The organism is Pseudomonas fragi (assembly GCF_002269505.1).
Lineage (GTDB): Bacteria > Pseudomonadota > Gammaproteobacteria > Pseudomonadales > Pseudomonadaceae > Aquipseudomonas > Aquipseudomonas fragi_D.
In genome coordinates this window covers 1-113,413 of sequence record NZ_NQKQ01000016.1, presented here as the reverse complement: position 1 = coordinate 113,413, position 113,413 = coordinate 1, and the positions used below count along the sequence as shown (strand labels likewise).

The window sequence follows — 113,413 nt, the reverse complement described above, 5'->3', positions numbered from 1 at the left end:
CTCCTGACCATGATTAATACCTGTAAACGATGTACCCGGTCTTAAACGTAAACGATGTACCCGGTTTCTACCCACCCCAACCCTCTCCCGGAGGGAGAGGGGGCTTGATTGGGGGGTATTTCAGAATCTCAGCAGTCTGATGGTCCCGAGCTGAATCGCGCATCAACTCGGTCAGTCCCCTCTCCCTTTGGGAGAGGGCCAGGGTGAGGGGGCTTTGTAGGCAGCCCTACATCTCGACCTGCGTCCCCAGCTCAATCACCCGGTTAACCGGCAGCTTGAAGAAGCGCAAGTTACTGTTGGCGTTCTTGAGCATGAAGGCGAACAAACCTTCGCGCCAGCGCGCCATACCCACAAGCTTGGAAGCAATGACCGTCTCCCGGCTAAGGAAGTAAGTGGTGCGCATCGGGCTGAAATCCAGCTCATCGAGATGGCACAACTTCAACGCCTCAGGCACATCCGGCTCATCCATAAAACCGAAGTGCAGGATCACCCGGAAGAACCCGTCACCATAGGCGTCCACCTCGAACCGTCGCGATGCGGGCACTCGGGGCGAGTCTTCGTTGACCACCGTCAGCAATACCACCTGCTCGTGCAGTACCTGGTTGTGCAACAGGTTGTGCAGCAGCGCATGGGGCACGGCATCCGGGCGCGCGGTCAGAAACACCGCCGTCCCCTTCACCCGATGCGGCGGCTGAACCCGGATGCTGCTGATAAACAGCGGCAGCGGCAGCGCATTTTCGTCAAGGCGATCCACCAGCAACTGCTTGCCGCGCCGCCAGGTGGTCATCAGGACAAACAGCACTATCCCCGCCAGCACCGGAAATGCCCCGCCCTGGAAGATTTTCGGCACGTTGGCAATAAAGAACAGCCCATCCACCAACAAAAAGCCGATCAAGACAGGCACGGCCAGAACCGGCGGCCATTTCCACAGCAGCAACATCACTGCCGACACCAGAATACTGGTAATCAGCATGGTCCCGGTCACCGCCACCCCATAGGCCGAAGCCAGGGCACCCGAGGACTCAAAGCCCAGCACCAGCAAAATGACCCCGACCATCAGCGACCAGTTCACCGCACCGATATAGATTTGCCCCTGCTCGGCGCTGGACGTGTGCTGGATATGCATGCGCGGGATATAACCCAGCTGAATTGCCTGATGGGTCAGGGAGAAGGCCCCGGAAATCACCGCCTGGGAGGCAATCACCGTCGCCAGCGTAGCCAGTCCGACCAAAGGAATCAGCGCCCAGGCCGGTGCCAGCAGGTAGAACGGGTTGCGCGCCGCCTCCGGGTTTTCCAGCAACAAGGCGCCCTGGCCGAAGTAGTTGAGCACCAGCGCCGGCAACACCAGAATGAACCAGGCCCTGGCAATCGGCTTGCGGCCAAAGTGGCCCATGTCGGCATACAGCGCCTCGGCACCGGTCAGCGCCAGCACCACGGCACCCAAAATGGCCACGCCCATGCCCGGGTGAGAAACAAAGAAACGCACGCCCCATAGCGGGTTCAGCGCATTAAGCACTTCAGGGTGCTGCACGATGCCGTGGATCCCCAGCCCGCCCAACACCACAAACCACACCACCATCACCGGCCCGAACAGCTTGCCGATACTCGCCGTGCCATGGCGCTGAATCAGAAACAGCAGCACCAACACAATCAAGGCCAGCGGCACAACCCAGTGCTCCAGGCCGTCGAATGCCAGCTCAAGCCCTTCTACGGCCGAAAGCACCGAGATCGCCGGGGTAATCATGCTGTCGCCGTAAAACAGCGCAGCACCGATCAACCCCAGGATCACCAGCACCGAACGTAATCTCGGATAAGGCGACGCCGCCCGCCTGGCCAGTGCGGTCAGGGCCATGATGCCGCCCTCGCCTTCGTTATCGGCGCGCAGGATGAACAACACGTATTTGATCGAGACCACCCAGATCAGCGACCACAGGATCAGCGCCAAAATACCGAAGACACCGTCATGGTTGACCTGCACGCCATACCCGCCGGAAAACACCTCTTTAAGGGTGTACAGCGGGCTGGTACCGATATCGCCATACACCACACCGACCGCTGCAACCAGCATCCCGATAGGCTTGACCTTCGAGTGACCGTCTTCTGCCGCCTGACTACTTGCCTGCCCCATCAACCACTCCTACGACCCTCGGCCGCGATTCTTAATGGCTTGCACTACGTTTGATCAGCAGCATGCGCTGATTTTCCGAATCAGATCCACGAAATTCGGGTGATTAAAAACCCTGTTTTCGCGACGGCGCGCAGCATAGCGCAGCACTCGTCGCAAATCCCCGTATAACGCTGGTCAAGTGCGTTGACCATAGCTAAAATTGCGCACTTTTTTTGATCAGAGGCGCAATAAGCGCCCGTTCGTCGTGCAGCCTTTACGGGCATGTAACGTCACTACATACCGAGGTTCGCCATGTCCACCATTACCCCCAAGTCAGCCAACCCAAAGGTTGGCTTTGTTTCCCTGGGTTGTCCAAAAGCGCTGGTTGACTCCGAGCGCATCCTTACGCAACTGCGTATGGAAGGCTATGACGTCGTCTCTACCTATCAGGACGCCGACGTCGTGGTGGTCAACACCTGCGGCTTTATCGACAGCGCCAAGGCTGAATCCCTGGAAGTGATCGGCGAAGCCATCAAGGAAAACGGCAAGGTCATCGTGACCGGCTGCATGGGCGTCGAAGAAGGCAATATCCGCAACGTACACCCGAGCGTACTGGCCGTGACCGGCCCGCAGCAGTACGAGCAGGTCGTCAACGCCGTGCACCAGGTGGTGCCGCCGCGTCAGGATCACAACCCGCTGATCGACCTGGTGCCGCCACAGGGCATCAAGCTGACACCACGTCACTACGCCTACCTGAAGATTTCCGAAGGCTGCAACCACAGCTGCAGCTTCTGCATCATCCCGTCGATGCGCGGCAAGCTGGTCAGCCGCCCGGTGGGTGACGTGCTCGACGAAGCCCAGCGACTGGTCAAGGCCGGCGTGAAAGAGCTGCTGGTTATTTCCCAGGACACCAGCGCCTACGGCGTTGACGTCAAATACCGCACCGGCTTCTGGAACGGCGCGCCGGTCAAGACGCGCATGACCGAGCTGTGTGAAGCCTTGAGCTCGCTGGGCGTTTGGGTGCGCCTGCACTACGTTTACCCGTACCCGCACGTTGACGAGCTGATCCCGTTGATGGCCGCCGGCAAAATTCTGCCGTACCTGGACATCCCGTTCCAGCACGCCAGCCCGAAAGTGCTCAAGGCCATGAAACGCCCTGCGTTTGAAGACAAGACCCTGGCCCGGATCAAGAACTGGCGTGAAATCTGTCCGGAACTGATCATCCGTTCGACCTTTATCGTCGGCTTCCCGGGTGAAACCGAAGAAGACTTCCAGTACCTGCTCGACTGGCTGACCGAAGCCCAGCTGGATCGTGTTGGCTGCTTCCAGTACTCGCCCGTAGAAGGCGCACCGGCCAACCTGCTGGACGCGGCCATCGTGCCGGACGACGTCAAGCAGGATCGCTGGGACCGCTTCATGGCCCACCAGCAGGCCATCAGCGCTGCCCGCCTGCAGATGAAAATCGGCAAGGAAATCGAAGTTCTGATCGACGAAGTCGACGAGCAAGGCGCAGTTGGCCGTTGCTTCTTCGACGCCCCGGAAATCGACGGTAACGTATTTATCGCTACCGAAAAAGATATCAAGCCGGGTGACAAGATCATGTGCCGCGTCACCGACGCCGACGAGTATGACCTGTGGGCTGAAGTGATCTAAATCGCTCCCCCCCTCAAAAAGCCCTGTCGCTCTGGCGCCAGGGCTTTTTTTACGGCTATCGTTAACCCATTGCCCTCCACACCGGTGTCAGGAGACACGCTCGATGCAACAGCAATGGGTCGTTCATACGCCACGCCTTACGGACTTCACCGAACTAACCGACGTATGGGAAGCATCTGTTCGCGCCACCCATGACTTTTTACCTGACAGCTATATTCAACTGCTACGCGGCCTGGTTAAAGACCAGTATCTGGACGCCGTAATGCTGATCTGCTGCAAGGACCCGGTCAGCAAACGCATTACCGGCTTTGCCGGGGTCGCCGCCGGCAAAGTTGAGATGCTGTTTGTTCACCCGGATTACCGGGGGCAAGGCATCGGCAAGTGTCTGTTGATGTTCGCCATCAATGAACTGAATGCCGAACGCCTCGACGTCAATGAACAAAACCCGCAAGCCATCGGCTTTTACCTCAAACAGCACTTTGAGGTGGTCGGGCGCTGCGAAAAAGACGGCATGGGCCAGCCCTATCCCCTTCTGCACCTGCGGTATAAACGCCCAGCACGTGCATAAGGCAAATGTTGCCGGGCTTAACCGGCGCCAGGCGGGTACAATAGCCGCCCAATTCCTTTACGGCCCCTGTCATGTCTGAACCGATACGTCTCTCCAAACGCCTCATCGAACTCGTCGGCTGCTCCCGCCGTGAGGCCGAACTGTTCATTGAAGGTGGCTGGGTCACGGTAGATGGCGAAGTCATCGACGAGCCACAGTTCAAGGTCGACAACCAGAAAGTCGAGCTGGACCCTGAAGCCAAGGCCACCGCGCCCGAGCCCGTGACCATTTTGCTCAACGCCCCGGCGGGCCTGGATACCGACAGCGCCATGGCGTTGATCGGCCCGGACACCCTGAGCGAAGAGCACCGCTTCGGCAAACGCCCGCTCAAGGGCCATTTCCTGCGCCTGAGCGTAGGCAACGAGCTGCAAGCCAACGCCAGCGGCCTGCTGGTGTTTACCCAGGACTGGAAGATCGTGCGCAAGCTGACTGCCGATGCCAGCAAGATCGAGCAGGAATACGTGGTCGAGGTCTCTGGCGAAATGGCCCCCCACGGTCTGAACCGCCTCAACCACGGCATGACCTACAAGGGTCGCGAGCTGCCTGCGGTCAAGGCCAGCTGGCAGAGTGAAAACCGACTGCGCTTTGCGATGAAAAATCCGCAACCAGGGGTGATAGCCCTGTTCTGCCAGGCGGTAGGCCTGACCGTTATTTCCATGCGCCGGATTCGCATCGGCGGCGTGTCGATGGGCAAGTTGCCTGTTGGCCAGTGGCGCTACATGAGCGCCAAAGAAAAGTTCTAACTACAGCCCCACCCGAACATTTCGACACCGCAGCAATGCCTGCGGTGCTCACTGCTGAATATCAGGATTACCCATATGATTCATAACGACGTACTGCGCAGCGTGCGCTACATGCTCGACATCAGCGACAACAAGGTTGTCGAAATCATCAAGCTTGGTGGCCTGGAAGTTTCCAAGGAAGACGTACTGACCTACCTGAAGAAAGACGAGGAAGAAGGTTTTGTACGTTGCCCGGACGAGGTGATGGCGCATTTTCTCGATGGCCTGGTGATCTTCAAGCGCGGCAAGGACGAAAGCCGTGCACCGATGCCTGTCGAGCTGCCGGTGACCAACAACATCATCCTGAAAAAACTGCGTGTGGCCTTCGAACTGAAAGAAGACGACATGCATGCCATTCTCAAGGCTGCAGGCTTCCCGGTGTCCAAACCCGAGTTGAGCGCCCTGTTCCGCAAATTCGGCCACACCAACTACCGCACCTGTGGCGACCAGTTGCTGCGCAATTTCCTCAAAGGCCTGACCCTGCGCGTTCGCGACTGATCACACAAGCGCTGTTGTAGTCGCTGCCGCAGGCTGCGATAAGATCTGAAGATCTTCAAGTCCTTAACTATCAAGGGCCGCTGTCGCAGCCCATCGCAGCCTGCGGCAGCGACTACAAGGTTTGCAAGCCATGACCTACACAGTCTCCCCTATCGGTTTTGTGCGCTCCTGCTTCAAGGAGAAATTCGCCATCCCCCGTCAGCCGCAACTGGCTCCGGCCGCCCGTGGCGTGCTGGAGCTGGTCGCGCCGTTCGATCAGGGCGATGCGGTGCAAGGCCTGGAGCAGGTCAGCCATGTCTGGCTGCTGTTTGTGTTCCATCAGGCACTGGAAGACAAGCCCCGCCTCAAGGTGCGCCCGCCGCGCCTGGGCGGCAACAAGTCGATGGGCGTGTTTGCCACCCGCGCCACCCATCGCCCGAACGGTATCGGCCAGTCAGTAGTCAAGCTGGACAAGGTAGAGGCCGATCGCCTGTGGATTTCCGGTATCGACCTGCTCGATGGCACGCCGATTCTCGATATCAAGCCCTATGTGCCCTACGCCGATATCATCAGTGATGCCAGCAATGGCATGGCCAGCGCCGCACCGGTATTGATCCCCGTGCAATGGGCCGACAGCGCCCTGCAACAGGCGCACAGGGAAGCCCTGCGCCTTCAGGAGCCGCTGGTGGAGCTGATCGAGCAATGCCTGGCGCAAGATCCACGCCCTGCTTACCAGACGCCCACAGCCGAACGGGAATACGGCGCGCAGTTCTGGGATCTGGACGTACGCTGGCATTACCCTGAGCCTGGTTTGATCCGTGTGCTTGAGGTGATTACCGCCGCCTGAGCAGCAATCGCCAGACAGCAAAAAGCCCACAGTGCCTCAGGCAATGTGGGCTTTTTTGCGCTTCGCTTACTTCTCGACGAAAGCACGCTCGATCAGGTAATCACCCGGCTCACGCATGCGTGGCGAAACTTTCAGGCCGAAGCTGTTAAGCACTTCGCTGGTCTCGTCGAGCATGCTCGGGCTGCCGCACAACATGGCACGGTCGTCCTGCGGGTTGATCGGTGGCAGACCGATGTCGCTGAACAGCTTGCCGCTGCGCATCAGATCGGTCAGGCGGCCTTCGTTCTCGAATGGCTCGCGGGTAACGGTCGGGTAGTAAATCAGCTTTTCACGTAGCGCTTCGCCAAAGAACTCGTTCTGTGGCAGGTGCTCGGTGATGAATTCGCGGTAGGCGACTTCATTGACGTAACGCACGCCGTGGCACAGGATCACTTTTTCGAAGCGCTCGTAGGTTTCCGGATCCTGGATGATGCTCATAAATGGCGCCAAACCGGTACCGGTGCTGAGCAGGTACAGATGCTTGCCCGGCTTCAAGTCGTCCAGCACCAGCGTACCCGTAGGTTTTTTGCTGATGATGATCTCGTCGCCTTCCTTCAGGTGCTGCAACTGGGAGGTCAGCGGGCCGTCTGGCACCTTGATGCTGAAGAACTCCAGATGCTCTTCCCAGTTCGGGCTGGCAATCGAGTAGGCACGCATAAGCGGACGGCCGTTGGGTTGTTGCAGGCCGATCATCACGAACTGACCGTTCTCGAAGCGCAGGCCCGGATCACGGGTGCACTTGAAGCTGAACAGGGTGTCGTTCCAGTGATGAACACTGAGGACACGTTCGTGGTTCATGTTGCTCATGTACGGGGCTCCTAAATTCGCCTGCGCTGACTATGGGCGCGATTGCACAGCATTCTAATGGCGGCGACAATATCTGTTAACTGAATTATCAAGATAAGGGTTATCGGTTATATCGATATGCGATTTACTCTCAGACAACTCCAGGTTTTCGTCGCCGTCGCCCAACAAGAAAGCGTGTCTCGCGCTGCCGGCTTGTTGGCCCTTTCACAATCTGCTGCCAGTACCTCGATCACCGAACTGGAGCGCCAAACCAGCTGCCAACTGTTCGATCGTGCCGGCAAGCGCCTGAGCCTCAATGCACTGGGCAGGCAACTGTTGCCCCAGGCCGTCGCGCTGCTGGATCAAGCCAAGGAAATCGAAGACCTGCTCAACGGCAAGTCCGGCTTTGGCTCATTGACCGTAGGCGCGACGCTGACCATCGGTAACTATCTGGCGACCCTGCTGATCGGCAGTTTTATGCAGGCGCACCCGGAAAGTCAGGTCAAGCTGGTGGTTCAGAACACGGCTCATATCGTGCAACAAGTCGCCCACTACGAAATTGATCTGGGTCTGATCGAAGGCGATTGCGCTCACCCCGATATCGAGGTGCAGAGCTGGGTCGAAGATGAACTGGTGGTGTTCTGCGCCCCTCAGCATCCGCTGGCGGCGCGTGGCCATGCCACGCTGGAAGAGCTGACCCGTGAAGCCTGGATCCTGCGTGAACAGGGCTCCGGCACTCGCCTGACTTTCGATCAGGCTATGCGCCATCACCAGACCGCACTGAATATTCGTCTGGAACTGGAACACACCGAAGCGATCAAGCGCGCGGTTGAATCAGGTCTGGGGATTGGCTGCATCTCACGTCTGGCATTACGCGACGCTTTCAGGCGCGGTAGCCTGGTGGCCGTGGAAACCCCAGAGCTGGATCTGGCCCGGCAGTTTTACTTTATCTGGCACAAAAAGAAGTACCAGACCTCCGCCATGCGCGAGTTTCTGGAAATGTGCCGCGCGTTCACCGCAGGGGTTCAGCGCAGCGACGAGATCGTCTTGCCCACTATCGCTTAAAGCAGGATTACAGCCCACACCACGGCAATCATGGTCAGCACCACAAACTGGGCGGCGCTGCCCATGTCCTTGGCGTTTTTCGACAATGGGTGCAGATCCAGGGAGATGCGGTCAACGACCGCTTCAATGGCCGAGTTCAACAACTCGACAATCAGGGCCAGCAGGCACACCGCGATCAGTAGCGCGCGCTCTACGCGGGTGACATTGAGGAAGAAACTCAGCGGGATAAGGATCACGTTGAGCAGCACCAACTGCCGAAAAGCCGCCTCGCCCGTAAAGGCTGCGCGCAAACCGTCCAGCGAGTAACCGCCAGCATTCAAAATCCGTTTAAAACCGGTTTTACCCTTGAAAGGCGACATAGATAGGCAACTGCGCAAAAAATGAGAGGGGAACGCTAGTTCACGCTTCGTCAAAAAAGCGTGAAGATTCGCAGGTTAATGACTCGAAATTGATTCAAGTTGCTGCAAGAGTAGCGCGGCCTGGGTGCGCGTGCGAACCCCTAACTTGCGGAAAATTGCCGTAACGTGAGCCTTGATCGTTGCTTCGGAAACGCTCAGCTCATAGGCAATCTGTTTATTCAGCAGGCCTTCACAGACCATGGTCAGCACCCGGAACTGCTGGGGCGTCAGGCTGGCCAGGCCTTCGCTGGCCGCTTTGGCCTCAGCCGAGACCTGAACATCCTCAAACGCCTGGGGCGGCCATGACACATCCCCATCCAGTACGGCACGCACGGCCTTCTGAATCTCTTCCAGCGAACTGGATTTGGGGATAAAGCCGCTGGCGCCAAACTCGCGGGAGCGCACCATGATTGAGGCTTCTTCCTGGGCTGAGACCATCACTACCGGAATCTGCGGGTATTGACCACGCAGCAACACCAGTCCGGAGAAACCGTAAGCACCAGGCATGTTCAAATCGAGCAGTACCAGATCCCAATCAGCCTTTACTGCCAGCTGTGCTTCAAGCTCGGCAATACTGGCGACCTCTACCAGGCGAACATCAGAGCCCAGACCCAGGCTCACGGCCTGGTGCAGGGCACTGCGAAACAGTGGATGGTCGTCGGCAATCAGGATTTCGTATGTGGCCATTGTTTAAATGATCCCGTTTTTCAGGCAAGCACTGATCAATTCCAGCACTCGCTAAGGCAACTCGAGCAAAAGCTCAAAGACTGTGCGTCAAAGGGCGCGATTTACGCGAAACGTCGGCAAATATAGGTGTTTTAGCAGCAGCTGTAGCCGAATCGGCGCCAAGCATGCCCAGCGAAGCAAGGGTGGTCAAGTTGAAAACCTGACGCCTGGGTCCACCTGCCAGCTATCACAGCGCCATCATGCAGAAAACAGCAACGCAGCTCGCTTACATCTGTCCGAAAATTGTAGCGCTACTTCTTTAGTCTATTGAGCCCGATTCTGGGGAAGGTCTTTTACAAAAACGCCCAGTTCCTGGTGCGCCACGCTGGCTTCATTCATGGGCAACTGATTTTTAGCGTCCAGATAATGCTGGCTGAACACGTCGAAATAAGCATCCAGCGCCGTTGAAGCCTCGGTATCACCGGCCAGCTCAAGACACAGGCTGGCCACTTCCGCAGTGCACAGATGCTCACTGCGGGTGGAGCGACGCAAGCGGTAGCGAGAGAGTCGCTCAGGCAGCAGGCTTAAAATAGGCAAGGCATCGAAGTATGGGCTTTTGCGAAAGATCTTGCGGGCCTCGGTCCAGGTTGCATCCAGCAGGATAAACAACGGGCGCTTGCTGCTGTCCAGGTCCACCGTGTGCGTTACCCGCTCAGGGGCAACGTACTCGCCGGGAAACACCAGATAAGGCTGCCATTGCGGGTCGGCAAGCAGGGCCAACAAGGCTTCGTCGGTTTCGGTGCGTGACCAGATAAAGGCAAAGTTGTCGCTCACCACATCAGCAATCAGCCATCCGGTGTTGCTGGGCTTGAATACTTCCTTTTTCGTCATGACCAGGCACACGCCCGAACGCGCATCGACCCGGGGCCGCCAGTTGCACAGGCAGTGGCTTTCGATCACACGGCAGGTATGGCAACGCGGAGCTCGTGAGCCACGGGCCAGGTAGGGCTTGGTGCTCTCCTCTTCACGCTCGTCTCGTAAACGGGCTACAGCATTAGGGGAAAAGGTCGTCAAGGTCATGGGTTTTTACTTAAAGGCGCCAAGCGTCCATTCGCCAGAATTGGCGCAGGAACGGATTCACAATGGGTAGGCAACCAGTTTACCAGAGGCGAGAATCCATGACCTTTGGCATTTCCTGTGTGGCTATGCTGACCTATACTCCCGCGCCACTGAACGCACTCATAGCCAGCTTGTCCAAGCCTGCGTCACTGAAATCAGGAGAGATTCATGCTGCGCCATATCATTCCGACCGTTGCCCTGCTGCTTGCATTGCCTCTGGCAGCACAAGCCGCCTCTCTCAAGGATTTTGAGCTGAACAAAACCCTGCTCAAGGTTGCTGAAAAAAGCAATGAAGGCAAACCGCGAGCAATCAATGCGGACCTTCTGGATAAAGGTTTCACGGTAGACGGCACTGTTCTGATCAACAACCTGGAAGCCAGCCCCACACTGGCAGCCCAGATGCGCTCCAACCCTGAAGAAACCGTGCCGCAACTGGGGCGTAGCGTGTGCAGTAACGCTGGTTTCCGTACCCTGATGGCTCAAGGTGCAACGTTGCGCTACAGCTTTCGCGAGTACAAGACCAACAGCCCGGTCCTGATCCAGGATTTCCGCGCTGAAAACTGCCAGCGCAAAAAGTAACTCCCTCTATCACGCCGTACCCGGTACGGCGCATGGGCCTGCCAGCAGGCTCGCCCCGCCTGCGCAGGTCAAACATCATGTACATCAGGCAATTAGCTATTGCCAGTCCGGACATCCCGGGACCATCATCCAAGCATCATGACTGACACTCAGTGTCTCGGCGCCCGCCCAGGCTGCGGCGCCTTCAAGGATGTTGTTTAGAAGGAGAAGTACATGCCAGACCAATCCAATGACACCCTGACGCTGCATTTCCAGGAGCAGGGTCTGGATCTTGCTCATGAAGTTGATGAGCAACTGCAACGGGTAGCCCCCGACAGCCCGAACCGCGCACTCTATCGCGAGATGCTGCTGACCGTACTGCGCATGGCCCATGACGACCTTGATCGCTGGAACGCCAAGATCACCCTGCAAGCCATTCGCGAACTGGAAAAAACCTTTCGTACCCTGGAGCAGTTCAAGGGCCGACGCAAAGTCACGGTCTTCGGCTCGGCCAGAACCCCGGTAGAACACCCCCTGTATGCACTGGCCCGGGAAATGGGCAGCGTACTGGCCAAGTCCGACATGATGGTCATTACCGGCGGCGGCGCAGGCATTATGGCCGCGGCCCATGAAGGCGCAGGCCTGGCCCACAGTTTGGGTTTCAATATCACCCTGCCGTTCGAACAACGGGCCAACCCCACCATCAATGGCACGCCCAATGTTCTGGCGTTTCACTTTTTCTTTACCCGCAAACTGTTTTTCACCAAGGAAGCAGATGCTCTGGTGATGTGCCCGGGCGGTTTTGGCACGCTGGATGAAGTGCTGGAAGTACTGACCTTGATGCAGACCGGCAAAACTCCACTGGTGCCGGTGGTTTTGCTGGATGTGCCAGGCGGTTCGTTCTGGCAGGGAGCGCTGGACTTCATTCACAACCAGCTGGAGGCCCATCAGTACATTCTGCCCAACGACTTGAAGTTGATGCGCCTGGTTCACAGTGCCGAAGAGGCGCTGACTGAAATCAACCAGTTCTACAGCAACTTCCATTCAAGCCGCTGGCTGAACAAGACCTTTGTGATCCGTATGAAGCGGCCGGTCAGTGCGCAGGCTCTCGAGCAGATACAGCAGGTGTTTGCCGATATTTGCCTGAGTGACGGTTTCCATCAACAGCAATACTGCCACTTCGAGCATGACGACCCAAAACTCAACCACCTGACCTGCCTGGGCTTTGCGTTTAGCGGGCGTAATCAGGGACGGCTGCGCGAACTGGTCGACTTTATCAACCTGCCGCAAAACTGGGCTGCAACCAGCAATACGTCTGCGCCACAGGTGCATGAGTCGTAAATCTGCTGAGAGGAAGTTCTGCGCTTTTTAAAACCTGTGGGAGCGAGCCTGCTCGCGAAGGCCTGAAGCAGTTGTTACTGTGGTCAGAGTCCCTCGCGAGCAGGCTCGCTCCCACAGCAGTTGTCAGTCGTCAAACTCTCGCCCACTAAGCAAGCGGCCGATCATTTCAAGCGGGTAACCGCGGTAACTCAAAAAGCGCCCCTGACGGGCACGCTCTTTTGCATCTGCAGGCAACTGACCGGAAAACTTGCGACGCCAGGTCTCTTCCAGCCGCTCTTGCCAGTCGAAACCGCACTCTCGTAATGCCTCCTCGATCTCCCCACGCACCAGCCCACGCTGGCCAAGCTCTTCACGAATACGCAAAGGGCCATAACCGGAACCGGCACGGTAGTTGATATAGCTTTCGAGGTAACGAGACTCGGACAACAGCCCCTCTTCCGTCAAACGGTCAAGGGCCGCATCGATCATGTCGGGGCAAGCCCCGCGCTGACGCAACTTGCGCGTCAGCTCGACTCGACCGTGCTCGCGTCGCGCGAGCAAGTCCATTGCAGTCCGTCGCACCGCGACGGGGGTATCCAGGACGGCAATCATGGCAGTTATCAGTTATCAGTTATCAGTTATCGCCGTCGGTAGCGTTTTCCATTTCTTCAGCTTCAGCCAGTGCTGCAGCTTCTTTGGCAGCCTTGCTCAGTTTTGGCATGACTTTAATTTCTGCCAGCTCAGCGTCAGTTTTTGGCCCGAGCAACTTCTCACGCAGTTGTTTCTCCAGCGCATCCTTGATATCAGGATTGTCGTCCAGGAACTTGGCGGAGTTAGCCTTGCCCTGACCGATTTTGCTGCCGTTGTAGCTGTACCAGGCGCCGGCTTTTTCAACGAAGCCATGCAACACACCCAGGTCAATCATCTCACCGTTCAGGTAGATGCCCTTGCCGTACAGTATCTGGAATTCAGCCTGACGGAACGGCGGTGCCACCTTGTTCTTGACCACTTTGACGCGGGTTTCGCTACCTACTACCACATCGCCTTCTTTCACGGCGCCAGTGCGGCGGATATCCAGACGTACCGAAGCGTAGAACTTCAGTGCGTTACCACCAGTGGTGGTTTCCGGGCTGCCGAACATCACACCGATCTTCATGCGGATCTGGTTGATGAAGATAACCAGGCAGTTGGCGTTCTTGATGTTGCCGGTGATTTTACGCAGCGCTTGCGACATCAGGCGCGCTTGCAGGCCAACGTGGGTATCACCCATGTCACCTTCGATTTCAGCCTTTGGCGTCAGTGCAGCCACGGAGTCGATGATGATTACGTCAACCGCGTTGGAACGCACCAGCATGTCGGTGATTTCCAGCGCCTGCTCGCCGGTGTCCGGCTGGGAAACCAGCAGGTCATCAACGTTTACGCCCAGCTTGGCGGCGTATTCAGGGTCAAGGGCGTGTTCGGCATCGACGAAGGCGCAGGTAGCACCGGCTTTTTGTGCCTGGGCAATCACGGACAGGGTCAGTGTGGTTTTACCCGACGACTCAGGGCCGTAGATTTCAACAATACGGCCTTTTGGCAGACCGCCAATGCCCAGAGCGATGTCCAGGCCCAGGGAACCTGTGGAGATCGCCGGTACTGCCTGACGCTCCTGGTCGCCCATCAGCATCACGGCACCCTTGCCGAATTGACGTTCGATCTGACCCAGGGCCGCAGCCAAGGCTTTCTTCTTGTTGTCGTCCATTAAAGTCCTCTCGTAATCAATAAGGCCCGACGGCCGATAACTGTATAAGTAGCCAGTATTATTCCACAGGGTTAGAAGATCGCCTACCCCTGTTTTTTTATTTCTCGTACCGTTCGGCGTATTAAGCCTTCAAGAGCGGCAATCACCGTTTGCTGACGCACCTCATCACGGTTGCCGGGAAAGTGCCTGCGCTCGCTCGACACCTCGTCACCGGCGCCCCAGGCCAGCCACACCGTACCGACCGGCTTCTCGGGCGAACCGCCACCGGGGCCGGCAACGCCGCTCACCGCCACGGCAAAGCGCGCCCCGCTTTGTCTTTGCGCACCTCGTACCATCGCCTCGACCACCTCGCGGCTGACGGCCCCCACCCGGGCGAATAAAGGCTCGGGTACCTCCAGTTGCCTGGTTTTTTGCTGATTGGAGTAGGTCACAAACCCCGCCTCAAACCAGGCGGAGCTGCCGGCAATACGGGTAATGGCTTCAGCAATGCCACCACCGGTGCAGGACTCGGCGGTCGTCACCTGGGCATTGAGAGCCTTTAACAGCAGCCCGAGTTCAGCCGCATGTTGAGATATTTGATCCACTGTCCTCTCCTGATGGCGGGTCTGCGCCATAACCTACACCAAAAAAGTCCTGGCTACGGCTCGATCCGCGAATCGCCGGACGCCCCGTCGACCCCGAGCCGCTTAGCGGCCCAGCGCTGGTACAGGCTGATTGCCGCATCGGCCCCGGCAAGGGCGGTCAGGCAACCCAGTGCACCGGCCGCCAAAATCGACATCCCGGCCGAGTACAACAGCATAAAGGTCGACACACCGCACACCATGCAAGCTCCCGAACGCAACGCCAGGCGCCGCATCAACGGCCAACCGCTGGCGCCATCCTTATCGGCCCGCCACATCTCGCCAAAAACGCCGCCTACCAAGGCAAGGAGGACGACCAGTAAAACCGGCATTTCCAGCAAAACTTGCGGCTCATTCATCATGTGATCACTCCTGTGTCCTTATTGATAAGCGCCAATTTCCGGTCTGACTGAAACGTCATACCCCCGCCTGAGATCCATCGTTGGCTGCCATTCAACAAAGACTATGCCTGTATGTATATACAGTCAATGCACCAGTGCATATATTTATTCCGGCAATTTCAACAAGTCGGCCAAGGCCCGCAAATACGGTAAGAATTGTCTTCTTGATGGCGTAACAATGACTACTGTGGGAGCGAGCCTGCTCGCGAAGGCTTATTGGCGAGCAGGCTCGTTCTCAAGGATTTTCTGAAACTTGTGGCTAGCGGGCGTACATGCCCCACCAGAACACATGACCGAGAATGACCAGTTGTTCATCCTCCAGATCGTTGTAGGCGTAGTCCTCATCCGGGAATTCGTCGCGATTGAAGCTGCGCAAACGAATGCCGCCCGCCAGGCGATACAACTGCTTCACCCGCAACTGGCCGTTGTGATTGACCGCATACAGGTCGCCATCAATCACCTCTTCAAGAGTGCGCTTGCCGGCATTGACCCCCACCGTTGCGCCATCGCGCAGGACTGGCAGCATGCTGTCGCCGCGTACGGTCACGCACTTGGCCTGATCGAACTCCACGCCGTTGTGGCGCAGGCTGCGTTTGCCGAAACGCAACCTCGCGCGTTCGCTCTCTTCAATGGCAAAGCGCCCTGAGCCAGCGGCCAGTTCAACCTGACGCAGAAACGCAATGGACACTTCATCGTCCGCCACCGGGGTGTCGTCATCCCACAGGCAAATATCATGCAACTCTGGGTGGCGCAGCTCGATTTCAGGCACACGCACATCGTCCCGTCCGCGTAGACGATCGGTGCTGATGTGGAAATATTCGGCGATTTTGGAGATATGCCTGTCGGATGGATCGGCAATTTTGCCGCTCAAAATTCGCGACAGCGTAGGCTGTGGTACCCCGGTGCTGCGGTGCAGCGCCATCGCGCTGATGCCGTGCCGGGCCAGCAGCTCCTTGAGGACGGTTGAAACAGTTCGTTTGGACATGGCGGCAATAGTGCTGGCCGTGTTTATTGAAGGCAAATGCTATTTCTTCTATTTATAGCAAGCTGTCAGCACGCCCGGTGCGCACCTGTAGATGCAGGGGGCTGGCATGTTAACCTTGCGCCCATTGCGAAAACCTCAGGCCACGGCCTGCCTTTCCCCACTTTTGAACGAATCCGCCTAAGTCCTGATGAGTAAAAATACTTCCGACCTGTCCAGCCATACGCCGATGATGCAGCAGTACTGGCGCCTGAAGAACCAGCACCCTGACCAGCTGATGTTCTATCGCATGGGCGACTTTTACGAGATCTTCTACGAAGATGCGAAAAAAGCCGCCAAGTTGCTCGACATTACCCTCACGGCGCGTGGCCAGTCAGCTGGCCAGGCAATCCCGATGTGCGGGATTCCCTACCATGCCGCTGAAGGTTATCTGGCCAAGCTGGTCAAGCTGGGCGAGTCGGTGGTGATCTGCGAGCAGGTTGGCGACCCGGCTACCAGCAAAGGCCCGGTTGAACGTCAGGTAGTTCGTATTATCACGCCAGGCACAGTCAGTGACGAAGCGCTGATGGATGAGCGCCGCGACAACCTGATTGCGGCCGTGCTGGGCGATGAACGCCTGTTTGGCCTCGCGGTGCTGGATATCACCAGCGGCAACTTCTCGGTGGTGGAGATCAAGGGCTGGGAAAACCTGCTGGCCGAGCTTGAGCGCATCAACCCGGTCGAGCTGATGATCCCGGATGACTGGCCACAAGGTTTGCCTGCGGAAAAACGTCGTGGCGTTCGTCGCCGTGCGCCGTGGGACTTTGAGCGCGACTCGGCCCTGAAAAGCCTGTGCCAGCAGTTCTCGACCCAGGATCTCAAGGGCTTTGGCTGCGAAAACCTGACCCTGGCCATCGGCGCTGCCGGTTGCCTGCTCAGCTATGCCAAGGAAACCCAGCGCACCGCCCTGCCCCACTTGCGCAGCCTGCGCCATGAGCGCCTGGATGACACCGTGGTGCTCGACGGTGCCAGCCGCCGTAACCTGGAACTGGACACCAACCTGGCCGGTGGCCGCGACAACACCCTGCAATCAGTGGTCGACCGTTGCCAGACCTCGATGGGCAGCCGTTTGCTGACCCGCTGGTTGAACCGCCCGCTGCGCGACTTGAGTGTATTGCTGGCGCGCCAGTCGTCGATCACCTGCCTGCTGGACAGCTACCGCTTCGAAAAGCTGCAACCACAGCTCAAGGAGATCGGCGATCTGGAGCGGATTCTCGCGCGTATCGGCCTGCGCAATGCCCGCCCCCGCGACTTGGCACGCCTGCGTGATGCCTTGAACGCGCTGCCAGAACTGCAAGACGCCATGCTTGGCCTCGAAGCACCGCACTTACAGCAACTGGCCATGATCACCAGCACTTACCCCGAGCTGGGCGCCCTGCTGGAAAAGGCTATCAATGACAACCCGCCAGCGGTGATCCGTGATGGCGGTGTATTGAAAACCGGCTATGACGCCGAGCTGGACGAGTTGCAGGCACTGAGCGAAAACGCCGGTCAGTTCCTGATTGACCTGGAAGCCCGCGAAAAGGCCCGCACCGGCCTGGCCAACCTCAAGGTCGGCTACAACCGGGTCCACGGCTACTTTATCGAGCTGCCAAGCAAACAGGCCGAACAGGCACCGGCCGATTACATCCGCCGCCAGACGCTCAAAGGCGCCGAGCGCTTTATCACCCCCGAGCTCAAGGCCTTCGAAGACAAGGCCCTGTCAGCGAAAAGCCGCGCGCTGGCCCGCGAGAAGATGCTTTATGAGGCCCTGCTCGAAGAAATGATCGGCCACCTTGCCCCGCTGCAAGACACCGCGGCCGCCCTGGCCGAGCTGGATGTGCTGAGCAACCTGGCCGAGCGTGCGCTGAACCTGGACCTGAACTGCCCGCGCTTTGTTGAAGAGCCGTGCATGCGCATCAGCCAGGGTCGCCACCCGGTGGTCGAGCAGGTATTGACCACGCCGTTTGTGGCCAACGACCTGGGGCTGGATGACAACACCCGCATGCTGGTGATCACCGGTCCTAACATGGGCGGTAAATCGACTTACATGCGCCAAACCGCATTGATCGTGTTGCTGGCTCATATCGGCAGCTTTGTACCGGCGGCCAGCTGTGAGCTGTCGCTGGTTGACCGCATCTTTACCCGTATCGGCTCCAGCGATGACCTGGCAGGTGGCCGCTCGACCTTTATGGTCGAGATGAGCGAAACCGCCAACATCTTGCACAATGCCACCGAACGCAGCCTGGTGCTGATGGACGAAGTGGGCCGCGGCACCAGCACTTTCGACGGTTTGTCGCTAGCCTGGGCTGCGGCAGAACGTCTCGCCCAGTTGCGCGCCTACACCCTGTTTGCCACGCACTACTTCGAGCTGACGGTACTGCCCGAGAACGAGCCGCTGGTCGCCAACGTGCACTTGAGCGCGACCGAACACAACGAGCGCATCGTGTTCTTGCACCATGTTCTGCCGGGCCCGGCCAGCCAGAGTTATGGCCTGGCCGTGGCGCAGCTGGCGGGGGTACCGAGTGAAGTCATCATCCGCGCCCGCGAGCATTTGAGCCGCCTGGAGACCACCAGCCTGCCCCATGAAGTGCCACTTGCCAAGCCCGGCAAAAAGCCTGCGCCGCAGCAAAGCGACCTGTTTGCCAGCCTGCCGCACCCGGTGCTGGATGACCTTTCCAGGCTGGATCTGGACAACATGACGCCACGTAAAGCGCTTGATTTGCTCTACACATTAAAGACACGCCTTTAAAAGCTGCTAGAATCGCGCGCGGTTCGGGATGCTACTGACCTTTTAGCCTGGTCTTTAGATATCACTCCCGAACCCGGCGAACCCGTTCTGGAAGGGCTTCGCTGCCGCCGCCTGAGGAGAGAATTAGAAATGACCTTCGTCGTCACCGACAACTGCATCAAGTGCAAGTACACCGACTGCGTAGAAGTCTGTCCGGTGGACTGCTTTTACGAAGGCCCGAACTTCCTGGTGATTCACCCGGATGAGTGCATTGACTGCGCGCTTTGTGAGCCTGAATGCCCTGCACAGGCAATCTTCTCTGAAGATGAAGTACCTGCCGGCATGGAGAATTTCATTCAGTTGAACGTCGAGCTGGCTGAAATCTGGCCAAACATCACTGAACGCAAAGACCCTCTGCCGGACGCGGCCGAGTGGGATGGCAAACCAGGCAAGATCGTCGACCTGGAACGCTGATTCACGTTTAAGCAAAAAGCCCCGCGAGGGGCTTTTTGCGTTTTAGAGGTAAACAAAAACCTGTAGTCGCTGTCGAGCTGCGCGAGGCTGCGACTACAGAAGCTGCGTTCAACCGTTGATTGCGCAGCCCGTGGCCTCTTGAAGCTGCTCGCGGGTCACGCCCGCCGCCAGTTCAACCAGCTTGAGCCCCTGCCCGGTGACATCCAGCACCGCCAGGTCGGTAATGATGCGGTCAACCACGCCCACGCCGGTCAGCGGCAAGTCGCACTGTTTGAGCAGTTTATGGATGCCGCCCTTGGCCGTGTGCTCCATCAACACCACCACACGCTTGACCCCGGCCACCAGGTCCATCGCCCCGCCCATGCCTTTGACCATCTTGCCGGGGATCATCCAGTTGGCCAGGTCGCCCTTTTCGGACACCTGCATCGCCCCAAGAATCGACAAGTTGATATGACCACCGCGAATCATCGCGAACGAGTCGGCACTATTGAAAAAGCTGCTGCCCGGCAAGGTGGTGATGGTTTGCTTACCGGCGTTGATCAGGTCAGCATCAACTTCGTCTTCTGTGGGAAACGGACCAATACCCAGCAGGCCATTTTCACTTTGCAGCCACACATCCATACCCTCAGGAATGTAGTTGGCCACCAGGGTAGGCAAACCGATACCGAGGTTGACGTAGAAACCGTCCTGCAGTTCTTGAGCGGCGCGCTGCGCCATTTCTTCACGAGTCCAGGCCATGGTCAGGCGCTCCGCACAGTGCAATGTTCGATACGTTTTTCCGGGTTGGCGTTAAGCACCAGCCGTTGTACGTAAATCCCGGGCAAATGCACCTGATCAGGGTCGATCTCGCCAATTTCGACAATCTCTTCCACTTCCACCACACAGACCTTGGCCGCCATGGCCGCCAACGGGTTGAAGTTGCGTGCAGTCTTGCTGAACAGCAAGTTGCCTGACTTGTCGGCTTTCCAGGCCTTGACCAGGGCCACGTCGGCGCGCAGCGAGCGCTCCATGACATACCACTCGCCATCGAACTCACGGGTTTCCTTGCCTTCGGCCACCAGCGTGCCGTAGCCGGTTTTGGTGAAGAATGCCGGGATCCCCGCTCCGCCCGCCCGCAGTTTTTCCGCGAGAGTACCTTGCGGGGTGAACTCCAGCTCCAGCTCGCCCGCCAGATACTGGCGCTCAAACTCTTTGTTCTCGCCTACGTAGGAAGAAATCATTTTGCGGATCTGGCGCGTTTCAAGCAGTTGCCCCAGACCAAAACCGTCCACCCCGGCGTTGTTGCTGATCACCGTCAGCTCGCGCTTGGCGCTATCGCGCAAGGCTGCGATCAGCGCTTCGGGAATCCCGCACAAGCCAAAACCGCCCACAGCCAGGGTCATGCCGTCTTCGACCAGGCCCTGCAAAGCGGATTCAGCACTCGAGTAAATCTTGTTCACTTGTTATTCCTCGAATTGTCCACGACACACCACACCATCGCGGTCTGTTTGCTTGAGTCGGGAGAGGAAAAACAGCTTGGCAGTTACCCGCCCCCCGATTCTGGCCGCTCTGGCCTGAGGCCAAAGCGTTGCTCAAGTGTAGGGGAAGCGAACGCAGGAAGGGTCGATTGAAATAAATAAGCGAGAAAGATGCCGCTGCTCAGTAATCCCTGAACCACTCTGGCATAGGATTAATTACATTGGGCTATGGGACGTTTAACTAAACGATAACAATTTAGCTACAAAATACTTAGCTCGCTAACTTTAAACCCGCGAGCCAGACGTATATAAGTGCTATCTGCCATCAAATGGCCCAAGGAGCTAAATCTTCACTCGCCTTATTGCTTGAGCCTACTAGACTCCCTCTCGGATATTGCCGGGGTTTCTTAGCGTGGGGCTTGTGCGCAGCATGTCCAGCCCCGTATCAACCCAGGATTGCGCGTGCTTGTACAGATCGAAGCTGTTGGGAACCAGCAGCCATTGCCCGAGTATTCCGTCGATATAGGCATGCAGGCAGATGGCAGCACGGCGAACATCCAGAGTTTCAGGGAGCTGTTGACGATGAATGGCATTGCTCAGGGCCAGCTCGATCCTGCTGTTGCAATCGAGCATCGCAACCTGGCGCTGAGCCCGTAAATCACACATTTCGTCAGTGAATTCGCACTTATGAAACAAAATTTCATTGATACGCCGGGTTTTGGGATCAATAGCAACCTGGCGAAACAAATGAATCAGCAATTGGCGCATGCAGCCGAGCGGGTCAACTTCGTTCTCGCTTTCGCTGGCCCTGGCCAATTCATCCAGAGGCTCATGCAGGCTGTCGAGCATGGCTTGCACCAGTTCGGCCTTATTGCTGAAGTGCCAGTAAATGGCACCACGGGTGACACCCGCCAGCGTGGCAATGTCAGCCAGCGTCGTGCGGGCAACACCGCGCTCGTAGAAGGCCTGCTCGGCCGCTTCGAGGATTTTGCTCCGGGTTTCAAGAGCTTCTTCTTTGGTACGACGCACCATGGCAATAAAAACCTCAATCAGAAGGATCCGGAGCTCTACGGTCACTTGCCCGGACCAACATCGGGTGGCGCTTGTTATGCCTTATCCCGGTCTACTACACGCATGAAAAATGGCCCTGTAAGGCTTGGCGAGACAGCGTCCCGCTATTTACAAACAGACATGAATGTAAGTATATTCCTTAGCAAGCTATTTATCCACCCGGAACAGCTTTCTATACCTTTCCACTATTCTTGTGCGCTTTCGCGTGCCTGACCCGAGGATCTTCATGCAATTCAAGCCAGCTGTTACCGCTCTGGTTGCTGCCATCGCCCTTGCTTCGCTGCTCAGCGGATGCAAAAAGGAAGAGGCAGCACCTGCCCCGCAAATCCCTCAGGTCGGCGTTGTCACGCTGAAAACCCAGCCTTTTACCTTGACCACTGATCTACCAGGCCGCACTGCGTCCTATCGTTCTGCAGAAGTGCGCCCGCAGGTAAACGGCATCATCCTCAAGCGCTTCTTTAAAGAAGGCAGTGACGTCAAGATCGGCCAGCAGCTGTATCAAATCGATCCAGCTATCTATGAAAGCTCCGTACTCAGTGCCCGCGCCACCCTGCAATCGGCAAAATCACTGGCTGAGCGCTACAAGCAACTGGTCGCCGAGCAAGCCGTAAGCCGTCAGGAATACGACAACGCCGAAGCCGCCCGCCTGGAAGCAGAAGCCGCGCTGAACACCGCCCAGGTCAACCTGCGCTACACCAAGGTGCTGGCACCGCTGACCGGCCGTATCGGTCGCTCGCTGTACACCGAAGGGGCACTGGTCACCAGTGGCCAAGCCAACGCATTGGCCGTGATCACCCAGCTGGACCCGATCTACGTTGACGTGACCCAGTCTTCGGTGGAAATGCTCGAACTGCGCCGCGACCTGGCCAGTGGCCGTTTGAAGAAGGCCGGTGAAAACGCCGCCAAGGTCAAGCTGACCCTGCCAGACGGCAGCGAATATGCCCAGGAAGGTCGCCTTGAGTTCGCCGAAGTATCGGTTGACGAAACCACCGGTTCCGTCACCCTGCGCGCAGTGTTCCCGAACCCGGATGAAACCCTGTTGCCGGGCATGTTTGTCCACGCACAGCTGGAAGCGGGCATCGACAGCAATGCGATCCTGGCACCGCAAATCGGCGTGACCCACAACCTCAAAGGCCAACCGACCGCGATGATCGTCGGGCCGGACAACAAGGTTGAGCTGCGTGTGCTCCAAGCTTCGCGCACCGTTGGCAGCAACTGGCTGGTTGAGAAAGGCCTGAACCCTGGCGACCGCCTGATTACTGATGGCCTGCAATTCATCAAGCCTGGCATTGAAGTCAAGATCATGGACAAGCCACAAGGCGAAACCCCGGCATCTGCCCCGGCAACAGAAAAAGCTGCAGGCAGTAAAGGGGAGTAAACCATGTCGAAATTTTTTATCGACCGTCCGATTTTCGCCTGGGTTATAGCCCTGGTGATCATGCTGGTCGGGGCTCTATCGATCCTCAAGTTGCCGATCAACCAGTACCCGAGCATTGCACCACCGGCCATCTCGATCTCCGTGACCTACCCGGGCGCTTCGGCGCAAACCGTGCAGGACACCGTGGTTCAGGTGATTGAGCAGCAGCTCAACGGTATCGACCACCTGCGTTATGTGTCGTCGGAAAGTAACTCCGACGGCAGCATGAGCATCACCGCCACGTTCGAGCAAGGCACCGACCCTGACACCGCGCAGGTCCAGGTGCAGAACAAGCTCAACCTGGCTACCCCCCTGCTACCGCAAGAGGTACAGCAGCAAGGTATCCGTGTAACCAAGGCAGTGAAAAACTTCCTGATGGTTATTGGCGTGGTGTCTGAAAACGGCAGCATGAACAAGGACGACCTGTCCAACTACATCGTTTCCAACATGCAGGACCCGATCTCCCGTACCGAAGGTGTGGGCGACTTCCAGGTGTTCGGCGCCCAGTACGCCATGCGTATCTGGCTCGACCCGGTCAAGCTGAACAAATACAACCTGACTCCGGTGGACGTTAAATCGGCCATCAGCGCACAGAACGTGCAGGTGTCCTCCGGGCAACTGGGCGGCCTGCCTGCCGTCAAGGGTCAGGAGCTGAACGCGACCATCATCGGCAAAACCCGTCTGCAAACGGCTGAAGAGTTCAAAAAGATCCTGCTCAAGGTCAACACCGACGGCTCCCAGGTACGCCTGAGCGATGTCGCAGATGTTGCCCTGGGTGGTGAAAACTACAGCGTCAGCGCGCAATTCAACGGTAAACCGGCATCGGGTATCGCGATCAAGCTGGCCCCGGGCTCCAACGCTCTGGACACGGCAAAGGCATTGCGTGAAACCATCAACGGCCTGGAACCCTTCTTCCCGGAAGGCATGAAAGTCGTTTACCCGTACGACACCACGCCAGTGGTTTCGGCCTCGATCGAAGGGGTTGTACACACCCTGGTCGAAGCTGTTGTACTGGTGTTCCTGGTAATGTTCCTGTTCCTGCAAAACTTCCGCGCCACCATCATCACCACGATGACAGTACCGGTTGTACTGCTGGGTACCTTCGGGATCCTGGCCGCTGCAGGCTTCAGCATCAACACCCTGACCATGTTCGGTATGGTACTGGCCATCGGCTTGCTGGTGGACGATGCGATCGTGGTGGTTGAAAACGTTGAGCGGGTCATGTCCGAAGAGGGACTACCGCCCAAGGAAGCCACCAAGAAATCCATGGAGCAGATCCAGGGCGCCCTGGTGGGTATTGCGCTGGTACTGTCGGCGGTATTGCTGCCGATGGCCTTCTTCAGCGGCTCCACGGGTGTGATCTATCGCCAGTTCTCGATCACTATCGTTTCGGCGATGGGCCTGTCGGTACTGGTTGCCCTGATCTTCACCCCGGCCCTGTGCGCCACCATGCTCAAGCCAATCCAGAAGGGTGATCACGGCGAGAACAAGCGCGGCTTCTTCGGCTGGTTCAACCGCACCTTTGACAATGGCGTGAAACGCTATGAAAAAGGTGTTGGCAGCATTCTGCGCCACAAGGCTCCGTACCTGCTGGCTTATGTGCTGATTGTGGTTGGCATGGTGTTCCTGTTCACCCGTATCCCTACCTCCTTCCTCCCGGAAGAAGACCAGGGCGTACTGTTTGCACAGGTTCAAACACCGGCGGGCACCACTGCAGAGCGCACACAGCAAGTGATCGACCGGATGCGCGAATACTTGCTGGCCGATGAGTCGGGCGCAGTGTCTTCGGTGTTCACCGTAAACGGCTTCAACTTCGCCGGCCGTGGCCAGAGCTCCGGCCTGGCGTTCATCATGCTCAAGCCGTGGGGCGAGCGCGATGCGGACAACAGTGTATTTGCACTGGCTGCACGGGCGCAGAAGGTGTTCTCCAGCTACCGCGATGCAATGGTGTTCGCCTTTGCCCCGCCTGCTGTAATGGAACTGGGTAACGCCACCGGTTTCGACGTGTACCTGCAAGACCGCTCCGGCATTGGCCATGAGAAACTGATGGCTGCGCGCAATCAGTTCCTGGGGATGGCGGCTCAGAGCAAGATCCTGGCGGGCGTACGTCCGAACGGTCTGAACGATGAACCGCAATACAAGCTGCTGATCGACGATGAGGCTGCTCGTGCCCTGGGCCTGAGCATTTCGGACATCAACAACACCCTGTCGATTGGTCTGGGTGCCAGTTATGTCAACGACTTCATCGACCACGGTCGAGTCAAAAAGGTTTTCCTGCAAGGCGAAGCTGACTCGCGGATGAACCCCGAAGACCTGAAGAAGTGGTACGTACGCAACGATCAGGGAACCATGGTGCCGTTCTCGGCCTTTGCCAAAGGCGAGTGGATCTACGGGCCACCCAAGCTGTCGCGTTACAACGGCGTAGAAGCGATGGAAATTCTCGGCGCTCCGGCACCGGGCTATACCAGCGGTCAAGCCATGGCTGAAGTTGAAGCCCTGGCCAAGAAGCTGCCAGCAGGTGTAGGCATTTCCTGGACGGGGTTGTCTTACGAGGAACGTCTGTCAGGTTCGCAAGCGCCTGCCCTGTACGCTATTTCCTTGCTGATGGTATTCCTGTGCCTTGCAGCACTGTACGAAAGCTGGTCGATCCCGATTGCGGTGATGCTGGTCGTTCCGCTGGGGATCATTGGTGCGCTTATGGCCACCAGCCTGCGCGGGTTGTCCAACGACGTGTACTTCCAGGTGGGCTTGCTTACGACCATCGGTCTGGCGTCGAAAAACGCCATTCTGATCGTCGAATTTGCCAAGGAGCTGCATGAACAGGGACGAAGCCTGGTGGATGCCGCGATCGAGGCGTGCCGCATGCGTCTGCGTCCGATCATCATGACTTCCCTGGCCTTCGTACTGGGTGTGGTTCCACTGGCCATCTCCACGGGCGCAGGTTCGGGCAGCCAGCACGCTATTGGTACCGGTGTTATCGGTGGCATGATCACCGCCACCGTACTGGCCGTGTTCTGGGTACCGCTGTTCTTTGTAGCCGTATCGTCCATTGGCGGCGGCAAGAATAAAGACACGGAAAAGAAAGTGGATCTGACTAAAACTCCAAACCAAGAGGCTGGCCAATGAGCAAGTCGCTTCTCGCAGTAGCTGTTGCGGCGTTTACGCTCGGCGGCTGCTCGCTGATCCCCGACTACCAGCGCCCTGAAGCGCCGGTAGCGGCGCAATACCCGCAAGGCCCGGCCTACTCGCCAACCGAGGCGGCCAGCAAGGCCGCTGCGGAACAGGGCTGGCGTCAGTTTTTCCATGACCCGGCGCTGCAGCAGCTGATCCAGACGGCTCTGGTCAATAACCGTGACCTGCGGGTCGCGGCGTTGAACATCGACGCCTATGCCGCGCAGTACCGCATCCAGCGTGCTGATCTGTTCCCGGCGGTTTCGGCCTCTGGCAGTGGCAGCCGTCAACGCACTCCGGCGCGCATGTCGCAAACCGGTGAGTCGAGCATCAGCAGTTCCTACTCGGCGACCCTCGGGGTCAGCGCGTACGAGCTGGACCTGTTCGGCCGGGTTCGCAGCCTGAGCGATCAGGCGTTGCAGAACTACTTTGCAACCGAAGAAGCCCGACGCAGCACCCAGATCAGTCTGGTGGCCAGTGTCGCTAATGCCTACCTGACCTGGCAGGCTGATAAAGAGCTGCTCAAGCTCACCGAAGACACTCTCAAGGCGTTCGATGAGAGCTACAAGCTCACCTTGCGCAGCAATGAAGTGGGTGTGGCCTCGGCCCTGGAAGTCAGCCAGTCGCGTACCTCGGTAGAAAACGCCAAGGTCCAGCTGGCCCGCTACACCCGTCAGGTGGCGCAAGACCAGAACAGCCTCGCGCTGTTGCTGGGCAGCACCATCCCGGACAACCTGCCGGCGGCCCAACCGCTGGCAGCCGACCTGTTGAGTGAAGTACCGGCTGGCTTGCCATCGGACTTGCTGCAACGTCGCCCGGACATCCTGGAAGCCGAACACAAGTTGCTGGCCGCCAACGCCAACATCGGTGCCGCGCGGGCAGCCTTCTTCCCGAGCATCAGCCTCACGGCCAATGCCGGGACCTTGAGCCCGGACCTGTCAGGTCTGTTCAAGGGCGGTTCGGGTACCTGGCTGTTCTCGCCGCAAATCAACCTGCCGATTTTCAACGCAGGGGCTTTGCGCGCCAGCCTGGACTACGCGAAGATCCAGAAAGAGATCACCGTTTCTCAGTATGAGAAAACGATCCAGACCGCCTTCCAGGAAGTTTCTGACGGCCTGGCAGCACGTCAAACCTACAACCAACAGTTGCAGGCCCAGACCGACTTCGTCAACGCCAACCAGGATTACTACCGTTTGGCCGAGCGTCGCTATCGGATTGGTATCGACAGCAACCTGACCTTCCTCGATGCACAGCGCTCGTTGTTCAGCGCGCAGCAATCGTTGATCACCGACCGTCTTTCGCAGCTGACCAGTGAAGTCACGCTGTACAAGGCGCTGGGTGGTGGCTGGTACGAGCAGACCGGGCAAAACCGCCCTGTTTCGGATCAGCCACCCAAGGCTTGATGCGTACCCGTTAAACAACAAACCCGCCTTTTGGCGGGTTTGTTGTTTATGAGGGGGCAATCATCGGGTCAGTTGGACTGCAACGGTGCAAACCAATCGACAGGCACAGCCCCCAAAGGCGTCCATAGCCCCGGAAAGTGGCTGGTTTGCAGCACGATTAAATCACCGGCCCGCGCGACTTGGCGAATATAGGAGCGCATGGACCTTGTTTGCGCGATCAGGCCGCTCAGGATTACCGGAGCCTGGGCTATCAAGTTACCTGCGGTGGCAGCACCGAATGAGCGAAACTTGAGTACGGCATTGTCTGGCGCCAACCAATAACCGGCGCATGCCCTGAGCTTGAGGTCCTGCTGAATCATTCGGGCCAGGAACACAGGTGAAAAGAAATTACGGAACACCGCCCGTTCACCGTGGGCATCGGCAATTTCACGGGCACCCGCAGTGTCAGTGGTGCAGTAAGTGCCACAGAAATCGAGATCCGGGTCCAGGGCCAGGACACCCTGCTCATTGAATTCAACCCAGGGGTACCCCTCAATACTTGCCGGACGCGAAATACGGTAATGCTCGAACCCACGGCTGAACACAATGAAACCGCCGAGCATGCTGCCCGGGTTCGTATCAACCGAGGCAGCCAGCGCCAGAACAGCCTGGTCCGCACTCCCGAAGTAGTCAGGTAGCAAATTTAAATTTTCAGTATTCGGCATCGCAACTCATCCTTGAATTAGACATGGCCTGATCAACATCCACGATGTGGCGCTCAGGTTGCGGTCAAGTATTCCGGGATAAAACGGATGAGGTGCACTACATATATCGGACCTGTACAAGACAAAAATGTGGAAGCGAGCTTGCTCGCGATGGCGTCACCTCAGCTTGCCTGACAGACCGTGTCGCCTGCATCGCGAGCAAGCCCGCTCCCACATTTGTCGATTACTTGCGCGACTCAACCCCCAACTCATCCCACACCGATTCAGCCAGGTGAAAAGTCGCGTTGGCCGCCGGAATCCCGCAATAGATAGCACTCTGCATGATCACTTCCTTGATCTCGGCCCGGCTCACGCCATTGTTGGCCGCAGCACGCAGGTGCAGTTTGAGTTCTTCATTGCGGTTCATGCCGATCAGCATCGCGATGGTAATCAGGCTGCGGGTATGGCGCTCCAAACCCGGGCGGGTCCAGATATCACCCCAGGCATGGCGGGTGATCATTTCCTGAAACTCGCTGTTGAACTCGGTCAGGGCATTGAGGCTACGATCCACATGGGCATCACCCAGCACTGCGCGGCGTACTTGCATGCCTTCGTCGTAACGTTGCTTCTCGTCCACAAAAAACTCCTCAGGCCGCTAACAAAAATTGCACTACGCGCTGGCTGAAGGCATCGCCCGCCTGCACGTTGGACAGGTGTGCAGCGTAAAACTCGGCGTACTGCGCGCCACGCACATGTTCCTGAATAAAGTGGCTGCCCGCAGGCGGCGTGACGGCATCTTCAGTACCCGCAATCACCAGCGTAGGTACCTCTATGGAGCCCAATTGTTCACGAAAATCCGCATCACGCACCGCAGCACAGTTGGCGGCGTATCCTTGCGGCGAGGTCGCGGCCAGCATGTCGGTAATCCGCTTGGCCTGAGCGGGATTGGCCTGGGCAAAATCAGGGGTAAACCAGCGGGCAATGGAGGCATCGCGCAATCCGGCCATCGCCTGCGCACCGTCACGCAGGACCATGTCGATGCGCGGGTTCCATATCGCAGGCTCGCCAATTTTCGCCGCAGTGTTGCACACCACCAGCTTGTGCAAGCGAGAGCCGGCATTGATGCCCAGCCACTGGCCAATCAGGCCGCCCATCGACAGCCCGCAAAAATGCGCCCGCTCGATATGCAGCGCATCGAGCAGCGCCAGCACGTCGCCACCCAGTTGTTCAATGCTGTACGGCCCCCCGGTGACCAGAGACTGACCATGCCCGCGGGTGTCATAACGCAACACCTGGAAATGCTCGGCGAACGCCGCCACCTGGGTGTCCCACATCCCCAGATCAGTGCCCAGCGAGTTGGACAGCACCAGTACCGGCGCGCCTTGCGGGCCGTCCAGGCGGTAGTTGAGTTCACCTTCAGCGAGTTGTACACGTCCCACGAGCTTCTCCTTTAGAGGACCAACGCAAAATGTTCAGCCCGCGCACGCTCGACCCACGTCGTCGCCTGGCCAAGGTAATGGGCCGGATCGAGCAGACGATCCAGTTCCAGCGCACTGAGGTGCGCGGTGATTTGCGGCTCATCGCCCAGTACTGCACGCAAATGGAGCTGTTCGGCCACCGCCCGCTTGCAGCACTGCTCCACCAGATGGTGCGCGGTTTCACGCCCTACCCGCTGCGCCAGCACAATGCTCACCGCTTCAGCCAGCACCAGACCGTGGGTCAGATCGAGGTTTCGCGCCATGCGTGCGGCGTCCACTTCCAGGCCGCGGGCGATGTTCAATGCTTGAACCAGCGCACCGGACACCACACAGCAAATCTCGGGCAGGGTTTCCCATTCGGCATGCCACAAACCCAGGCTGCGTTCGTGTTCTTGAGGCATGGCACTGAACAGAATGCTCAGCAACCCCGGTACCCGCGTCGCGGCGCTGATCAATACCGCCGAACCCACCGGGTTGCGCTTGTGCGGCATGGTCGAAGAGCCGCCCTTGCCCGGCGCCGATGGCTCGAACACTTCAGCCGCCTCGGTCTGCATCAGCAGGCTGATATCCCGGCCAATTTTGCCCAACCCACCGGCGATCAAGCCCAGAACTGCAGCAAATTCCACCAGACGATCACGCTGGGTATGCCAGGGCTGCTCAGGCAGGCCCAGGCCCAGTTCATCAGCCAGGGCCTGTGACACCGGCATGGCCTGATCGCCAAGGGCGGCCAGGGTGCCGGAAGCTCCGCCAAACTGCAGGCACAGTAAACGCGGTTTCAACTCGTGCAGACGCTGGCGACTGCGGGTCACGGCCCCCAACCAACTGGCGATTTTCATCCCCAATGTCACCGGAGTGGCCTGCTGCAGCCAGGTGCGTCCGGCCAAAGGCGTCGTGGCATAGCGCTGGGCCTGTGCGGCGAGAACATCCGCCAGCTGCGCCATGTCACGCTCGATCAAATCCAGAGCGGCGCGCAATTGCAGGACCAGACCGCTGTCCATCACGTCCTGGCTGGTGGCGCCCAAATGCACATAACGCTCGGCTTCAGGTGCGCTGCTGGCAATCTGTTTGCCCAGCGCCTTGACCAGCGGGATCGCGGAGTTGCCGGCACTGGCGATCGCCAGGCCCAGCGCTTCGAAATCGTAGAGTTCTGCGCGACACGCGGTTGTAATCGGGGCAACCGCAGAGTGAGGTATCACTCCGACCCGGGCTTGCGCCCGGGCCAGCGCCGCTTCAACGTCGAGCATGGCCTGTACCCGGCCATGATCGCAAAACACTTGCCCCATGGCCTCTGCCGTAAAGTACGCAGCGAACAGCTGATCACTCATAAACCTTCCTTAGAAAGCGCGCGCCACAGCCGGGCGCGCGCGGGCACATCACAAATCGTGGTGCAGGTACTTGGGCTGCTTGGGCAAACGGAAGCTGAACAGGAACGCGATGGCCATCATCACCGTCACATACCAGTAGAAGCTGTTTTCCATGCCCATGGACTTGAGGCCCAGTGCAACATATTCCGCAGAACCACCAAAGATTGCGTTAGCCACGGCATAGGCCAGGCCAACACCCAGCGCCCGAACCTGGGGCGGGAACATCTCGGCTTTGACCAGGCCGCTGATCGAGGTGTAGAAGCTGACAATCGCCAGCGCCAGGGTAATCAGTACAAAGGCCAGAAACGGACTGCTGATGGTTTTCAGGGTCAACAGGATCGGCACCGTACACAGCGTACCCAGCGCGCCGAACCAGAGCATGTTGTTGCGCCGGCCGATCTTGTCCGCCAGCATGCCGAACAGCGGCTGCATGCACATATAAAGGAACAGCGCGCCGGTCATGATGTAACTGGCCGTCTTGGCGTGCATACCGGCGGTGTTCACCAGGTACTTCTGCATGTAGGTGGTAAAGGTGTAGAAAATCAGCGAGCCGCCTGCGGTGTAACCCAGTACGGTAATAAACGCCGCTTTGTGGTCGCGGAACAACGCCCTTACGCTACCTGCATCCTTGTCCTGGCGGGTTTCGGCGCTGGTGGTTTCTTTCAGCGTGCGACGCAGCAACAACGAAATCAGCGCCGCAATGGCACCGATCACAAAGGGGATGCGCCAGCCCCAGGCTCGCAGTTCATCTTCTGACAGGAACTGCTGAAGGATCACCACCACCAGCACCGCCAGCAGTTGCCCGCCGATCAGCGTCACATACTGGAAGGAGGCAAAGAAGCCGCGCTGGCCCTTGAGTGCCACTTCACTCATATAGGTTGCGGTAGTGCCGTACTCGCCACCCACCGACAAGCCTTGAAACAACCGCGCCATCAACAGCAAGGCCGGCGCCCAGGCGCCGATCGAGGCATAGGTCGGCAAAAAGGCAATGACCAGTGAGCCGGCGCACATCATCAGCACCGAGATCATCATTGAGTTCTTTCGCCCGTGCTTGTCGGCCACCCGGCCAAACAGCCAGCCACCGATGGGGCGCATCAAAAAGCCGGCAGCGAATACCCCGGCAGTGTTCAGCAACTGCACGGTAGGGTCATCGGAAGGGAAAAAAGCCGGTGCAAAGTAGATTGCACAGAAGGCGTAAACATAAAAGTCGAACCATTCGACCAGGTTGCCGGAGGACGCACCGACAATCGCAAAAATCCTTTTTTTGCGTTCCTCTCCCGTGTAGTGAGTTTCTGTTGTCATGTTTGTTTACTCATCAGGTTTTAGTTGCAATCAGACACACCTTGCAACATCTAGCGCCATCATCGCAATAAGCCGAACGACTGAGGCAGCAGTCGTCCTGCTTTAACTGTAGCTCTATCAGACCCGTTCGATAGCCAATGCCAGACCTTGCCCAACGCCCACGCACATGGTTGCCAGACCTTTCTTGCCGCCGGTTTTTTCCAGCTGATGCAAAGCCGTCATGACAATACGTGCGCCGCTCATGCCCAGTGGATGGCCCAAGGCTATAGCGCCGCCATTGGGGTTCACCTGCGGCGCGTCATCTGCCAGCCCCAGCTCGCGCAAAACCGCCAGGCCCTGGCTGGCGAAGGCTTCGTTGAGTTCGATCACGTCAAAATCGCTCACGGCCAAACCCAGGCGTTCCACCAGTTTGCGCACTGCCGGAACCGGGCCGATGCCCATCACTCGCGGTGCTACACCGGCGCTGGCCATGCCTAGTACACGGCCGCGGGCAGTCAGGCCATGACGTTTGACCGCCTCGGCCGATGCCAGGATCATCGCCGCGGCGCCGTCGTTGACCCCCGAGGCATTGCCCGCAGTGACGGTTTTGTCCGAGCCGTTGACCGGCTTGAGTTTGCCCAGGGTTTCCAGGCTGGTATCGGCACGCGGATGCTCGTCGTGCTCAACCACGGTCTCGCCTTTTTTGTGAGCAATACGCACCGGCACGATTTCTTCGGCAAAGTAGCCTGCGGCCTGGGCAGCAGCAGTCCGTTGCTGGCTGCGCAAGGCGAAAGCGTCCTGATCGGCGCGGGAAATTTTGTAATCGTCGGCCACGTTGTCGGCGGTCTGCGGCATCGGGTCGACACCGTATTGGGCTTTCATCAGCGGGTTGATAAAGCGCCAGCCGATGGTGGTGTCTTCCAGCTTCATATTGCGCGAGAACGCCGCATCAGCCTTGCCCATCACAAAGGGCGCACGGGACATCGACTCGACGCCACCGGCAATCGCCAGCTCCATCTCGCCGCTGGCTATGGCACGAAACGCCGTACCGATGGCGTCCATGCCCGAGGCACACAGGCGGTTGAGGGTCACGCCGGGAATGCTGTCCGGCAGCCCCGCCAGCAGCGCGGCCATGCGCGCCACGTTGCGGTTATCTTCACCGGCCTGGTTGGCGCAACCGAAGAACACTTCGTCGACTTCGTTCCAGTTCACCCCGGGGTTGCGCTCGATCAACGCCTTGATCGGCGCGGCGGCCAGATCATCAGCACGTACGGCGGCCAAGCCACCGCCAAAACGGCCGATGGGGGTACGAATCGCGTCGCAGATATAGACTTCACGCATCACGCTTCTCCCGGTGCCTGGCCGTGGGCAAGCGCAGTGCGCGCTTCCAGATCACGCAGGGCACCGAGTTCGACGGCACTCGGGGCTGCGGTTTCTTGCACATTATCGGCGAAGCGAATGGCCCAGCCGGTGGCAGCAATGACCTGCTCACGGGTCACGCCCGGGTGCAGTGCGGTGACTACAAATTCGTTGGTCTGTTCTTCAGGTTCCATCGTGCACAGGTCGGTAATGATTCCCACCGGCCCGGCCCCCGGCAGCCCCAGACGTTTGCGCGAGTCGCCGCCCTCGCCGTGGCCCACAGAGGTAATGAAGTCCAGCTTGTCGACAAATGAACGGGCCGACTGTTTGAGGATGATCAGCACGCTTTTTGCGGAACCGGCGATCTCCGGTGCCCCACCCGCCCCCGGCAGGCGCACTTTAGGCTGGTGATAATCACCCACCACTGTGGTGTTGATATTGCCGAAACGGTCGACCTGGGCGGCGCCCAGAAAGCCCACATCCACCCGGCCGCCCTGCAGCCAGTAACGGAAGATTTCACTGGTGGAGACCACGGTGTCAGCCGTTTCCGCCAGTTCACCGTCGCCAATCGACAGCGGCAACACATCAGGCTTGGCCCCAATCGGGCCGGATTCGTAGATCAGCACCACATCCGGAGATGAGGTCAGACGCGCCAGGTTGGCCGCCTTGGAAGGCAAGCCAATGCCGACAAAACACACCGAACCGTTTTTCAAACGGCGGGCCGCCGCTACGGTCATCATTTCATTGGTGGTGTAAGTCATTATTTAGCCTCCGAAGCGCGGGCCAGCTTGGCCTGGAACTCACTGAAATTCGCTGTGCCGTGGATGTATTCATTGATCCAGGCAGTAAAGGTCTCACGGTCGCGGGCAATCGGGTCCCACGCCTGATAGAAGCGGTTATCACGCTCGGTGTAACCATGAGCATAGGAAGGATGCGCCCCACCCGGCACATGGCACACTGCGCTCAAGGCCCAGGTCGGCAGTACACAGGCATTCATGGGCGCTTGCAGGTCATCGACGATTTCTTCAACGGTGACGATGCAGCGCTTGGCTGCCAGTGCTGCTTCTTTTTGGACCCCCAGGATGCCCCACAGCAGCACGTTGCCCTTGCGGTCAGCCTTTTGCGCATGGATCACCGTGACATCAGGGCGTACCGACGGCACTGCGGCCAAAACTTCACCAGTGAACGGGCAGGTCACGGTCTTGATCAGCGGGTTGACCTTGGGCAGATCAGAACCGGCGTAGGCACGCAGCACCGCAAATGGTAGGCCCGAGGCACCCGCAACGTAGGCATTGGCCAGATCGGCGTGGCTGTGTTCTTCAATTTCCAGTGCTTGCGGCCACTGTTTTTCAACGGCGTCGCGCAGACGGTGCAGCGAGCCCACGCCCGGATTGCCGCCCCAGGAGAAAATCAATTTGCGCGCACAACCGGCACCGATCAACTGGTCATAAACCAGGTCAGGCGTCATCCGCACCAGGGTCAGATCTTTCTTGCCCTGACGGATGATTTCATGACCCGCTGCAGTCGGGATCAAGTGGGTGAAACCTTCGAGGGCAACGGTGTCACCATCACTCACAAATTGTTTCACCGCGTCGTGTAACGAAATGATGTCTGCCATCTGGGGTAGCTCCCGTTTCTTGTAGGCCACTGCGGTTGAAGAAGGTGCGCCAGAGCGGCACCGGATGTTCAGCAGATTAAGCCGCAGCTTTGGCCCAAACAATCCGATAATCGACTATGTGTTCGTTAATCGAACACATAGTTAGCATGCTGCCTATCAGGTTGCATCGGCATGGCTGACCATGCCTTTGATCAGTACTGCCGCCGTTGCCAGAGCGGCCGGAATCACCAGCGCGGTCAGCACTTGCTCGAAGTTCCAGCCCAGTCCCAGCAGGGTTGCACCCATCCAGGCCCCCAGAATGGCGCCGAAGCGACCGATGCCTAGCATCCACGACACACCGGTGGCACGACCCTGAGTCGGGTAGAAGCGTGCCGCCAAAGATGGCATCGCCGATTGCGCACCGTTCACACACATACCCGCCACCAGCACCAAGGTGGCAAGCACGGTGATATTGCCCAGGCTCTGGCCTACTGCGTAGGCAAACACCCCGGCCAGCAGGTAGAAAATACCGATCACTTTGTGCGGATTGAACCGGTCCATTGCCCAGCCCACCCCTACCGCACTCAGCACACCGCCAAACTGGAACAATGCACCGATAAACGCCGCCTGCTCCATGCTCGCGCCACTGTCACGCATCAGCGTCGGCAGCCAACTGGTCAGCAGGTAAACAATCACCAGCCCCATAAAGTAGGTGAGCCAGAGCAACAGGGTGCCGGTGCTGTAGGTGCCGGAAAAGATCACGGCAAACACGTTGCGTGCCTTCACGGTTTTCTGCTCCGGCACGCTGAAGCTCGACGCCCGGGCCACCTGCGCAGGGTCGATCGGGGCCAGGGTCTTGCGGATGCGTTCGACACTGCGGTTGCGCACCACCAGGTAGCGCGCCGATTCCGGCAACCAGAACAGCAACACCACGGCAAGAATCAGCGGCAGTACACCGCCGATCAGCAACAGGCTGTGCCAGCCGAACATCGGAATCAGCTTGGCCGAGACAAACCCGCCGCCTGCCATGCCGAGGTTGAAGCCGCAAAACATGCTGGTCACCAGCAACGACTTGTGACGCTCGGGGGTGTACTCCGAGAGCAAGGTGGTGGCGTTGGGCATCCCGGCCCCCAACCCCAACCCGGTCAAAAAGCGCAGTACCAACAGTTGATCGACGTTGCTGGCGTAGGCCGAAGCCAGGCTGAAGCCGCCAAACACCAACACAGCCGAGACCAGTACCACTTTGCGACCAAAACGATCCGCCAATGGCCCGGAGCCCAGGGCGCCAAACACCATGCCTATCAGCGCAGCGCTCATTACCGGGCCCAGGCTGGCGCGATCAATTCCCCAGTCCTGGGACAGGGCAGGCGCAATAAAGCCCATGGCCGCCGTGTCCAGGCCATCGAGGAAGACAATCAGAAAACACAGGATCACCACCCGCCATTGATAACGCGACAGGGGTTGGGCGTTGATAAAGGACTGCACATCGAGGCAGTTGCCGACAGAAGACTGGGGTGAATTCATTATTTTTATACCAGGTAAACATCAGGGCGAACGAAAACCGGCCAAGGGCCAGCGGCTCACACTAAAAGCTATCGGGGAATCAGAAGGTCGGCGGGCGATTGCGCTGTGGCAGCGTCAGGGAGACAGTCATGGCTTGCGGCCTCTTTTCATTATTATTGGGCCTGCCCGTCAAGGACGCTTGAGCGGATTTGCGAGGCAGTGCTAAGGCGACATTAATCAGCCTGCTGCTGCCACGCAATTCGATAAACGCTTAACTGTGCGTTTATCGAACACTTAGTGGCTGCGTATCAGCTGAATAGCTGGGTGCTCAGCTCGCGACTGGCATTGAGCATGATCGGCAAAAAGCGCTGCTCCAGCTCCGTACGCGTGACCCGCCCGGCGTGAGTGCTGACGTTAAGGGCTGCCAGCACTTGCCCCGAAGCGTCGTACACCGGCACGGCAATCGAACGCAGACCTTGCTCCAGCTCCTGATCGACTACACACCAGCCTTGCTCGCGGACCTGCTGCAAGCATTCAAGCAACGCCTCGGGAGTGTGCAGGGTGCGACTGGTCTTGGCCTGAAACTCACCGTGGGCCAGGTATTCGTGCAGGGTCACGTCGTCCAGCGCCGCCAGCAGGATGCGGCCCATTGAGGTGCAATAAGCGGGCAAGCGGCCGCCGACCGACAGATCAACCGAAATCAAGCGCTGGGTGGTGGCCGACCGGGCGATATATAGAATGTCATCGCCTTCGAGGGTGGCCATGTTGCACGCCTCGTGCAATTGCTCGCTCATGCGATCCAGATAGGGCTGGGCCGTTACTGCCAGCGGCGTCGATGAAAGGTAGGCATGGCCCAGGGTCAGGACTTTGGGCAGCAGCGAATAAGTGCGCCCGTCCGTGGTCGCATAGCCGAGCTTGATCAGGGTATAGAGGCAGCGACGAACCGCCGCCCGAGGAATTTCCGTGCGATGGCTGATCTGTGCGATGGTCAGATGCCGTTTGCGCTCCTGAAACGCCTGCACCACCGCCAGGCCACGGGCCAGCGAGGACATAAAGTCAGGATCACCGGTAAACGCCTGAATGCGCTTGGCCGGCGACGCCACAATCGGTGGCGCGATACTGGCAACGGCATTGTGCAGTCGATCATTCATTCCCAACCCCCAGCTTCAGCTATTTATAGTTATGCTTTGTCGGCCGATTATCGAACCACTGGCCGATAATCGCAATCCGTCGTATGCCGGGGCGCTGCAAACATGATTTTGTACGATCTTGAATCATTCTAGTTGAGTGACAATTCTTTCACTTGGGGTTTATTACAATCAGACGCATCCGCTAAATGATAGAAAACGTCTGTCTTATATGTATTCAGGTCAAGTTCAGCTCAGGCCTTAAATAACTTGATGGCCAATTACCCGGGTGCGGTACTAATAGAGGCCTGCATGCTCAGCTCAGGCTAATTCACAAATATTCATAACACATCACACTCCAGCAAGTTGACGCATACGAAGTTATTCGGCGATAGTAGTAGCACTTCTCGGCCATTGAGAAAGGGCAAGTTATCCAGAGCACAAGATCAAGCCTGTGCGGCATATTGGATCCAACCAAGGGGTTGCGTTCGCTGGCGGCTCGCAGCTTGCCCGGCACGTGCATCGCGTGTTGTTCCCTACGGAGTGAACATTTGAAACGGCGACGTTCATGTTCCTGTTAATGACGTGGCCGAGTGCATTATGTGGTGTATGTAAGCGTGACGTTATTTATAGGCCTTTGTCTTATTGCCTGACATTCGTCAAATGAATCAACCTCCACGCAAGGTGATTCACCCGGTTCAAACTCAACTCAATTAGGTAAGACAGTGACAAAAGACGAACTGCGCGCAGAACTTGAGCGACAGGAACAACGATTCAAGGATGTTTACGGTGGTGAAGTGACCACCTACGCTGCCAAACCCGAGCCCGGACGCAAACCCTGGCGCAAACGGGCCAGCCTGCTCGACCAGGCATTCACTGAAGAAATCCAGAAGATCGAAAAAGAGCTCAAGACCGAAGAGCCCTGACCTGTACCTGAAAACCTGCCAGACAGCCCCTGCTGCCCCTTGCGTGCTCACCATTTGCATGAGTGGGTATGGCTGTTTGCTATGCCAGAAGCTGAACCAGCACCGTCGCACCCTCTGATTTAAGAAATTTCATCTATCCAAATCAGACCTGCGCCACGGCGTACGTACGCCCCTGGAAAAGCCCTATAGCCTTTGCTATCAGTGGCTTGAAGGGAATTCCCTACGCTAGCTCTCAGCGGATTCTTACAGGTTTTTTCATTTATAGATGTTACCAACGGGCAGCTAGTGCATTGATTAGCGGGGTTTTCTGGCATAATCCGCCCCCCTTTATGACCGTGTCAGAAAACCTTCATGATCGATCTATTAAGCGGATTGGACGCCTGGGTTCTTATCAGCCTCTTCTTCGCCCTAGCCTTTGTTCTCGCGTTTGAGTTCATCAACGGCTTTCATGACACCGCAAACGCGGTAGCGACTGTCATCTACACCAAAGCAATGCCGCCTCACCTGGCGGTGTTCTTTTCCGGTGTATTCAACTTCCTCGGCGTTCTGTTGGGCGGGGTCGGCGTGGCTTATGCCATCGTTCACCTGCTGCCGGTAGAGCTGCTGGTCAATGTAAACACCGGACATGGCCTGGCCATGGTGTTCTCGTTGCTTGCAGCCGCCATCACCTGGAACCTCGGTACCTGGTACTTCGGCATCCCTGCTTCAAGCTCGCACACCCTGATCGGCTCGATCCTTGGCGTGGGCCTGGCCAATGCCCTGATCAGCGGCATTCCGGTCAGTGACGGGGTTAACTGGCAGAAGGCTATCGATATTGGTGCCTCGCTGGTGTTCTCGCCAATCGCCGGTTTCGTGGTTGCGGGCCTGGTGCTGGTCGGCCTGAAGTGGTGGCGTCCGGGGTCCAAGATGCACAAGACCCCCGAGCAGCGCCGCAAGCTGGATGACAAGAAGCACCCGCCGTTCTGGAACCGACTGGTTCTGGTGATCTCGGCCATGGCGGTAAGCTTTGTGCACGGTTCCAACGATGGCCAGAAAGGCATCGGCCTGATCATGCTGGTCCTGATCGGCATCGTGCCAAGCGCTTTCGTTCTGGATCTGAACAGCACCACTTATCAGATCGAACGCACCCGCGACGCCACCCTGCACCTGAGCCAGTTCTACGAGCGCAACAACGCTTCGCTGAGCGAGTTCCTGGCTCTGGGCAAAAGTGTCAAAGGCGACCTGCCGGATCAGTTCAGCTGCAACCCGCAGCAGACCGAACCGACCATCGCAGCCCTGTTGACCTCGCTCAAAGGCGTGGCGGACTACCACTCGATCCCGGCTGAAAAGCGTATCGAAATCCGTCGCTACCTGCTGTGCCTGGATGACACCGCGAAGAAGGTCAGTAAATTGCCAATTCTTGAATCCCGCGAAAAAGCGGACCTCGAGAAACTGCGCAAAGACCTGACCGCCACCACCGAATACGCTCCGTTCTGGGTGATCCTGGCTGTTGCACTGGCCCTGGGCCTGGGCACCATGGTTGGCTGGAAGCGCGTGGTCAAAACCATCGGCGAGAAGATCGGCAAGCAGGGCATGACCTATGCCCAGGGCATGGCCGCGCAAATCACCACGGCTTTTGCCATCGGCATGGCCAACATCTTCTCCCTGCCGGTATCGACGACTCATATCCTGTCGTCGGGCGTAGCGGGCACCATGGTCGCCAATAAAAGCGGCCTGCAAGGTGGCACCATCAAGACCATCCTGATGGCGTGGGTGCTGACCCTGCCTGCCACCATCGCACTGTCTGCGACGCTGTTCTGGCTGGCTTCCAAAGTTCTCGCCTGATAGCTGCGCTGCACAAAAAAGGTACGACCCTCACGGGTCGTACCTTTTTTTATGCCCAGCCATTATGCAGACCTTGTGGGAGTGGGCTTGCCCGCGATGCCATCGGCTCAGTGTTCCTGACAGATCGTGTTGCCTGCATCGCGAGCAGGCTCGCTCCCACACAAGACAAAACACACAGGCAAAAAAATAGGCGACCGAAGTCGCCCAAAATGCCTTGCGTGCTCATGCCATGAAAAGACTCGGCGCTATTTGCGCTTCTGGGAGTCTTTCCAGATAAAAATGCCCAGGCCAGCGAAGAACAACACCATGAGGCCGACGGTAAGTACTCCGGCGATAACCACATTATCGAGAAACATGACGGCCTCCTGTGCGCTGATTGTCTGTCTGTGAAGCTAGATTAACCAGACACGCAGGCGCACAACTTGACCGGGATCAATAGTGATCCACGGCCAGCCGGCAGTTGAGGGAGTTAGTTGACGCAGATCATCGAAAACGCGGCGGTTCAGCGCTTTTTCGGTTTTTTCTTCGGCTTTTTCGCCGCTTTTACCAACGGCATTGCCTGTTCGAACGCCTTGCGCACTTCGTTCAGGCGTTTTTCGTTGAGGTCGTGCACCCGTTTTGCGCGCTCGGCGCCCAGGTCAACCAGCTTGGTGTCTTGGCTCATAAGCAAATCAGACCACTGTCAGTATGTTTCAGTACGCCAATAATGCGACGCACATCCGGCCCTGACCAGAAAAAACCACCTAGACCTTGATATCGACCCACACACCCTGGCGCTGCATGCCATCAACCTGGGGCTTGTCTGGCGCAATGTCATCACTGCCCGACGCTGTCTCATCGCCCTGTTCCAGAGCCTCACGACGGCGCTTGTCGTGCTGGCGCTGCTGTTCTTCGCGCAATAACAACGTGGCCTGATCGGCATCGCTGTGTTTGAGGTCAATCGCACTCTCGCTGGAAGTGGCCTGCGCAGATGCAACAGGAGGGATGTCCGGTCGCGGACGAACCGGGTCCTGCCCCGAGGTCACAGGGACAACGCCAAGCGGCAAAATGGACGGCAGCATCGTTATTGTTCTCCTGTCGGCAGACTGTCGGTGCCAGCCAGTGGTCACTGGCCACTGGTCGATAACTGCGTTGGGATCCTGGCAAACCGCACAGCTTTTTGTGAGAGTCCTTTGGACTGAGGCCCTTGATCCGTTAATATACTCGGCTTTTTCAAAGCGGGAGTCAGGCAGCATGGCGCAGCAGTATCAACCGGGGCAACGCTGGATTAGTGACAGCGAAGCAGAGCTAGGTTTGGGCACCGTTCTGGCACAGGACGGTCGCTTGTTGACCGTGCTCTATCCGGCCACTGGCGAAACCCGCCAATATTCGCTGCGCAACGCACCGCTCACGCGTGTACGGTTTTCGCCGGGTGACACCATCATCCACTTCGAAGGCTGGAAGATGACCGTGCGCGAAGTCGAGGACGTTGACGGCCTGATGGTCTACCACGGCCTCAACGAGCGAAACGAAGCCGTTACCCTGCCAGAAACCCAACTGTCGAACTTTATCCAGTTCCGTCTGGCCAGTGACCGCCTGTTTGCCGGGCAAATCGACCCGCTGTCCTGGTTCTCGCTGCGCTACCACACTCTCGAACACACCAGCCGCCAGTTGCAATCGCCGCTGTGGGGCCTAGGTGGCGTTCGTGCGCAGCCTATCGCGCACCAATTGCACATTGCCCGTGAAGTTGCTGACCGCATCGCGCCCCGGGTTTTGCTGGCCGACGAAGTGGGCCTGGGCAAAACCATCGAAGCCGGTCTGGTGATTCACCGCCAACTACTCAGTGGCCGTGCCAACCGTGTATTGATCGTAGTTCCGGAAAACCTGCAGCACCAATGGCTGGTCGAGATGCGTCGACGCTTCAACCTTGAAGTGGCGCTGTTCGATGAAGAACGCTTTATCGAAAGCGACGCCAGCAACCCCTTCGAAGACTGCCAACTGGCCCTGGTTGCACTGGAATGGCTGGTGGACGATCCCAAGGCCCAGGCAGCGCTGTTTGATGCCGACTGGGACCTGCTGGTGGTCGACGAAGCGCACCACCTGGTGTGGCACGAAGACAACGTCAGCCCGGAGTACGGCCTGGTCGAACAGCTCGCCGGTGTAATCCCCGGCGTGTTGCTGCTCACTGCCACCCCGGAACAACTGGGCCAGGACAGTCACTTTGCACGCCTGCGCCTGCTGGACCCGAACCGTTTCCACGACCTGGCCGCCTTCCGCGCCGAAAGCGAAAACTATCGCCCGGTAGCTCAGGCCGTGCAGGAACTGCTGGATAAAGGCAGCCTGTCCCCTGAAGCCCACCAAACCATCCACGGCTTCCTCGGTGCCGAAGGCGATGCCTTGCTGGCTGCCGTCAATGATGGCGATGCCGAAGCCAGCGCCCGCCTGGTTCGTGAGCTGCTTGACCGCCACGGCACCGGCCGCGTTTTGTTCCGTAACACCCGCGCCGCAATCCAGGGCTTCCCGGAACGCAAGCTGCACGCCTACCCGCTACCGTGCCCGGCTGAATACCTTGAGCTGCCGCTGGGTGAACACGCCGAGCTGTACCCTGAAGTCAGCTTCCAGGCCCAGCCGGACGCCAGCGATGAAGAACGCTGGTGGAACTTCGACCCGCGCGTCGAATGGCTGATCGACACCCTTAAAATGCTCAAGCGCACCAAGGTTCTGGTGATTTGCGCCCACGCAGAAACCGCGATGGACCTGGAAGACGCCCTGCGCGTGCGTTCCGGTATTCCTGCGACGGTCTTCCACGAAGGCATGAACATTCTGGAGCGCGACCGTGCTGCGGCTTACTTCGCAGACGAAGAATTCGGCGCCCAGGTACTGATCTGTTCCGAAATCGGCAGTGAAGGTCGTAACTTCCAGTTTGCCCATCACCTGGTGCTGTTCGACCTGCCGGCCCACCCGGACTTGCTGGAGCAGCGGATCGGCCGTCTGGACCGGATCGGCCAGAAGCACGTGATCGAACTGCATGTGCCGTACCTTGAGACCAGTCCGCAACAGCGCCTGTTCCAGTGGTACCACGAAGCCCTGAACGCGTTCCTCAATACCTGCCCGACCGGTAACGCCCTGCAACACCAGTTCGGCCCGCGCCTGCTGCCGTTGCTTGAAGCGGCGGACGATCAAGAGTGGCAAGCACTGATCGACGAAGCCCGGGTTGAACGCGAGCGTCTGGAGCAAGAGCTGCACACGGGCCGCGACCGTCTGCTGGAGCTCAACTCCGGTGGTTCGGGTGAAGGGGAAGCGCTGGTTGAGGCGATTCTTGAGCAGGACGATCAGTTCACCCTGCCGATCTACATGGAAACCCTGTTCAACGCCTTTGGCATCGACAGCGAAGACCATTCGGAGAACGCACTGATCCTCAAACCGAGCGAAAAAATGCTCGACGCCAGCTTCCCCCTGGGCGACGACGAAGGTGTGACCATCACCTACGATCGCGACCAGGCGCTGTCGCGCGAAGACATGCAGTTCATCACCTGGGAACACCCGATGGTGCAAGGCGGCATGGACCTGGTGCTGTCGGGTTCGATGGGCAACACCGCCGTCGCCCTGATCAAGAACAAGGCCCTCAAGCCGGGTACCGTCCTGCTTGAGCTGATTTACGTCAGTGAAGTGGTTGCCCCGCGCTCCCTGCAACTGGGCCGCTACCTGCCGCCTGCCGCCCTGCGCTGCCTGCTCGATGCCAATGGCAACGACTTGTCGTCGCGCGTGGCCTTCGACACCTTGAACGAACAGCTGGAAAGCGTACCCCGCGCCAGCGCCAACAAATTCGTTCAGGCCCAGCGTGACCAGCTGACGCCGAAGATCAACGCCGGTGAAGCCAAGATTGCGCCACGTCACGCCGAGCGTGTGGCCGAAGCCCAGCGCCGTCTGGCAGCCGACACCGAAGAAGAACTGGCACGTCTGACCGCCCTGCAGGCAGTCAACCCAAGCGTGCGCGACAGCGAACTGATTGCCTTGCGCAAGCAGCGCGAACAGAGCCTGGCCATGCTTGAGAAAGCGGCCCTGCGCCTCGAAGCCATCCGGGTGCTGGTAGCGGGTTAAAATCCGCAAACATGTAGTCGCTGCCGCAGGCTGCGAAGGGGGGCGTAGCCCCCCGTTTTCTTCAAGCTCGCGCAATTGCCTCGCAGCCTGCGGCAGCGACTACAATCGCGCATCAACACTTACAACTATAAACCCACGCCTTAATAACAAAATGATAACCATCATTTTGCCATCACCCCTGCCTTCCTCAATCCAGCTTCTATACTCGACCCCAAGCTAGCACCTTACGACTAGCGCATCTGGATCGCCGAGGCATGCAATGGAAAGTCCGGGGTTGCAACTTTTGGCCGAATCCGCAGAAAGCGGGCAACTGCTGTTGATCGGCGGCTATAACCCCTATCTGGTTTTTCTCGCTTGGCTGGTTGCCTGCACGGCCTGCGTAGCCACGCTGAATTTGCTCGACCGGGCTGCCAACGCAGAAAAAACTGCAGCAAAGACCGTTTGGCGATGGATAGGTGTCAGTTGCCTGACCATCGGTATCTGGGCCATGCACTGCATCTGTATGCTGGCTTTTTACTCCCCACTCAAAGCTGGCTACAACGCTGCCATCGCGCTCGGCTCATTGCTGATAGCTCTGGTCATTGTGCAAACGCTCAATAGCACAACCGCCTGGCGCTCAACCGGCGGCCTGCTCCATCAGTTTTTCAAATATGCCCTGTGCATGCTTGCGGCTGGCGGCCTGCTCGGCACTCACTTCATCATTGGCGACACACTGGCGGTCAGTCCGGATGCAGGCAGCAATAACTGGCAACTGGCCCTTGTAGTCGGCGTCATCGCCCTGTTGCTGACTGGCAGTTGCATCAGCGCCACGATTGTCGACAAGAAGCTGCAACTCAAGGAGCACGACCTGAGGCGCGTCAACGCCTTGCTCAGCCAGCTCGACCAGGCACGCGCGTCCTTGCAGCAAGTGGCGCATTTCGACCCGCTGACCAATCTGATCAACCGCCGCGGCTTCAATCAGCTGTTTGCTGAAAAACTCATCGACTGCGCCGCCAGGAACACCAGGCTTGCCGTGATGTTCCTCGACATAGACCACTTCAAACGCATCAATGACAGCCTGGGGCACGACGCCGGGGATGAGTTGCTCAAAACCATCGCCACGCGCATCAAGCACGCTATCCGCAGTCACGATGACGTGGTTGCACGTTTTGGCGGTGACGAGTTCTGCATTCTGATCAACATCAGCCAGCGCGATGAAGCGCGAAGCATGGCCCAGCGCATCATGCTCAAGCTCAAAGAGCCCATCGAGCTGTCAGGTCGCCAGATGGTGATGACCACCAGCATTGGCATCAGTGTGTTCCCCGAAGACGGCACAACCAGTGCCGAACTGCTCAAGCATGCCGACCTGGCGTTGTATCAGTCCAAGGGCAGCGGGCGTAACACCCTGAATTTTTTCAGCAGCAACCTCAAGACCCGGGCCTCGCTGGAGCTGCAAATTGAAGAGCAACTGCGTCATGCGCTGGATGAAGACCAAGGGCTGCTCCTGCATTACCAACCCATCTTCGACCTCAAGAGCGGCCGCGTTGCCAAGCTGGAGGCCCTGATTCGCTGGCAACACCCTGAACACGGCTTGCTGGGCCCGGAGCGTTTTATCAGCATCGCCGAAGCCAACGGGCTGATCGCACGGCTCGACCACTGGGTATTGCGCAAGGCCTGCCATGATCTCGCCGCCCTCTCTCGCCAGGGCTGGCAGCATCTGGGCATTGCCGTAAATTGCTCGGCGCTGAGCCTGGTGCGCATTGAATTGGCCGACGAAATCGAAAACGCCCTGCGCACATCCGGTATTACAGCCCAACGACTGGAGCTGGAAGTCACGGAAAATGCCCTGATGTGCAATTTGAACAGCACTTCGCAGCTGCTGCGCCAGATCCGTGCGCTGGGCGTATCACTGTCCATCGACGATTTCGGCACCGGCTATTCATCCCTGGCCTACCTCAAGCGTCTGCCGCTCAACACCCTTAAAATTGATCGTTCCTTTATTCAGGACATCCCGGCATCCAGCCAGGATATGGAAATCGTCCAGGCCATTATCCTCATGGCCCATACCCTGCACCTGCAAGTAGTCACCGAAGGTGTCGAAACCACTCGCCAGTTCGAGTTCCTCAACCAGTTGGGGTGCGACTTCATCCAGGGCTATCTGCTCAGCCGCCCCGTAGCTTTCGAGGCGCTGCCAGAGATTCTTCAACAACTCGACAAACGCCCGATACCCGCTCCCGATCACGCCACCTTTGTACTGACCAGCCAGTAGCGGTACAGCCGGATCGCAGGTACAAAAAAACGCCACAGTTGTAACTGTGGCGTTTCTCTACGGCATATTGCCACTATGCGAAGACGGGTTACTGAGCTACACACTCCGGGCTCTTCACAGCAGTGCAAACAAATGCGCCGGTTTGGTGCGCTGGGTTATTTTTGCGCCCTTTCCTGGACCATCACCCAAGGTGAAACCACCACTGCCCATAGCTGCGGGTCGCGTTCAAGAACGTCTAGCGCCTGCGCCTCAGTCATCTTGCCAAGCAGCCCGGATGCCATCCAGGCCGAGACTTTCTCTGCATCATCCTGAGTCACGGCCTGCGCCGCTTCGATCAAGTCCAGAGCTGGCTCGACCCACAGCAAATCCCCTTTGGCGAAGAAGGGCTGCAGGGCTTTCCATTCAATAGTTGAGGTCTCGCCAAGCAGCTTGGCATAGAGGGTGCTAGGTTCTTGATTCATGGGTTTCACCGGGGAAAAAAATCGGCGTCATGATAACGCTGCACACCCGGTAGAAAAACCCGGTTTTTCAGGTAAAGGAGCGTGGAAAGAGTAGAGCGCCAAGGACAGCAGCGTTGATGTGGCAACATTCTGATAACTATCATCAGCCTAATCCGCCGCCATTCTGTCTCTTTCTTGCGTTTAAGCGACATTTCTTGTTCTTTCCCTCGCCAGTACGCTATTCAAGCGCTGAACCGGCGCTCTACACTGTACCGGTACAGTTGCAGGGGGGATTGACCGGGAATTTCGCTACACGAAGACCCGGTCCGGCTGCCTTGGCTTCCAGGACTATAAAAATTACAACAGAAGAGTGGAGCACCAATAAAGATGGCTACGAAACAGATTACTAAACTGTTTGCCGCTATGGTTTTGGCCGGGTTCGCCAGCCATTCATTTGCCGCAGACACCATCAAGATCGGTATTGCCGGTCCTAAAACCGGGCCTCTGACTCAGTACGGTGACATGCAGTTTGCTGGCGCAAAAATGGCCATCGAACAAATCAACGCCAAGGGCGGCGTTGATGGCAAAAAACTTGAAGCCGTTGACTACGATGACGCCTGCGACCCGAAACAAGCGGTTGCGGTTGCCAACAAAGTGGTCAACGACGGTATCAAATTTGTAGTCGGCCACCTGTGCTCCAGCTCCACTCAGCCTGCTTCGGACATTTACGAAGACGAAGGCATCATCATGATTACCCCGGCCGCCACCGGCCCGGAAATCACCGCTCGTGGCTACAAGATGATCTTCCGCACCATCGGTCTGGACAGCGCCCAGGGCCCTGCCGCCGGTAATTACATCGCGGATCACGTCAAGCCTAAAGTCGTTGCGGTATTGCACGACAAACAGCAATACGGTGAAGGCATCGCCAGCGCCGTTAAAAAGACCCTCGAAGACAAAGGCATCAAAGTTGCCGTCTTTGAAGGCGTCAACGCGGGTGAAAAAGACTATTCCTCAGTCATCGCCAAGCTCAAGCAAGCCAACGTCGACTTCGTCTACTACGGCGGCTACCACCCTGAGCTGGGTCTGATACTGCGTCAGGCCAAAGAGAAAGGCCTGAACGCCAAGTTCATGGGCCCTGAAGGTGTGGGCAACGAGTCCATCTCGCAAATCGCCCAGGGCGCTTCCGAAGGCCTGCTGGTCACCCTGCCAAAAGCATTCGACGCTGATCCTGAAAACAAGGCACTGGTTGACGCATTTGCCGCTAAAAAGCAGGACCCTACCGGCCCATTCGTATTCCCGGCCTACGCCGCAGTTGAAGTGATTGCCGGCGGTATCGAGCAGGCGAAAAGCGAAGACCCGGCCAAAGTCGCTGAAGCCATCCACAAAGGTACGTTCAAAACGCCTACCGGTAACCTGAAGTTTGACGCCAAAGGTGACGTGGAAGATTTCAAATTCGTAGTTTACGAATGGCACTTCGGTAAGCCTAAAACTGAAGTAAGCCCTCAGTAAGGGTCGGTTCCTGACCTGAAAACCAAGCCCACTGCTCAAGCGGTGGGTTTTGTTTTACAGGCCTGCGTCTTATGGAAATGGGGCCGCGCTTTCGTGATCCGGATGCCCGCCCACCTGAAAATCTTTAAAACCGTCACCAGCGGTTCGCTGGCAGAAGACCTGTGCTCCAAGTGGGTGAAAACCCATACGGCCCGGGCCGGAAAATGACTCCACCAGTGAAATGCGTCTCAGGTTTTTAGGAGCTTTGTAATGCCTGACATCTATCACTTCTTCCAAATGCTGGTTAACGGCCTCAACGTTGGCAGCACGTATGCCCTGATCGCCATCGGCTATACGATGGTTTACGGCATTATTGGAATGATCAACTTCGCCCACGGCGAGGTGTACATGATTGGTTCCTATATTGCGTTTATCGCCATCGCCGGCCTGACCATGATGGGTCTGGACAGCGTGCCGCTACTGCTGACTGCCGCGTTTATCGCCAGCATTGTGGTCACCAGCGCCTACGGCTACAGCATCGAACGGGTTGCCTACCGTCCATTGCGTGGCAGTAACCGCCTGATCCCGCTGATTTCCGCTATCGGCATGTCGATCTTCCTGCAAAACACCGTGCTTCTGGCACAAGACTCAAAAGACAAATCGATTCCCAATCTGATCCCCGGCGGCTTCACCTTTGGCCCTGGAGGCGCCAGCGAAGTTATCGTCTCCTACATGCAAATCGTGGTTTTCGTCGTCACCTTCCTCGCAATGCTTGGCCTCACCCTGTTCATCTCCCGCTCCCGCATGGGCCGCGCCTGCCGCGCCTGCGCCGAAGACATGAAAATGGCCAACCTGTTGGGTATCAACACCAACAACGTGATTGCGCTGACCTTCGTGATCGGTGCAGCCCTGGCCGCTGTCGCTGCGGTGCTGATCAGCGTTCAATACGGCGTGATCAACCCCAACGCAGGGTTCCTGGTAGGCCTTAAAGCCTTTACCGCTGCGGTACTGGGTGGCATTGGCAGCATTCCTGGCGCGATGCTCGGTGGCCTGGTACTGGGTGTGGCTGAAGCCTTTGGGGCCGATATTTTCGGCGACCAATACAAAGACGTAGTGGCTTTTGGCTTGCTGGTGCTGGTGTTGCTGTTCCGTCCGACCGGCATTCTGGGGCGTCCGGAGATTGAAAAAGTATGACTAGGAATCTTAAGTCGGCGCTCTTCAGCGCCCTGTTGGTCTGGGCCGTCGCCTACCCGGTACTCGGTCTGAAACTGACTATCGTCGGGATCAACATCGAAGTTCACAACACCAGCCCCATGATCCTGAGCGTGATTGCGATCTGCTCGTTGCTGATGTTTGTGCGCGTGCTTTTCAACCAGCAACTGAGCACAGCCTGGAAAAACTCGCCAAGCCTGCCCAAGGTACCGGCCAAGGCCACCAACTTCCTGACCCTGCCCAGCACCCAGCGCTGGATCATTCTCGGCCTGGTCGTCGTGGCACTGGTCTGGCCGTTCTATGGCTCACGCGGCGCGGTGGACATCGCTACGCTGATCCTGATCTATGTGATGCTCGGCCTGGGCCTGAACATCGTGGTGGGCCTGGCGGGCCTGCTCGACCTGGGTTATGTGGGCTTCTATGCCGTGGGTGCCTACACCTACGCGCTGCTCTCGCATTACTTCGGCTGGAGCTTCTGGGTCTGCCTGCCGCTGGCCGGGATGATGACCGCCACCTTCGGCCTGCTGCTGGGCTTTCCGGTGCTGCGTCTGCGCGGTGACTATCTGGCCATCGTGACCCTGGGCTTCGGTGAAATCATCCGCCTGTTCCTGCGTAACCTGACCGATATCACCGGCGGGCCAAACGGCATCAGCAACATTCCAAAACCCACCCTGTTCGGCCTGAGCTTCGACAGAACAGCCGCCGAGGGCATGCAAACGTTCCACGAATACTTCGGCATCGCCTACAACTCGATCAACAAGGTCATCTTCCTGTACCTGATCGCGCTGGTATTGGTGTTGCTGGTGCTGTTCGTGATCAATCGCCTGCTGCGCATGCCGATTGGCCGTGCGTGGGAAGCGCTGCGCGAAGACGAAATCGCCTGCCGTGCCCTGGGCCTGAACCCGACCGTGATCAAACTCTCGGCCTTCACCCTGGGCGCTACCTTCGCAGGTTTCGCCGGTAGCTTCTTTGCCGCGCGCCAAGGCTTGGTGACCCCTGAATCGTTCACCTTCCTTGAGTCGGCGATCATTCTGGCCATCGTGGTACTGGGTGGCATGGGCTCGCAACTGGGGGTTATCCTGGCCGCCGTGGTGATGATCCTGCTGCCGGAAATGATGCGTGAATTCAGCGAATACCGGATGTTGCTGTTCGGAGCCCTGATGGTGCTGATGATGATCTGGCGTCCACAAGGTCTGCTGCCTATGCAACGTCCTCACCTGGAGCTGCGAAAATGAGCCGCGAGTTATTGAAAGTCAGCGGCCTGAGCATGCGCTTTGGCGGCTTGTTGGCGGTGAATGGCGTGGCCCTGACCGTCAAGGAAAAACAGGTGGTGTCGATGATCGGCCCTAACGGTGCCGGCAAGACCACCGTGTTCAACTGCCTGACCGGCTTCTACAAGCCGTCTGCGGGCAGCATCGTGCTCGATGGCGAGTCGATAGAAGGCTTGCCGGGCCATGAAATTGCGCGCAAGGGCGTGGTGCGTACCTTCCAGAACGTGCGCCTGTTCAAGGACATGACCGCCGTTGAAAACCTGCTGATTGCCCAGCATCGCCACCTCAACACCAACTTCCTGTCGGGCCTGTTCAAGACCCCGTCATTTCGCAAAAGCGAACGTGACGCCCTGGACTACGCCGCGTACTGGCTGGACAAGGTCAACCTGACCGAATTCGCCAACCGCCCGGCGGGCACCCTGGCCTACGGGCAACAGCGCCGTCTGGAGATCGCCCGCTGCATGATGACGCGCCCGCGCATCCTCATGCTCGACGAGCCGGCGGCAGGTCTGAACCCCAAGGAAACCGAAGACCTGAAGGCGTTGATCAGCATTTTGCGCAATGAGCACAACGCCACCGTGCTGCTGATTGAGCACGACATGAAACTGGTCATGAGCATTTCCGACCATATCGTGGTGATCAACCAGGGCACGCCTTTGGCTGACGGGACGCCGGAACAGATCCGCGACAACCCTGAAGTGATCAAAGCCTATTTGGGGGAAGCGTAAAATGCTGCAATTCGAAAACGTTTCGACCTTTTACGGCAAGATCCAGGCCCTGCACAGCGTCAATGTCGAAGTACGCCAGGGTGAAATCGTCACCCTGATCGGAGCCAACGGTGCGGGCAAGTCGACTTTGATGATGACCCTGTGCGGCTCGCCACAAGCCCACAGCGGCAGCATCCGCTACATGGGCGAAGAGTTGGTGGGGTTGACCTCTGCGCAGATCATGCGCAAGAGCATCGCCGTTGTTCCTGAGGGCCGTAGGGTGTTTGCCCGTTTGACGGTAGAAGAGAACCTCGCCATGGGTGGGTTCTTTACCGAGAAGCAGGAGTATCAGGAGCAAATGGACAAGGTTCTGCACCTGTTCCCGCGCCTGAAAGAACGCTTCACTCAGCGTGGCGGCACCATGTCCGGTGGCGAGCAACAAATGCTCGCCATTGGCCGGGCCTTGATGAGCAAACCCAAGCTGTTGCTGCTCGATGAGCCGTCGCTGGGCCTGGCACCAATCATCATCCAGCAGATTTTCGACATCATCGAACAACTGCGTGATGAAGGCGTGACGGTGTTCCTGGTGGAGCAAAACGCCAACCAGGCGCTGAAAATCGCTGACCGTGCCTACGTGCTGGAAAACGGCCGGGTGGTGATGCAAGGCACCGGCGAGCAACTGCTCAACGACCCGAAAGTGCGAGACGCGTACCTGGGCGGCTAAAACCGCCTGTGACACAAAACGGCCCTTCGGGGCCGTTTTTTATAGTCCCAAACTGAGTTTTCTGTAGCCGCTGGCGAAGGGGAAGTGGCAGTTAAAATCAAAAAATAATTCAGATGCTTTGTAACAACTCACGCCCTCGCCTCTCTAGTGGGGTAAGCCGGCAGCAATCGCTACCGGGGTCTTTGGAGAGTCACCATGAACAGCAAAACCACTCGCACCTTGTCCGCTGCTGCCCTGGCACTTGCCCTCGGGTCGGCTCTGAGCATTGCCGCCCTGCCCGCACAGGCAGCTGGCGACATGGAAAAATGCTTCGGGGTGGCCATGAAAGGTCACAACGATTGCGCTGCCGGCGCGGGCACCACCTGCGCCGGCACCGCCAAAACCGATAATCAGGCCAATGCCTGGAAACTCGTTCCAAAGGGCACCTGCGAGAAAACCGCCAGCTCTACCTCGCCAACCGGCTTTGGCCAAATGGCTGCCTTCAAGGCCAAATCCTGATTCGCGCCACCGAGTGTTGATGATGCATAGCCCGCTTGCTTCGCTCATCGCGCCTCCTGCGCCCCAGCTCCCGCCACGTGCGGGGCTAGGGCTCAAGGCCGAGCACTTTGTGGATGTACTTGAGACCCGCCCTGACGTCGGGTTCTTTGAAGTACATGCCGAGAACTATATGGTCGCCGGTGGCCCTTTCCACCACTACCTGGGCTTGATCAGCGACCTTTATCCGCTGTCGATACATGGCGTCGGCCTGTCGATTGGCGGCGAAAGCCCGCTCAATGGCGAACACTTGCAACGCTTGCGCACATTGCTCAACCGCTACCAGCCGCAGATGTTTTCCGAACATCTGGCGTGGTCTTCCCACGGTGGGGTTTTCCTCAATGACTTACTGCCGTTGCGTTATGACACGGCTACGCTGCAGCGGGTTTGTGCGCATATGGATCAAGCTCAGGATGTGTTGCAGCGCCAGATATTGCTGGAAAACCCCGCTACCTATATCGAGTTCGACGCAGCAGATTTCGACGAGGCTGAATTTATTCGCGAGGTCATAAGCCGCAGCGGCTGTGGCCTTTTACTGGATGTGAACAACGTCTACGTGTCCTGTATCAACCACGGCCGCGAGCCTCTGGCCTACATCGATGCTTTGCCACTGCGGGCGGTTGCCGAAATTCATCTGGCAGGCTTTGCCGAAGAGGCTGATAGCTTTGGAGAACGCTTGCTGATCGACAACCACGGAGCGCCGATTGATCAGGCTGTCTGGGCGCTATACCGGCAAGTGCTGAAACGAACAGGCCCGATGGCCACCCTGATCGAGCGCGACAATCATCTGCCCCCTCTCACCGAACTGGTTCAGGAAGCCCGGCTCGCCGACCGCTGCCTGCTCAACGCACAGGTGCAGCCATGAAACTGCAAGAATCATTCAGTGCAGCTTTGCTCAATCCGCGCACGCCACCCCCAACAGGTATTGTCGGCTATAACGACGACATTGACCGTCGTTTCGCGGTCTATAGCAACAATGTACAAAGCGGCCTGATCAACGCGCTGGCCACCAGCTATCCCGTTGTTGCGCAATTGGTCGGTGAAGCCTTTTTTCAGGCCATGGCGCAGATGTTTATTCAGAAATACCCGCCCGACAGCCCCGTCATGAGCACCTATGGCAGCCAGTTCGCGGGGTTTATCAATAGCTTCGCACCGGCCAGAAGCGTGCCTTACCTGGCGGACGTCGCTCGCCTTGAGCGTTTGTGCGTGCAGGCCTTTCACGCCGCAGACATCTGCGCTGTAAACCCCGGGCTGCTGACTCAGGCGCTCGACAATCCCGAGGGGCTGGCCCAACTGCACCTGCAACTGCACCCCGGCGTCGCATCACTGCAGTCACCCTACGCCATAGCCGCCTTATGGGCGGCTCATCAAAGCCTGGGGCAGATACAGGGCCTGAACCCGCGTCAGCCACAAAGCGTTTTGGTACTGCGCAATGAATTGCGCGTGGAAGTATTCACGGTCAGCTCAGGGTGCGCAGTGTTTGTGCACTTGCTCAAGGGTGGAAATACCCTGGGGTTGGCGGCGGGCCATGCCCTGGAAGCCGACCCTGATTTCGACCTGGGCCAGGCCCTGGCGCTGTTGATTAGTCACAACACCATCACTGGTTTACAGCCCACCCACGAGGCTTTGCCATGAATACTCAAACAACAATCCCCCGCGTGTTACACCGCTGGATCGAAGGTGCGATCGGGCTGATGCAGCGCATCCCCCACACGCTGATTGCCTTTGTCGCACGTTTCTCCATCGCGGCGGTGTTTTGGAAATCTGGCCAGACCAAGGTTGAAGGTTTGGCAATCGATCTGGTGGACGGTACTTTTCAACTCGGCATGCCGCACCTGTCTGACTCTGCGCTGTACTTGTTCAGTACGGAATACAAGGTTCCGCTACTTTCCCCCGAGGTGGCCGCCCACGCTGCGGCCTTCAGCGAGCACTTTTTCCCGGTGCTGATCCTGCTGGGGCTTGCGACACGTTTCTCGGCGTTGGCGCTGCTGGGCATGACCCTGACCATCCAACTGTTCGTGTACCCAGATGCCTACCCGACTCACGGCACCTGGATCGCGATCTTGCTGTATTTGATGGCTAGAGGCCCGGGGGCGCTGTCGATTGATCATCTGATTGCACGGCGGTTTCGTTAAAGCTGGTTGATTGCCTCGCCACTGCGCTGGAACCAGCCCACAAGGTAATCGGCCAACACCTGCGTGCGCTTGGGCAAACCGCCCTGATACGGATGAACCAGATACATGGGGTTGCTGCGCGTTTGATAGTCGCGCAGCAGTGCGCGCAAACGCCCGTCTGCTAATTCGGCACTGAGCATGTACGACGGCAAGCGGGCAATACCGGCACCGATTACAGCAGCTTTTTTCAGCAGGCTGTAATGGTTGCTGGCAAAGGGCCCCGAGACCCGCACCCGGTGCAATTCATGTTGCAGGTGGTACTGCCATTCTTCGCGACCACTGTAGTGGCTGTTAAGCAGGCAGCGGTGCTCGGCCAGTTGTTGCGGCGCCGTTGGCTCACCGAACTGCTCGAGATAGCGAGGGCTGGCACAGGTTATCTCGTGCCAGTTGAGTACAAGCCGGGCCACCAGGCGCTCGTGGCTGGCGACCTGCGAGCGGATCGCCAGATCGAAGCCCTCCCGCGCCATGTCGCGATAGCTGTTATTGAGCTCCAGCTCGATCTGCACCTGCGGGTATTGGCTGGAAAACTCCATCAGCAACGAATCAAAGAACGTTTCGCCCAACGATACAGGCACCGTCATACGCACCGGGCCTGCCATATCGTCTTTTAGTCGGGCCAATGCCTGACGCGCCCGCTCAACTTGCACCACCAGTGCCTGGGCCTGAGGCAGCAAAGCCGCGCCAGCAGCGGTAAGGCTTAAGCGTCTGGTGGTGCGATGCAACAACACCACAGAGAACTGCGCCTCCAGCTGGCTGATGCGCTTGGACAACTGCCCCTTGCTGCAGCCCAATTGCTGGGCGGCAAGGGTGAAGCTACCGGCATCGATCAATACCGCGAACGCCGCGAGGTCATCCATTTCACTCATGGATTGTTTCCATATGAAAACCAAAGGTTGCCTATTAGTGCGCTTATCGCGCCAAAAAACCACTACTAGACTGAGCACTCACCTCACCCACAAAGGCTTGCACCATGAAAATTCTGTTGATCGGCGCTAACGGCACCATTGGTTCAGCGATTGACCGTGAACTGTCAGCACGCCACGAGATCGTGCGAATTGGCCGCAAAAGCGGCGATTTTCAAGTCGATATCAGCGACAGCGCATCGATCCGCAACCTGTTCAAGCAGACCGGCCGTTTCGACGCATTGATCTGCGCGGCCGGTAACGTCAAGTTCGCCGCACTGGGCGAGATGAGCGAAAGCGACTTCGCTCTGGGCTTGCAGGACAAGTTGATGGGTCAGGTCAACCTGCTGTTGATCGGCCGTGAGTTTGCCAACGATGGCGCGTCGTTCACTTTCACCAGTGGTGTGATCAACCGCGAACCGATTCGCACCGGCAGCTCGGCGGCACTGGTCAACGCAGCACTCGACGGTTTCGTCAAAGCGGCGGCCATCGAGTTGCCGCGCGGGCTGCGGGTCAATTCGGTAAGCCCTACGGTGCTGGAAGAAGCAATGGGTAAGTACGCGCCCTACTTCCGTGGTTTCAAGCCGGTGGCCGGTGCTGATGTAGCCCTGGCCTACGCCAAAAGCGTCGAAGGCCTGCAAACCGGGCAAACCTACATCGTGGGGTGAGCCCACCTGGCGCCTTACTTCAGCGAAAAACCTGTGGGAGCGGGCTTGCTCGCGATGGCAACACTGCGGTTTAACTGACAGACCGCGCCGTGTGTATCGCGAACAAGCCCGCTCCCACATCAATCGGGCCAGCCCCCTTGTGATGCACCGCGAGGCTAAGTAACGTGGCGACATCCTTCAGGAGTCCCCATGATGCGTGTTGCCCGTACCTTAGTTTTGTTCGCCCTGCTGCCCGTGTTTGCCGGCTGCCAGATGTTCAGCAGCAAACCTGCCGACACCACCGCAGGCCAGACGCGCCTGCAAGGCGAGCTGATTAGTGCCAATGACCAACTGATTTTCCAGCCGTGTGTCGGCCAACAGCGCTATGTGGTGCGTGACAGCGCCAACACCTCCCTGGTGCAGGACGCTTCATATATGCCCAATAAACCGGGCAAGTTGTTCGCCGATATCCGCGGCAATTTTAGCGCCAGCAAAACCCCTGGAACTGACGGTGAAGTACAGGTGCAACAGCTCTACCGCCTGGAGCGCAACAGCAGCGCCTGCCAGGACCCGAATTTCAAGCAACTGACCGTACACGCCAACGGCAATGGCCCGGCCTGGGAAGTGCAAGCCGGCAGCAAGGGCATGGTGCTCAAGCGCGAAGGCCAGCCGGACCTGGCTCTGCCTTTTGTTGAAGAACAGGTCGGCGATGGCCGTTTCTCCCTGTCCACCGAAGCCAACAATCAGCACATCGAGCTGTGGGTTGCCCCGCAACGCTGCACCGACAGCGCCAATGGCAGCGTGCAACACCTGGGCGCCGAGCTGCGTATCAACGGTCAAGTGCAGCGCGGTTGCGGCTATTTTGGTGGCGCGCGTAACGACTAACCGATAACTGTTGCCGCAAATTGCCTCGAAGCAGCTTACAATTGCCGGTTCTGCCAGGGTTTACCTGGCCCCCCGATACTGGACACTGTCATGTTACGAATCACCGAACTCAAGCTGCCAATCGATCATCCCGATGAAGACCTGCGCCCTGCCATCCTGCAGCGCCTGGGCATCGAAAGTGATGAACTGGTCGATTTCACCTTGTTCAAGCGCAGCTACGATGCGCGTAAAAAATCGTCCGAACTGTGCTTTATCTACACCATTGACCTGAGTGTGCGCGATGAAGCGCCATTGCTGATCAAGTTCGCCGACGACCGTAACGTCAATCCAGCACCGGACGTCAGCTATAAGGTGGTCGGTGAGGCTCCGCAGGATTTGAGCGAACGTCCGATTGTGGTCGGTTTTGGCCCTTGCGGTATCTTTGCCGGGCTGCTGCTGGCGCAAATGGGCTTCAAGCCGATCATTCTTGAGCGCGGTACCGAAGTGCGCCAGCGCACCAAGGACACCTGGGGCCTGTGGCGTAAAAACGTGCTCAACCCCGAGTCCAATGTGCAGTTTGGCGAAGGCGGCGCGGGCACGTTCTCCGACGGCAAGCTCTACAGCCAGATCAAGGACCCCAAACACCACGGCCGCAAGGTGCTGCACGAGTTCGTCAAGGCCGGTGCGCCGGACGAGATCCTCTATGTCAGCAAGCCGCATATCGGCACCTTCCGTCTGACCGGTGTCGTGGAAAACATGCGCCAGCAGATCATCGCTCTGGGCGGCGAAGTGCGCTTCCAGCAACGCGTCACCGATGTGCTGATCGATAACGGTCAACTGACCGGCGTGGTACTGGCCGACGGCGAGCAACTGAACTCCCGCCACGTCATCATGGCGCTAGGCCATAGCGCTCGCGACACCTTCCGCATGCTCCACGATCGTGGCGTGTATATGGAAGCCAAGCCGTTCTCGGTAGGTTTCCGTATCGAACACCCGCAGTCGCTGATCGACAGTGCGCGTCTGGGCAAGTATGCCGGCCACCCGAAACTGGGCGCTGCCGATTACAAACTGGTGCACCACGCCAAAAACGGTCGTTCGGTCTACAGCTTCTGCATGTGCCCGGGTGGTACCGTGGTTGCGGCCACCAGCGAACCCGGCCGCGTTGTGACCAACGGTATGAGCCAGTACTCGCGTAACGAGCGCAATGCCAACTCGGGGATCGTTGTCGGCATTACGCCGGAAGACTACCCGGGCGGGCCATTGGCCGGCATCGAGCTGCAAGAGCGCCTCGAATCCCACGCCTATGTACTGGGTGGCAGCAACTACGAAGCACCGGCGCAGCTGGTGGGGGACTTTATTGCGGGCAAGCCGTCCACGGCCCTGGGCAGCGTCGAGCCGTCCTACAAGCCGGGCGTGTCCTTGGGTGATTTGGCCCTGGCTTTGCCGGACTTCGCCATTGAAGCCATCCGTGAAGCCTTGCCGGCGTTCGAGAAACAGATCAAGGGCTTCTCGATGCACGATGCCATTCTCACCGGCATCGAAACCCGTACTTCGTCGCCGCTGCGCATGACCCGTGATGCGTCGATGCAGAGCCTCAACGTCAAGGGCTTGTTCCCGGCGGGCGAAGGCGCTGGCTACGCTGGCGGGATTCTGTCGGCAGGTGTCGACGGTATCCGTATTGCCGAAGCGGTAGCGCGCGACATTCTGGGTATCGAAGCCTAGCCCCTGACTGTGGGAGCGGGCTTGCTCGCGATGCATTCACCTCGGTCTGCCAGACAGACCGCAGCGCCTGTATCGCGAGCAAGCCCGCTCCCACACAGTCACCGACTTATCCTTCTTCAGACTGGATCCTTGCTGAAAAACCGGCAAAAACCAGCCTATTCCCGATAGCCTTCTCAGGCACAAAACAGACTCAATTTGACACACAACTGCTAGGCTTTTGAGCGGTGTGAGAGTACGTCCGTGCTTATAACAAAAAAGAATATAGTTTTTGTTTTAACCACTAACCCCACGGGTTAGGGTGTCGCACCTTTTACCTAATTGATGGAGAGCGACCTTGCCTCTGCGTAGCACTTTCACTCGTTTCTTTCAGTTGGAAGCTGCCAGCGGTCTGCTGTTGATTGCCGCGGCCGCTCTGGCTCTGATCGTCAATAACTCACCGCTTTCCCATTACTACACGGCCTTTCTGGACGTGCCGGTAGCGGTGCAAATCGGCGCCCTGCAAATTGCCAAGCCTTCGCTGCTGTGGATCAACGATGGCCTGATGGCCTTGTTCTTTCTGCTGATCGGCCTTGAGGTCAAACGCGAATTGCTCGAAGGCCAGCTGTCCAAGCCCTCGCAGGTGGTGCTGCCCGGCGCGGCGGCAATCGGCGGCATGGTGGTACCGGCGCTGATCTACTGGTTCATCAACAAGGATTACCCGGACGCACTCGGCGGCTGGGCCATCCCCATGGCCACCGACATCGCCTTCGCCCTCGGCGTACTGGCCCTGCTCGGCAAACGTGTACCGGTGTCCCTCAAGCTATTTCTGATGACCCTGGCGATCATCGACGACCTGGGGGCGATCATCGTGATTGCGGTGTTCTACTCCAGCGAACTGTCAGGCGTATCCCTGCTGCTGGCTGCGACGTGCCTGATCGTGCTGATTGCCATGAACCGCATGGGGGTGATCAAGGTCGCGCCTTATATGATCGTGGGCCTGATCCTCTGGGTGTGTGTGCTCAAAAGTGGTGTGCATGCCACGCTGGCAGGTGTAACGCTGGCGTTCTGCATCCCGCTGCGCACCAAAAACTCCGAAACTTCACCGCTGATGAGCATCGAGCATGCCCTGCATCCCTGGGTGGCTTACGCGATCCTGCCGTTGTTTGCCTTCGCCAATGCCGGCGTATCACTGGCAGGGGTCAGCATGCACAGTTTTGTCAGCCACGTGCCCATGGGCATTGCCGCAGGCTTGCTGATCGGCAAAACCCTGGGCGTGTTCGGCCTGACCTGGATCGCCATCAAGACCGGCATGGCCGCCTTGCCCGCAGGCGCCAATTGGGGCCAGGTGTTTGGCGTCGCCATCTTGTGCGGTATCGGCTTCACCATGAGCCTGTTTGTCGGCTCACTGGCGTTCGTCGCAGGTAGCGATTATGTCGGCATGGACCGCATGGGCATCCTCACCGGCTCGATCCTCGCAGCCCTGATCGGCTATGGCGTTACGCTGTTCTTTAGCCGTAAACAAGCGGTGGCGTAACCCCACCCTACTGTGGGAGCTAGCCTGCTCGCGAAGGTCTCAGAGCATCGCGAGCAGGCTCGCTCACACAGAGGCACAGCTCGCTTGAGTGAATCGCCAAAAGAGAAAAACGTGGTCGATAAAATGCAGATTGTGCAATACGCCGGCATCACGGTGATGTTCCCGGCAGCACTGGTGATTGCGGTATGGCTGTGGCTGAGTGCCTCCAGAAAAATCGCCTTGCTGTGGATGGGCGTGCTGGTGACGGCCTATCTGGTGGTGGGCGTCAGCAAGATCCTGTTCAAGGGCTGGGGCATTGGTCTGCATGACCTGGGTATTGCCGTGTTCAGCGGTCACGCCATGAACGCTTGTCTGGTGTTCACCGTAATGCTCAACCTGCTGTGCCAACAGCTCGACCAGCGCTTGCGCTGGCCTGCGCTCGTGGCCGGCCTGTTGGCGACCTGGTGGTTCGCCATCAATTACGTCGCCCACACCATCCACCCCTTGCCGGAAGCCATCGCCGGAGCCCTGATAGGTTCCGTCGCTGCCTGTGTAATGGTGTTCAGCCTCAGACATTACAATGTCAGTCATGTCCCGCGGCCCGCTCTGGCACTGGGGTTGGCAGTGGTGATGGCGTTCAGTTGCATGCCCAAGTACACGGCAGAGCGCTTGTTGGACCATATTGCCATAACCTTGTCGGGGGCCGACCAAGCGTTCAGGCACTCTTCCTGAACGCAACTTGCAGGCATAAAAAACCCCGGCCAGTTCACACTGGCCGGGGTTTTGTTTTAGCGCTTTAGCCAGGTTTACTGGGTAACGCGGCTGGTGCCATCAACGGTCATGATGCGCACGCGCTCACCGGTACGGAACACCTGGTTAGGCTCAACCTGCTGAACGTAGGCGCGGGTGCTGCCGTCGTCTTCACGCACGGTGATTTCTACACCCTGGGTCTTGGTCAGGCCCGACTCGGCTGCCGAACCCAGCAGGCCACCGGCTACTGCGCCGATCACCGCGGTTACGATGCTGCCACGGCCGCCACCGATGGCACTGCCGCCGACACCACCCACGATAGCGCCGGTCGCAGCGCCGATCGGAGTCTTGGTGCCTTCAATTTGCACAGGACGCAGGGCAACGATGGTACCCATACGAACGGTCTGTACACGTCGAGCTTCGTCACGCGAATAGGTGTCGCCGGTCAAGCTCGATGTGCAGCCGCCCAACAAAACAGTCATGGTAGAGAATGCTGCAACCAACAGAACGGACTTACGCATGGGATCAACTCCAAAATAACAGGGATTCATTAAACTCCGCAGCCGGTGACCTGTCACGGTACAGCGCGGATAAAAAGGCTTTATTCAGCGTCTGTACAGTAAAAACAGAGCTGTTTGCGATCTCAGGGCTTGGCAAAGAGTAGCGCGAAATAACCGATTTGCATTGCGCGCCCTCGTTGCCAGTTGCGTCTCAGGGTGCCAGGCGCTCGCGGACCCAGTCTGCACCCTCACGCCGATAATTGAGGCGATCGTGCAAGCGACTCGCACGCCCTTGCCAAAACTCGATGCGCTCGGGCAGCAAGCGATAGCCGCCCCAGTGTTCAGGGCAATGGGGCTGGCTGTCACTGAAGCGCGCTTCGGTGGCCTTGAGCAGTTCGACCAGTTCATCGCGATCAGCAATCACCTGACTTTGCGGCGAAGCCCAGGCCCCGATCCGGCTGCCCAGAGGGCGCACCTGATAGTAGGCATCGGACTCTTGCGCCGTCACCTTGACCACCTGCCCTTCGATGCGTACCTGACGCTCCAGGGTAGGCCAGAAAAAGGTCATGGCCGCATACGGGCGTTCGCTCAATTGCTGGCCCTTGGCGCTGGTGTAGTTGGTGAAAAAGGTAAAACCCTGCTCATCCAGCCCCTTGAGCAACAACACGCGGCAGTGGGGGCGCCCTTGGGCGTCGACCGTAGCCAGGGTCATGGCATTGGCCTCGACCGGTGGCTGCTCGGTTTTGACCGCGTCGCCAAACCACTGATGAAACAGCGCAAAAGGCTCGGCCGGGGCCTGAGCCTCGGCCAGCCCGTCACGGGTGTAGTCACGTCGCATATCTGCCAGTGCTTGCGTCATGCCCCAATCCTTCCTTGCATCAGTCAGTTCTTGGCCTGATCGTTGGCGGCAACTTTTTTGTCCGCTGCGGCTTTGGCTTTAGCGACAACCGGCTTTTTGGCTGGCGCTGGCTTGGCAGCTTTCTTGGCCGGTGCGGCTTTTTTGGCTACGACGCCTTTCTTCGCCGGTGCTGCTGCGTTCTTTTTAGCAACAGAAGGGGCAACGGCAGGCTGTACCGCCACCAGTTCAGCCGGGGTCAGGGCTGGCTGGCTGTATTTGCTGACCAGGGCGACCATGGTGGCTTGCGGGGTCATCAGGATTTCAACCCGACGGTTCAAGGCACGACCTTCGTTGCTGTCGTTGGCTGCGCGTGGCATCACCGAACCCATGCCACGCAAGGTCAGACGGTTACCTTGCAAACCGCTCATGCGGAAGATCGCGGCCACCGACTTGGCACGGTCCAGGCTTAAACGGGTATTGGCTGCCATTGCGCCCGAAGAGTCAGCGTGGCCCAGTACCAGCACCGCCGTTTTTGGATCGCCTTCAACCACTTTGGCCACCCGGGTGAACGGGCCAAGCATGGACGGCATCAGCAAGTCCGGGCGGGTTGCCTTGAACGAACTGTCAGCCGCAGCCACGATAATCAGCAGGTTCTCGCGACGCTCCAGTTGCAGGTTGGTGTCTTTGATCGCAACGCGCAGGCGTGGCTCGTATTCGTCCAGCCAGGCCTGGGTGATTTTCGGGTCCGGCATCGGGATCACACCGACCGGCGCTGACTTGGAATCCTTGGCATCGCTATCAAACGGCCACCACCAGTTTTTACCCGAGGTAGCAGCGGCAGGGGCGGCAACGGCGGCAACTTTTTCTTTCTCAACCGGGGTGTCTTTTTTGGCCGAGTCAGAGCCAAAAGGCCACCAGCTGGAACCGCTGTCTTTTGCACTGGCTACAGGAGCGGTGGCAGGGGCGGTGGTCGCCTTGGCTACAGGCGGCGTTACTTTGGTGTCTGTCGGCTTGGCCGCAGCACTGGCGGATTTTTCCGCGGGGGTCGACGCTTGGTCAGACGAGCCCATCTGCCACCATTTGTGGCCACCTTCGGCGTCATTCTGTGGAGTTTGTGCGCAACCGGTAATAGCCAGGCATAGAGCCAGAGCGAGGGTCTTATTAGATGACATTGAATATCCACACAATGAATTAAGAATTAAAGAGGCACTAAGCCCATATAAAAAACGTATTGAAAACAGAAAAGCTACCGAGTTCCGACCTACGGCCTACAAAACCCCTTTTATAAGCACTCAGCCAGCGCTGCGACCAGCTTTTGCGCCCGCGGATCCATCAGAATATAAGGCCCCAGGGAGTTGGTGACAAAACCAAAGGCCACCTCTCGATCCGGGTCGGCAAAGCCAATCGAACCCCCTGCCCCCGGATGACCAAAGGCTTTTGGCCCCAGGCCGAATGTCGCGTTGGGTACGGTCGGCTGATCCAGCATGCAGCCCAGTCCAAACCGGGTGTGCGTGAGCAAGGTCTTATCCTCGCCAACGCTGTGTTCGCGGGTCAACTGCTCAAGCATTTCAGCCTCAAGCAGGTGGCCGTCGAGCAAACCGCTGTAGAACCCGGCAAGGCTGCGAGCATTGCCGTGCCCATTGGCTGCAGGCTGCTCCATACGGCGCCATTCAGGTTTATTGGTACTGGTCATAATAGACGGCGGATTGGTGAATGCCCGAGTACTCATCGAGGAGGGCTCGTTCATCATGGTTTTCAACAGCCGCTGGGCCGACTCATCGCCCATCGTACCCTTGGTGCGAGCGATATGGGCAACCCGGTAAAACTCTTCGTCAGCCAGACCGACATGAAAGTCCAGCCCCAGCGGCCTGGCGGTGCGCGCCATGATCGACTGGCCCGCACTGCGACCGTCGGCGCGGCGAATCAATTCGCCGATCAGCCAGCCATAGGTGATCGCGGCATAGCCATGGCCTTCGCCCGGCGTCCACCAGGGTGCTTCGGCGGCCAGTGCATCGACCATGGTCTGCCATTCATACAAGGCTTCGGCGGGCATCATTTCACGCAATGCCGGCAAGCCTGCGCGATGGCTCAGCAATTGGCGCAGCGTGATGGATTCCTTGCCCGCAGCGGCAAACTCGGGCCAGTAGCGAGCCACGGGGGCATCGAGTTCCAGCTTGCCCTCTTCCACCAGTTGCAGCGCGGTGACGGCGGTAAAGGGTTTGGTGCATGAAAACAGATTGACAATGGTGTCTGTATGCCACGGCTGTTCGCCGTCCTTGTCTGCCGTACCCGCCCACAGGTCGAGTGCGGTTTCGCCACCGATCTGGATGCACAGCGCCGCGCCGCGCTCTTGCGGATCATTGAATAGATCGGCAAATGCCTCGCGCACTGTTTCGAACTTGAGGTCGTGAAAACCCTGAATTTGCACCCGCACCTCCCGGTTAAAGCATGGCTCTACAAGGCGTGCATTGTTCCAGCACCAGTAGGATTTTGAAACAGAGCAACGCGCTCTGAGCGCACAATTTTTGTTCGCTGAAGAGCCGGCGCGCAAAGTATCAGCACTGGAGTGGTTTTTTTGTGAAAAGGGACACCAAAAACCTGTAGATACTCTGTTGTAGCTCAAGCCCGCTTAAAAGCCCCTCTCCCGGAGGGAGAGGGGACTAAAGGCAAAAGCAAATCTGCGTAACACTACAGATCAGCCCCCTCTCCCTCCGGGAGAGGGTTGGGGTGAGGGGCTTTTAATATCTACAGTGGGAGCTACAGCGCGGCATACACCAAAGGCGCCAGTTTTTGCACACGCGGGTCCATCAGCACATGGCTGCCCATGGTGGTAGTGACAAAGCCAAAGCTCACGTCACGCTCAGGGTCGGCAAAGGAAATCGGCCCGCCCAGCCCGACATGACCGAAAGCCTTGGGCCCCATGCGATGGGACGCTCCCGGGTCCGCCGGTTGCTCCATCATGCAGCCCAGGCCATAACGCATGGGCCGCAGCAGCGTGCGGTCCATGTCATTACTGTGCTCACGGGTAAACTCTGCAAGCATTTCAGGCCCCACCAGGCGCCCGCCCATCAGGGCGCTGTAAAAACCGGCCAGACCATGAGCCGTACCGTGGCCATTGACTCCGGGATGGCGATGAGCCCACCAGCGCGGGTCCGCTGTTTGCCGGGAGGCATTGGACGGGTTGGTAAACGCAAGGGTCGCGACATGCTCAGGCTCATTGACCATCACCGTACGCAAGTCCACTGCGTATTGGTCCCCGACCCGCCCTTCAGCGCGCTCGAAGCTGGCAATGCGATGGAAGTGCTCGGCATCAACGCCCATATGCACTTCCAGGTTGTTGGGCTCGGAAATTCGCTCGCTAATAAAAGTGCAGGGGTCGCGGCCGTCGGCCCGGCGAATCAACTCGCCAATAATCCATCCATAGGTGGTGGCGCCGTAGCCGACGTCGGTACCAGGTTCCCACCACAAGGGCTCTGCCGCGACGACTTCGGCCATTGCATCCCAGTCGTACATGATCGGTGTGCGGCTGGGCAAACGCAGCGCCGGGATACCGGAGGTATGGCACAACACCTGGCGCAAGGTGATGTCCTGCTTGCCGCCCTGGGCAAATTCCGGCCAATAATGGGCAACAGTCTGGTCCAGCTCCAGCTTGCCCTCTTCGACCAACATCAACGCCGCGATGGCGGTGAAGGGTTTGATGCAGCAATAGGTGTTAACCAGCGTGTCGTGCTGCCAGGGCTGGTTGCCCTCCAGATCCGCCACGCCCGCCCATAAATCGACAACGGTTTCGCCGCCGACCTGCACACAAACCCCGGCTCCACGCTCTTGAGGATCATCAAAGATCGCCTCAAAGGCTTGCTGAACGGCTTCGAACCCACTTGCACACTTCCCTTTCGCTTCCATTTCGAAGACTCCATTCAGTTGGAATGGAAGACCTTAGTTTTAAAGTGGGAATTGAACAGGGAGAACGCCCCGGTGGGCGACGAAATACATCACCGCCCATCGGGTAGGAAAAATCAGTGACCCTTGCCCGAGTGACCGCCTGCATGCCCTGTGCCAGAGCGCCCGCCGCTGCCGTCATCGGTTGCATGCACCGGGGCTTTGACTGACTTCTCGGCCTCGGCCTGGGCCTTGGCTGCCTCCTGACCCAGTTGGTCGAGAGCCTGCAGGTTGGCTTTGCGTACGCTGTCGACAAAGCCGGTAAACGGCAGGTCGGTGATGCCGATCATGCCGAAATGGCCATTTTCACCATCGAGCAAGCGCCCGGTGACAGGCTGGTCCAGGTACTGGAACCAATGCACGCCGACAATCGACGGTTCTGCCACTGCCTGCTTGAGGAACTTGCTGTAGGCCGGGCCACGCGCCTCTTCGTTGGCTACTTCAGTGACGCCGCCCCAGAACGGGCCGCGGTCACGGGAGCCGAAGTTGAACTCGGTAATCATCACCGGTTTGTCCAGCTCGCGCAGTTTGGCGAAGTCATAACCGTCCTGCGGTTGCAGGGTGTAGAAGTTGAAGCTCAGTACATCGCAGTATTTGGCACAGGATGCCACGGCCTCCGGGGTACTGACGGCAAAGCGCCCGCCCAGCAACAAGTGGTTGGGAGCATGCCATTTCAGCGAATCGGCAATGGTCTTGAAGTAGGTATCGGCAAAGACTTTCTGGAAGTACTGATAATCCGCTTCGATTTCCGGGTGCTCGGCGTTGGGCAAAGGCCCTTCGAAACCCGGGTCTTCCATCAGCTCCCACGCCGGGATTTCAACACCCCAGGCCTTGGACAGGCCCTGCTGGTTGCGGTACTTGTCGCGCAGTTGCTTGAGGAAGGCACGCTTGGCGGGTACGTCCGTGGTCATGCGCAACGTGCCGAGGGCCAATGCATAGCGCGATTTTGCATCATCACCGGGGCCGGCCCAGGCCAGTTCGTTGTCGGCAAAGTAGCCGATCAGCCACGGATCATCGCGGTGGTCGCGGGCGGCAATGGCCACGGCGCGTTCGGTAGCCATGGCAAAGCGCGGGTCAAACGGATCGGGCATGCCGCCCCACCAGTCGGTACCGGTGCTGATGCTGGTGTAGTCACCGACAATCGACAGCGGCAAGGTGTAAGGCACGCGGTCGTTGAGGCCCAGTTCAGGGTCGCTCCAGTTGCCGATGGTGTTGAAGCCCCATGCCTGCAAACGGTCCAGGGTGCGGGTTTGCCAGCGTTTGGCATCAAACGCATGCGGCGCACAAGGGGCGGCAGGCTTGCTGGCCGCCTCGGGGCCGGGCTCGGCACAAGGATCGCCGTAGATCCGTTGCAGGTTGGCGCCATAAAAGTTGTACCAGCTGCCCGAGTTGAAAGCCCGGCCCTGGGTGGAGGCATTGCCGCTGTTGTTGTTGGCGACGCCGTAGTAACTGGCCAGCGGTGCGCCTTCATGGGGCAAATCGGTGAACATCCACTCGCGGCCTGCAACGTAGGTCTGGCTGTCGTTGGCCGTCACGGCGTTTAGGCCCAGCGAGTAGAACGGATGACCTTCAGGGGTGATCAGGTTCCAGCGACCATTGCGCTTTTCGGTGCGAAAGAACCCGGTCGCCTCAAACCCCGGGCCTTTCAGCCAGCCGCCATACTTGTCCTGGTCTGCACGGCCGGCCAACCAACCCTTGAGTTGCTGCTGTTCCTTGGCGGCCGCAGCCTTGAGCTGGTCATCATTGGCTACGCGTTCCGGCCATTTGGCACGGGTCGACTGGCCATAACCGTCGACAATCGAGCCGTACACGGCCTTGATCACGCCTGTACCGTCCTGCACGCCGAACCGTTCCAGCAAAATGCTTTGTGCGGCAGTCGGCTGCGGTATCGACAGACTTACTGACACCACCTGGCTCAAGTCAATCTCACCCTGGCTGCTGGCCAGCAGAATGCGCTGCCCATCGAGCGTCATCGGCATGGGCGGGCCGGCACGCATGCCCTGGCTGAGCGGCGAATTGGCCTTGAGTGGCAACAGCAGGGTCTGCGCCGGGCCAGCCGGCAAGTCGACACGGCTGGTCAGGGTTTTGCCGTTGCTGCTCTGGACGGTTACGTCGAGCGTGAGCGCCCAGTTCATCGCGTTCTGGATACGCAGCGTCATCATCCCGGACTGCGACCAGTCCCATACCCCGCTTTGCGGGGTCAAACGCAGGCTGGGGGCGACGGCCGGGTTGAACGTGACGCGGCGCAGCACTTCGCCTTCGGCTGTTTGCTCCGCATTGTATTGCGGCAAGCTCGCATCCGCGGTCGCCACTTGCACCACATCGGCCGGGCGAACGAAATTGAACAGGGTTTGTTGGCCAGCAGGCGCCGCCAACAGCGGAGTCGTGACCAGCAACGCAAAAACAGCAGACAGCGAACGGCGAATCATATGGATCTGGTTCTCCCAAACGGCCGAAAACCGGCCTGTGAGGTGGTGAAAGTCAAAGCATAGACAGCAAAGTCGACGATAACGCCGACTCGCGCTTAAGAAATTTCGCGCCTGAATGGCGGCAGTGCATTCAGAATCGCTTTGCCATAGCGCTGGGTAACCAGGCGCCGGTCCAGCAAGGTGATGGTGCCGCGATCCTGTTCGGTACGCAGCAGACGCCCGCAAGCCTGTACCAGCTTGAGCGAGGCGTCGGGCACGGATATCTCCATGAAGGGGTTGCCGCCGCGCGCTTCGATCCACTCGGCCAGTGCCGCTTCAACCGGATCATCGGGCACCGAGAACGGAATTTTGGCAATCACCACGTGCTCGCAGTAGGCACCGGGCAAATCCACGCCCTCGGCAAAACTGGCCAGGCCGAACAACACGCTGGACTCCCCGCCATCGACCCGCGCCTTGTGTTTGTTGAGGGTTTCCTGCTTGGACAGGTTGCCCTGGATAAACACTTGTTTGCGCCAGTCGCGCTCCAAGCCGTCAAACACGTCCTGCATTTGCTTGCGCGATGAAAACAGCACCAGCGTGCCCCGCGACCCCTCGACCAGGGCCGGCAGCTCACGAATGATCGCCGCCGTGTGGGCGGTGGCGTCACGGGGGTCGGCCTTGAGGTCCGGCACCCGCAGCACACCTGCGTCGGCATGATGGAAGGGGCTTGGCACCACCGCCGTCACGGCGGCCTTGGGCAGGCCCGCACGCATGCGAAAACGGTCGAAGGTGCCCAGCGCGGTCAGGGTGGCCGAGGTGACAAGCACGCCATAGGCGACGTTCCACAAATTACGACGCAGCATCTCGGCCGCCAGTATGGGGCTGGCGTTGACCTCGATATCAAACAGCGAACCGCTTTCCGCCAGGGTCAACCAGCGCGCCATCGGCGGGTTGTCTTCAGGGTCTTCGACAGTAAAGGCGGTCCACAACTCCCAGTTGCCCTGGGCACGGGACAGCAAACTGCCAAACAGCGGGTACCACTCTTCAGCCTGGTTGCTGGTGATGCCGATATTGACCTCACCGTCCATGCCGTCCTTGAGAATCTCGGTCAGACGAGTGAAAAGGTCAGTCAGACGCGAAAAGCCTTTTTTCAGTTCGATGCCCATTTCACGCATATGATCGGGGATCAGGCCGCCAATAAAACGGTGGCGCGGGCGTTCACGACCTTCAGGCTCTTCACCGACTTTAAAGTCGGCAATTTGCTCACAGGCGGTGAACATGAACTGTTGCTGAGCCTTGATCTCTTTGGCCAGCTCCGGCACTTGCTCCAGCAAACGCCCCAGGTCGCCCGGCAACGGGTGCTGGGCCAACAGTTTGGTGAGGTTTTTGGCAGTTTGCTCCAACCAATCGGCGGTAGAACGCAAACGGGTGTAGTGGGCAAAATGGCCAATGGCCTTGTCTGGCAGGTGATGGCCTTCGTCGAACACGTAGACGGTGTCACGCGGGTCGGGCAACACGGCACCGCCGCCCAGGGCAAGGTCAGCCAGGACCATGTCGTGGTTGGTAACAATCACATCGACCTTGCTCATGCCTTCACGTGCCTTGTAGAAGGCGCATTGGCCAAAGTTGGGGCAATGACGGTTGGTGCACTGGCTGTGATCGGTGGTCAGGCGCGCCCAGTCCTGGTCTTCAAGGGCCTGGGGCCAGCTGTCACGGTCGCCGTCCCATTTATTGCCGGCCAGCTTTTCGATCATGCTGGTAAACAGCTTCTGGCTGGCCTCATCGACTTCGATCTTGAAGCCTTCTTCCTCGAACAGCTGCGCCGTCGCGGTTTGCGCGTGGCCCTCTTGCAGCAGCATGTCGAGTTTGGACAGGCACATGTAGCGGCCACGGCCCTTTGCCAGGGCAAAGCTGAAGTTCAGCCCGCTGTTGCGCATCAGGTCCGGGAGGTCCTTGTAGACGATCTGCTCCTGCAGGGCGACCGTCGCGGTAGCGACCACCAGCCGTTTACCTGCAGCCTTGGCCACCGGAATGGCGGCCAGGCAGTAAGCCACGGTCTTGCCGGTGCCGGTGCCCGCTTCTACGGCGACCACGGCGGGGTCGCCACTGCGGTGGTTTTCTTCGTCGGTGTCGATATCACCCAGCACCTTGGCCACTTCAGCGATCATCAAACGCTGACCGTAACGCGGCTTGAGGCTCTTGGATTCGAGAAAACGCGAGTAAGCGCCCTGGATCTGGGTTTTGAGTTCGTTACTAATCATGATTCTTCGGGCGCAAGAAACGCTGGATAAATTTTCAGTGGTTCGATTGGCCGCTATCATACCCCGCTAATTCATCCCGCGCCGAACGGAGTACCCCAATGACCGCTTTTGCCCTCGCCTATAGCCTGCATGTACTGGCCGCCCTGATCTGGGTGGGCGGCATGTTTTTCGCCTGGATGATCCTGCGCCCTGCGGCTGTCACGGCCCTTGAAGGCCCGGCGCGGCTGAAGCTGTGGGTAGAAGTGTTTCAACGTTTTTTTGTCTGGGTCTGGATCGCAGTGGTGATTTTGCCGATCAGCGGTGTGGGTCTTCTGCAAATGCGCTTTAACGGTTTTGAAACGGCGCCGCGCTATGTGCAGATCATGATGGGTTTGTACATCGTGATGATGGCTCTGTTTATCCGTATTCAATCGCTTCAGCTACCCGAGCTGCGCAAGGCAGTCGAAGCCCAGGCATGGGCTGACGGGGCGGCGGTTATGGTGCGGATTCGCCGGCTGGTGGGGGGCAACCTGATTGTGGGGCTGGTATTGGTGGCGATTGCGGCGGCACGGCCGACTTTTTGAAAGCCGGATAGTTATAGACCAAGCCCAATCAAGAACCCCTCAGCGGATGTTGCCTGCCCTGCACAGGTTACAACCGCTGGATAGTCACTGCACCTGCAGTACCTGCTTCCCCCGGCTGCCCGGCCAGGCCCGGCTTGCCGGACTTGCCACCATCAGTGCGATACACCACACAGCCCTTGGCCTTACCGCCTGCGCCAGCGCGTCCGGCCTCGCCGGGCTTGCCGCCCGTACCGCCATCAACCCGCACACTGACCTGCTCGGCCGGGTAGTCGCGAGGCAACTCGACCCGCACCTGCCCACCCGCAGCACCGGATTGTCCGTTGCCACCATTGTCGCCATTGGCTCCGGACCCCGCCGCCCCCCAGGTACAGCCAGGCTCTTCACCGTTGCCACCATCAAGCCCTGCAAAACCGGGCGCACCGGTGCCGCCGCGGGCATCGATGGACAATTGCGGCGCTTGCAGTGACTCAATGCGCAGGCTCAGATTGCGCGCTGGCCGCGCTGGCTTTTCAAAGGTTCCGGTGGCACCACGGGCATTGATCTGGCTGCCTTCATCCAGTTCGGCGCGGGCAACCCGCAACTCGATACCCTGCTCTGCCGGCACCAGGGTGATGCGCGCCTCACGGCCCAGGTGCAATTGATCGATATTGACCTGGGTGACGCCGGCCGGAATCAACAAGGTCCCGTAGTCAGCCACGTCGAGCTTTTCCAAACGCAGAACACTGACATTGGCCGGCAAGCGCATCATCGAATTGGCTGCAACCGACACCACCTCGGCGTGGACAACAGGGCTGCACAAGGCCGCCACTAAACATAACTTACGCATGGCTGGCATCTCGTTCGTGGGAAGCAGGTAGGGTGTGTGCGTGGAAAATCCCAAGCACGAGTATCAACAGGCGATCACGCCAGGGATGCGGGCGGCCGGACAGACTACTGCGCAACAACAGCACCTCTAGCAGGTGCGTCAACAGCAATAGCTCGCCGGCGAGATTAATCAGCACATCAAACGGATTGATCATGGGCTGCAACAGATTGATCAGCACCAGCCCCCAAAACAACAGCGTCAATGCCTTACCCAGCCCCCAAAGCACCTTCATAGCTCCGCCTTTAGCATGTTCTTTGCACGCACATTAACGGCTCGCAGGAGCACGGCGCCAGATACCCTTACAAAAAGATTCACCGCGCGCCTGGCCTTTTCGCTCAAGCCCGCGGAGAACCGCAGCGCAGAGCGTGATTTAGCGGATGATCAGAATCTCGGTACGCCGGTTCAGGGCGCGACCTTCAGGGGTCTGGTTGCTGGCAACCGGGTTCGACTCGCCCGCCCCCACTACCGATACAAACTGGCTGCGCGGCACGCCACTCTCGATCAAGTACTCAACCACCGACTGCGCCCGTGCCTTGGACAGTTTCAAGTTATAGGCTTCGCTGCCCACACTGTCGGTATACCCCGTCACTTTGAGCTGAGCGTTTGCGGCGTGTTTTTTCAGGCGCTCGGCAATTACATTGAGTTTGTCCTTGTCGGCAGCCGTCAACCTGGCGGAGTTGAATTCAAAATTCACATCGCGCACTACGATGGCTTCTTCCTTGACCACCACCACTTCTTCAACCACAACCACGGCCACGATCGGGCAGCCCACTGCATCGACCTTCACGCCCCTCGGGGTGTCCGGGCACTTGTCGCGGCTATCCGGTACGCCGTCGCCGTCCGCATCGCCATCACCGTGAACCCAGCAATAAGCCGCAGCCATACCTGCGCCGAACAAAGCCCCGCCCCCAGCCCAGGCGGAACTGTTGATTGCGCCCAACGCCGCCCCGCCTACACCGCCGACCGCGGCACAGGTGGGCCAGTCTGTTTTTTGCAACCCGGCACATCCCGTCAATACACTGGTGAGAACAACCAGAGGCAGTGCTGTTCTGATGATGCTCATAACGGGGTCTCTCCTGAGGGTCGGCGTTAGGCCGTTGCAACACGAAGTAAAGACTGCGCTCAGGGTATGCGCCAGCAAAGTGACCGCAGCAGCAACAGCCCACTAGGCCGCAGGGCTTGCGCAGGCTAGTCTTGGACGCTCTAAGTGAGGACCTTCGATGACGCCCGGTATTTCTACACGCACACCCCAGCAAGCGCTGGCGGCATTGCTTGATCGTTATGCGCCACAACGCCTGCTCGTGGTCGGCGCCAGCAGTTTCCCGGCACTGGCCGCCTTTGAAGCTGCACACCCCGACGCGCTGGTTGCCCACGCCGCGCCTGGCCCGTTGCCGGAAAACCTGGCCGCGCAACGCTTTGACCTGGCACTGGTCATCGACTGCCTGGAACATTTGCCCAAAAACAGCGGGCTGCAATTGCTGGGTGGCATTCGCAACCTCAATGCCAGCCGGATTGCCGTGTTAGCGGATCTCACAGCCTGCGACTGGAAAGAAACCGACTTTTTCGCCCTTGCACTACAAAGCAATGAGAGATTTCAGCGTGACGAGCAAGTCCTGACACTCTTTACTTATGACTTGCGCGAGTACAAACAAGTACCCGACTGGCTCAATGCCAGGTTTTGGGCCAACCCGGAAAACTTTGGCAAGTATTGGTGGTAACCCGATGAGCACATCCATTTGCCCTTGTGGCAGCGGCAACCTGCTGGACGCCTGCTGCGGGCACTATCACGACGGCCACCCGGCCCCAAGCGCCGAAACACTGATGCGCTCGCGCTACAGCGCCTATGTACTGGGCCTTGTTGACTACCTGGTGAGCACCACCCTGCCTGTGCAGCAAGCCGGGCTGGATCGCCAGTCCATTGCCGACTGGAGCGCACAAAGCACCTGGCTGGGGCTGACCGTTGAAAGCAGCGAAGTGTTCGGCGGCCAGCCAGAACATGCCTTTGTGACCTTTACTGCACGCTGGCACGATGCCAATGGTGAACACAGCCATCGCGAGCGTTCATCCTTTGTGCAAAGCTGCGGGCGCTGGTACTTCATCGACCCCACCGTACCGCTCAAAGTCGGGCGCAATGATGCTTGCCCATGCGCCAGCGGCCTTAAGTTCAAAAAATGCTGTGCCGGGTTTTTCGGTCAATAGGCTGGATTCTGAGGGTTAAACAATGGACGTGCGGGCCCGAACAATAAAAACAATCGCCCTGGCCATGCTGCTGATGGTGTCGGGGTGCACCTCCTGGTTCGACTCGGCCGACAAGGACCCCGACGTGCATCTGGAAAAAGTCGAACTGGTGCAGGCCAAGCTGCTGGAACAGCGCTTCAAGCTGCACTTTCGGGTCGACAACCCCAGTGACTCGACACTGACTGTGCGCGGCCTGAGCTATACCCTGTATCTGGGCACCATCAAGCTGACCGAAGGTGAGAACGAGCACTGGTTCAGCGTGCAACCCAAAAGCAGCGCCCATTACGTGATACCAGTGCGCACCAACCTCTGGCCGCAGGTGCGACCGCTGGCAAAATTGCTTGAAACACCCGACCAACCCATCCCCTACCGACTCGAGGGCACACTGCAAACCGGCCTGTTCTACGGTTACGACGTGCACCTGACGCGCAAAGGCGAGATAATCCCCGGCGATTTTATTCCAGAGTGATTGAGCAATGACCCAACAACCCCACGTTCATGGCCCCGACTGCAACCACGATCATGATCATGGCCACACCCATGACCACGATCACGGTCATGTACATGGCCCGCATTGCGGCCATGCACCTCAAGAGCCAGTGCGCAACGAGCTGAAAGACGTTGGCCGCAACGATCCTTGCCCGTGCGGCAGCAGCAAGAAATTCAAGAAGTGCCACGGCGCCTGATCCCTCGGGACGCGTTGCAAACGCCGCACCTGCCTTGAGCCGGTGCGGCGTTTGCGTTTTTGCTTTATGAAAAAACGCTTCACAAGCTCTGACCTGCTTTCATCCGACGCGCTTTTGGGAGTAAAACTGACATCCCACCGTTGACGCCCCCCTGTGATGGCCGTCAGCCGCTGGGTGAATATTCCCTTCTGGAGCCCTTCATGATCGATCTTTATTACTGGACCACTCCCAACGGCCACAAAGTCTCATTGTTTCTTGAAGAAGCTGGCCTGCCCTACAAGGTTCATCCGATCAATATCGGCAAGAACGAACAGTTTGCTCCGGAGTTTTTGCAAATAGCCCCGAACAACCGCATCCCGGCCATTGTCGATCAGGCTCCGGCTGACGGCGGCGAGCCGCTGTCCTTGTTCGAATCTGGCGCGATCTTGCTGTACCTCGCGGAAAAAACCGAGCAATTCCTGCCCAAGGATCTGCGCGGCCGGCAAATGGCCCTGCAATGGCTGTTCTGGCAAATGGGCGGCCTGGGACCCATGGCCGGGCAAAATCACCACTTCAATCGCTTCGCGCCGGAAAAAATCCCGTATGCGATCAAGCGCTACACCGAAGAGACGGCCCGCTTGTATCGTGTGTTGAACAAACAGCTGGAAGGCCGCGAGTTTGTTGCAGGCGCCGAATACAGCATCGCCGACATGGCGATTTACCCGTGGATCGTGCCCCATGAATGGCAGGGTCAGAACCTGGACGACTTCCCGGCGCTCAAGGCGTGGTTCCAGCGGGTCAAGGCGCGCCCGGCTACAGAACGTGCCTACGCACTGGTGGATAAAATCAACCCGCCCAAGTAGTGCATATAGCGCTTGCACGGTGTCATCGGCCTCACTAACGTAGCGGCTTTCGATGACACCACCCCCGCAGGAGCTTTGCCATGGCCTCGCCAGCCCTTATTCAATTTCTACCCCGGTTCGGCGTTGCCGCGGCAGTGGTCAGCCTGCTGGGCCTGACCGGTTGCCAGATAAACAACCCTGCCACTGAAAGCCTGGTGCCTGCCTCCGGCGTACAACCGCTCAAAGGCCTGGCGCAGAACGTGTCGGTACGGCGCAACAGCCAGGGCATGCCGCTGATCGAAAGCAGCAGCTTCCATGACGCCCTGTTCACCCTGGGTTATGTGCATGCTGGCGACCGTATTAGCCAGATGGTGCGCTTACGCTTGCTGGCCCAAGGCCGCTTGGCCGAACTCAACGGCGTAGATGCTCTGGAAAGCGACCGGTTGATGCGCACCATCAATCTGAAAAAGAACGCTGACGAGCTTTATAAAGGCGCATCACCGCGCCTTAAAAAGTTTTTCGAAGTTTACGCCCGCGGGGTCAACGCCTACCTGTTCCGCTACCGCGACAAACTGCCGGCCGATCTGGCGCAGGCCAGCTACAAGGTCGAATACTGGAAACCCGAGGATTCGGCGCTGATTTTCAGCCTGTTGAACTTCGGCATGTCAGTCAATCTGCAAGAAGAACTCAACGCCCTGGCGCTGGCACAAAAAGTCGGCACCGACAAACTGCCCTGGCTGATGCCGACTTACCCCAACGAAGCCTTGCCCGCCAGCGAGGCCGACAAGCTCAAGGGCCTGGCCCTGGGCAGCCAGCTGCAAGGCTTGAGCGGTGTGACCCAGGCCCTTGCGCAAGTGAAACAACTGAGCCTGCCAGGCGTCACGGCATCCAGCGACTGGGCCATTGGCCCGCAGCGCAGCCGCAGCGGCAAGAGCCTGCTGGCCAACGATATCCATCAGCCCATAGGCGTGCCTTCGGCATGGAGCTATGTGCAGATTCGCGCCCCTAAATACCAGGCTGCCGGGGCAACCATTGCGGGCTTGCCGACCCTGTTTGCCGGGTTCAACGGCAAAGTGGCGTGGGGCATGAGCCTGGCCATGGGCGACAACCAGGATGTGTTCCTGGAGAAACTCAAACGCCAGGGCAGCAGCCTGTACTACATGGCGAACGGCAAGTGGCTACCGGCGACGGTGCGCAACGAAACCTTTTTCGTCAAAGGTCAGCGCCCGATTCGTGAAGTCGTTTACGAAACCCGCCACGGGCCGCTGCTCAACAGCGCCCTGGGCAGCCCCAATGCCCTGGACAGCAGCCTGGGGCTTGCCCTGCAAACCCCGGACTTGCAGGGCGATAAAACCCTCGACGCCTTTTTTGACCTGTCCCGCGCCCAGAACAGCGAAAAAGCCTCGGATGCCAGCCGCGAAATCCGTGCTGTAGCGCTGAACCTACTGTACGCCGACGCCAGCCATATCGGCTGGCAAGTGACCGGGCTCTACCCCAACCGTCGCGAAGGCCTTGGCCTGTTCCCGTCGCCGGGCTGGGATGGCCGCTACGACTGGGAAGGTTACGCCGACCCGATGCTGCACCCTTACGACCAGGACCCGGCCCAGGGCTGGCTGGGCACCGCCAACCAGCGGACTGCCGCCTACGGCTACGGCATGCAATTGTCCAACTCGTGGCTGTCACCTGAGCGCAGCGAACGCCTTGCGCAACTGGCGGGCAGCGGCAAACAGGACGCTCGCAGCATGATCGCGATGCAGTACGACCAAACCACGTTGTTCGCGGCCAAATTGAAAAGCATGTTTACCGCGCCCGGCATGGCGCAGCCGCTCAAGCAGGCTATCGCGGCATTACCCGCTTCAGAACAGGCCAAGGCTCGCGAAGCACTGGGCCGGCTGATGGCATTTGACGGCAAGCTTAGCGCCAGTTCGGCCGATGCAGCGCTGTATGAACTGTTCCTGCAGGAAAGCACCCGGCAGATCTTCCTTGATGAACTGGGCCCCGAGAACAGCGCCAGCTGGCAGGCATTTGTGGCCAACAGCAACCTCTCTTATCCAGCGGTGGCTGATCACTTGCTGGGCCGCGAAGACAGCCCCTTCTGGGACGACACCCGCTCGGCGCAAAAAGAAGACAAACCGGCGATTCTGGCGCGCACTCTCGCAGCCGCCATCAGTAGCGGTGACAGCCTGATGGGTAGCGATCACAGAGCCTGGCAGTGGGGCAAGTTGCATCAGTATCTGTGGCGCAACAGCAACGGCCAGACCGTTCGCGGCCCGGTCATGGCGGGTGGCGATCACACCACCCTCAACACCGCGGCCTACAACCTCGCAGGTGCAAGCTTTGAGGTGACACAAATTCCGGCCATGCGCATGATCATCGACTTCGGCCAGGTCGAACCCATGATGGGGCAAAACAGCACCGGGCAATCGAGCAACCCGGCCAGCCCGCACTACACCGACGGCATCGACCCGTGGCTGAAAGGGCAGTACATCAGCTTCCCGATGCAACCGCAAAACTTCGACAAAACCTACGGCAAAACCCGCCTGACCCTGGTTCCGGGCAAGTAACCGACAACCGCTGGCAGCCCTCTCCTGCACAGAACCGGGAGAGGGATTATGCTAAATGACACTGCGTGATTTTTCAGTTATATGTCGCCCGTAATGTGCCAGGACTGTGGCAATCGGGTACAGCACTACTGCTTAGCCATCCCCCTGGCTCACAAGGACGTCTCCATGCAGCGACATCAAATTCATCCTTTGCTGGCACCGGTTCCCGGCACTGAACGACTTATTCACAGTTTTCACTACGGACCTGCGCAGCCACGGGGCAAGATCTATATCCAGGCTTCATTGCATGCTGACGAATTGCCCGGGATGCTGGTCGCCTGGCACCTCAAGCAACGCCTTGCAGAACTGGAAGCCGCCGGGCGCTTGATCAGTGAGATCGTCGTAGTGCCCGTGGCCAACCCGGCCGGCCTGGAACAGGTACTGATGGATATTCCACTGGGCCGCTACGAGCTGCAAAGCGGGCAGAATTTCAATCGTAATTTCCTTGACCTGAGCGCGCAGATTGGTGATGAGCTTGAAGGCCAACTCAGCAACGACCCCGGGCAAAACCTGCAGTTGATCCGCCGTCACTTGCGCAAACTGCTGGCCGCGCAAGTACCCACCACGCAATTGCACTCCCAACGCCTGACCCTGCAAACACTGGCCTGCGATGCCGATATGGTGCTAGACCTGCATTGTGACTATGAGGCCGTCGCCCACCTGTACACCACACCCGAGGCTTGGGTGCAGGTCGAACCGCTGGCACGTCACCTGGGGGCGCAAGCCAGCCTGTTGGCCACGGATTCAGGCGGGCTGTCATTCGATGAGTGTTTCACCCTGCTGTGGTGGCAATTACAGCAACGTTTCGGCCATTGTTACGCTATTCCCCAGGGCAGCTTTTCCGTGACCCTGGAGTTGCGCGGCCTGACAGACGTCAGCCACAGCCATGCACAGCACGACTGTGAGGCGCTGATTGATTATCTGATTGATTTTGGCGCGATTGACGGCGAGTCCAGGCCTTTGCCTCCCCTCCTGTACCCAGCGACGCCTCTGGCCGGCGTAGAGCCCGTGGCGACGCCTGTAGGCGGACTGCTGGTCTTCAATGCCAGGCCCGGGGAGTATCTCTGCGCTGGCCAATTGATTGCCGAGATCATTGACCCGATCAGCGACAGGCTCACACCGGTTTACTGCACCAGTGCAGGCTTGCTCTATGCCCGCTCTCAGCGGCGAATGGCCACCGCAGGCATGGTGATTGCCCATGTGGCGGGCCGTGAAGCTTATCGTAGCGGCTATCTGCTATCGCCTTGAGCCACTACAGGCTCAGGCAACCGGGGCAGGCGGGGGCTCATCAGGCAGCGTTGGCACGCCCGGTTCGGGTTCGATCGGTTGCGGGGTGTCCGGGTCAGGCTGGCCGGGGATGCCGCCTGCGTGAATCTGCGGAAAAGCCAGCAGAGACCACGCCAGCAGCCCTACCTGGTTGGGCTCAAGGTCTGCCAGTTGGGCGCGGATACTCGGATCAATCTTCATGAGGCACTCCTGAGCGATGATCCGGCTCGCTGGATGCGTAACCGGAAATACACTCAATAGAGTGCTTTATCGCTCAAGAATTCCCTCTGTTCGTCAGGTGCGAGGCAAGGTTACGCCGCGCTGGCCCTGATACTTGCCGCCACGGTCCTTGTACGACACTTCACACTCTTCGTCAGATTCGAAGAACAGCATTTGTGCCACGCCTTCGTTGGCGTAGATCTTGGCCGGCAACGTGGTGGTGTTGGAGAACTCCAATGTCACATGACCTTCCCACTCAGGTTCAAGCGGCGTCACGTTAACGATGATGCCGCAACGCGCGTAGGTGCTTTTACCCAGGCAGATGGTCAGCACGTTGCGTGGAATACGGAAGTATTCAACGGTGCGCGCCAGAGCGAAGGAGTTGGGCGGAATGATGCACACGTCGCTGGTGACATCGACAAAGCTGCCCGCGTCGAAATTCTTCGGATCAACGGTCGCCGAGTTGATATTGGTGAAGACCTTGAACTCGTTTGCGCAACGAACGTCATAGCCGTAGCTCGATACACCGTAGGAAATCAGACGGTTCTCGCCTTCTTCACGCACCTGACGCTCGACGAAAGGTTCGATCATGCCGTGCTCTTGCGCCATGCGGCGAATCCACTTGTCCGGTTTGATGCTCATGGCGGGTGTCCTGAATAGCGAGGTAGAAAATTCTGTTGGGCATCTTACCGCCCCCCAAGGCCCGGTTCAAAAGTCTGGGGCAAAAATATCGAAATTAGCCGCAGATCCCCTGAATACAGGGTGTAAGGGTAACCGTCAGTCACGTTTTTAGAGAAACCTTCGCAAAGACCCTTTGCACGTTCTGAAAAAAGCGTTAAGGTGGCGCCACTGTGTTGCTTGTGTCACTGAGAATCTCTACACGATATGTTGAATTTCGATCCAACCATCTCCAAGAATTTTTCCTGCTCTTTGCACTCAGTCTCGGCCAGGGCTTTTCCTGCGTCGCAGTTATCTTTGTTCAAGGAGTTACACCATGTCTAATCGCCAAACTGGTACCGTTAAGTGGTTCAACGATGAAAAAGGCTTCGGCTTCATCACTCCACAATCCGGTGACGACCTGTTTGTTCACTTCAAAGCAATCCAATCCGACGGCTTCAAAAGCCTGAAAGAAGGCCAACAGGTTTCTTTCATCGCTACCCGCGGTCAGAAAGGCATGCAAGCTGAGGAAGTTCAAGTTATCTAACTTGTGCTGATCCAGTAAAAAACCCCGCCCTTAAAAGCGGGGTTTTTTTATGCCTGCAATAAACACGGGCACGATTTTGTAGTCGCTGACGAGGCACGAGGCGGCGATGGGCTGCGTAGCGGCCCCAACTTTTGAAGGCCCTGCGGGCCTTATCGCAGCCTCGTACCTCGTCAGCGACTACAGGTATTGCCTCGCAATTCAGTCGTCGCTAGTGGTAATGCTCGGCATCGCCTGCGAAGCCGCTTCGTGCAGGACGATACGCGCACCCACCTGACGGGCCAGCTCCTGATAGATCAAGGCAATCGGACTGTTGGGATCAGCCACCGCTGTAGGCTTGCCATTATCGGCCTGCTCGCGGATCTCCATCGACAGCGGCAGCGAGGCCAGCACCTCAACGCCATATTGCGTCGCCAGCTTCTCCCCCCCCCCCTCACCGAACAGATGCTCTGCATGGCCGCAGTTCGAACAGATATGTACCGCCATGTTCTCCACTACACCCAGCACCGGAATGTTCACCTTGCGGAACATCTCGACCCCCTTGCGCGCATCCAGCAACGCCAGGTCCTGCGGAGTTGTCACTATCACCGAGCCAGTCACCGGGACTTTTTGCGCCAGGGTCAGCTGAATATCACCGGTACCCGGCGGCATGTCGATGATCAGGTAATCGAGATCATTCCAGGCGGTCTGCGTAACCAGCTGCAACAGAGCCCCCGAGACCATCGGGCCGCGCCAGACCATCGGCGTGTTGTCGTCAGTCAAAAAGGCCATCGACATCACTTCAACGCCATGGGCTTCGATGGGCACAAACCACTTCTGATCACGGATCTTCGGTCGCGTACCTTCAGCAATACCAAACATCACGCCCTGACTCGGCCCATAAATGTCCGCATCCAGAATGCCCACCAGCGCGCCTTCACGCGCCAGCGCCAATGCCAGGTTGGCAGCGGTGGTGGATTTGCCGACACCACCCTTGCCGGAAGCCACGGCCACAATGTTTTTCACATTGGCCAGACCGGGGATTTGCGCCTGCGCCTTGTGCGCGGCAATCACGCAGTCGATCTCGACCTTGGCCGAGGTCACACCCTCCATGTTTTCGATGGCAGTTTGCAGAATCTGCGCCCAGCCACCCTTGAACAGACCAGCGGCATAACCCAGCTCAAGCTGAACACTGACGCGCTCACCCTGAACCTCAATGTTGCGGATGCATCCGGCACTGACCGGATCCTGATTCAAATAAGGGTCGGTGTATTGGCGAAGGACGGCCTCCACCGCTGCGCGATTGACTGCGCTCATGGGCAACTCCCGTAAAGACTGAGTAAAACAGGCCGCTATCGTACCTGTAATAAACCACTGGCAGCAGGCTTTTGAATCGGTCAAAAACAACACAAACGATCAGATATACCGCCACGGGGTGAAATATATTGCCCGGCGCTTTATAGTGGCCGACCACCGTCTCATCAAGTAGCCGAGCCCCATGTCCGAGCCACGCAATATCTTAGTCACCAGCGCCCTGCCCTATGCCAATGGTTCTATTCACCTTGGCCATATGCTTGAGTACATCCAGACTGATATGTGGGTGCGCTTCCAGAAACTTCGCGGCAATCAGTGCACTTATGTCTGCGCAGACGACGCTCACGGCTCGGCCATCATGTTGCGCGCCGAGAAAGAAGGCATCACCCCCGAGCAGTTGATCGCCAATGTTCAGGCTGAACACAGCGCCGACTTTGCCGATTTCCTCGTTGACTTCGACAACTTCCATTCGACCCACGCCGAAGAAAACCGTGAGCTGTCGAGTGCGATCTACATCAAGCTGCGCGAAGCCGGGCATATCGCCACTCGTTCGATCACCCAGTACTTCGACCCGGAAAAGAAAATGTTCCTGGCCGACCGCTTCATCAAGGGCACCTGCCCTAAATGCGGCACTGAGGATCAGTACGGTGACAACTGTGAAAAATGCGGCGCCACCTACGCACCAACCGACCTGAAGAACCCGAAGTCGGCGATTTCCGGCGCAACCCCGGTGCTCAAGGACTCCGAGCACTTCTTCTTCAAGCTGCCCGACTTCGACGCCATGCTCAAAAGCTGGACCCGCAGCGGTGCCCTGCAAGATGCAGTTGCCAACAAGATCGCCGAATGGCTGGATACTGGCCTGCAACAGTGGGATATCTCCCGTGATGCGCCGTACTTCGGCTTCGAGATCCCGGACGCGCCAGGCAAGTACTTCTATGTATGGCTGGACGCGCCAATCGGCTACATGGCCAGCTTCAAGAACCTCTGCGCCCGTCGTCCAGAACTGGACTTTGACGCGTACTGGGCAAAGGACTCTACCGCCGAGCTGTACCACTTTATCGGCAAGGATATCGTCAACTTCCATGCCCTGTTCTGGCCAGCCATGCTTGAAGGCGCAGGCTATCGCAAACCAACCGCCATCAACGTTCACGGCTACCTGACCGTTAACGGCCAGAAAATGTCCAAATCTCGCGGCACCTTTATCAAGGCCCGCACTTACCTGGACCACCTGGCACCGGAATACCTGCGCTACTACTACGCCTCCAAGCTGGGTCGTGGCGTCGATGACCTTGACCTGAACCTGGAAGACTTCGTCCAGAAGGTCAACTCCGACCTGGTTGGCAAAGTTGTCAACATCGCCAGCCGCTGCGCGGGCTTTATTCACAAGGGCAACGCCGGGGTCATGGTCGAGGGCAATGCAGCTCCCGAACTGACCGAAGCCTTCCTGGCCGCGGCCCCAAGCATTGCCGAGGCTTATGAAGCCCGCGACTTTGCCCGTGCCATGCGCGAAATCATGGCCCTGGCCGACCGTGCCAACGCCTGGATCGCCGAAAAGGCCCCATGGGCAATGGCCAAGGTAGAAGGCAAGCAAGCGGAAGTTCAGGCGGTTTGCGCCCTGGGCATCAACCTGTTCCGCCAGTTGATCATCTTCCTCAAGCCGGTCCTGCCAGTACTGGCTACCGATGCAGAAGCATTCCTGAATGTCGCTCCCCTGAACTGGAACGACCACAAGGTATGGCTGGCCAACCACCAGTTGAACGCTTTCAAGCCATTATTGACCCGTATTGACCCAGTCAAGGTCCAGGCCATGACCGACGCTTCGAAAGAAGACCTGGTCGCCAGCCAGACCGACACCGGCAGCGCTGCACCACAAGGCAATGGCGAACTGGTCAAGGAGCCGCTGTCCGCAGAGATCGAGTTTGATACCTTTGCTGCCGTGGACTTGCGCGTCGCGCTGATCCTCAAAGCTGAAGCAGTTGAAGGCGCCGACAAACTGCTGCGTCTGACCCTGGATATTGGCGACGAGCAACGCAACGTGTTTTCCGGGATCAAGAGCGCCTACCCGAACCCGGCTGAGCTCGAAGGTCGCCTGACCATGATGATTGCCAACTTGAAGCCACGCAAAATGCGCTTCGGCATGTCCGAAGGCATGGTGATGGCTGCCGGCCCTGGCGGTGAAGAAATTTACCTGCTCAGCCCGGACAGCGGCGCAAAACCAGGTCAACGCATCAAGTAACACTGCCCCTTTGCACCGTCTGGTGGCCTGTAGGCCGCCAGACGCTGTTCATCAGTAGCCGCCCTTCCCGTCATGCCGGATAATCAGCCGCATTGGCCACGCTGAACGATCCTGCACGCATGCTTGACCGTATCGCCCCCTATTTATCTCTGCGCATGTTGAGCGTCGCCCGGTTGCGACCCGCTGTAGCTGGACTGAACACACCATGAGCCTGATTCAACGTATTGATGCTTTATTGCCGCAAACTCAATGCGGAAAATGCGGCCATCCCGGCTGTAAACCCTATGCGCAAGGCATTGCCCAAGGCGAAGCCATCAACAAATGCCCCCCCGGCGGAGCCGAAACCATTACCGCACTGGCCAGTCTGCTCGGGGTTCCCGTACTGCAACTGGATACCGATCGCGGCCAGGCCCCAGCGCAAGTGGCCTATATTCGCGAAGCTGAATGCATCGGCTGCACCAAATGCATTCAGGCCTGCCCGATCGATGCCATTCTTGGCGCCGCCAAGCTGATGCACACGGTGATTGTCGATGAATGCACCGGCTGCGACCTCTGCGTGGCGCCGTGCCCGGTGGACTGCATAGAAATGCGCCCGCTGCCTGCCAATATAATCCCGATTGTCGGGGGACTCGCCCACGACGCAGAGCAATACAACGCCCGCAACCAGAAACGCGAGCATGCTCGTAGACGTTACGAGCGGCGCGACGATCGCCTGCGTCGCGAAGAGCAGCACAGACAAGCTGAACGTCTTGCCCGTGCCCAGCGCCCGCCTGCAAGAGCCGCCAGCGTCTCGCAAGCGGACTCCCCCTCGACAGCACCTGGCAGCCTCAATGACGCTGCACTTAAAAAAGCCAAGGTCACCCTGGCCATGGCTCGCGCGCAACTGAACAAATCGCTGAAGGCATTCGGGCATCCTCCGACCGCACAACAGCAATCTCAACTGGTCATTCTGCAACAGCAGTTTGAAGCTGCGCAGCATGCGCTGACGCAACTGGAGTCAGTACCCCAGGTTTTTATGCCCACGCCGCCAGCCAACACTGCCGAGCTAAAGCGCGCAAAAATCCAGCTGGCCATGCGCCGTGCCGAACTTAAGAAAGCCATTAGCCAAGAGTTGTCCAACGTCGAGCTGACACTTTTGACTGACGCTGTGGCTCAGGCAGAATCCACACTCAATGCGCTGGACCCTGCCAAGGCTTGAAAAAATCATTTATGCGCCCCACCGTTTAATTGACAGCTCCTCAGGAACGTTTTTAACCATGAACGCCGCAAAGCGCCTTGAAATATTTCGCCGGTTTCACGATGACAACCCTGAGCCTAAAACTGAACTGGCCTACACATCGCCTTTTGAATTGCTTATCGCCGTGATCCTCTCGGCGCAGGCCACTGACGTTAGCGTCAACAAGGCAATGGCCAAACTGTTTCCGGTCGCCAATACACCAGAAGCCATCTACGCTCTGGGAGTAGAAGGGCTGTCGCAGTACATCAAGACCATCGGCCTGTATAACAGCAAGGCCAGGAATGTCATTGAAACTTGCCGTTTGCTGATTGAACGCCATGACAGCCAGGTTCCGCAGACCCGAGAAGAGCTTGAAGCACTCCCCGGGGTAGGTCGCAAAACGGCAAACGTTGTACTCAATACCGCGTTCCGGAAACTGACCATGGCCGTAGATACCCATATTTTCAGGGTCAGCAACCGAACCGGCATTGCACCAGGCAAAAACGTGGTGGAGGTTGAAAAAAACCTTATGAAGTACGTTCCTAAACCCTACCTGCTGGACGCCCATCACTGGCTGATCCTGCATGGACGCTATGTGTGCCAGGCGCGCAAGCCACGGTGCGGGAGCTGTCGCATAGAAGACCTGTGCGATTTCAAAGAAAAAACCTCTGATGATTGACCGATAGAGGTTTATTGGAGTGATCGATTGAGAAAATCTTTTTTACCCAACCAGCTATTATCGCTATAAGGGGCGCCATTAACTGTCTTAGCCTGGAGTGAACTGAATGAGCACTGGCAAAGAAGAACTGGAAGTAGAGGAAGATTTTGCAGTCGTCGATCCGGACGAAGTCGTGGAACCCGTTGTTGAGGTCGCCAAAACCAATTTGGCCAAACGCCGTACGATTGACGCACTGCTGGAAGAAAAGCGGCTTAGAAAAGAGCTGGAAGATTATGGGTATGACCTGTAATCCCTGAGGCACGGCATCAAAAGCCTCCTGTACCGGAGGCTTTTGCTCAAGAGGCTTTGTGCATCACATTTTTACGCCCCTCTCTTCACACCAGACCATTACGCTGTGCCAGCTCTATCAAATCTACAAGTGAGCGCGCATTAAGCTTCAATAAAAGCCGCGTTTTGTAGGTGCTCACTGTTTTATTGCTCAGAAACATACCATCCGCAATTTCCTTGTTACTCTTTCCACGTGCCAACTGCTGCAACACCATCATTTCTCGCCCAGAGAGGCGATTGACCATATCTGCTTCACTGGCATTCCCCAAGCTTGAACGTACTGAGTGCAAGGCTTGATTCGGGAAATAGCTGTAGCCAGACAGCACAGCCTTGATAGCACTCAACAGTTCAGTCAAGTCCTGCTGCTTGCACACATAACCGGCTGCACCGGCTTGCATGCAACGCATGGAAAAATGACCCGGGGCTTGAGAAGTCAACACCAGCACCTTGATAGGCACTGCCGGTGCGGACAACCGCGCTATAACTTCAAGCCCGTCAAGCCTTGGAATTCCTATATCCAGGATTACGATATCAGGCGCATATTCACGCGTAAGCTGCAAAGCATCCACACCATTATCCGTCTCTGCAATAACCTCGTAGCCATGTCGTTCCATGAGCATACGCACAGCAAGACGAATTACGGGATGATCATCCACGATCAGCACTTTATTCATGGGCCATTCCAATTTATCGCTGTTCGAATTTTCTGAACCAGCACCATAGCCTAGTCGTAACAAACTGGGCATAGCACCCCCTCAAGCATCCACAACCAAAGACATTTCCTACAGATATTGGAGATTAACCCTACAGATATCACCCATTGAAACTAACCTCCCACACTTTCTTCACAGACAGCCAGACATGGGAAGACCGGAATTCAAGACAGTACTGAGAATTAAAATATAAACCCAATATAAAATTGCAGCTCTTTCATACGACCAACAAATTCGTACCATTCAAGAAAAAACCAAAAATCAGATATAAACGCATATTCAAAAATCCACCCAAACAGCCCAACAATTCAACTACATGCCCCACCTCCCACGCCCCTCAAAAAACTCCAGCACCCCATTAAAAACCACAGAAAACGCAGTGACAAACCTCAATCACCCAGACTGAAATCTACTATTTTTCCAAGGGGAAATATTACAATTTCATACTTACAGAATAGGACTACAGATTATTAGGCAAACACCCAGCGCATAAAAATGCCCCCCAAACAAAACCAGGTCTTCTGTTCGAGCAAACTCACTCTAGATTAAAACAAAAAAAACGATAGATATCTTCATCGACCTACAACTCACCACCTCACATTTATTTCTTACTCAGCCCTAGCGAAAAAACTTACGCAACCCCACCAGAAAACTTAATGAGGCTTATAAAACCGCCACAAACAACGGCAGATCGCCTACAAAAAAATCTTATCCAAAAAATTCGAAAACTCCGCTCAACAGGCACGACACCATCTCCTGTAATTCATTTGCGGCTTAAAAAACGGCTAGTTTAAAAAAAAACGTTACTGAATTCCGAACAAAGCACCACCTAAATTACCCGACTTGCATCGAACCAGCACAGGTCTCTCACTGTTGCCATGCCCCCCAAAAAAGCGCCTTCTTCCTGATCACTCCATCTGGTGCAAAAAGGCACTCACATGATAAAAAACACTATAAAAATTAACCGCCCACTTACAGTTATTGCTGTTTTCTCAATGCTGACTGAAGCCTCTGCTGCAGTATCTCTCCCCTACATCGACAGTGAACATCAAAAAATATATGTAGGGCTCCTGATTATCTCCCCCTCACTTTTAATCACGCTGTTTTTCCTGACCTTAAACTTCAACAAAAAAAAACCTTATACACCTGCAGATTTATCTAAAGCCGAAAACACTCAGAAAGGAATTTCTCGTCCTCTGGCCCCTTGCCTGGAGCACGCCATTTCGCTTGGAACTACAAGTCCCTCCGCGCAGTTGTTTATAATCCCCGAAAGAGACCATGCAACTCTCATTGCCAAATGCCATGTATTGGCCGTAGAGTTAAAAACCTCATCTCATTAACCTGAACCATCTACACTCAGCCTCCCCCTAATAAAAGCACTCCCGAAGACGTGCTGCATACATATTACAAAGCAACACGCAAATACAAAAACAACAGCCATAAGCATAACCTACTGCTATTACTCACCAACAAGCACTCCACTATTGCGCCGGAAGCTCTTCGTCTGGCTATCGACAATTTCAAGCATAGGTCGATTATCGACCACACAACCATTATCAGCTACAACACGGACGCACACAGACTGACCCTACTGAACTCACCCTGCCCCTCCACTGGCGCCTGAATTCCACGCAAAAAAAAGCCCCGGCCAAATGGCCGGGGCTTTACCATGCGGGCTCTATCAGAACAACTGACGACCTTTATTTGCAGCAATACGCATGCGCAATGCATTCAACTTGATGAAGCCGGCAGCGTCAGCCTGATTGTAAGCACCACCATCCTCTTCAAAGGTTGCAATGTTGGCATCAAACAACGAATCGTCAGACTTGCGACCAGTAACAATCACATTACCTTTGTACAGTTTGAGGCGAACAACACCGTTAACGTGAGCCTGAGAAGCATCAATCATCTGTTGCAGCATGATGCGCTCTGGGCTCCACCAGTAACCGGTGTAGATCAGACTGGCGTACTTTGGCATCAACTCGTCTTTCAAGTGAGCGACTTCACGGTCCAGAGTAATAGACTCAATGGCGCGGTGAGCACGCAGCATGATGGTGCCGCCCGGGGTTTCGTAGCAACCACGGGACTTCATGCCTACATAACGGTTCTCAACGATGTCGAGGCGGCCGATGCCGTGTTCGCCACCAATGCGGTTCAACGTTGCCAGAACAGTCGCAGGTGTCATCTCAACACCGTCCAGCGCAACGATGTCGCCGTTACGGTAGGTCAGTTCCAGGTACTGCGGCTTGTCAGGAGCGTTCTCCGGAGAGACGGTCCACTTCCACATGTCTTCTTCGTGCTCGGTCCAGGTATCCTCCAGCACACCGCCTTCGTAGGAGATGTGCAGCAAGTTGGCATCCATCGAGTATGGGGATTTCTTCTTGCCGTGACGCTCGATCGGGATTGCATGCTTTTCAGCGTAATCCATCAGCTTTTCACGCGAGAGCAAGTCCCATTCACGCCAAGGAGCAATAACCTTTACCCCTGGTTTCAAGGCATAGGCGCCCAGTTCGAAACGAACCTGGTCATTACCTTTACCCGTTGCGCCGTGGGAAATGGCATCTGCGCCTGTTTCGTTGGCGATTTCAATCAGGCGCTTGGCGATCAGCGGACGGGCAATGGAAGTACCCAGCAGGTACTCGCCTTCGTAAACGGTGTTGGCGCGGAACATCGGGAAAACGAAGTCTCGAACGAACTCTTCGCGCAGGTCATCAATGTAGATTTCCTTGACGCCCATGGCTTGCGCCTTGGCACGTGCAGGCTCGACCTCTTCACCCTGACCCAGGTCAGCGGTAAAGGTTACGACTTCACAGTTATAAGTATCCTGCAGCCACTTCAGGATCACCGAAGTGTCCAGGCCGCCCGAATAAGCCAGAACGACCTTGTTTACGTCCGCCATGCCATCACTCCACGGGTTGTTCGAAAAGCCGAACAGTCTACCGCCCATATCCATTAATTTACAGAGGCGCGACAGCTTAAGACGACAAAGCGACAGTTTATATCAAAGACGCGACGAGACAGTTGTTTCAGGAAATGGCCGCAGAGTTGCTGACGCCTAAAGATGGCGCAGTTTTTTCAGGCACTGAGAGCCGCTCCAGGCGGACGCTAACCCGGCGATTTTTCGCACGGTTTGACCGGCTGGTATTCGCCGCCAAGGGGTATTGTTCACCGTGGAAACGCACCGTGATCTGCGACTCCTGCAGGCCGCTCTGCTTGAAGTACTCCATAACCGCCAATGCCCGGCGCCGGGACAGCTCACGATTGGTCAGACGATTGCCCTGATTGTCGGAATAGCCGTCGAGAATGACGTGATTGACCGTAGGGTCGGCCTTCAAGTACTCGACCATGACTTGCAGATTAATCCGTGCTGCAGCATCCAGCTCGGTACCGCCACCCGGGAAGCCGATCTGGCTTTGTCTGATCTGTTCAAAGTTTTTCGGTAAGAGCTTTGCAGTACAGGCCTCGTAGTCGCTGTAAGCCTGACGAAATCTGACGGGCAACAGGCGTACTTCCGAGACATTACCCTCACGGGAGTAATGCCTTACCAATGGGCTGCGCCCCTCGATCAGGCCGCGAAACAAATTGGCCGCTTGGGCCTGAGAGCTGTTGAACAGTACCTGACCACGGCCGATACGTACCGACCCCAGATCGATATCGCCCCTTCCCGGCTGCCACGGTGCAGCTGCAGCCAACAGCTTTGCCGAGCCCTCACCCAGCATCGAGTTATAGGCATTGAGGCGGAACACCGCCTGCTCTCCTGCCCGCCTTACAAAAGCCCCTGAACCAAAATCGGTGATGGGCTGAATCAGTCGGCATTCGAACTTGTCGCCTTCCACTTTCCACTCGATATTCTCCAGCCGAGTCTGAAAAGTCAGGGCCATGGCTGGCAGGCTGGCAAACATACTGAGCAGAATGAAATAACGCTGGCGCACGGGAGGCTCCACAGGCTTGTACTGCAAAAAAAACAGGCCACAGATTTACGGCATGTCCACCAGATATCGGTCAGCAATCACAAAACTTGATAGCGAGTGCCTGACAGAGTCTTTTCCGGTAGCATTCACCTCAGTTCGACCCGCCTGGAATCCCCAATGTCTGACCGCCTGACCCTGCTGCGTCCCGACGACTGGCATATACATCTTCGCGATGGTGCCGTGCTGCCTCACACTGTCGCGGATGTAGCGCGCACTTTTGGCCGCGCCATAATCATGCCAAACCTGGTACCTCCGGTGCGTAATGCTACCGAGGCCGATGCTTATCGACAGCGCATTCTGGCTGCTCGCCCGGCCGGTAGCCGTTTCGAGCCGCTGATGGTGCTATACCTCACTGATCGTACACAGCCAGAAGACATTCGCACGGCCAAGGCCAGCGGATTCGTACATGCTGCCAAGCTGTATCCGGCCGGGGCAACGACCAATTCTGACTCCGGCGTGACGAGCATCGACGCGATCTTCCCGGTCCTCGAAGTCATGGCTGAAGTTGGCATGCCTTTGCTGATCCACGGTGAAGTCACTCGCGCCGGCGTTGACGTCTTTGACCGCGAAAAAATCTTTATCGACGAGCATATGCGCCGCGTTGTAGAGCGCTTTCCGACCCTTAAAGTGGTGTTTGAGCACATCACCACCGCAGAGGCGGTGCAGTTCGTCAACGAGGCTTCGGCCAACGTCGGCGCAACCATTACGGCTCATCACCTGCTGTACAACCGCAATCACATGCTGGTTGGCGGCATTCGTCCGCACTTCTACTGCCTGCCTATCCTCAAGCGCAACACCCATCAGGAAGCCCTGCTGGATGCGGCCACCAGTGGCAGCGCGAAGTTCTTTCTGGGCACTGACTCGGCGCCTCACGCCCAGCACGCCAAGGAAGCAGCTTGCGGTTGCGCCGGCTGCTATACCGCCTTTGCTGCCATCGAGATGTACGCCGAGGCCTTTGAGCAGCGCAACGCGCTGGACAAACTGGAAGCCTTTGCCAGCTTGAATGGCCCGCGCTTCTACGGTCTGCCCGCCAGCACCGAACAAATCACCCTGGTTCGCCAGGAGTGGACCGCCCCAACCAGCCTGCCTTTCGGCGAGCTGACCGTAATTCCGCTGCGCGCCGGTGAAACACTGCGCTGGCGCCTGCTGGAGGAACAGCTGTGAGTGACGACCATTATGATGACGAACACGAAGGCGGCCATGGTGGCGGATCACGCCACCCGATGGCAGAGCGCTTTCGCGGTTATCTGCCGGTCGTAATCGACGTTGAAACCGGCGGTTTCAACAGCGCTACCGATGCTTTGCTGGAAATTGCTGCCGTCACGATCGGCATGGACGAAAGAGGTTTCGTGTTCCCCGAACACACCTACTTCCACCGTGTAGAGCCGTTTGAAGGCGCCAATATCGAAGCTGCTGCGCTGGAATTTACCGGTATCAAGCTCGATCACCCGCTGCGCATGGCCGTCAGCGAAGAGACAGCCCTGACCGATATCTTCCGCGGTGTACGTAAGGCCCTGAAAGCCAATGGCTGCAAACGCGCCATCCTGGTGGGGCATAACAGCAGCTTCGACCTGGGCTTCCTGAATGCCGCTGTCGCGCGCCTGGACATGAAGCGCAACCCGTTCCACCCGTTTTCCAGCTTCGATACTGCTACCCTTGCTGGCCTGGCCTACGGCCAGACCGTCCTGGCAAAAGCCTGTCAGGCCGCTGACATCGACTTTGATGGTCGCGAAGCACATTCGGCACGTTACGACACCGAGAAAACTGCAGAGTTGTTCTGTGGCATCGTCAACAGCTGGAAACAAATGGGCGGCTGGAAAGACTTCAACGACTGATTCTGTCGTAAAGGCCTACAGCGCAGCATAAAAAAACCGGACACTGGGTCCGGTTTTTTTATGCCAGAAGCGACCCTTACAGCTGGTCAGCATTCTCGGTCAGGTAAGCAGCAACGCCTGCAGTCGACGCAGTCATGCCCTTGTCGCCTTTTTTCCAGTTGGCCGGGCAAACTTCGCCGTGCTCTTCGTGGAATTGCAGAGCATCAACCAGACGCAGCAGCTCGTCCATGTTACGACCCAGTGGCAGGTCGTTGACGATCTGCGAGCGTACAACGCCTTTGTCGTCGATCAGAAACGCGCCGCGCAGTGCAACACCGCCTTCGGTTTCAACGTCATAGGCCTTGCAGATGGCGTGGTTGATGTCGGCAGCCATGGTGTATTTCACCTGGCCGATACCGCCATTGTTCACCGGAGTGTTGCGCCATGCGTTGTGGGTGAAATGGGAGTCGATCGACACGGCAACCACTTCAACGTTACGCGCCTGGAAGTCAGGAATGCGGTGATCCAGAGCGATCAGCTCGGACGGGCAAACGAACGTGAAGTCCAGCGGGTAGAAGAACACCAGGCCATATTTGCCTTTGATGGCGGTGGACAGCGTGAAGCTGTCAGCGATTTCGCCATTGCCAAGTACGGCGGCGACGGTGAAGTCAGGGGCTTGTTTGCCTACGAGTACGCTCATTGGATATCTCCTGGTGTGCTGCGTGAAGAACAGGACCCGGCCAGGTCCGCCATTGGATGGCAACTACCTTGTGGCCAGCTCTTGCGTGAAAATGACCGGACATCATACACCGCTCGTCGGGAGCGACCTTAACCCTTTTTGTACCGGGCAACCCGGCGCCGGCAAGACCGTTCGTCAGCACGGCGGCGCAGAACCTCAATTGAGACTCAAGGTACTTTGACAATCATTCTCGTTAACATTAAGATCCCAGTCATTGAATCCCAACCAGCGATGGTTCTTATTTATGTACGTTTGCCTTTGCACTGGCGTCACTGATGGAAAAATTCGCGACGCAATCTACGACGGTTGCTGCAGCTACCGCGAAGTACGCGAAGCTACAGGTGTCGCAAGCCAATGTGGCAAATGTGCCTGCCTGGCCAAGCAAGTAGTTCGCGAAACCCTCTCCTCGCTGCAAGCCAGCCAGGCTGTTATGAGTTTCCCGGCAGAATTTTCAGTCGCCTGATTAACGAATTCCAAAGAACCGGACATAGCGTCCGGTTTTTTATGCCCAAAATTCAAGTGCTTAGCCCCAAGACGCGGAACACAAACATTCTTATTCCGATTAATTTTCATTTATTATTCAAATACTTAGGTTTGACAGTCTGCAAGGTGCGGATCAAACTCTGCCCTATATACAGTTAATTAAGGCAGGCCCCAGCCATGAAAGGCGACATTTCAGTTATTCAGCACCTCAACAAAATTCTCGGCAACGAACTGGTGGCAATCAACCAATACTTCCTGCATGCACGCATGTATCAGGATTGGGGGCTGGAGAAGTTGGGCGCGCATGAGTACCACGAGTCCATCGACGAGATGAAACACGCGGACAAGCTGATCAAGCGCATCCTGTTCCTGGAAGGCCTGCCAAACGTGCAGGATCTGGGCAAGCTGCATATCGGCGAGCACACCAAAGAAATGCTCGAGTGCGATCTGCGCATCGAGAAGACCGGCCACGCCGACCTCAAGGCCGCCATTGCCCATTGTGAAGTTGTTGGCGACTTTGGCAGCCGCGAAATGCTCGAAGATATTCTTGAATCGGAAGAAGAACATATCGACTGGCTGGAAACTCAGTTGGGCCTGATCGACAAAGTGGGTATTGAGAATTACCTGCAATCGCAAATGGGTGAGTAACTAATACCCATTAAAAAGCCCCGCCCTGTTTATCACAGCGGCGGGGCTTTTTTATGCGTGTTACATAACAACTGTAACGACGCGACTGATATTAAGCTTCAGTCTTGTTTGCAGCGGCTTTCTCGACAGCTTCTTTGATCAAAGCCTGCAAAGAACCATCAGCGGCCATTTCAGCCATGATGTCGCTACCGCCTACCAGCTCGCCGCCAACCCACAGTTGCGGGAAAGTTGGCCAATTGGCGTACTTTGGCAAATTGGCACGAATTTCAGGATTCTGGAGGATGTCCACGTAAGCGAACTTCTCGCCACAGCCCATGACTGCCTGAGCAGCTTTAGCCGAAAAGCCGCACTGCGGGGCATTCGGGGAGCCTTTCATGTAGAGCAGAATGGTGTTGTTGGCAATCTGGTCTTTAATAGTTTCGATGATATCCATGGAGCACCTCGGCTGAACTTTCCGACGCAGATGTCGGCACGGTGGCGCATTGTAACGGAAAGCCGAGCGCGACGCTCGGTCTCCCCGACAGACAATAGTCTGCCCCCGCCCCTTTCACAGAGTCTGTAGTCGCTGCCGGGGAACGAAGGCTGCGAGCCGCTAAACCCCGCCTTATGATTGGAATGCTGCCAACATCATCGTAGCCAGCGTTCCTCGGCAGCGACTACAAATACGACAACCCCGCCCCCTCGCAATTGCCAAGCAGCGCCACGGCAGTGTACAAATGAGCAGCTGAGGTGAGGCTAACCGCCTGATGCGACTCATGCAGCGCCAAACCCGCTCACACCTCGATACACATGACCCTTATTGGCAAGACGCGACATTTCCTTATAAGATCGCGCCTTCCCCTATTTCGTCGCCCCGTGCGGCTTTCGCCGCAGGTCTCGCCCGTTTTTCCGAAAACCCCGGCTTTGAGCATCTGCGATCGTTGCAATAAAAGGTAGTTAATGATGAGCGCAAGGCACTTTCTCTCCCTGATGGATTGCACTCCCGAAGAGCTAGTCAGCGTGATTCGTCGCGGCATCGAGCTAAAGGACCTGCGCCAGCGCAGCGTTTTGTTCGAACCCTTGAAAGGTCGCGTACTGGGCATGATTTTCGAAAAGTCATCGACCCGCACACGCCTGTCATTTGAAGCAGGAATGATCCAGCTGGGTGGCCAGGCCATTTTTCTGTCACCTCGGGATACTCAACTGGGTCGTGGCGAGCCGATAGGCGATTGCGCCATCGTCATGTCGCGCATGCTCGACGCCGTCATGATCCGTACCTTCGCCCACAGCACCCTGACCGAGTTTGCGGCCAATTCCCGCGTACCGGTTATCAATGGCCTGTCGGACGATCTGCACCCATGCCAGTTGCTGGCCGACATGCAAACCTTCCTTGAGCACCGCGGATCGATCAAAGGCAAAACCGTTGCCTGGATCGGCGACGGCAACAACATGTGCAACAGCTATATAGAAGCGGCCATCCAGTTTGACTTCAACCTGCGTGTTGCCTGCCCCGAAGGCTATGAGCCCAACCCCGAATTCGTGGCCCTGGCAGGTGATCGCGTGACCATCGTGCGCGATCCGCGTGATGCCGTGATTGGCGCCCATCTGGTCAGCACCGACGTGTGGACATCAATGGGCCAGGAAGAAGAGACCGCCAAGCGCCTCGAACTGTTTACCCCGTATCAAGTCAACCGTGCCCTGCTCGACCTGGCAGCCGATGACGTGCTGTTCATGCATTGCCTGCCGGCTCACCGCGGCGAAGAGATCAGCATCGATCTGCTGGACGACCCTCGCTCCGTGGCTTGGGATCAAGCTGAAAACCGCCTGCATGCGCAAAAAGCGCTGCTCGAATTCCTTGTCCAACCGGCGTACCAACCCGCATGAGTCAGCCGCTACTGCTAAACCTTCGTGATCTGGCCTGTGGTTATCAGGGCCAGAGCGTGGTGCAGAACCTCAACCTGCATCTCAATGCCGGCGATATCGGCTGTCTGCTGGGCTCGTCGGGCTGTGGCAAAACCACGACATTGCGCGCTATTGCCGGTTTTGAACCCGTACACCAGGGCGAAATCAGCCTGGCAGGCGAGGTGATCTCCAGCGCCGGCTTCACCTTGGCACCAGAAAAACGTCGTATTGGTATGGTGTTTCAGGACTACGCTCTGTTCCCGCACCTGAGCGTGGCTGACAACATTGCCTTCGGCATTCGCAAGCACCCGAACAAAGAACGGGTGACCGAAGAGCTGCTTGAGCTGGTCAATCTGAAAAACCTCGGCAAGCGCTTCCCGCACGAGTTATCCGGTGGTCAGCAACAACGCGTCGCCCTCGCCCGCGCCCTGGCGCCCGAGCCGCAACTGCTGTTGCTGGATGAGCCGTTCTCCAACCTGGATGGCGAACTGCGCCGCAAGCTCAGCCACGAAGTGCGCGACATTCTGAAAGCCCGTGGCACCAGTGCCATTCTGGTGACGCACGATCAGGAAGAAGCCTTTGCTGTCAGCGACCATGTCGGCGTTTTCAAGGAAGGTCGCCTTGAGCAGTGGGATACGCCCTACAACCTCTACCATGAGCCTCAGACGCCCTTTGTCGCGAGCTTTATCGGTCAGGGCTACTTCATCCGCGGTCAGTTGCTCACACCCGAGTCGGTACAAACTGAACTGGGTGTCTTGCGTGGCAACCGTGCCTACACCTGGCCAACGGGCGGGGCAGTGGATGTATTGCTACGCCCCGACGACATCGTCTACGCACCGGACAGCGATTTGAAGGCGCGGATCATCGGCAAGACATTCCTCGGCGCATCGACCCTTTACCGCCTGCAACTGCCTACAGGCAGCCAGTTGGAGTCGATTTTCCCGAGCCATGCCGACCACTTGCCTGGCGCACAAGTGGGCATTCGCGTTGCCGCCGAGCATCTGGTGATGTTTCAAACCAGCGGCAGTATCGCGGCACAAATTCCCCAATCCGAAACAGGTGTAAGGCGTTTCAGCGCAGCGCACTAAAACCTGTGGCAGCGTTTACGCTCTGCCTACCTCTGCGAACTTCGCCTGCGTATGCTCTGCCAGCACCGCAGGCGCCAGTTCCACCTCCAGCCCGCGTCGTCCGGCGCTGACATAAATAGTCGAAAAACCCTCGGCACTTTTATCAATAAAAGTACGCAGGCGCTTCTTTTGCCCTAGCGGGCTGATCCCGCCCAGCAGATACCCGGTTGATCGCTGAGCAGCTGCAGGGTCAGCCATTTCGACTTTCTTGACCCCGGCAGCGTGGGCCAGCGCTTTCAAATCAAGACTTCCGACGACCGGTACAACAGCCACCAGCAACTCGCCCTTTTCACTGCTGGCCAATAACGTCTTGAACACTTGTGCAGGCTCCAGCCCGAGCTTCTCTGCAGCCTCAAGGCCATACGAAGCCGCCTTGGGGTCATGTTCATAGCTATGTACCCGATGTTCGGCGCGAACTTTTTTCAGCAGATCAAGTGCAGGCGTCATGTCAGCTCCAGTCCTGAATGAGTGTAGGTAAACCGATGCCCGATTTTAGGCTATTAACCGGCTAAAAGGCGCAGCTACGGGGCTTTGCGCGGTGTTTTTAGCTGAATCGTTACAAGCACACCTACCAATTTGTAGTGTTTTCTTACAGAAAAACCAATACCAAACCACGCTTCTATAGTCAGAATGTGAATACCCGTTCACTTTCGACCTTTGACAGCAGTGTTTCTTGTCTATATTTTTTCGAATCTGAATATACTCATACGACTTTGCCTGACCGCATAAAACGCTAAAGCGCAACTCCCGGTCCTGGCCAAGACGCACTGCCACCCTGATTGACGACGTCAAAAAACAACAATAACGAGGTTTTACATGTCGACTGCATCGCAGCACCCTACACTTTCAGGCCAGTGCCTGGCCGAGTTTCTCGGCACCGCACTTCTAATTTTCTTCGGTACCGGTTGCGTTGCGGCTCTCAAGGTCGCGGGCGCAAGTTTTGGCTTATGGGAAATTAGCATCATTTGGGGCATTGGCGTCAGCATGGCGATTTATCTGACGGCGGGCGTTTCCGGCGCGCACCTGAACCCGGCAGTCAGCATCGCGCTGTGCCTGTTCACCGACTTCGAAAAACGTAAACTGCCTTTCTATATCCTTGCCCAGGTCGCGGGAGCCTTCTGCGCAGCGGCGTTGGTTTACACGCTCTACAGCAACCTGTTCTTCGATTACGAACAAGCCCACCAAATGGTTCGCGGCAGTCAGGAAAGCCTGGAATTGGCGTCGGTATTTTCTACCTACCCGCATCCTTCGCTGACAACCCTGCAGGCCTTCCTCGTCGAAGTAGTGATTACCGCTATCCTCATGGGCGTGATCATGGCCCTGACCGACGACAAGAACGGCTTGCCCCGTGGCGCACTGGCCCCTTTGCTGATCGGTTTGCTGATCGCCGTGATTGGCAGCTCGATGGGGCCGTTGACCGGTTTTGCCATGAACCCTGCGCGTGATTTCGGGCCCAAGCTGATGACTTTCTTCGCTGGCTGGGGTCAAGTTTCGTTCACCGGCGGGCGTGATATTCCGTATTTCCTGATACCTATTTTTGCACCGATCGTAGGAGCCTGCCTGGGCGCAGCCATTTATCGCGGGATGATTGCCCGCCATTTGCCTGACGTAGCTGCACCCGATGCGGATACCCAAGCCGCTGCACCTGCAAAAACCCAGGCATCCTGATACCGACTTATGAAACGGGGCGCACGAGACCTACTGCCCGTTACCTGTCTCGCGCCCGCAACCTCCCTCATTCTGCAAGGCACTTTCACATGACCGACACTCAGAATAAGAACTACATCATTGCGCTGGACCAAGGCACCACCAGTTCGCGAGCGATCATCTTTGATCGTGACGCCAACGTGGTGTGTACCGCACAACGCGAGTTCCAACAGCATTACCCGCAGCCGGGCTGGGTCGAGCACGACCCGATGGAGATTTTTGCCACCCAGAGCGCGGTAATGGTCGAAGCCCTGGCGCAAGCCGGCCTGCATCACGACCAGGTTGCCGCCATCGGTATTACCAACCAGCGTGAAACCACAGTGGTCTGGGACAAGGAAAGCGGTCGCCCGATCTACAACGCCATCGTCTGGCAATGCCGCCGCAGCACCGAAATTTGCGAACAGCTCAAGCGTGATGGCCACGAGCAATACATCAGCGACACCACTGGCCTGGTGACCGACCCGTACTTCTCCGGCACAAAACTGAAGTGGATCCTCGACAACGTCGAAGGCAGCCGCGAACGTGCACGTAAGGGCGAATTGCTGTTCGGCACCGTCGACAGCTGGCTGATCTGGAAATTTACCGGCGGCAAAACCCACGTTACCGACTACACCAACGCCTCGCGCACCATGCTCTTCAACATCCACACCCTAGAGTGGGATGCCAAGATGCTCGAGGTGCTGGATATTCCGCGCGAAATGCTGCCGGAAGTGAAATCCTCTTCCGAAATCTACGGCCGCACCAAAAGCGGTATTGCCATTGGCGGTATTGCCGGCGACCAGCAAGCCGCACTGTTTGGCCAGATGTGCGTAGAGCCAGGCCAGGCCAAAAATACCTACGGCACTGGCTGCTTCCTGCTGATGAACACCGGCGCCAATGCCGTCAAATCGACCCACGGCATGCTGACCACCATCGCCTGCGGTCCACGTGGCGAAGTTGCCTACGCCCTGGAAGGCGCCGTATTCAACGGTGGCTCCACCGTGCAATGGCTGCGTGACGAACTGAAGATCATCAATGACGCCCACGACACCGAATACTTCGCCAATAAAGTCAAAGACAGTAACGGCGTGTATCTGGTGCCTGCCTTCACCGGTCTCGGAGCCCCTTACTGGGACCCGTATGCCCGTGGTGCGCTGTTCGGCCTGACTCGCGGCGTACGCGTAGATCACATTATTCGTGCAGCGCTCGAGTCGATTGCCTACCAGACCCGCGACGTACTGGACGCCATGCAACAGGACTCCGGTGAACGCCTCAAAGCCCTGCGCGTAGACGGTGGCGCCGTAGCCAACAACTTCCTGATGCAATTTCAGGCCGACATCCTCGGCACTCAGGTTGAACGCCCGCAAATGCGCGAAACCACTGCTCTGGGTGCTGCATACCTGGCCGGTCTGGCTTGCGGTTTCTGGGGCAGCCTGGATGAATTGCGCGGTAAGGCGGTAGTCGAGCGCGAATTCGAACCTGCACTCGACGAGGCCAGCAAAGAGAAGCTGTATGCCGGCTGGAAAAAAGCCGTGAGCCGTACCCGCGACTGGGAACCCCACGAAGAAAACAACTAAGCACGTGACAATAACAACTGCGCGCGCCTCTGGCGCGCGCAGTTGCTTACGGCACCTGCGAGTAGCAGGCTGCGCTTTCCTGCGGCATCATGGATGAATTTGCGTCGCCGCCCAAAGGAAACTCCATGAATCTGCCTCCACGCCAACAGCAGATCCTCGAACTCGTCCGCGAACGCGGTTATGTCAGCATCGAGGAAATGGCTCAGTTGTTCGTCGTCACACCGCAGACCATTCGCCGTGACATCAACCAACTGGCAGAAGCCGATCTGTTACGCCGTTACCACGGTGGAGCCGCCTATGACTCCAGCGTTGAAAACACTGCTTACGCCATGCGCGCCGACCAGATGCGCGATGAAAAACGCCGCATCGGCGAAGCCATCGCCGCCCAGATTCCTGACCACGCCTCGATCTTCATCAATATCGGCACCACCACCGAGTCGATTGCCCGGGCGCTGCTCAACCATCACCACCTCAAAATCATCACCAACAACCTGCATGTTGCGTCAATCCTTAGCGCAAAAGATGATTTCGAAGTACTGATCGCCGGCGGCAATGTACGCCGCGATGGCGGTATCGTGGGCCAGGCCAGCGTCGACTTTATCAACCAGTTCAAGTTTGACTTCGCGTTGGTAGGTATCAGCGGTATCGATTCAGACGGCAGCCTGCTGGACTTTGACTACCAGGAAGTACGGGTTTCCCAGGCGATTATCGCCAATGCCCGACAAACTATCCTGGCAGCGGACTCCAGCAAGTTCGGCCGTAATGCGATGGTCCGTCTTGGCCCGATCACCCTGATCGATTGTCTGGTCACTGACCAGCCGCCCGTACCGGAGCTGGTACAACTGCTGGCCCAGAACAAGATACGCCTGGAAGTGGTGTAACCTTTCAGTAGCAAAATGTTCGAAATTCTTCCTTTTAACCCCCTTCGATGAGTTTTTTCAATCGAAGGGTGCTGGCTGTGTTCGTCTTTATCCGCTAATATTTTCGAAAATGAACATTAATGTTCACATTCAAATATGCGTAAAGAACGCGAGGCCAACACATGCCCCTGACCACCTTGCCTGCCACTCCCCTCGCTGAGGTTTACGACGTTGCCGTTATTGGCGGCGGCATCAATGGCGTCGGGATTGCGGCAGACGCTGCCGGTCGCGGCCTGTCCGTGTTCCTTTGCGAAAAGGACGACCTCGCCAGCCACACCTCTTCCGCCAGCAGCAAGCTGATCCACGGCGGCCTGCGCTACCTCGAACATTACGAGTTCCGCCTGGTGCGCGAAGCACTGGCCGAACGCGAAGTCCTGCTGGCCAAAGCCCCGCATATCGTTAAACCGATGCGCTTTGTATTGCCGCACCGCCCGCACCTGCGCCCGGCGTGGATGATCCGTGCCGGCCTGTTTCTCTACGACCACCTGGGCAAGCGCGAAAAACTTGCAGGCTCCACCAGCCTCAAGTTCGGTGCCAACAGCCCGCTGAAAGCTGAAATCACCAAAGGCTTTGAATACTCCGACTGCTGGGTCGATGACGCCCGCCTGGTGGTGCTCAATGCGATGGCTGCGCGTGAAAAAGGCGCCCATGTTCACACCCAGACGCGCTGCGTCGGTGCGCGTCGTAACAAAGGGCTGTGGGAATTGAATATGGAACGCGCTGATGGCAGCCTGTTTTCGATTCGCAGCAAAGCCCTGGTCAATGCCGCCGGCCCTTGGGTTGCCAAATTCATCAAGGACGACCTGAAGCTGGATTCGCCTTACGGTATCCGCCTGATCCAGGGCAGCCACTTGATCGTGCCGAAACTGTATGACGCGCCCAATGCCTTTATCCTGCAAAACGAAGACCAGCGGATCGTGTTTACCATTCCGTATATGGATCAGTTCACCATCATCGGCACTACCGACCGCGAGTACACCGGCGATCCGGCCAAGGTCAGCATTACCGAAGAAGAAACCGACTACCTGCTCAATGTGGTCAATGCCCACTTCAAGCAGCAAGTGAGCCGCAGCGACATTCTGCGCACTTATTCCGGCGTGCGTCCGCTGTGCAATGATGAATCCGACAACCCTTCGGCCGTGACCCGCGACTACACCCTGGCATTGTCTGGCGCACCGGGCGAAGCCCCGCTGCTGTCGGTGTTTGGTGGCAAGCTGACCACTTACCGCAAGCTGGCAGAGTCGGCCATGGCCCAGCTGACGCCGTACTTCACCCAGATCAAACCAAGCTGGACCGCCAGCGCTACACTGCCGGGCGGCGAAGACATGACCACGCCAAAAGCCCTGAGCGAGGCCCTTGTCAGTCAATACAGCTGGCTGGATGCCGCGATTGCCAGACGCTGGGCAATCACCTACGGCAACCGCTCCTGGAGCTTGCTGAAGGGTGCGCAAGGCCTGAGCGATCTGGGCGAGCACATCGGCAGCGGCCTTTACAGCCGTGAAGTCGATTACCTGTGCAGCCAGGAATGGGCGCTGGATGCACAGGACATCCTCTGGCGCCGCACCAAGCTAGGACTGTTTACCACAGCAGAAGAGCAGGCCCATCTGAGTCAATACATGGCCACTCTTGACCTGAAACACCGCAAGGTTCAAGCCGCTTAGTCCGCGTTTACATGACCTGCGGGAGCAAACCCGCTCCTGCAGGCTTTCATTATCCCCCCGTCTATACCGCCTTTCATTCGGTTTCCCGAACGCACTTACCCTCAATGATTCGGCTTTCCGGCCCAAGCCCGTTTCCAAAGCCTTGGAATTTATTATTAATTCGTTAAAAATCAGATGCTTATGCTTAATTTACAGGTCTGGCACGACTCATGCTCTACACTCTCAGCCGAATGCTTAAACAGAGCGTTTAGCCTGTTGAGACGTTCGAAGTACAAAAGGGCCCACAAACGGGCTCAATAAAAAAAACAATGTCGAGGAAACATCGATGCGCATCGTTCCGCAACTTTTGGGCGCAGCAATTGCTGCAGCTCTGATTAGCACTCCAGTTTTTGCAGCCGAATTGACCGGCACACTGAAGAAAATCAAAGAATCCGGCACCATCACCCTTGGGCATCGTGACTCCTCCATTCCGTTCTCCTACATCGCGGACGCTTCCGGCAAACCGGTTGGCTACTCCCACGACGTACAGCTGGCAATCGTTGAAGGGCTGAAAAAACAGCTCGACATGCCGGACCTGAAAATCAAGTACAACCTGGTCACCTCCCAGACCCGCATCCCGCTGGTGCAAAACGGTACCGTTGACGTTGAATGCGGCTCCACCACCAACAACGTTGAACGCCAGCAACAGGTTGACTTCTCGGTCGGTATCTTCGAGATCGGCACACGCCTGCTGTCCAAAAAGGACTCGCCTTACAAGGACTTCGCTGACCTGAAAGGCAAAAACGTCGTGACCACCGCCGGCACAACCTCCGAGCGTATCCTCAAGGCGATGAACGCCGACAAGCAGATGGGCATGAACGTGATCTCTGCAAAAGACCACGGCGAAGCCTTCAACATGCTGGAGTCGGGCCGTGCTGTCGCGTTCATGATGGACGATGCCCTGCTGGCCGGTGAAATGGCCAAGGCCAAGAAGCCAACCGACTGGGCCGTGACCGGCACTCCACAGTCCTACGAAATCTACGGCTGCATGCTGCGCAAGGGCGACCCGGACTTCAAAAAAGCCGTGGATGACGCCATCGTTGCCTACTACAAGTCGGGCAAGATCAACGACACCTACAAAACCTGGTTCGAATCGCCTATTCCTCCAAAAGGCCTGAACCTGATGTTCCCGATGAGCGAAGAGCTCAAGGCGCTGATTGCCAACCCGACCGACAAGGCAGCAGACGACAAGCCGGCAGAAGAAAAGAAATCCTGATTTCTGGCCTTTGATACTCCCGGGCGTGAGCCATCACGCCCGGGAGGGTTGTCGACCACCTTTGGACTAAGCTTCTTATTGCATTAGAGAGCACTCGAACCGCTGGTTATCGAGCGGGTTTTGTGTGCCCGGCGACCCTGTCGGGTGAGAACGGATTCCCTGAAGCAAGTGCTTGTTTATAGACCCACCTGAGGGGAGACCCTGCATGAATTACAACTGGGACTGGAGCGTGTTCTTCAAGTCCACCGGCGTAGGCAGCGAGACGTATCTCGACTGGTTTATTTCCGGCTTGGGCTGGACCATCGCTATCGCTGTTGTCGCCTGGATTGTCGCGTTGATTCTGGGTTCGCTGCTGGGCGTCATGCGCACCCTGCCGAACCGTTTTATCGCAGGCATTGCCACGGTTTACGTAGAAATCTTCCGTAACGTTCCGCTGCTGGTGCAACTGTTTATCTGGTACTTCCTGGTGCCCGATCTGCTGCCGCCCAACCTGCAGGAATGGTACAAACAGGATCTAAACCCAACGACCTCGGCCTACCTGAGCGTTGTCGTGTGCCTGGGCCTGTTCACCGCTGCGCGGGTTTGCGAGCAGGTACGTACCGGTATCGAAGCCCTGCCACGCGGCCAGGAGGCTGCGGCCCGCGCCATGGGGTTCAGCATGGCGCAGATCTACTGGAACGTGCTACTGCCACAGGCCTACCGGATCATCATTCCACCGCTCACCTCCGAGTTCCTCAACGTGTTCAAGAACTCGTCCGTGGCCTCGCTGATCGGTTTGATGGAGCTGCTGGCACAAACCAAGCAGACCGCCGAGTTTTCCGCCAACCTGTTTGAAGCCTTCACCCTGGCCACACTGATCTACTTCACCTTGAACATGAGCCTGATGTTGCTGATGCGCCTGATCGAGAAAAAAGTAGCCGTACCCGGCCTTATGTCTCTGGGGGGCAAATAATGGACTTCTTCGATTTCAGCGGTATTGTTCCTGCCCTGCCTGGCCTGTGGAACGGCATGATCATGACCCTCAAGCTGATGGTCATGGGCGTAGTCGGTGGTGTAGCCCTGGGCACAGTGCTGGCCCTGATGCGTTTGTCGTCGAGCAAGTGGATGGCCAATCTGGCCGGCGCTTACGTCAACTACTTCCGCTCCATCCCGCTGCTGCTGGTGATTACCTGGTTCTACCTGGCCGTACCGTTCGTGCTGCGCTGGATCACCGGCAAGGACACCCCGATCGGTGCCTTCGAGTCATGCATGGTAGCCTTCGTCATGTTCGAAGCGGCTTACTTCTGCGAAATCGTTCGAGCTGGCGTACAGGCCATTCCCAAGGGCCAGATGGGTGCTGCCAAGGCACTGGGCATGAGTTACGGCCAGGCCATGCGCCTTATTATCCTGCCCCAGGCCTTCCGCAAAATGACCCCGTTGCTGCTGCAACAGAGCATTATCCTGTTCCAGGATACCTCGCTGGTATACACGGTTGGTCTGGTGGATTTCCTCAATGCTTCGCGTTCCAGTGGCGACATCATCGGCCGCTCCAATGAGTTCCTGATCTTCGCCGGTCTGGTGTATTTCATCATCAGCTTTTCCGCCTCGCTGCTGGTCAAGCGTCTGCAAAAAAGGTTTGCCGTATGATCTCGATCAAGAACATCAACAAGTGGTACGGGGACTTCCAGGTACTGACCGATTGCAGTACCGAAGTCAAAAAAGGCGAAGTGGTTGTAGTCTGCGGGCCGTCCGGCTCGGGCAAATCGACCCTGATCAAGTGCGTCAACGCCCTTGAACCGTTCCAGAAAGGTGACATCGTGGTTGACGGCACGTCCATTGCCGACCCGAAGACCAACCTGCCAAAACTGCGTTCACGCGTAGGCATGGTGTTCCAGCACTTCGAACTGTTCCCGCACATGACCATCACCGAAAACCTGACCATTGCCCAGGTCAAGGTTCTGGGGCGCAGCAAGGCCGAAGCCACCAAAAAAGGCCTTGAGCTGCTGGAACGCGTCGGCCTGTCGGCACACGCGCACAAGCATCCTGGCCAGCTTTCCGGTGGTCAGCAGCAGCGTGTAGCGATTGCCCGCGCCCTCGCCATGGACCCGATCGTCATGCTGTTTGACGAACCGACCTCGGCACTCGACCCGGAAATGGTCAACGAAGTGCTCGACGTCATGGTGCAGTTGGCCAACGAAGGCATGACCATGATGTGTGTGACCCACGAAATGGGTTTTGCCCGCAAGGTGGCCAACCGGGTGATCTTTATGGACCAGGGCAAAATCGTCGAAGACTGTGAGAAAGAAGAGTTCTTCGGTGATGTATCGGCCCGCTCCGAGCGCGCCCAGCACTTCCTCGCCAAGATCCTGCAGCACTAAATTTGGTGCAAACCAAATACCTGTAGTCGCTGCCGAAGGCTGCGAAGGGGGCCACAGCCCCCGTTTTCTGGATACCACAGGGTATTCTTCGCAGCCTTCGGCAGCGACTACAGGTTTCGCAATACCACTTGGCACAGTGGTTGACCCAAGGCATCTGTGATGAAATGCGACCCCACTCTTTATCGCGGTGCTCCGCCCTCACTTGCCGTGAAACCTCGCCTGCTCCGTCATTTCCTGCTGCCGCTGCTGATCATCCTGCTGACGATCGGGCTGGGCTACGCAGGCTATCGCATCAGTGAACACTTCGGTATTCGCACCTTGAGTGAAACCGGCGAACGCCAGCTGGAACTGCATGCCCGCACCGTTGAGAGTGAACTGGGTAAATACACCTACCTGCCCAGCCTGCTGGAACTTGAATCCAGCGTCTCGCGCTTGCTGGCCGACCCGACCGTGCAGAACCGGGTCACCGTCAATCAATACCTCGAAGGCCTCAACCGCCGCAGCCGCAGCCGGGCCATCTATGTGCTCGACACCACCGGCCGTGTAATGGCCACCAGCAACTGGCGTGATACCGACAGCTACCTGGGTGAAGACCTGTCATTTCGTGCTTACTTCCAGGACGCCGTACGCGGCCAGCCCGGACGTTTCTATGGCATAGGCAGTACCTCGGGCGAACCCGGCTACTACCTGGCCCACGGCCTTGAAGAGCAGGGCAAGATCATTGGCGTGGCCGTGATCAAGGTACGCCTTGAAGCCCTTGAAGAGCGCTGGCAACGCGCCCGCCTCGAAGCCTACGTCAGTGACGAGAACGGCATCATCATTCTGTCCAGCGACCCGACCCGGCGGCTCAAGTCAATCCGTCCGCTCAGCGCCGACACCAAGGAGCGCCTGGCCCGCAGCCTGCAGTATTACTGGTGGCCACTTAACGAGCTGGAGCCACTGGAGCGGGAAAACCTGGCCGAAGGTGTCGAAAAAGTCACCTTCGCCAGCAGCAGCGAAGTGGCTACCGACCACCAGGACGTCAGCTACCTGGCGCAAACCCGCAGGCTCAACGACACCCCCTGGGACATCACCCTGCTTACCCCCCTGCAGGACCTGCGCCGTGAAGCGGCGAATCAGGGAACGCTGGTGGCGGTGGCCTTTGCCCTGCTGGCCTTTTTGCTGATTGCCTGGAACGAACGGCGCAAAGTGATCGCCACCCGCCTGGCCGCACGCGAAGCCCTGCAAGAGGCCAACAACCAGCTGGAACGCAAGATCACCGAACGCACCACTCACCTGCGCGCCAGCAACGAACGGCTCAAGGGCCAGATTCGCGAACGGCGCCAGGCTGAAGACACGCTGCGCCGCGCCCAGGACGAACTGGTGCAGGCAGGTAAACTGGCCGCCATCGGGCAAATGTCCACCAGCATTGCCCATGAGCTGAACCAGCCGCTGGCAGCATTGCGCACGCTGTCGGGCAATACCGTACGCTTTCTTGAACGGGGCGATCTCAAGGTTGCCGCAGACAACCTCGGCACCATCAACAATCTGGTCGACCGCATGGGGCGTATCACCGCCAACCTGCGCTCATTTGCCCGCCGTGGTGATGACCAAGGCCAGGCCAGCCTGGGCAAGGCCGTTGACGCGGCCTTGCAACTGCTTGCCAGCCGCCTGGAAGAGTCGGGGGTACAACTGCATCGTGACTTCACTGATGTGCAGCTTAAAATTGATCAGACCCGACTTGAGCAGATCCTGGTCAACCTGATTGGCAATGCGCTGGACGCCATGCAGGGCCAGGCATCAGCGCCGCAACTGTGGCTGGCGGGGGAACTCAACGACACCAAATACCGCCTGCGCGTGCGCGATAACGGCCCCGGCATCGAGCCGCAAGCACGCAAACATCTTTTCGAACCGTTCTTCACTACCAAACCCGGCGAACAGGGTCTTGGCCTTGGCCTGACCTTGTCGGCCAGCCTGGCTGCTGCTGCCGGCGGCAGCCTCAGCGTCGAGTTCCCGGTCATTGGTGGTGTCGCATTTGTCCTTCTTTTACCGCTGGTGCAACCCGCCAAGGCCGAGCCGATATGAATAACGACCTGACCGTCCTGATTGTTGAAGACGATCCCCATGTTCTGCTCGGCTGCCAGCAGGCGCTGGCACTCGAAGATATTCGCAGCGAAGGCGTCGGCAGTGCCGAACAGGCTTTGGCACTGGTGGGCGATAACTTCCCCGGCATCGTTATCAGTGACATTCGCCTGCCGGGGATGGACGGTCTTGAGCTGCTCAAGCAGCTCAAGGCCCGCGACCGCACCCTGCCGGTGGTATTGATTACCGGGCACGGCGACATTTCCATGGCCGTTGGGGCCATGCGTGATGGCGCTTATGACTTCATGGAAAAACCGTTCTCTCCCGAGCGCCTGGTGGACGTGGCGCGCCGCGCGCTGGAGCAACGCAGCCTGGCCCGCGAAGTCTGGTCGCTGCGCCGTCAACTGGCCGAACGGGATTCCCTCGAAGGACGCATCATCGGCCGATCGCCAGCCATGCAGCAATTACGCGAATTGATCGCCAACGTCGCCGATACATCGGCCAACGTATTGATTGAAGGCGAAACCGGTACCGGCAAGGAACTGGTCGCCCGTTGCCTGCACGACTTCAGCCGCCGTCAGCCCCAGCAGTTTGTGGCCCTGAACTGCGGCGGCCTGCCGGAAAACCTGTTTGAAAGCGAGATTTTTGGCCATGAAGCCAACGCCTTCACCGGTGCCGGCAAACGTCGTATCGGCAAGATCGAACATGCCCATGGGGGTACGCTGTTTCTCGACGAAGTCGAAAGCATGCCCCTCAACCTGCAGATCAAACTGCTGCGGGTATTGCAGGAACGCACCCTGGAGCGCCTGGGCTCCAACCAGAGCATCGACGTTGACTGCCGGGTGATTGCGGCCACCAAGTCCGACCTCGACCAACTGAGCAAGGCCAGCCAGTTTCGCAGCGACCTGTATTACCGCCTGAACGTGGTCACACTTGAGCTGCCTCCCTTGCGCGAACGCCGCGAAGATATTCTGCAACTGTTCGAATATTTCCTGCAGCAATCGTCCCTGCGTTTCGACCGCGCCGCCCCTGAACTGGACAACCAGACTGTCTCCAGCCTGATGGGCCACGACTGGCCGGGTAACGTGCGTGAACTGCGCAACGTGGCCGAACGCTTTGCCCTGGGCCTGCCTGCATTCAAGAAACCGGGCAGCAACGTGGCCCAGGGGCTGGGGTTTTCCGAAGCGGTTGAAGCCTTCGAGCGCAACCTGCTCAACGACGCCCTGCAGCGCAGCGGCGGCAACCTGACCCAGGCCAGCCAGGAACTGGGCATGGCCAAGACCACCCTCTTCGACAAAGTCAAAAAATACGGGCTCGCGCACTGATGGATCTGATCTTAAAAGCAGCGCTGGGTGCTGGAGTGGTGATCATTCTGGCAATGCTGGCCAAGACCAAAAACTACTACATCGCAGGCCTTGTGCCGCTGTTTCCGACCTTTGCCCTGATTGCCCACTACATCGTCGGCAAAGGTCGCTCGGTGGACGACCTGAAAACCACCATTGTGTTCGGCATGTGGTCGATCATTCCGTACTTTGTTTACCTTGCCGCGCTGTATGTGCTGGTCGACCGCATGCGCCTTGAAGCGTCATTGGCGCTGGCTGCGGTGGCCTGGCTGATGGCCGCGACGGTACTGGTCAGTGTGTGGGTGCGCTTGCACTGATTTTTGCACACAATCAAAAGCCCCTCTCCCCAAGGGAGAGGGGGCTTTAGAACTTGTAACTCACTGCCGTCTGCACTGCCCCCTGATTCACCTGCCCGATCTCTTTGACAATGCTGCTTTGCGCCGCCGAACCCAGCAGATGGGTAAAGCCGGCGCTGGCCACCCATGACCAGTGTGGCGCCAACGGGATTTCTACGTTCTGGGTCAGGGTCAAACGCTGAAAGCCACCGCCCGCCTTGTAGGCTGAAATACCTGATGCTTGCGCCTCACTGTCACTTACAGCAAAGAATGTCGACATCTGACGCCCATCCGCAAAGTGCGCTGCCAACTGGCTGCTGCCGACAATGCCCAGCCCCAATGGGTAACCCAACTCCCCGCCCACCTGCCCCAATAC

110 protein-coding genes are annotated in these 113,413 nt (G+C 57.8%); 62 read left to right on the top strand and 48 right to left on the bottom strand.

Features of this window, described 5'->3' with window-relative positions:
• Positions 1–226 precede the first annotated feature (226 nt).
• Complete coding sequence (locus CJU81_RS15350; protein WP_095037328.1) at positions 227–2,128, bottom strand: potassium transporter Kup; 1,902 nt, start codon at positions 2,126–2,128, stop codon at positions 227–229.
• Between the two features lie 291 nt (positions 2,129–2,419).
• On the opposite strand from CJU81_RS15350, the gene rimO reads away from it, so the two are divergent.
• The 5 genes from rimO to tsaA all read left to right on the top strand — a co-directional run bounded on the left by rimO (position 2,420) and on the right by tsaA (position 6,473).
• A complete protein-coding gene (gene rimO, locus CJU81_RS15340) occupies positions 2,420–3,760 on the top strand; it encodes a 30S ribosomal protein S12 methylthiotransferase RimO (protein ID WP_095037326.1) in 1,341 nt (446 codons plus the stop codon).
• A 103-nt stretch (positions 3,761–3,863) separates the two neighbouring features.
• Positions 3,864–4,328 (top strand): GNAT family N-acetyltransferase, encoded by a 465-nt coding sequence (locus tag CJU81_RS15335; RefSeq protein WP_095037325.1) that lies wholly within the window; start codon positions 3,864–3,866, stop codon positions 4,326–4,328.
• A 71-nt stretch (positions 4,329–4,399) separates the two neighbouring features.
• A complete protein-coding gene (locus tag CJU81_RS15330) occupies positions 4,400–5,110 on the top strand; it encodes an rRNA pseudouridine synthase (RefSeq protein ID WP_095003026.1) in 711 nt (236 codons plus the stop codon).
• A 75-nt stretch (positions 5,111–5,185) separates the two neighbouring features.
• Entirely contained in the window at positions 5,186–5,647 is a 462-nt protein-coding gene (locus CJU81_RS15325) for a DUF1456 family protein (protein ID WP_095029103.1), read from the top strand.
• Positions 5,648–5,777: 130 nt separating this feature from the next.
• On the top strand, positions 5,778–6,473 hold the full coding sequence (tsaA, locus tag CJU81_RS15320; protein ID WP_095037324.1) for a tRNA (N6-threonylcarbamoyladenosine(37)-N6)-methyltransferase TrmO: 696 nt from the start codon (positions 5,778–5,780) through the stop codon (positions 6,471–6,473).
• 66 nt (positions 6,474–6,539) lie between these two features.
• On the opposite strand, the gene fpr is transcribed toward tsaA, so the two are convergent.
• Positions 6,540–7,319: a ferredoxin-NADP reductase gene (gene fpr / locus CJU81_RS15315; RefSeq protein ID WP_016779776.1), complete on the bottom strand. Its 780-nt coding sequence runs from the start codon at positions 7,317–7,319 to the stop codon at positions 6,540–6,542.
• 117 nt (positions 7,320–7,436) lie between these two features.
• Between fpr and CJU81_RS15310 the strand changes: the two genes are divergently transcribed.
• Complete coding sequence (locus CJU81_RS15310) at positions 7,437–8,363, top strand: LysR family transcriptional regulator (RefSeq protein ID WP_095037323.1); 927 nt, start codon at positions 7,437–7,439, stop codon at positions 8,361–8,363.
• On the opposite strand, the gene CJU81_RS15305 is transcribed toward CJU81_RS15310, so the two are convergent.
• The 3 genes from CJU81_RS15305 to CJU81_RS15295 all read right to left on the bottom strand — a co-directional run bounded on the left by CJU81_RS15305 (position 8,360) and on the right by CJU81_RS15295 (position 10,507).
• Positions 8,360–8,722, bottom strand: a complete 363-nt coding sequence (locus CJU81_RS15305; RefSeq protein ID WP_095037322.1) for a diacylglycerol kinase — start codon at positions 8,720–8,722, stop codon at positions 8,360–8,362. The two genes, CJU81_RS15310 and CJU81_RS15305, sit on opposite strands and share 4 nt — an antisense overlap.
• Before the next feature lie 75 nt (positions 8,723–8,797).
• Positions 8,798–9,448, bottom strand: coding sequence for a response regulator transcription factor ErdR (erdR, locus tag CJU81_RS15300; protein ID WP_095029107.1), 651 nt, complete (start codon positions 9,446–9,448; stop codon positions 8,798–8,800).
• 303 nt (positions 9,449–9,751) lie between these two features.
• Positions 9,752–10,507: a tRNA-uridine aminocarboxypropyltransferase gene (locus CJU81_RS15295; RefSeq protein WP_095037321.1), complete on the bottom strand. Its 756-nt coding sequence runs from the start codon at positions 10,505–10,507 to the stop codon at positions 9,752–9,754.
• A 207-nt stretch (positions 10,508–10,714) separates the two neighbouring features.
• Between CJU81_RS15295 and CJU81_RS15290 the strand changes: the two genes are divergently transcribed.
• Together CJU81_RS15290 and CJU81_RS15285 are read left to right on the top strand one after the other, a co-directional pair.
• Positions 10,715–11,125 carry a PA3611 family quorum-sensing-regulated virulence factor gene (locus tag CJU81_RS15290; RefSeq protein ID WP_095029109.1) on the top strand — a complete coding sequence of 137 codons (411 nt, stop codon included), beginning with the start codon at positions 10,715–10,717 and terminating at the stop codon, positions 11,123–11,125.
• Positions 11,126–11,338: 213 nt separating this feature from the next.
• Positions 11,339–12,445: a TIGR00730 family Rossman fold protein gene (locus CJU81_RS15285; protein WP_095037320.1), complete on the top strand. Its 1,107-nt coding sequence runs from the start codon at positions 11,339–11,341 to the stop codon at positions 12,443–12,445.
• A 123-nt stretch (positions 12,446–12,568) separates the two neighbouring features.
• Here CJU81_RS15285 and recX read toward each other — a convergent pair whose 3' ends face one another.
• From recX to CJU81_RS15260, 5 genes are all read right to left on the bottom strand, one after another.
• Positions 12,569–13,036 (bottom strand): recombination regulator RecX, encoded by a 468-nt coding sequence (gene recX, locus CJU81_RS15280; RefSeq protein WP_095029111.1) that lies wholly within the window; start codon positions 13,034–13,036, stop codon positions 12,569–12,571.
• A 22-nt stretch (positions 13,037–13,058) separates the two neighbouring features.
• Complete coding sequence (gene recA, locus CJU81_RS15275) at positions 13,059–14,165, bottom strand: recombinase RecA (protein ID WP_095037319.1); 1,107 nt, start codon at positions 14,163–14,165, stop codon at positions 13,059–13,061.
• 83 nt (positions 14,166–14,248) lie between these two features.
• A complete protein-coding gene (locus tag CJU81_RS15270) occupies positions 14,249–14,779 on the bottom strand; it encodes a CinA family protein (protein ID WP_440974951.1) in 531 nt (176 codons plus the stop codon).
• Positions 14,780–14,802: 23 nt separating this feature from the next.
• Positions 14,803–15,147, bottom strand: coding sequence for a phage holin family protein (locus tag CJU81_RS15265; RefSeq protein WP_095037318.1), 345 nt, complete (start codon positions 15,145–15,147; stop codon positions 14,803–14,805).
• Between the two features lie 298 nt (positions 15,148–15,445).
• Positions 15,446–16,171, bottom strand: coding sequence for an XRE family transcriptional regulator (locus CJU81_RS15260; protein WP_095037317.1), 726 nt, complete (start codon positions 16,169–16,171; stop codon positions 15,446–15,448).
• Positions 16,172–16,358: 187 nt separating this feature from the next.
• Here CJU81_RS15260 and mutS point away from each other — a divergent pair, with 187 nt between their 5' ends.
• Together mutS and fdxA are read left to right on the top strand one after the other, a co-directional pair.
• Positions 16,359–18,938 carry a DNA mismatch repair protein MutS gene (gene mutS, locus CJU81_RS15255; RefSeq protein ID WP_095037316.1) on the top strand — a complete coding sequence of 860 codons (2,580 nt, stop codon included), beginning with the start codon at positions 16,359–16,361 and terminating at the stop codon, positions 18,936–18,938.
• Between the two features lie 129 nt (positions 18,939–19,067).
• Entirely contained in the window at positions 19,068–19,391 is a 324-nt protein-coding gene (gene fdxA, locus CJU81_RS15250) for a ferredoxin FdxA (protein ID WP_016779762.1), read from the top strand.
• Positions 19,392–19,499: 108 nt separating this feature from the next.
• On the opposite strand, the gene CJU81_RS15245 is transcribed toward fdxA, so the two are convergent.
• The 3 genes from CJU81_RS15245 to CJU81_RS15235 form a co-directional block, all read right to left on the bottom strand.
• Positions 19,500–20,129, bottom strand: a complete 630-nt coding sequence (locus CJU81_RS15245; protein WP_095037315.1) for a CoA transferase subunit B — start codon at positions 20,127–20,129, stop codon at positions 19,500–19,502.
• Between the two features lie 2 nt (positions 20,130–20,131).
• On the bottom strand, positions 20,132–20,830 hold the full coding sequence (locus CJU81_RS15240; RefSeq protein WP_095037314.1) for a CoA transferase subunit A: 699 nt from the start codon (positions 20,828–20,830) through the stop codon (positions 20,132–20,134).
• 393 nt (positions 20,831–21,223) lie between these two features.
• Positions 21,224–21,880: a TetR family transcriptional regulator gene (locus CJU81_RS15235; RefSeq protein WP_095037330.1), complete on the bottom strand. Its 657-nt coding sequence runs from the start codon at positions 21,878–21,880 to the stop codon at positions 21,224–21,226.
• A gap of 265 nt (positions 21,881–22,145) precedes the next feature.
• Here CJU81_RS15235 and CJU81_RS15230 point away from each other — a divergent pair, with 265 nt between their 5' ends.
• Genes CJU81_RS15230 through adeC form a run of 3 tightly spaced genes read left to right on the top strand, consistent with a single transcriptional unit; the run spans position 22,146 to position 27,910 of the window.
• Positions 22,146–23,297, top strand: a complete 1,152-nt coding sequence (locus tag CJU81_RS15230; protein ID WP_095037313.1) for an efflux RND transporter periplasmic adaptor subunit — start codon at positions 22,146–22,148, stop codon at positions 23,295–23,297.
• A gap of 3 nt (positions 23,298–23,300) precedes the next feature.
• The gene (locus CJU81_RS15225; RefSeq protein ID WP_095029119.1) at positions 23,301–26,462 is read left to right on the top strand and encodes an efflux RND transporter permease subunit; all 3,162 of its coding nucleotides are present in this window, start codon (positions 23,301–23,303) and stop codon (positions 26,460–26,462) included.
• Positions 26,459–27,910: an AdeC/AdeK/OprM family multidrug efflux complex outer membrane factor gene (adeC, locus tag CJU81_RS15220; protein WP_095037312.1), complete on the top strand. Its 1,452-nt coding sequence runs from the start codon at positions 26,459–26,461 to the stop codon at positions 27,908–27,910. The genes CJU81_RS15225 and adeC overlap by 4 nt, the downstream gene beginning before the upstream one ends.
• 68 nt (positions 27,911–27,978) lie before the next feature.
• On the opposite strand, the gene CJU81_RS15215 is transcribed toward adeC, so the two are convergent.
• The 10 genes from CJU81_RS15215 to pcaR all read right to left on the bottom strand — a co-directional run bounded on the left by CJU81_RS15215 (position 27,979) and on the right by pcaR (position 38,326).
• Positions 27,979–28,614 carry a hypothetical protein gene (locus CJU81_RS15215; protein WP_095037311.1) on the bottom strand — a complete coding sequence of 212 codons (636 nt, stop codon included), beginning with the start codon at positions 28,612–28,614 and terminating at the stop codon, positions 27,979–27,981.
• Between the two features lie 223 nt (positions 28,615–28,837).
• Positions 28,838–29,230, bottom strand: a complete 393-nt coding sequence (gene pcaC, locus CJU81_RS15210; RefSeq protein ID WP_095037310.1) for a 4-carboxymuconolactone decarboxylase — start codon at positions 29,228–29,230, stop codon at positions 28,838–28,840.
• 10 nt (positions 29,231–29,240) lie between these two features.
• The gene (gene pcaD, locus CJU81_RS15205; RefSeq protein ID WP_095037309.1) at positions 29,241–30,032 is read right to left on the bottom strand and encodes a 3-oxoadipate enol-lactonase; all 792 of its coding nucleotides are present in this window, start codon (positions 30,030–30,032) and stop codon (positions 29,241–29,243) included.
• An 11-nt stretch (positions 30,033–30,043) separates the two neighbouring features.
• On the bottom strand, positions 30,044–31,396 hold the full coding sequence (locus CJU81_RS15200; protein ID WP_095037308.1) for a 3-carboxy-cis,cis-muconate cycloisomerase: 1,353 nt from the start codon (positions 31,394–31,396) through the stop codon (positions 30,044–30,046).
• 48 nt (positions 31,397–31,444) lie between these two features.
• A complete protein-coding gene (locus CJU81_RS15195) occupies positions 31,445–32,737 on the bottom strand; it encodes an MFS family transporter (protein WP_095037307.1) in 1,293 nt (430 codons plus the stop codon).
• A gap of 117 nt (positions 32,738–32,854) precedes the next feature.
• Positions 32,855–34,060 carry a 3-oxoadipyl-CoA thiolase gene (gene pcaF / locus CJU81_RS15190; protein WP_176464852.1) on the bottom strand — a complete coding sequence of 402 codons (1,206 nt, stop codon included), beginning with the start codon at positions 34,058–34,060 and terminating at the stop codon, positions 32,855–32,857.
• Complete coding sequence (locus tag CJU81_RS15185) at positions 34,057–34,839, bottom strand: CoA-transferase subunit beta (RefSeq protein ID WP_176464854.1); 783 nt, start codon at positions 34,837–34,839, stop codon at positions 34,057–34,059. Before CJU81_RS15185 ends, pcaF begins: the two co-directional genes overlap by 4 nt.
• Positions 34,836–35,693 (bottom strand): CoA transferase subunit A, encoded by an 858-nt coding sequence (locus tag CJU81_RS15180; protein ID WP_095029127.1) that lies wholly within the window; start codon positions 35,691–35,693, stop codon positions 34,836–34,838. The genes CJU81_RS15185 and CJU81_RS15180 overlap by 4 nt, the downstream gene beginning before the upstream one ends.
• Positions 35,694–35,849: 156 nt before the next feature.
• The gene (locus CJU81_RS15175; RefSeq protein ID WP_095037304.1) at positions 35,850–37,196 is read right to left on the bottom strand and encodes an MFS transporter; all 1,347 of its coding nucleotides are present in this window, start codon (positions 37,194–37,196) and stop codon (positions 35,850–35,852) included.
• Between the two features lie 287 nt (positions 37,197–37,483).
• On the bottom strand, positions 37,484–38,326 hold the full coding sequence (pcaR, locus tag CJU81_RS15170) for a pca regulon transcriptional regulator PcaR (protein ID WP_095029129.1): 843 nt from the start codon (positions 38,324–38,326) through the stop codon (positions 37,484–37,486).
• A gap of 701 nt (positions 38,327–39,027) precedes the next feature.
• On the opposite strand from pcaR, the gene CJU81_RS15165 reads away from it, so the two are divergent.
• The gene (locus CJU81_RS15165) at positions 39,028–39,228 is read left to right on the top strand and encodes a hypothetical protein (RefSeq protein ID WP_095029130.1); all 201 of its coding nucleotides are present in this window, start codon (positions 39,028–39,030) and stop codon (positions 39,226–39,228) included.
• A gap of 351 nt (positions 39,229–39,579) precedes the next feature.
• Positions 39,580–41,052 carry an inorganic phosphate transporter gene (locus tag CJU81_RS15160; protein WP_095029131.1) on the top strand — a complete coding sequence of 491 codons (1,473 nt, stop codon included), beginning with the start codon at positions 39,580–39,582 and terminating at the stop codon, positions 41,050–41,052.
• A gap of 245 nt (positions 41,053–41,297) precedes the next feature.
• Here CJU81_RS15160 and ccoM read toward each other — a convergent pair whose 3' ends face one another.
• The 3 genes from ccoM to CJU81_RS15150 form a co-directional block, all read right to left on the bottom strand.
• On the bottom strand, positions 41,298–41,408 hold the full coding sequence (gene ccoM, locus CJU81_RS24350; RefSeq protein WP_016779744.1) for a cytochrome c oxidase subunit CcoM: 111 nt from the start codon (positions 41,406–41,408) through the stop codon (positions 41,298–41,300).
• A 146-nt stretch (positions 41,409–41,554) separates the two neighbouring features.
• Positions 41,555–41,716: a hypothetical protein gene (locus tag CJU81_RS24085; RefSeq protein WP_095029132.1), complete on the bottom strand. Its 162-nt coding sequence runs from the start codon at positions 41,714–41,716 to the stop codon at positions 41,555–41,557.
• Between the two features lie 79 nt (positions 41,717–41,795).
• Positions 41,796–42,113, bottom strand: a complete 318-nt coding sequence (locus tag CJU81_RS15150; RefSeq protein WP_095037303.1) for an aspartate-semialdehyde dehydrogenase — start codon at positions 42,111–42,113, stop codon at positions 41,796–41,798.
• Between the two features lie 172 nt (positions 42,114–42,285).
• Here CJU81_RS15150 and rapA point away from each other — a divergent pair, with 172 nt between their 5' ends.
• Both rapA and CJU81_RS15140 read left to right on the top strand, forming a co-directional pair.
• Positions 42,286–45,132, top strand: a complete 2,847-nt coding sequence (gene rapA / locus CJU81_RS15145) for an RNA polymerase-associated protein RapA (protein ID WP_095037302.1) — start codon at positions 42,286–42,288, stop codon at positions 45,130–45,132.
• A gap of 259 nt (positions 45,133–45,391) precedes the next feature.
• Positions 45,392–47,380, top strand: coding sequence for an EAL domain-containing protein (locus CJU81_RS15140; protein ID WP_095037301.1), 1,989 nt, complete (start codon positions 45,392–45,394; stop codon positions 47,378–47,380).
• 155 nt (positions 47,381–47,535) lie between these two features.
• On the opposite strand, the gene CJU81_RS15135 is transcribed toward CJU81_RS15140, so the two are convergent.
• Positions 47,536–47,841, bottom strand: a complete 306-nt coding sequence (locus tag CJU81_RS15135; RefSeq protein WP_095029135.1) for a DUF2288 domain-containing protein — start codon at positions 47,839–47,841, stop codon at positions 47,536–47,538.
• A gap of 360 nt (positions 47,842–48,201) precedes the next feature.
• Here CJU81_RS15135 and CJU81_RS15130 point away from each other — a divergent pair, with 360 nt between their 5' ends.
• The 9 genes from CJU81_RS15130 to CJU81_RS15090 all read left to right on the top strand — a co-directional run bounded on the left by CJU81_RS15130 (position 48,202) and on the right by CJU81_RS15090 (position 55,891).
• A complete protein-coding gene (locus tag CJU81_RS15130; protein ID WP_095029136.1) occupies positions 48,202–49,329 on the top strand; it encodes a branched-chain amino acid ABC transporter substrate-binding protein in 1,128 nt (375 codons plus the stop codon).
• Between the two features lie 249 nt (positions 49,330–49,578).
• A complete protein-coding gene (livH, locus tag CJU81_RS15125; RefSeq protein ID WP_016779736.1) occupies positions 49,579–50,502 on the top strand; it encodes a high-affinity branched-chain amino acid ABC transporter permease LivH in 924 nt (307 codons plus the stop codon).
• Positions 50,499–51,755 (top strand): high-affinity branched-chain amino acid ABC transporter permease LivM, encoded by a 1,257-nt coding sequence (locus tag CJU81_RS15120; protein ID WP_095029137.1) that lies wholly within the window; start codon positions 50,499–50,501, stop codon positions 51,753–51,755. The genes livH and CJU81_RS15120 overlap by 4 nt, the downstream gene beginning before the upstream one ends.
• On the top strand, positions 51,752–52,519 hold the full coding sequence (livG, locus tag CJU81_RS15115) for a high-affinity branched-chain amino acid ABC transporter ATP-binding protein LivG (RefSeq protein WP_095029138.1): 768 nt from the start codon (positions 51,752–51,754) through the stop codon (positions 52,517–52,519). Before CJU81_RS15120 ends, livG begins: the two co-directional genes overlap by 4 nt.
• A 1-nt stretch (position 52,520) precedes the next feature.
• Positions 52,521–53,222: an ABC transporter ATP-binding protein gene (locus CJU81_RS15110; protein ID WP_095029139.1), complete on the top strand. Its 702-nt coding sequence runs from the start codon at positions 52,521–52,523 to the stop codon at positions 53,220–53,222.
• Positions 53,223–53,417: 195 nt separating this feature from the next.
• Positions 53,418–53,720: a BufA1 family periplasmic bufferin-type metallophore gene (locus CJU81_RS15105; RefSeq protein WP_095037300.1), complete on the top strand. Its 303-nt coding sequence runs from the start codon at positions 53,418–53,420 to the stop codon at positions 53,718–53,720.
• 22 nt (positions 53,721–53,742) lie between these two features.
• Positions 53,743–54,621 (top strand): MNIO family bufferin maturase, encoded by an 879-nt coding sequence (gene bufB, locus CJU81_RS15100; protein WP_095037329.1) that lies wholly within the window; start codon positions 53,743–53,745, stop codon positions 54,619–54,621.
• Entirely contained in the window at positions 54,618–55,391 is a 774-nt protein-coding gene (locus CJU81_RS15095; RefSeq protein ID WP_095037299.1) for an HvfC/BufC N-terminal domain-containing protein, read from the top strand. Before bufB ends, CJU81_RS15095 begins: the two co-directional genes overlap by 4 nt.
• Positions 55,388–55,891 carry a DoxX family protein gene (locus tag CJU81_RS15090; RefSeq protein ID WP_095037298.1) on the top strand — a complete coding sequence of 168 codons (504 nt, stop codon included), beginning with the start codon at positions 55,388–55,390 and terminating at the stop codon, positions 55,889–55,891. The genes CJU81_RS15095 and CJU81_RS15090 overlap by 4 nt, the downstream gene beginning before the upstream one ends.
• Here the strand turns inward: CJU81_RS15090 and CJU81_RS15085 are convergent.
• The gene (locus tag CJU81_RS15085) at positions 55,888–56,796 is read right to left on the bottom strand and encodes a LysR family transcriptional regulator (protein WP_095037297.1); all 909 of its coding nucleotides are present in this window, start codon (positions 56,794–56,796) and stop codon (positions 55,888–55,890) included. The two genes, CJU81_RS15090 and CJU81_RS15085, sit on opposite strands and share 4 nt — an antisense overlap.
• A gap of 104 nt (positions 56,797–56,900) precedes the next feature.
• On the opposite strand from CJU81_RS15085, the gene CJU81_RS15080 reads away from it, so the two are divergent.
• From CJU81_RS15080 to CJU81_RS15060, 5 genes are all read left to right on the top strand, one after another.
• Positions 56,901–57,500 (top strand): short chain dehydrogenase, encoded by a 600-nt coding sequence (locus CJU81_RS15080; protein ID WP_095037296.1) that lies wholly within the window; start codon positions 56,901–56,903, stop codon positions 57,498–57,500.
• Positions 57,501–57,692: 192 nt separating this feature from the next.
• On the top strand, positions 57,693–58,364 hold the full coding sequence (locus CJU81_RS15075) for a COG3650 family protein (RefSeq protein WP_176464853.1): 672 nt from the start codon (positions 57,693–57,695) through the stop codon (positions 58,362–58,364).
• Between the two features lie 90 nt (positions 58,365–58,454).
• On the top strand, positions 58,455–60,065 hold the full coding sequence (locus tag CJU81_RS15070; protein ID WP_095037294.1) for an NAD(P)/FAD-dependent oxidoreductase: 1,611 nt from the start codon (positions 58,455–58,457) through the stop codon (positions 60,063–60,065).
• A gap of 334 nt (positions 60,066–60,399) precedes the next feature.
• Positions 60,400–61,578, top strand: coding sequence for a Na+/H+ antiporter NhaA (gene nhaA / locus CJU81_RS15065; protein WP_095037293.1), 1,179 nt, complete (start codon positions 60,400–60,402; stop codon positions 61,576–61,578).
• Between the two features lie 84 nt (positions 61,579–61,662).
• Complete coding sequence (locus CJU81_RS15060; RefSeq protein WP_369679447.1) at positions 61,663–62,289, top strand: hypothetical protein; 627 nt, start codon at positions 61,663–61,665, stop codon at positions 62,287–62,289.
• Positions 62,290–62,363: 74 nt separating this feature from the next.
• On the opposite strand, the gene CJU81_RS15055 is transcribed toward CJU81_RS15060, so the two are convergent.
• The 7 genes from CJU81_RS15055 to dinG form a co-directional block, all read right to left on the bottom strand.
• Entirely contained in the window at positions 62,364–62,828 is a 465-nt protein-coding gene (locus CJU81_RS15055; RefSeq protein ID WP_095002981.1) for a glycine zipper 2TM domain-containing protein, read from the bottom strand.
• A 190-nt stretch (positions 62,829–63,018) separates the two neighbouring features.
• Positions 63,019–63,666 carry a pyridoxamine 5'-phosphate oxidase gene (gene pdxH / locus CJU81_RS15050; protein WP_095037291.1) on the bottom strand — a complete coding sequence of 216 codons (648 nt, stop codon included), beginning with the start codon at positions 63,664–63,666 and terminating at the stop codon, positions 63,019–63,021.
• A 23-nt stretch (positions 63,667–63,689) separates the two neighbouring features.
• Positions 63,690–64,817: an OmpA family protein gene (locus CJU81_RS15045; protein ID WP_095037290.1), complete on the bottom strand. Its 1,128-nt coding sequence runs from the start codon at positions 64,815–64,817 to the stop codon at positions 63,690–63,692.
• Between the two features lie 110 nt (positions 64,818–64,927).
• Positions 64,928–66,073 carry a serine hydrolase domain-containing protein gene (locus CJU81_RS15040; RefSeq protein WP_095037289.1) on the bottom strand — a complete coding sequence of 382 codons (1,146 nt, stop codon included), beginning with the start codon at positions 66,071–66,073 and terminating at the stop codon, positions 64,928–64,930.
• Positions 66,074–66,402: 329 nt separating this feature from the next.
• Positions 66,403–67,548, bottom strand: coding sequence for a serine hydrolase domain-containing protein (locus CJU81_RS15035; protein ID WP_095037288.1), 1,146 nt, complete (start codon positions 67,546–67,548; stop codon positions 66,403–66,405).
• Between the two features lie 113 nt (positions 67,549–67,661).
• Positions 67,662–70,013, bottom strand: a complete 2,352-nt coding sequence (locus tag CJU81_RS15030; RefSeq protein ID WP_095037287.1) for a beta-galactosidase — start codon at positions 70,011–70,013, stop codon at positions 67,662–67,664.
• 95 nt (positions 70,014–70,108) lie between these two features.
• Complete coding sequence (gene dinG / locus CJU81_RS15025) at positions 70,109–72,253, bottom strand: ATP-dependent DNA helicase DinG (protein ID WP_095029154.1); 2,145 nt, start codon at positions 72,251–72,253, stop codon at positions 70,109–70,111.
• Positions 72,254–72,351: 98 nt separating this feature from the next.
• Between dinG and CJU81_RS15020 the strand changes: the two genes are divergently transcribed.
• Positions 72,352–72,816, top strand: a complete 465-nt coding sequence (locus CJU81_RS15020; RefSeq protein WP_095037286.1) for a CopD family protein — start codon at positions 72,352–72,354, stop codon at positions 72,814–72,816.
• 67 nt (positions 72,817–72,883) lie between these two features.
• Here CJU81_RS15020 and CJU81_RS15015 read toward each other — a convergent pair whose 3' ends face one another.
• The 3 genes from CJU81_RS15015 to CJU81_RS15005 form a co-directional block, all read right to left on the bottom strand.
• Complete coding sequence (locus tag CJU81_RS15015) at positions 72,884–73,642, bottom strand: hypothetical protein (protein ID WP_095037285.1); 759 nt, start codon at positions 73,640–73,642, stop codon at positions 72,884–72,886.
• Positions 73,635–73,913 carry a DUF1145 domain-containing protein gene (locus CJU81_RS15010; protein WP_095037284.1) on the bottom strand — a complete coding sequence of 93 codons (279 nt, stop codon included), beginning with the start codon at positions 73,911–73,913 and terminating at the stop codon, positions 73,635–73,637. The genes CJU81_RS15015 and CJU81_RS15010 overlap by 8 nt, the downstream gene beginning before the upstream one ends.
• 138 nt (positions 73,914–74,051) lie before the next feature.
• Entirely contained in the window at positions 74,052–74,744 is a 693-nt protein-coding gene (locus CJU81_RS15005; protein ID WP_095037283.1) for an OmpA family protein, read from the bottom strand.
• A 157-nt stretch (positions 74,745–74,901) separates the two neighbouring features.
• Between CJU81_RS15005 and CJU81_RS15000 the strand changes: the two genes are divergently transcribed.
• From CJU81_RS15000 to CJU81_RS14970, 7 genes are all read left to right on the top strand, one after another.
• Entirely contained in the window at positions 74,902–75,399 is a 498-nt protein-coding gene (locus tag CJU81_RS15000; RefSeq protein WP_095037282.1) for a DUF6231 family protein, read from the top strand.
• 4 nt (positions 75,400–75,403) lie between these two features.
• Positions 75,404–75,880: a YchJ family protein gene (locus tag CJU81_RS14995; RefSeq protein WP_095037281.1), complete on the top strand. Its 477-nt coding sequence runs from the start codon at positions 75,404–75,406 to the stop codon at positions 75,878–75,880.
• Between the two features lie 22 nt (positions 75,881–75,902).
• Positions 75,903–76,388, top strand: a complete 486-nt coding sequence (locus CJU81_RS14990; RefSeq protein ID WP_095037280.1) for an LEA type 2 family protein — start codon at positions 75,903–75,905, stop codon at positions 76,386–76,388.
• A gap of 7 nt (positions 76,389–76,395) precedes the next feature.
• Positions 76,396–76,605: an SEC-C metal-binding domain-containing protein gene (locus tag CJU81_RS14985; RefSeq protein WP_086795965.1), complete on the top strand. Its 210-nt coding sequence runs from the start codon at positions 76,396–76,398 to the stop codon at positions 76,603–76,605.
• Between the two features lie 200 nt (positions 76,606–76,805).
• Positions 76,806–77,447 carry a glutathione binding-like protein gene (locus tag CJU81_RS14980; RefSeq protein WP_095037279.1) on the top strand — a complete coding sequence of 214 codons (642 nt, stop codon included), beginning with the start codon at positions 76,806–76,808 and terminating at the stop codon, positions 77,445–77,447.
• Positions 77,448–77,527: 80 nt separating this feature from the next.
• The gene (locus tag CJU81_RS14975) at positions 77,528–79,990 is read left to right on the top strand and encodes a penicillin acylase family protein (RefSeq protein ID WP_095037278.1); all 2,463 of its coding nucleotides are present in this window, start codon (positions 77,528–77,530) and stop codon (positions 79,988–79,990) included.
• A gap of 165 nt (positions 79,991–80,155) precedes the next feature.
• Positions 80,156–81,277 carry a succinylglutamate desuccinylase/aspartoacylase family protein gene (locus CJU81_RS14970; RefSeq protein ID WP_095037277.1) on the top strand — a complete coding sequence of 374 codons (1,122 nt, stop codon included), beginning with the start codon at positions 80,156–80,158 and terminating at the stop codon, positions 81,275–81,277.
• Between the two features lie 12 nt (positions 81,278–81,289).
• Here the strand turns inward: CJU81_RS14970 and CJU81_RS14965 are convergent, their stop codons facing one another.
• Both CJU81_RS14965 and dcd read right to left on the bottom strand, forming a co-directional pair.
• Positions 81,290–81,496: a hypothetical protein gene (locus CJU81_RS14965; RefSeq protein ID WP_095029165.1), complete on the bottom strand. Its 207-nt coding sequence runs from the start codon at positions 81,494–81,496 to the stop codon at positions 81,290–81,292.
• Between the two features lie 93 nt (positions 81,497–81,589).
• A complete protein-coding gene (gene dcd, locus CJU81_RS14960) occupies positions 81,590–82,156 on the bottom strand; it encodes a dCTP deaminase (RefSeq protein ID WP_016779707.1) in 567 nt (188 codons plus the stop codon).
• 352 nt (positions 82,157–82,508) lie between these two features.
• On the opposite strand from dcd, the gene CJU81_RS14955 reads away from it, so the two are divergent.
• The gene (locus tag CJU81_RS14955; protein ID WP_002554837.1) at positions 82,509–82,718 is read left to right on the top strand and encodes a cold-shock protein; all 210 of its coding nucleotides are present in this window, start codon (positions 82,509–82,511) and stop codon (positions 82,716–82,718) included.
• Between the two features lie 198 nt (positions 82,719–82,916).
• Here the strand turns inward: CJU81_RS14955 and apbC are convergent, their stop codons facing one another.
• The gene (gene apbC / locus CJU81_RS14950; RefSeq protein WP_095037276.1) at positions 82,917–84,011 is read right to left on the bottom strand and encodes an iron-sulfur cluster carrier protein ApbC; all 1,095 of its coding nucleotides are present in this window, start codon (positions 84,009–84,011) and stop codon (positions 82,917–82,919) included.
• A gap of 181 nt (positions 84,012–84,192) precedes the next feature.
• Between apbC and metG the strand changes: the two genes are divergently transcribed.
• The 4 genes from metG (at position 84,193) to CJU81_RS14930 (ending at position 88,428) form a co-directional block, all read left to right on the top strand.
• Positions 84,193–86,244, top strand: coding sequence for a methionine--tRNA ligase (gene metG, locus CJU81_RS14945; RefSeq protein ID WP_095037275.1), 2,052 nt, complete (start codon positions 84,193–84,195; stop codon positions 86,242–86,244).
• 205 nt (positions 86,245–86,449) lie between these two features.
• The gene (gene rsxB, locus CJU81_RS14940) at positions 86,450–87,442 is read left to right on the top strand and encodes an electron transport complex subunit RsxB (protein WP_095037274.1); all 993 of its coding nucleotides are present in this window, start codon (positions 86,450–86,452) and stop codon (positions 87,440–87,442) included.
• A gap of 58 nt (positions 87,443–87,500) precedes the next feature.
• Positions 87,501–88,139: an endonuclease III gene (nth, locus tag CJU81_RS14935; protein WP_095037273.1), complete on the top strand. Its 639-nt coding sequence runs from the start codon at positions 87,501–87,503 to the stop codon at positions 88,137–88,139.
• A gap of 106 nt (positions 88,140–88,245) precedes the next feature.
• Entirely contained in the window at positions 88,246–88,428 is a 183-nt protein-coding gene (locus CJU81_RS14930) for a PA3496 family putative envelope integrity protein (protein WP_095037272.1), read from the top strand.
• Positions 88,429–88,513: 85 nt separating this feature from the next.
• Here the strand turns inward: CJU81_RS14930 and CJU81_RS14925 are convergent, their stop codons facing one another.
• Positions 88,514–89,140 (bottom strand): response regulator transcription factor, encoded by a 627-nt coding sequence (locus CJU81_RS14925; RefSeq protein ID WP_095037271.1) that lies wholly within the window; start codon positions 89,138–89,140, stop codon positions 88,514–88,516.
• A 977-nt stretch (positions 89,141–90,117) separates the two neighbouring features.
• Between CJU81_RS14925 and CJU81_RS23835 the strand changes: the two genes are divergently transcribed.
• Positions 90,118–90,519, top strand: coding sequence for a hypothetical protein (locus CJU81_RS23835; protein WP_141232610.1), 402 nt, complete (start codon positions 90,118–90,120; stop codon positions 90,517–90,519).
• A gap of 341 nt (positions 90,520–90,860) precedes the next feature.
• Here the strand turns inward: CJU81_RS23835 and CJU81_RS14920 are convergent, their stop codons facing one another.
• Positions 90,861–92,078, bottom strand: a complete 1,218-nt coding sequence (locus CJU81_RS14920; RefSeq protein WP_095037270.1) for an argininosuccinate synthase — start codon at positions 92,076–92,078, stop codon at positions 90,861–90,863.
• Positions 92,079–92,205: 127 nt separating this feature from the next.
• Positions 92,206–93,111: a flagellar protein MotY gene (locus CJU81_RS14915; RefSeq protein ID WP_095037269.1), complete on the bottom strand. Its 906-nt coding sequence runs from the start codon at positions 93,109–93,111 to the stop codon at positions 92,206–92,208.
• Between the two features lie 156 nt (positions 93,112–93,267).
• Here CJU81_RS14915 and pyrC point away from each other — a divergent pair, with 156 nt between their 5' ends.
• Both pyrC and rnt read left to right on the top strand, forming a co-directional pair.
• Positions 93,268–94,314, top strand: a complete 1,047-nt coding sequence (gene pyrC / locus CJU81_RS14910; RefSeq protein WP_095037268.1) for a dihydroorotase — start codon at positions 93,268–93,270, stop codon at positions 94,312–94,314.
• Complete coding sequence (gene rnt, locus CJU81_RS14905) at positions 94,311–94,985, top strand: ribonuclease T (RefSeq protein ID WP_095037267.1); 675 nt, start codon at positions 94,311–94,313, stop codon at positions 94,983–94,985. Before pyrC ends, rnt begins: the two co-directional genes overlap by 4 nt.
• A 76-nt stretch (positions 94,986–95,061) precedes the next feature.
• Here the strand turns inward: rnt and CJU81_RS14900 are convergent, their stop codons facing one another.
• Positions 95,062–95,664: a peroxiredoxin gene (locus CJU81_RS14900; protein ID WP_095037266.1), complete on the bottom strand. Its 603-nt coding sequence runs from the start codon at positions 95,662–95,664 to the stop codon at positions 95,062–95,064.
• Between the two features lie 283 nt (positions 95,665–95,947).
• Here CJU81_RS14900 and CJU81_RS14895 point away from each other — a divergent pair, with 283 nt between their 5' ends.
• Both CJU81_RS14895 and bfr read left to right on the top strand, forming a co-directional pair.
• A complete protein-coding gene (locus CJU81_RS14895) occupies positions 95,948–96,166 on the top strand; it encodes a bacterioferritin-associated ferredoxin (RefSeq protein WP_016779693.1) in 219 nt (72 codons plus the stop codon).
• Between the two features lie 197 nt (positions 96,167–96,363).
• Entirely contained in the window at positions 96,364–96,834 is a 471-nt protein-coding gene (bfr, locus tag CJU81_RS14890; RefSeq protein WP_016779692.1) for a bacterioferritin, read from the top strand.
• A gap of 91 nt (positions 96,835–96,925) precedes the next feature.
• On the opposite strand, the gene grxD is transcribed toward bfr, so the two are convergent.
• A complete protein-coding gene (gene grxD / locus CJU81_RS14885) occupies positions 96,926–97,267 on the bottom strand; it encodes a Grx4 family monothiol glutaredoxin (RefSeq protein WP_016779691.1) in 342 nt (113 codons plus the stop codon).
• Between the two features lie 509 nt (positions 97,268–97,776).
• Between grxD and argF the strand changes: the two genes are divergently transcribed.
• Together argF and CJU81_RS14875 are read left to right on the top strand one after the other, a co-directional pair.
• Positions 97,777–98,697, top strand: coding sequence for an ornithine carbamoyltransferase (gene argF / locus CJU81_RS14880; protein WP_095037265.1), 921 nt, complete (start codon positions 97,777–97,779; stop codon positions 98,695–98,697).
• On the top strand, positions 98,694–99,803 hold the full coding sequence (locus CJU81_RS14875; protein WP_095037264.1) for an ABC transporter ATP-binding protein: 1,110 nt from the start codon (positions 98,694–98,696) through the stop codon (positions 99,801–99,803). The genes argF and CJU81_RS14875 overlap by 4 nt, the downstream gene beginning before the upstream one ends.
• 15 nt (positions 99,804–99,818) lie before the next feature.
• Here the strand turns inward: CJU81_RS14875 and ybaK are convergent, their stop codons facing one another.
• Complete coding sequence (ybaK, locus tag CJU81_RS14870) at positions 99,819–100,289, bottom strand: Cys-tRNA(Pro) deacylase (RefSeq protein ID WP_095029178.1); 471 nt, start codon at positions 100,287–100,289, stop codon at positions 99,819–99,821.
• 369 nt (positions 100,290–100,658) lie between these two features.
• Here ybaK and CJU81_RS14865 point away from each other — a divergent pair, with 369 nt between their 5' ends.
• The 11 genes from CJU81_RS14865 to CJU81_RS14815 all read left to right on the top strand — a co-directional run bounded on the left by CJU81_RS14865 (position 100,659) and on the right by CJU81_RS14815 (position 113,019).
• Entirely contained in the window at positions 100,659–101,510 is an 852-nt protein-coding gene (locus tag CJU81_RS14865; RefSeq protein WP_095029179.1) for an MIP/aquaporin family protein, read from the top strand.
• Between the two features lie 89 nt (positions 101,511–101,599).
• Positions 101,600–103,105: a glycerol kinase GlpK gene (gene glpK / locus CJU81_RS14860; RefSeq protein ID WP_095037263.1), complete on the top strand. Its 1,506-nt coding sequence runs from the start codon at positions 101,600–101,602 to the stop codon at positions 103,103–103,105.
• 125 nt (positions 103,106–103,230) lie between these two features.
• Complete coding sequence (locus tag CJU81_RS14855; RefSeq protein ID WP_095037262.1) at positions 103,231–103,986, top strand: DeoR family transcriptional regulator; 756 nt, start codon at positions 103,231–103,233, stop codon at positions 103,984–103,986.
• 161 nt (positions 103,987–104,147) lie between these two features.
• Positions 104,148–105,686, top strand: coding sequence for a glycerol-3-phosphate dehydrogenase (gene glpD / locus CJU81_RS14850; protein ID WP_095037261.1), 1,539 nt, complete (start codon positions 104,148–104,150; stop codon positions 105,684–105,686).
• A gap of 325 nt (positions 105,687–106,011) precedes the next feature.
• Positions 106,012–106,941 (top strand): glutamate/aspartate ABC transporter substrate-binding protein, encoded by a 930-nt coding sequence (locus CJU81_RS14845; RefSeq protein WP_095029182.1) that lies wholly within the window; start codon positions 106,012–106,014, stop codon positions 106,939–106,941.
• Positions 106,942–107,146: 205 nt separating this feature from the next.
• Positions 107,147–107,893 carry an amino acid ABC transporter permease gene (locus CJU81_RS14840; protein WP_016779683.1) on the top strand — a complete coding sequence of 249 codons (747 nt, stop codon included), beginning with the start codon at positions 107,147–107,149 and terminating at the stop codon, positions 107,891–107,893.
• Complete coding sequence (locus CJU81_RS14835; RefSeq protein ID WP_095037260.1) at positions 107,893–108,567, top strand: amino acid ABC transporter permease; 675 nt, start codon at positions 107,893–107,895, stop codon at positions 108,565–108,567. Before CJU81_RS14840 ends, CJU81_RS14835 begins: the two co-directional genes overlap by 1 nt.
• The gene (locus tag CJU81_RS14830; protein ID WP_016779681.1) at positions 108,564–109,298 is read left to right on the top strand and encodes an amino acid ABC transporter ATP-binding protein; all 735 of its coding nucleotides are present in this window, start codon (positions 108,564–108,566) and stop codon (positions 109,296–109,298) included. Before CJU81_RS14835 ends, CJU81_RS14830 begins: the two co-directional genes overlap by 4 nt.
• Positions 109,299–109,457: 159 nt before the next feature.
• The gene (locus tag CJU81_RS14825) at positions 109,458–111,362 is read left to right on the top strand and encodes a sensor histidine kinase (RefSeq protein WP_095037259.1); all 1,905 of its coding nucleotides are present in this window, start codon (positions 109,458–109,460) and stop codon (positions 111,360–111,362) included.
• Positions 111,359–112,684, top strand: a complete 1,326-nt coding sequence (locus tag CJU81_RS14820) for a sigma-54-dependent transcriptional regulator (RefSeq protein ID WP_095037258.1) — start codon at positions 111,359–111,361, stop codon at positions 112,682–112,684. Before CJU81_RS14825 ends, CJU81_RS14820 begins: the two co-directional genes overlap by 4 nt.
• A gap of 8 nt (positions 112,685–112,692) precedes the next feature.
• Entirely contained in the window at positions 112,693–113,019 is a 327-nt protein-coding gene (locus CJU81_RS14815; RefSeq protein WP_169844883.1) for a GlpM family protein, read from the top strand.
• Between the two features lie 46 nt (positions 113,020–113,065).
• Here the strand turns inward: CJU81_RS14815 and CJU81_RS14810 are convergent.
• Positions 113,066–113,413 (bottom strand): MipA/OmpV family protein (locus CJU81_RS14810; RefSeq protein ID WP_141232609.1); only part of this gene is annotated, 348 nt, incomplete at its 5' end.

What these genes read in the sequence shown, in the direction of transcription:
- pdxH (WP_095037291.1), bottom strand. Translation starts at nt 63,666, where the DNA reads ATGACGCAAGCACTGGCAGATATGCGACGTGACTACACCCGTGACGGG.
- bfr (WP_016779692.1), top strand. Translation starts at nt 96,364, where the DNA reads ATGAAAGGCGACATTTCAGTTATTCAGCACCTCAACAAAATTCTCGGC.
- dinG (WP_095029154.1), bottom strand. Translation starts at nt 72,253, where the DNA reads ATGATTAGTAACGAACTCAAAACCCAGATCCAGGGCGCTTACTCGCGT.
- CJU81_RS15000 (WP_095037282.1), top strand. Translation starts at nt 74,902, where the DNA reads ATGACGCCCGGTATTTCTACACGCACACCCCAGCAAGCGCTGGCGGCA.
- rapA (WP_095037302.1), top strand. Translation starts at nt 42,286, where the DNA reads ATGGCGCAGCAGTATCAACCGGGGCAACGCTGGATTAGTGACAGCGAA.
- CJU81_RS15310 (WP_095037323.1), top strand. Translation starts at nt 7,437, where the DNA reads ATGCGATTTACTCTCAGACAACTCCAGGTTTTCGTCGCCGTCGCCCAA.
- fpr (WP_016779776.1), bottom strand. Translation starts at nt 7,319, where the DNA reads ATGAGCAACATGAACCACGAACGTGTCCTCAGTGTTCATCACTGGAAC.
- recA (WP_095037319.1), bottom strand. Translation starts at nt 14,165, where the DNA reads ATGGACGACAACAAGAAGAAAGCCTTGGCTGCGGCCCTGGGTCAGATC.
- CJU81_RS14840 (WP_016779683.1), top strand. Translation starts at nt 107,147, where the DNA reads ATGAATTACAACTGGGACTGGAGCGTGTTCTTCAAGTCCACCGGCGTA.
- apbC (WP_095037276.1), bottom strand. Translation starts at nt 84,011, where the DNA reads ATGAGCGCAGTCAATCGCGCAGCGGTGGAGGCCGTCCTTCGCCAATAC.
- CJU81_RS14865 (WP_095029179.1), top strand. Translation starts at nt 100,659, where the DNA reads ATGTCGACTGCATCGCAGCACCCTACACTTTCAGGCCAGTGCCTGGCC.
- CJU81_RS14830 (WP_016779681.1), top strand. Translation starts at nt 108,564, where the DNA reads ATGATCTCGATCAAGAACATCAACAAGTGGTACGGGGACTTCCAGGTA.
- CJU81_RS14895 (WP_016779693.1), top strand. Translation starts at nt 95,948, where the DNA reads ATGTACGTTTGCCTTTGCACTGGCGTCACTGATGGAAAAATTCGCGAC.
- CJU81_RS14955 (WP_002554837.1), top strand. Translation starts at nt 82,509, where the DNA reads ATGTCTAATCGCCAAACTGGTACCGTTAAGTGGTTCAACGATGAAAAA.
- metG (WP_095037275.1), top strand. Translation starts at nt 84,193, where the DNA reads ATGTCCGAGCCACGCAATATCTTAGTCACCAGCGCCCTGCCCTATGCC.
- CJU81_RS14965 (WP_095029165.1), bottom strand. Translation starts at nt 81,496, where the DNA reads ATGAAGATTGATCCGAGTATCCGCGCCCAACTGGCAGACCTTGAGCCC.
- CJU81_RS15075 (WP_176464853.1), top strand. Translation starts at nt 57,693, where the DNA reads ATGCGTGTTGCCCGTACCTTAGTTTTGTTCGCCCTGCTGCCCGTGTTT.
- CJU81_RS15265 (WP_095037318.1), bottom strand. Translation starts at nt 15,147, where the DNA reads ATGATGAATGAGCCGCAAGTTTTGCTGGAAATGCCGGTTTTACTGGTC.
- CJU81_RS14995 (WP_095037281.1), top strand. Translation starts at nt 75,404, where the DNA reads ATGAGCACATCCATTTGCCCTTGTGGCAGCGGCAACCTGCTGGACGCC.
- CJU81_RS15330 (WP_095003026.1), top strand. Translation starts at nt 4,400, where the DNA reads ATGTCTGAACCGATACGTCTCTCCAAACGCCTCATCGAACTCGTCGGC.
- CJU81_RS15110 (WP_095029139.1), top strand. Translation starts at nt 52,521, where the DNA reads ATGCTGCAATTCGAAAACGTTTCGACCTTTTACGGCAAGATCCAGGCC.
- dcd (WP_016779707.1), bottom strand. Translation starts at nt 82,156, where the DNA reads ATGAGCATCAAACCGGACAAGTGGATTCGCCGCATGGCGCAAGAGCAC.
- CJU81_RS15105 (WP_095037300.1), top strand. Translation starts at nt 53,418, where the DNA reads ATGAACAGCAAAACCACTCGCACCTTGTCCGCTGCTGCCCTGGCACTT.
- CJU81_RS14875 (WP_095037264.1), top strand. Translation starts at nt 98,694, where the DNA reads ATGAGTCAGCCGCTACTGCTAAACCTTCGTGATCTGGCCTGTGGTTAT.
- CJU81_RS14820 (WP_095037258.1), top strand. Translation starts at nt 111,359, where the DNA reads ATGAATAACGACCTGACCGTCCTGATTGTTGAAGACGATCCCCATGTT.
- fdxA (WP_016779762.1), top strand. Translation starts at nt 19,068, where the DNA reads ATGACCTTCGTCGTCACCGACAACTGCATCAAGTGCAAGTACACCGAC.
- CJU81_RS15270 (WP_440974951.1), bottom strand. Translation starts at nt 14,779, where the DNA reads ATGGCGCAGACCCGCCATCAGGAGAGGACAGTGGATCAAATATCTCAA.
- CJU81_RS14985 (WP_086795965.1), top strand. Translation starts at nt 76,396, where the DNA reads ATGACCCAACAACCCCACGTTCATGGCCCCGACTGCAACCACGATCAT.
- CJU81_RS23835 (WP_141232610.1), top strand. Translation starts at nt 90,118, where the DNA reads ATGATAAAAAACACTATAAAAATTAACCGCCCACTTACAGTTATTGCT.
- CJU81_RS14975 (WP_095037278.1), top strand. Translation starts at nt 77,528, where the DNA reads ATGGCCTCGCCAGCCCTTATTCAATTTCTACCCCGGTTCGGCGTTGCC.
- CJU81_RS15235 (WP_095037330.1), bottom strand. Translation starts at nt 21,880, where the DNA reads ATGGTGCGTCGTACCAAAGAAGAAGCTCTTGAAACCCGGAGCAAAATC.
- livG (WP_095029138.1), top strand. Translation starts at nt 51,752, where the DNA reads ATGAGCCGCGAGTTATTGAAAGTCAGCGGCCTGAGCATGCGCTTTGGC.
- CJU81_RS14855 (WP_095037262.1), top strand. Translation starts at nt 103,231, where the DNA reads ATGAATCTGCCTCCACGCCAACAGCAGATCCTCGAACTCGTCCGCGAA.
- CJU81_RS14980 (WP_095037279.1), top strand. Translation starts at nt 76,806, where the DNA reads ATGATCGATCTTTATTACTGGACCACTCCCAACGGCCACAAAGTCTCA.
- CJU81_RS15260 (WP_095037317.1), bottom strand. Translation starts at nt 16,171, where the DNA reads ATGTCCAAACGAACTGTTTCAACCGTCCTCAAGGAGCTGCTGGCCCGG.
- CJU81_RS15305 (WP_095037322.1), bottom strand. Translation starts at nt 8,722, where the DNA reads ATGTCGCCTTTCAAGGGTAAAACCGGTTTTAAACGGATTTTGAATGCT.
- CJU81_RS14970 (WP_095037277.1), top strand. Translation starts at nt 80,156, where the DNA reads ATGCAGCGACATCAAATTCATCCTTTGCTGGCACCGGTTCCCGGCACT.
- CJU81_RS15035 (WP_095037288.1), bottom strand. Translation starts at nt 67,548, where the DNA reads ATGGAAGCGAAAGGGAAGTGTGCAAGTGGGTTCGAAGCCGTTCAGCAA.
- ccoM (WP_016779744.1), bottom strand. Translation starts at nt 41,408, where the DNA reads ATGTTTCTCGATAATGTGGTTATCGCCGGAGTACTTACCGTCGGCCTC.
- CJU81_RS15120 (WP_095029137.1), top strand. Translation starts at nt 50,499, where the DNA reads ATGACTAGGAATCTTAAGTCGGCGCTCTTCAGCGCCCTGTTGGTCTGG.
- grxD (WP_016779691.1), bottom strand. Translation starts at nt 97,267, where the DNA reads ATGGATATCATCGAAACTATTAAAGACCAGATTGCCAACAACACCATT.
- CJU81_RS15030 (WP_095037287.1), bottom strand. Translation starts at nt 70,013, where the DNA reads ATGATTCGCCGTTCGCTGTCTGCTGTTTTTGCGTTGCTGGTCACGACT.
- CJU81_RS15020 (WP_095037286.1), top strand. Translation starts at nt 72,352, where the DNA reads ATGACCGCTTTTGCCCTCGCCTATAGCCTGCATGTACTGGCCGCCCTG.
- nth (WP_095037273.1), top strand. Translation starts at nt 87,501, where the DNA reads ATGAACGCCGCAAAGCGCCTTGAAATATTTCGCCGGTTTCACGATGAC.
- ybaK (WP_095029178.1), bottom strand. Translation starts at nt 100,289, where the DNA reads ATGACGCCTGCACTTGATCTGCTGAAAAAAGTTCGCGCCGAACATCGG.
- CJU81_RS15150 (WP_095037303.1), bottom strand. Translation starts at nt 42,113, where the DNA reads ATGCTGCCGTCCATTTTGCCGCTTGGCGTTGTCCCTGTGACCTCGGGG.
- glpD (WP_095037261.1), top strand. Translation starts at nt 104,148, where the DNA reads ATGCCCCTGACCACCTTGCCTGCCACTCCCCTCGCTGAGGTTTACGAC.
- CJU81_RS15225 (WP_095029119.1), top strand. Translation starts at nt 23,301, where the DNA reads ATGTCGAAATTTTTTATCGACCGTCCGATTTTCGCCTGGGTTATAGCC.
- CJU81_RS15245 (WP_095037315.1), bottom strand. Translation starts at nt 20,129, where the DNA reads ATGGCCTGGACTCGTGAAGAAATGGCGCAGCGCGCCGCTCAAGAACTG.
- adeC (WP_095037312.1), top strand. Translation starts at nt 26,459, where the DNA reads ATGAGCAAGTCGCTTCTCGCAGTAGCTGTTGCGGCGTTTACGCTCGGC.
- CJU81_RS15010 (WP_095037284.1), bottom strand. Translation starts at nt 73,913, where the DNA reads ATGAAGGTGCTTTGGGGGCTGGGTAAGGCATTGACGCTGTTGTTTTGG.
- glpK (WP_095037263.1), top strand. Translation starts at nt 101,600, where the DNA reads ATGACCGACACTCAGAATAAGAACTACATCATTGCGCTGGACCAAGGC.
- CJU81_RS15015 (WP_095037285.1), bottom strand. Translation starts at nt 73,642, where the DNA reads ATGCGTAAGTTATGTTTAGTGGCGGCCTTGTGCAGCCCTGTTGTCCAC.
- argF (WP_095037265.1), top strand. Translation starts at nt 97,777, where the DNA reads ATGAGCGCAAGGCACTTTCTCTCCCTGATGGATTGCACTCCCGAAGAG.
- CJU81_RS14930 (WP_095037272.1), top strand. Translation starts at nt 88,246, where the DNA reads ATGAGCACTGGCAAAGAAGAACTGGAAGTAGAGGAAGATTTTGCAGTC.
- CJU81_RS14920 (WP_095037270.1), bottom strand. Translation starts at nt 92,078, where the DNA reads ATGGCGGACGTAAACAAGGTCGTTCTGGCTTATTCGGGCGGCCTGGAC.
- tsaA (WP_095037324.1), top strand. Translation starts at nt 5,778, where the DNA reads ATGACCTACACAGTCTCCCCTATCGGTTTTGTGCGCTCCTGCTTCAAG.
- CJU81_RS15090 (WP_095037298.1), top strand. Translation starts at nt 55,388, where the DNA reads ATGAATACTCAAACAACAATCCCCCGCGTGTTACACCGCTGGATCGAA.
- CJU81_RS15230 (WP_095037313.1), top strand. Translation starts at nt 22,146, where the DNA reads ATGCAATTCAAGCCAGCTGTTACCGCTCTGGTTGCTGCCATCGCCCTT.
- CJU81_RS15350 (WP_095037328.1), bottom strand. Translation starts at nt 2,128, where the DNA reads ATGGGGCAGGCAAGTAGTCAGGCGGCAGAAGACGGTCACTCGAAGGTC.
- pyrC (WP_095037268.1), top strand. Translation starts at nt 93,268, where the DNA reads ATGTCTGACCGCCTGACCCTGCTGCGTCCCGACGACTGGCATATACAT.
- CJU81_RS15175 (WP_095037304.1), bottom strand. Translation starts at nt 37,196, where the DNA reads ATGAATTCACCCCAGTCTTCTGTCGGCAACTGCCTCGATGTGCAGTCC.
- livH (WP_016779736.1), top strand. Translation starts at nt 49,579, where the DNA reads ATGCCTGACATCTATCACTTCTTCCAAATGCTGGTTAACGGCCTCAAC.
- CJU81_RS14835 (WP_095037260.1), top strand. Translation starts at nt 107,893, where the DNA reads ATGGACTTCTTCGATTTCAGCGGTATTGTTCCTGCCCTGCCTGGCCTG.
- CJU81_RS15180 (WP_095029127.1), bottom strand. Translation starts at nt 35,693, where the DNA reads ATGGCAGACATCATTTCGTTACACGACGCGGTGAAACAATTTGTGAGT.
- rimO (WP_095037326.1), top strand. Translation starts at nt 2,420, where the DNA reads ATGTCCACCATTACCCCCAAGTCAGCCAACCCAAAGGTTGGCTTTGTT.
- CJU81_RS15200 (WP_095037308.1), bottom strand. Translation starts at nt 31,396, where the DNA reads ATGAGTGATCAGCTGTTCGCTGCGTACTTTACGGCAGAGGCCATGGGG.
- CJU81_RS15085 (WP_095037297.1), bottom strand. Translation starts at nt 56,796, where the DNA reads ATGAGTGAAATGGATGACCTCGCGGCGTTCGCGGTATTGATCGATGCC.
- CJU81_RS15005 (WP_095037283.1), bottom strand. Translation starts at nt 74,744, where the DNA reads ATGAGCATCATCAGAACAGCACTGCCTCTGGTTGTTCTCACCAGTGTA.
- CJU81_RS14925 (WP_095037271.1), bottom strand. Translation starts at nt 89,140, where the DNA reads ATGAATAAAGTGCTGATCGTGGATGATCATCCCGTAATTCGTCTTGCT.
- CJU81_RS15215 (WP_095037311.1), bottom strand. Translation starts at nt 28,614, where the DNA reads ATGCCGAATACTGAAAATTTAAATTTGCTACCTGACTACTTCGGGAGT.
- CJU81_RS15295 (WP_095037321.1), bottom strand. Translation starts at nt 10,507, where the DNA reads ATGACCTTGACGACCTTTTCCCCTAATGCTGTAGCCCGTTTACGAGAC.
- CJU81_RS15195 (WP_095037307.1), bottom strand. Translation starts at nt 32,737, where the DNA reads ATGACAACAGAAACTCACTACACGGGAGAGGAACGCAAAAAAAGGATT.
- CJU81_RS15045 (WP_095037290.1), bottom strand. Translation starts at nt 64,817, where the DNA reads ATGTCATCTAATAAGACCCTCGCTCTGGCTCTATGCCTGGCTATTACC.
- CJU81_RS15080 (WP_095037296.1), top strand. Translation starts at nt 56,901, where the DNA reads ATGAAAATTCTGTTGATCGGCGCTAACGGCACCATTGGTTCAGCGATT.
- CJU81_RS14900 (WP_095037266.1), bottom strand. Translation starts at nt 95,664, where the DNA reads ATGAGCGTACTCGTAGGCAAACAAGCCCCTGACTTCACCGTCGCCGCC.
- CJU81_RS15290 (WP_095029109.1), top strand. Translation starts at nt 10,715, where the DNA reads ATGCTGCGCCATATCATTCCGACCGTTGCCCTGCTGCTTGCATTGCCT.
- mutS (WP_095037316.1), top strand. Translation starts at nt 16,359, where the DNA reads ATGAGTAAAAATACTTCCGACCTGTCCAGCCATACGCCGATGATGCAG.
- CJU81_RS14845 (WP_095029182.1), top strand. Translation starts at nt 106,012, where the DNA reads ATGCGCATCGTTCCGCAACTTTTGGGCGCAGCAATTGCTGCAGCTCTG.
- CJU81_RS24085 (WP_095029132.1), bottom strand. Translation starts at nt 41,716, where the DNA reads ATGAGCCAAGACACCAAGCTGGTTGACCTGGGCGCCGAGCGCGCAAAA.
- CJU81_RS14825 (WP_095037259.1), top strand. Translation starts at nt 109,458, where the DNA reads ATGAAATGCGACCCCACTCTTTATCGCGGTGCTCCGCCCTCACTTGCC.
- CJU81_RS15285 (WP_095037320.1), top strand. Translation starts at nt 11,339, where the DNA reads ATGCCAGACCAATCCAATGACACCCTGACGCTGCATTTCCAGGAGCAG.
- CJU81_RS15070 (WP_095037294.1), top strand. Translation starts at nt 58,455, where the DNA reads ATGTTACGAATCACCGAACTCAAGCTGCCAATCGATCATCCCGATGAA.
- CJU81_RS15135 (WP_095029135.1), bottom strand. Translation starts at nt 47,841, where the DNA reads ATGAATCAAGAACCTAGCACCCTCTATGCCAAGCTGCTTGGCGAGACC.
- CJU81_RS15140 (WP_095037301.1), top strand. Translation starts at nt 45,392, where the DNA reads ATGGAAAGTCCGGGGTTGCAACTTTTGGCCGAATCCGCAGAAAGCGGG.
- pcaR (WP_095029129.1), bottom strand. Translation starts at nt 38,326, where the DNA reads ATGAATGATCGACTGCACAATGCCGTTGCCAGTATCGCGCCACCGATT.
- CJU81_RS15055 (WP_095002981.1), bottom strand. Translation starts at nt 62,828, where the DNA reads ATGCGTAAGTCCGTTCTGTTGGTTGCAGCATTCTCTACCATGACTGTT.
- CJU81_RS15335 (WP_095037325.1), top strand. Translation starts at nt 3,864, where the DNA reads ATGCAACAGCAATGGGTCGTTCATACGCCACGCCTTACGGACTTCACC.
- CJU81_RS14990 (WP_095037280.1), top strand. Translation starts at nt 75,903, where the DNA reads ATGGACGTGCGGGCCCGAACAATAAAAACAATCGCCCTGGCCATGCTG.
- CJU81_RS15325 (WP_095029103.1), top strand. Translation starts at nt 5,186, where the DNA reads ATGATTCATAACGACGTACTGCGCAGCGTGCGCTACATGCTCGACATC.
- CJU81_RS15095 (WP_095037299.1), top strand. Translation starts at nt 54,618, where the DNA reads ATGAAACTGCAAGAATCATTCAGTGCAGCTTTGCTCAATCCGCGCACG.
- CJU81_RS15160 (WP_095029131.1), top strand. Translation starts at nt 39,580, where the DNA reads ATGATCGATCTATTAAGCGGATTGGACGCCTGGGTTCTTATCAGCCTC.
- rsxB (WP_095037274.1), top strand. Translation starts at nt 86,450, where the DNA reads ATGAGCCTGATTCAACGTATTGATGCTTTATTGCCGCAAACTCAATGC.
- bufB (WP_095037329.1), top strand. Translation starts at nt 53,743, where the DNA reads ATGCATAGCCCGCTTGCTTCGCTCATCGCGCCTCCTGCGCCCCAGCTC.
- recX (WP_095029111.1), bottom strand. Translation starts at nt 13,036, where the DNA reads ATGATTGCCGTCCTGGATACCCCCGTCGCGGTGCGACGGACTGCAATG.
- erdR (WP_095029107.1), bottom strand. Translation starts at nt 9,448, where the DNA reads ATGGCCACATACGAAATCCTGATTGCCGACGACCATCCACTGTTTCGC.